We start from the raw sequence: 111,154 nt of genomic DNA on the forward strand, positions 1-111,154 counted from the left end.
CCCCCATGCCGCCGGTGCCGAGACGGCTGATCAGCTCGTAGGAGCCGATCGCCGGCGGGTCTTCCGGCTTCAGCGGAGTGCCTGCGGAGCGCCCCAAAGTCGCCGTCCTCTCGCCGTCGTCATCCCGTGCCAAACCGAACCGTTCCTCCGCCCGGCATGCCGATTTGTCACCCAGACTCTAACGGGAAACGGGGCTCTCCGTCGGCCAGTGGCCCTGAGCTGGTCACCGAACGGGCCCGTCCTCAGGAACGGCCCGATTTGCGGGGCGCCGGACGCATCCGGACACGCAGCCGCGCGAGGTTCACGAAGTGGGGGATCGGGCGGTGCGGGGACGGCAACCGCCCGATCGGCTTGGGTTTCGCCTCGCGCAGCACGGCGGCCAGGAAGGCCGTGCCGACCGCGAGCGTCAGGTGTACGCCATCGCAGCCCGGCCGGGCCCACCACTCCTCGGCGGCGGTCCCGTCGAGCCAGATCCGCGGCGCGAAGGCGTCGGCGTACGGCAGCCGCGCGCTGCGCTGGTGCACCGCCAGCGGGACGAGCACGGGGGTGCCCGCGGGCAGGGCTGTGCCGTACCAGTCGGTGCCGACGGCGGTGACCCGGGACAGCGCGGGCACCGGCGGCCACAGGCGCAGCGCCTCGCGCAGGCAGGCCCGCAGGTGCTCGGGGTCGGCGCGGGCCGCTTTGCGGTGCGCCGGGTGGGTGGACAGCAGCGCGAGCGTCTGCATGAGCGCGCCCGAGATGATGCCGAGGCCCATCATCCAGTACGCGGCCTGCATGAGCCCGCGCGACTCGGTGTCGTCGGAGGTCTCGGCGATCAGCCCGGCCAGGCTGCCGGGCTCGGCGCGGCGCAGGTGGTCGAGGATGCGGGTGTCGTAGCGGCCGGACAGGACCTCCCTGCGCCGCCTGGCCCGCCGCCGGCCCGCCCGGGTCAGGTCCGCCAGCAGCCGGGTCAGCTCCTCGTCGCCGGCCGCGCCGTCGCCGTACACGCAGCGGCGGGCCACGCGCTGCCAGCGGGCGTCGAGCCGGGCGAAGTCCACGACGCCTTCGGTGAGCTGGGCGGCCTCCTCCCTGGCGATCTCGATGAACGCCGGGCGCAGGACGTCGGTCGGCAGGCCGAAGGGGCGTTCCTCGATGCCGGGCACGTAGGCGTCGCTCTCCTCGGACAGCACGCGCAGGGCGTCGCGCCGGGACAGCACCACCAGGGCGGGGCCGCGCCGGCCGCGTACCAGCAGGGGGCGGCCGCCGTAGCGGGACTCCAGGCCGGCCAGCAGGGTCCGGGTCCGCAGCAGGTCGCGGCCGGGACGCGCGTGCGGCGCCCACGACGGCACCAGCGCGGCCCTCAGCCGCAGGCTTTCCAGCACGCTCGCCCTGGGCAGCCCCCTAGGCACACGCACCCCCCGCCCGCCCCCACCCGCTCGGGTTCCGGCCACCCGGCGCCCGCGGGTCCGGGGCCGTGCGGGCCCTTACCCCGAGAACCGCGGGCGCCTCCGGGATGGCCGGAGCGGGGAGGAAGTCCATGCCGACGATGTGATCGTGCCGCCCCGCCCGCCCGCAACGCGGATCTCGGCCACCGGAACGCTTCCGGCCCCGAACCCGCCCCACGTCCCGGTGACCGGAACGCCACCCGCCGACCCGCGCCCGCGTCCCGCCCTCCGGAACGCTCCCGACCGGTCCACCCCGAGCCCCACCGCGCCCGCCGCGCATTGCGACGCCGCCGGCATCCCCCGCCCCGCCCCGCGCCGCCCGCCCGCGCCGGCTCCGCGCCGCCTGCGAGCGCCGCGCGGCGGAACGTCGCCCGCCGGGTATCCGCGTCCCGCCGTGCGGCGCCTACTCGCCGAGCAGGGCCGCTGAGATCGCCTGGGCCGCTCCGCGGACCGTGAGGCCCAGTCGCCCGAGCGGGACGCCGTGGGCCGGCGCGGCCACCCCCAGCGCCATGCGGATCCGCCCGCCCGGACCGAACACCGGCGCCGCCACGCACGCCACCCCCTCGGCGAACTCCTCCTGCGCGTACGCCACCCCGTGCCGTCGCACCTGCGCCAGCTCCCGCTCCAGCCCCGCCGGCGTGGTGACCGTCCGCGGCGTCAGCCGCTCGAACGCCCCGCGCGCCAGCAGCTCCTGCCGCAGCCGCGGGTCGAAGGCCAGCAGCGCCTTGCCGGTGGCCGTGCAGTGCAGCGGCGCGCGGTCGGCGCCGTCGGAGGGCGAGCCGACGCGGTTGTGCCCGTACAGCCGCTCGACGTAGCGGACCTCCAGTCCGGAGGGCACCGCCAGGTTCACCGTCTGGCGGGTGGTCTCGTACAGGTAGAGCAGGTACGGCAGCACCGCCCGCCGCGCGCCCGGGATCCGCGCCTGCGCGCCGCTCGCGAGCGCGTCCAGCCGCTCGCCCGGCAGGTAGCCGTTGCCCGCGCGCCGCGCGAGCCCGCGCGCGCACAGCACGCCCAGGATGCGGTGGGCGGTGGACTTCGGCAGGCGGGTGCGGCGGCACAGCTGCGCGAGGCTGACCGGCTCGCACGCCCCGCCGAGCGCGAGCAGGATGTCGATCCCCCTCTCCAGGCTCCCCGGTGGCGACGCCGGGCGGTCGTCGGCGAGCGGTGGCTCCTGGCCGGCCGTTTGCGTGAGCATCGATGTCCCTTCGCTCTCCGCGAGCAGGAGGGGGCTTCCCCGAGACTGCGGCTTGACATTCCTTGGCCTACCCGGCCGTCGCGGATCCGAATACCCAGGTCAGCGCAGATTGGCGAGCCCGGCGTGCACCGGCATGGCCACCTCGCCGGGCGTTCTGACCCCTATGTCCAGACCCGCCGGGCCGTGAACCCGCTCCTGCTGTCCACCGCCCGCCGGTCCACGTGTCGATCTGGAGCTGACCGGGACGGGTACGAGGAGGAGAACCGGACACGAGGAGGAGGACACAGTGAAGCGCATCGGCGTCGTCGGCGTGGGCGAGATCGGCCGGGCCATCGTGGAGGGCCTGTGCGGCGGGGGCGGCGAGCCGCCGGAGGTGTTCCTGTCCCCGCGGGGCGCCCGGACGGCCGCCGAGCTGGCCTCGCGCTACGGGAGCGTGCGGGTGTGCGCCGGCAACCAGGAGGTGGTGGACCGCTCCGAGGTGGTGATCATCGCGGTGCGCGGGCGCGACCGCCACGAGGCCCTGTCCGGCCTGCGGGTGGCCGACGACAAGGTCGTGGTCAACGTCATGGCCGGCGTCGGCGTCGACGACCTGCGCCGCACGCTCGCCACCGGCGCCCCGCTGGTGCGGGCCATCCCCTGCCCCCGGTACGCGAACGCCGCGCCGTCACGGTGACGTACCCGTCCCATCCGGAGGTGGACGCCCTCTTCGACTTCCAAGGGGTCGGCCGCTCGCTGGGCGACAGGACCCGTACCCTGCACCAGCTCGCGGCCGACCACGAGACCCCGGGCGGCAGCAACGAGCGCATCCGCACCACCTGGTTCGACCCGGCCAACTCCGCGGCCCTCGGCAAGGCCCTGGACGACCTGCTCGCCGACCTGCTCGCCGACCTCGGATAGCGACCCCGGGATGACGGGCGGTGTGCCGGGTCAGGGACGGTGTGCCGGGTCAGGGACGCAGGGCGGCGGCCTCGGCGGCCAGTTTCTCGATGCGGGGCCAGTCGCCCGACTCCAGGGCGTCGGCCGGGGTCAGCCAGGTGCCGCCGACGCAGCCGACGTTCGGCAGCGCCAGGTAGTCGGCGGCGGTGGTGGCGCGGATGCCGCCGGTCGGGCAGAAGCGCACGTCGGGGAGCGGGCCGGACAGGGACTTCAGGTAGGGTACGCCGCCCGCCGCCTCCGCCGGGAAGAACTTCAGCTCCTTGATGCCCCGCTCGGCCAGCGCCATGACCTCCGACACGGTGGCCGCCCCGGGCAGGTACGGCACCCCGCCCGCCTCCAACGCCTCCACCAGCGACGGCGTCGTGCCCGGCGAGACCAGGAACTTCGCGCCGGCCGCGGCCGAGGCGGCGATGTCCTCGGCGGTGCGGACGGTGCCCGCGCCCACCGTGGCCTCCGGCACCTCGGCGGCGATGCGGGCGATGGCCTCGCGCGCGGCCGGGGTGCGCAGGGTCACCTCGATGACCGGCAGGCCGCCGGCGACCAGCGCCCGGGCCAGCGGCACGGCGGTCGCGGCGTCGTCGATCACCACGACCGGGATCACGGGGGCCAGATCGAGCAAGCTCATGGGGGTCTTCTCTCCTCGTCGGCCCGCCGGCGGCGGGCCGGGTCAGTTCGTGGACGGACCGGCCGCCGTCCTCAGCTCACCAGCTCCCGGCGGGCGTGCTGGCTCAGCCAGGCCGCCGCGCCGGTCAGCGCGGGCTGCGGGGCGACGATGAGCGCCGTCCCGATGCCCTCCAGGTACGCGGACATGTCGGGGTTGGCGGTGAAGCGGGCGCGGAAGTCGCTGGCGCACACCCGCTCCACGATCCTGGGCAGCACCCCGCCGCCCAGGTAGACGCCGCCCCGCGCGCCGAGCGTCAGCGCGACGTTCCCGGCGAAGCTGCCCAGCATGCCGCAGAACACCTCCACGGTCTCCGCGCACAGCGAGTCGTCCAGCCGGGCCACGATGTCGGCGGCGGACAGCTCGGGCGCGCTCACACCGTTGACCTCGGCCAGCGCCCGGTGCAGCCGGACCAGGCCGGGCCCGGACAGCACGTGCTCGGCCACCACGTGCGGCAGCCCCCGCGCCCGCAGGACCCGGACGATCTCCAGCTCCCGCGCGTCCACGGCCGGGACGGTGACGTGCCCGCCCTCGCCGGGGATCGGCGTCCAGCCGTGCTCGGCCGGCACCAGCCCGCCCACGCCGAGCCCGGTGCCGGGGCCGAGCACGGCCTTGACGCCGTGCCCGGGCTCGGGGCCGCCGAGCGACACCAGGTCGCCGGCGTCCAGGTGCGGCAGGGAGACGGCCAGCGCCTCGAAGTCGTTGAGCAGCCGCGTGTAGGGGATGTCCAGGTCCCGGACCGACCCGGCCCACGCGGAGTTGGTGAGCCGGTAGCGGTCGCCGTCGATCGGGCCGGCGAGGGCCAGGCAGGCCGCCCCCGGCCGCGCTCCGCCCGCGTGTTGCGCGAGGTAGGCGGTCACGGCCTCGGGGAGGGTGGGGTAGTCGGCCCCGGCCAGGACCGCGACGTTCGACGGCCGCCCGTCCAGCGAGGTCACCAGCCCGAAGCGGGCGTTGGTCCCCCCGATGTCGGCCACGAGCCACGGAAGGTCAAAGGCACTCACCGCACACCTCCGGTAGTCAGGGCGGCGTCAAGATCGCTCGCCATCTCCCGAAGGATGCCACGGACGCTCACGGCGTCACAGAGGGGACCGTGAGCGTGTGGCAGGCGATGAGCGGCCATCGCACGCCATACGGACATAAAGCACCGTACAGGGATAAAACCGCTCACCGGGCCAGTCCGGCGGGACGCGCCCCCAGCGGGGCGCCCGTCTCCAGGTGCGAGGCGCCCGCCTCGGCGGGGAAGCCCAGGCCCGGCCCGTGGTACGGCGACTCGGCGCCGCTCACGCCGAAGATGCCCGCGCCCTGCTCGGCGTGACCCGCCATGCGGCGGAACGTGGCGAACAGCTCGCGCCCGGTGCCCACCCACTGCGCGTCGCTCAGCGGCCGGCCCTCGGGCACCCGCCGGGCCAGCTCCTCGGCCGGCACCAGCAGCTCCAGCGTGCCGGCCGCCGAGTCCAGCCGGATCACGTCGCCGTCGCGCACCAGCGCGATCGGCCCGCCGTCGGCCGCCTCCGGCGACAGATGGATGGCAGCGGGGACCTTGCCCGACGCGCCTGACATGCGGCCGTCGGTGACGATCGCCACCCGCTGGCCGCGGTCCAGCAGCACCGCCAGCGGCGGCGTCAGCTTGTGCAGCTCGGGCATGCCGTTCGCGCTGGGCCCCTGGTAGCGGATGACCGCCACGAAGTCCTGCCCGTCCAGCTCGCCCGCCTCGAACGCCTTGAGCAGGTCGAGCTGGTCGTCGAACACCTTGGCCGGCGCCTCGATCACCAGGTGCTCGGGCTTGACCGCCGAGACCTTGCTGACCGCGCGGCCCAGGTTGCCCTCGACCATGTGGATGCCGCCGTCCGCCGAGAACGGCTCGGACACCGGCCGCAGCACATCGAGGTCCTTGCTGCCGCCGGTGACCGGCGCCCAGACCAGCTCGCCGTCCACCAGCTCGGGGGCCTCGCGGTAGCGGTCGAGGCCGGGGCCGGCCACGGTCAGCACGTCGCCGTGCAGCAGGCCCGCGTCGAGCAGGTCGCCGATGAGCACCTGCATGCCGCCCGCCTCGCGGAAGTGGTTCACGTCCGCCTGGCCGTTGGGGTAGATCCTGGTCAGCGACGGCACGGCGCCCGACAGGCGAGCGAAGTCGTCCCAGGTCAGCAGGATGCCCGCGGCGGCGGCCATGGCCACCAGGTGCAGCGTGTGGTTGGTGGAGCCGCCGGTGGCCAGCAGCGCCACGCAGGCGTTGACGATGCTCTTCTCGTCCACCAGCTCGCCGATCGGCGTGTACTCCGCGCCGTGCGCGGTGATCTCCACCGCGCGCCGGCCGGCCGCCCTGGTCAGCGCGTGGCGCAGCTCGGTGTGCGGGTTGACGAACGTCGAGCCGGGCAGGTGCAGGCCCATGACCTCCATCAGCGCCTGGTTGGAGTTGGCGGTGCCGTAGAAGGTGCAGGTGCCGGGGGAGTGGTACGAGTTCGCCTCGGCGTCCAGCAGCTCGTCCCTGCCGACCTTGCCCTCGGCGAAGAGCTGGCGGGTGCGCGCCTTGACCTTGTTGGGCAGCCCGGAGGCCATCGGCCCGGCCGGCACGAAGATCGCCGGCAGGTGCCCGAAGTGCAGCGCCCCGATGAACAGGCCCGGCACGATCTTGTCGCAGACGCCCAGCAGCAGCGTGGCGTCGAACATGTCGTGCGACAGCGCGATCGCCGTCGCCATCGCGATGACGTCGCGGCTGTAGAGCGACAGCTCCATGCCCGGGCGGCCCTGCGTGATGCCGTCGCACATGGCCGGCACGCCGCCGGCGACCTGCGCGACGCCGCCGGCCCGGCGCACGGCGTCCTTCAGCTCCGGCGGGTACGTCTCGTACGGCTGGTGGGCCGAGAGCATGTCGTTGTAGCTGGTCACGATGGCTACGCCCGGCTTGGCCGTGCCGCGCAGCGCCAGCTTGTCCTCGGCGGGCGCGGCGGCGAAGCCGTGGGCCAGGTTCGCGCAGCCGAGGTGGGCGCGGGCCGGGCCCTTGGCCCTGGCGGCCTCGCCGTCGCGGCGCACGCGCGCCAGGTAGGCGGCCCGGCTGGCGGCGCTGCGCTCGCGGATGCGGTCGGTGACTTCCCTGATGACGGGGTTGACGGGGGCGTTCACAGTTCCTCCTCGTGCCACGCGCGACCGCTGCGGCCGAGCAGCTCGTGGGCTCCGGCGGGGCCGGCGGTTCCGGCGGGGTAGGGCTCGGGCAGCGCGGGGGCGGCCTTCCAGGCGTCCAGGATCGGATCGATCCAGCGCCAGGCGGCCTCGACCTCGTCGCGGCGCATGAACAGGGTGGGGTTGCCGGCCAGCACGTCGGTCAGCAGCCGCTCGTACGCCTCGGGCACCCGGTTGGTGAAGGTCTTGCCGAAGTTCAGCGACAGCGGCACCGGCTTCAGCGTCACCTCGCCCGCGCCCGGCTCCTTGGCCATGATGTGCAGCTCGATGCCCTCCTCCGGCTGCAGGCGCAGCACCAGGCGGTTGGGGCTGCCGCCGGGGAAGATGGAGTGCGGCACGTCCTTGAACTGCACCACGATCTCCGAGCGCCGGTACGGCATCCGCTTGCCGGTGCGCAGGTAGAACGGCACCCCGGCCCAGCGCCAGTTCCTGATCTCGGCCCGGATCGCGGTGAAGGTCTCCACCCGCCGCGAGTCCTCGGTGGGCGGCGTCGAGCCGGGCTCGTCGAGGTAGCCGGGCATGTCGCCGGCGCCGACGTACTGGCCGCGCACGGTGAAACGGTCCACCTCGGTGCCCGCGATGGGCCGCAGCGCCTGCAGCACCTTGACCTTCTCGTCGCGGATGGCCTCACGGTCGTTGCGGGCCGGCGGCTCCATCGCGGTGAGCGTGAGGAGCTGCAGCAGGTGGTTCTGCACCATGTCGCGCAGCGCGCCCGCGTGGTCGTAGTAACCGCGCCGGCCCGGCGTGCCGACGGTCTCGGCGGCGGTGATCTGGACGTGGTCGATCCACAGGGAGTTCCAGATCGGCTCCAGGAAGGCGTTGGCGAAGCGCAGGACCAGCAGGTTCTGGACGGTCTCCTTGCCCAGGTAGTGGTCGATGCGGAAGATCTGGCGCTCGTCGAAGATGGCGCCGACCTCGTCGTTGATGGCCTGGGCGCTCACCAGGTCGTGGCCGAGGGGCTTCTCCAGCACCACGCGCGAGCGCGGCGTCACCAGCCCGGCCTCGGCCGCCTGCCGGCAGAAGGGGCCGAACGTGCGGGGCGGGCTGGCCAGGTAGAACACCCGGTCGCGCTCCTCGTGCCCGGCCAGCAGGCCGGCCAGGGCGCGCCAGCCGTCCGCCGCGCCGTCCGCCGACACGTCCACCGTCACGTGGTGCAGGCGGTCCAGGAAACGCTCCCACACCGACAGGTCGTCGACGGGGACGGAGCCGCGTACCTCGGCGTCCACCTTGCCGCGGAAGTCGGCGTCGGTCAGCCCGCCACGGGACAGGGCGATCACGCGGGTCTCCGGGGAGAGCCGGCCGTCCCGGTCGCTGTGGTAGAGCGCGGGAAGCAGCTTGCGCATGGACAGGTCACCGGTCCCGCCGAAGACGACGAGATCGGCGGTGTGGGCGACGGGGGCGGGGTGGGTGGACACGGTGTGGGACTCCGAAGATCTACCAACGCAGGGACAGAACGGACACTAACGAGAGTTTGGGTTGTGCACAAGCAGAGTTTTGGCATCTGAGATGAAAAAGTTCCGAGTTTTCATTACCTAAGCCCGTGTGGTTCACTTAGCCGATGCCACGTCGTACCGCCGCGACCCTCGCCACGAGCGGCGAAGTGCTTCGCCTCATCCGCGCCGGTGAGGCCGTGACGCGGGCCGACCTCGGCCGGGTCACCGGCCTGTCGCGCCCCGCGGTGCAGCTGCGCGTCGCCGAGCTGCTGGAACGCGGGCTCGTCGTGGAGCGCACCGACGCCCCCTCGACCGGCGGCCGGCCGCCCGTGCGGCTGGAGTTCAACGCCGCGGGCGGCGTGGTGCTGGTGGCCGCGCTCGGCGCGACCCGCACCCGCGTCGCCGTCTGCGACCTGGCCGGGCGCGAGCTGGAGGGCCGCGAGTTCACCATGGACGTCGAGCAGGGCCCCGACGTCGTGCTGCCGCTGCTCATGGACACCTGGGACGACCTGCTCGGCGACCGGCCGCGCGAGCTGATCCGCGGGGTCGGCATGGGCGTGCCCGCCACCGTCGAGTTCGCGCAGGGCCGCACCGAGAGCGCCCGGGTGATGGCCTCGTGGACCGGCGTGGTGATCCCGCCGCTCATCCGGGAGCGTTTCCCCGTCCCCGTGCTGGTCGACAACGACGTCAACGTGCTGGCCATCGGCGAGCACCGCGGCGTCTACCCCGACCTCGACGACCTGATGTTCGTGAAGGTGTCCACGCGCATCGGCGCGGGCGTGATCGCCGGCGGCGGCATCCTGCGCGGCGCGCTCGGCGCGGCCGGCGAGATCGGCCACATCCCCGTGCTCGACGGCGGCGGCGTGTTGTGCCGCTGCGGCAACACCGACTGCGTCGACTCCGTGGCCAGCGGCACCGCGCTGCTGCGCGAGCTGCGCGCGGCCGGCAAGGACGTCAAGACCATCGCCGACGTCACCGCCCTGGTCCGCGCCGGCGACGCCGAGACCATGGCCATGGTCCGCACGGCCGGGCGGCGCATCGGCGAGGTGCTGGCCGGCGCGGTCAACATCCTCAACCCGTCGGTGGTGGTGCTCGGCGGCGACGTGGCCGAGGCGTTCGGGCCGCTGGTGTCGAGCATCCGCGAGGTCGTCTACCGCCGCTCCACGGCCCTGGCCACGCGCCGGCTGCGCATCGAGCCGAGCCGGCTGGGCGCGCAGGCGGGCATCAGCGGCTGCGCGGTGATGGTGCTCGACCACGTGCTCTCGCCCGAGGCCGTGGACGAGGCCATGACGGTCACCGTCCTGCGCCGCCGGCCGGGCTGAGGCTCACCCGCCCCCGGCCCGGCGCCGCGCGTCCCCGGGTCACACGTCCCCCAGCTCGTAGCCGCCCGGCGCGAGCGGGCCGGCCGCTACCCGGCCCTCGCCGAGCACGGCCTCGGCCACCTGCTGAGATCGCTGACGTGGGATTTGGCGACCGGCCGCGGGCGTGGCGAAGGGCGTCCGTGGTCGGTGTGTGAAGACTGACTTGGACGCCCTTCTGAGCGCACTCCAGGTGCGTCCGGACGATCGCGTGATGACGAACGCCGCCGGATGGCGATCTAGCTGGGCTTGCGGGCGATCACCACTCCGTTCGCGCCGGGGGCGTCGAAGCGCTCGACGCGCACCTGGGTGAAGCCGGCGTCCTCCAGCCAGCCGCTGTACTCGGCCGCGGTGTAGTTGCGCCCCCAGGTTTCGACGAGCATCGTCAGGCTCATCAGAGCCGCGTCGGGAGGGCCGTCCTTGGCGTCGTCGACCAGCAGCTCGCTGATGAGGATCCGCCCGCCGGGCGCCAGGGCCCGGTGACACTTGGCCAGCAGTTCCTTGCAGTCGTCCTCGGACCAGTCGTGGAGGATCATCGACAACAGGCAGGCGTCGTACCCGCCGGGCAGTTCGGGTTCGGCGAAGAAGTCTCCCGGGACGAGCTCGATCCGGTCGCCGAGGCCCGCCTTCTCGACGGCGGGCCGCGTCAGTTCGCACACGAACGGCAGGTCGTAGATCGCGGTGGTCAGCTCGGGGTAGCGGCGGCACAGCTCGATGTCGTACGCGGCCCCGCCACCGCCTACGTCCAGGAGGTGTCTCACATCGCTGAGGTCCACCGAGTCCGCGAGCACGCTCGCGGTGAAGATGGACAGCGAGTGCATCGCCTGCCAGAAGAAGTCGACCATGACGGGGTCGCCGGGGTCGAACAGGCTGCCGCGCTCGTCAGGGTCCCAGGCGGTGGGCCGGTCCGTGCGCAGCGCGTCCATCAGGCGCATCCACCCGGGATAGTCGTGGGCGTCGACGCCGAGGACCCAGCCGCCGAAATAGTAGTGCTTGCCCTTGACCAGGAACTCCTCGGCCAGGGCGGAGTTGCCGTACCGGCCGGCGTCGACGTCCAGAAGCCCGAGGGACGCGCAGGCGGTCAGGAGCGTCTCGGTGGGGCGCGGTCGCAGGGCGAGCCGGTCACCGATGGCGTCGGGAGTGAGCGGCCCGGTGGCGGACAGCAGGGTGAACAGTTCGAGCTCGCAGGCGGCAGCCAGGGTCTTGGAAGCCCACAGGCCGGAGACGATCTTCATGAGGGGTTGTGGCGTGAGTGGCCGGGTCGTGTCCATGGGGTCCCAACTCCCTGGGCTGTGGTGCCGGGCGATCCGACGGTCCCGGGCCCGGGGCCGGCGCGGCGGGGGCGGCTGCCGCGCGACCTCACGGACCCAGGACCGTCCCTTTCGAGGTGAGGGCTTCCGCGGGTGAGGGGAGTGCTAGAACGGCTTGTCCTTGGGGTCCGGCCAGATCATCTCGGCCCGCTGGGTCCGCATGCGCGCCTCGTTCCGGTGGAACTCCACCCATTCGTCCACGAGCTCGTCGGGGTGGCCGAGCAGCCGGTTCATGGTGCGGATGCTGGCGAGCTCGCCTTCCTGGAGCTCTCCGTCGGCGGAGCACGCGCGGATGGCGTCATGGACGATCCCGCGAGAGCAGGCCCGGGCCGCGTCGCTGTTGCTGAGAACGGCCTCGAACGTGTCGTTCGCCTCGTACTTCTCCAGCGTCTCCGCCAGGCGGTCGGTGCAGCCGAAGGCGGCGAAGTAACCGACGATCCATTCCCGCTCCGCCGGGGCGATCACACCGTCCCCCTTGGCGCAGATCATCAGCGCCTTGGCGTACGACTCGAAGTCGTCGATCGACGGCTTGGAGTCGAAGGACCAGTCCTTCTTGAAGAGCCATAGGGCTCCCTTGTCGCGAGTGTCCACCTCGTGTTCCCTTCGTGTCGCGGTTCTGTCTCGCCGGGGTCTGGGTCGAGGACTGTTCTTCATCGATCAGCTATGCGCGGGAGCGGCACCATGTTCATGAAGGACGTGATGTGCCATCTGATGCTGTTGTGCTCAAGGACCGCTTGCGCGTGCATCGTGTTCCCGGGATTTCCGCCGAGGCCGGGCGCGGGTGAGCCGTCGAGGTGCAGCAGCGCCGAGTCCAGGTGCGCGATGGCCAGCCGCGGTGCGCGATGCCTGACGCGCCGGACGGTCACCGTGAGCCGGGTGCCGGCGTAAACGGTCGCGAAGAGCCGGGCGTGCGCGGCGGCGATGGCGGCCCGCCCGTCGATTCGATCGCAGCGCACGGAGATGAAATCGGCGTCGGAGGCGAAGACCCGCGCGAAACGTTCCGCGTCCGACTCCGCCCACGCCGCCTCCATCTCGGTGAACAGCTCGTGTATCCCGGCGTTGTTCATGACGCGGACCAGAAGCGGAAATCCATGTCCGGGCAGGTCGTCGCGTCGGGGGCGGACGGTGGGGCCCATGCGGCGACGGCGTACTGGAAGCCGTGGCCCGAGCGCTCCAGATAACAGATCATGTTGACCGGCCAGCGGGTGTTGGCGAACATGTAGACGTCCATGGGCGTCGGTTCCTGACTGAGGCGCAGCCCGCGTTCGCCGAGCGGGCCGATGCGGTGCCAGTCCGGATGCATGTGGATGGAGCCGATGATGTCCCATCCTCGTTCGTCGGCTTCCCGATGGATGCGCAGCAGCTCCCGCGGGTCGGCCCAGAAACCCCGGTGCTCGTTCTCGTAGGCCGTGCCGAAACGAGGAACGACCCCCGAGCGGAACTCCGTGGCGACCGCGGGATCGGTGGCCCGCACGCTCCGCCCCGGCACGATTTCCCGGATCAGCGCCACCTCCTCGGTGATCTCACCGACCAGGACGGCGAAGCATGACAGCGGCCTGCTGGGGGTGCACAGCTCATAAGTCCGCATGGCGACGTGGACGAACGACTGGAGGACGAGGTGGTCCACGACGGCGGTGTGGCAGTCGGGTCGCCTGCCGGTGGCCGTCATCGCGCCTCCCCTTTTGACTTTCAGTAGCCACACTGATGCCCAGAGTGACGAAGCTCAAGGTTAAGTTCTCCTGTCGCGGGCGTACGTGCGGGATGCCTCCCGCGCCACGTTTGCCGCGAGTACGCACGGGAATCGCACGGACACCCGAAGTGATGAAGTCAGGTCCCTGGAGGCATCAGATGTCCCGGCCCACCATCCGGCACCTCGCCCTGTACGCCCGCGACCCGAAGGCCCTGGCGCAGTTCTACTGCGAGCATTTCGGCATGGACCTCATCCTCGCCGATCCCGAGGGCAACCATTTCCTGGGCGACGGATACCTGACGCTGGCCCTGCTGAAGCTGCAGATGGCCGGGGAGGCCCCGGTCGGGATGAACCACTTCGGGTTCCACGTGCCCGATGCCGCGCGGACATGCAGCGGCCTGTCCGCCGCCGGGATCGAGCAGCCCGCGCTCCGGGCCTCGAAACGACCCTTCGCCGAATACCGCGCGATCGACCTGGAGGGCAACTGGTTCGACCTGTCCGAGCACGGATACGGCATCGAGGTGTGAGCCGAGAGCCCGGCCGATCGGGCGGGTGCCGTAAGCCTCAGCGGCGGTCCGGATCGGCGGCGGCATTCGACCGTCACCCGCGAGGCGCCGCAGCGGATCGGGGCGCCGCCCATCGGTCGCCAAGGCTCGTGCCAGGCGGGACGTGGCGGGCCGGCGGCAACGCGCCGACGACACGGCCGGCCCCAGACCCCGCAGCCGGCCACCGGATTTCACCTCAGCGATCTCGGCGGGACGGAGGAGGCCAGGGCCGGGAAGGCGTGATCAGCAGGTGCACAGCAGGCCGCGCAGCGCGGTCTCCAGGCACAGGCCGGAGCGCGCGGGCCGCGGCCAGGGGAAGCGCACCAGCGACTCGTCCACCCGCACGGTGGCCCCGAACCGGTCCAGCTCCCACAGCCACACCTCGCCGGCCGGCTCGCCGAGCTGCCGCGACACCCCGGCGGTGAGCTGCGCCCGGTGGGAGGCGTTGACGTGGGCCAGCACCCGCTCGGCGGTCTCGGCCAGCGGGTCGGGGGCCGCGCCCAGGTACTCGTCGGCGTCCAGCAGTCCCGACTCCTGGCCGGTCAGGTAGACGACCTGGGCCACGTCCAGGCGCAGCAGCCGCGGCGCGTCCGGCCGCCCGTACCGCTCCAGTGCCTCGAACAGGCTCTCGTCCGCGCAGTGCGCCGCCACCGCCACCGCCGCGGCCCGCGCCTCGGCCTCGGGCACCGCCTCGGCCCAGCCCTGCACCTCGATCAGCCCGCGCGGGTGCGTGGCCTCGCCCAGCCTGCGCATCGCGGTGAGGTTCACCGCCACCACGGCGTCGCCGCTCAATCCGTGCAGGCTCTCGCCGGGGCGCACGAGCAGCACGGGACGGCCGCGCTCGTCCACGCCGCCGCGGGCGGCGGAGGGAGCGCCGTCGACGGCGAGCTTGGCGACACCGGCGGTCGCGGCGAGGGTGCGGACCCGCTCGGGGATCGGCAGCATGACGCCTCCTTGGAAGCACATTCAATGGTAAGTTAGGCTTGCCTAAGTAAGGATTACCTAATCACATTGAGGTGAACGTGCGCTACACCGGCCCCAAGGTGCGACTGTCGCGTCGCGCGGGCGTCCCGCTGACCAGGAAAGCCGTCCGCTACTTCGAGCAGCGCCCCTACCCGCCGGGCGAGCACGGCCGCAAGACCAACCGCCGCAACAGCGGCGACTACGGGCTGCGGCTGCTGGAGAAGCAGAAGCTGCGCTGGTACTACGACGTCTCCGAGCGGCAGCTGCGCCGCTACTGGGACCTGGCGGTGCGCAAGCCCGGCGCGTCCGGCGCCGAGCTGGTGACGCTGCTGGAGAGCCGCCTGGCCTCGCTCGTGCTGCGCGCCGGGTTCGCGCCGTCCATCTACGCCGCCCGGCAGTACATCGCCCACGGGCACATCGCCGTGGACGGCCGCAAGGTGGACATCCCCAGCTACCTGGTCAAGCCCGGCCAGGTCGTGTCGGTCAGGGAGCGCTCGCGCCGCATGCAGCCGTTCGTGGCCGCCGCCGAGGGCGTCCACGCCGACGAGCGCACCGCGGCGTACCTGTCGGTGGACCACGCCGACCTGCGCTTCACGCTGACCCACCGGCCCGAGCGCGAGCAGATCGCGGTCCCCGTGGACGAGCAGCTCGTCGTGGAGTTCTATTCTCGTTAGCCGTGGATCACGCGGAGGAGCGTCACGCGAGCTGGCTGGAGCTGTTCTTCGACCTCGTCGTCGTCGTGGCGGTGGCGCAGCTCGCGCACCGGCTGGCGCACCCGACCTGGCCGGACGTGGCACTCTTCGTGCTGCTCTACTACGCGGTGTGGAGCGTGTGGACCGCCCTCACGCTCTACTCCAACGTGCGCGGTGACAGGACCCACGTGCGCGCCATGCTCATCGGCATGTTCGGCATCGCCGTGATGGCCGCGGCCGCGCCCGACGTGGCCCACCGGATGGACGGGGGCGGCACGCACGAGGGCTGGTTCATCGCCGCGTACATCACCTGCCGCTTCAGCGCCTCGCGTACCCTCCAGGAGGCCGGCACCGTCCTGACCGCCTGGCCCGCGACGCAGCTCGGCGCGGGCGTGGCCCCGTGGATCGCCTCCGTCTGGGCCGAGCCGCCGGTGCGCTACTGGCTGTGGGGGCTGGGCCTGGTCCTCGACATGCTCTTCTCGGTGCTGCAGAGCCGCCGCCCCGAGCGGCTGCTCGGCGAGATGCGGCGGCAGGCCAGGCGGCGCGAGGAGCGCGAGCTGCGCCGCGCCGGGGAGGGCCGCCCGGCGCGCCCGAGGGAGGAGCCCGTGGCCGCCGTGCTCAACGTGCCGCACCTCGGGGAACGGCTCGGGCTGTTCGTGATCATCGTGCTCGGCGAGGCGGTCTTACAGGTCGTCACCGCCGCCTCGGGGCACGCGTGGAGCCTCCAGCTCGGGCTGGCCGCGGCGGCCGGGTTCGGGCTGATCGTCGCGCTGTGGTGGCTGACCCTCCAGTACGGCATCAGCACCCTGCCCGGCGCCACCGCCCGCGGGCTGCGGGCGTACGTGGCGCTGCCCGCCCACTTCGCGATGACCGCCGGCATCACCGCCACCGCGGCCGGGCTGGGCGCGGTGACCGCCGAGCCGGGCGCGCACCCGCACGGCGGCGTCGGCTGGGTGCTGGGCGGGGGCCTGGCCGTCTACTTCGCCGCCTCCCTGGCGCTCGGCGTGGCGCTCGGCGCGGACCGGCGCTGGATCTGGCTCTGGGCCGTGCCCACCGTGCTCGCGCCGCTCGCCGTGGCCGCGGTGTCCGAGCTGCTCGACGGCTGGGCCGTGGTGGCGCTGCTGCTGGCCGTCACCCTGTGGCGGCTGGCCTACCGGGCGCGCGGGAGGTCGTCCGGCGGGTCACTCGACGGGGCTGCGGCCGCGTAGCTCGGCCACCTCCTTGCGCAGCTCGGCCAGCTCCCGCAGGATGAGCTCGGCGTTCGCGTTCGACTCCCCGGCGGCGGCGCGTTCCTCGGCGCTCTCCTCGTCCATGGCGCTGACCACGACGGCCATGAACAGGTTGAGGATCACGAACGTGCACACCAGGATGAAGATGGTGAAGAAGATCCAGGCCGACGGGTGCCGCTCCATGACCTCCCTGGCGATGTTGCCCCAGTCGTCGCCGGTCATCGTCTGGTAGAGGGTGAACAGCGAGGTCGGCAGGGTGCCGAAGCGGTCGGGGGAGGCCGTGCCGTAGAGCTTGGTGGCCATGACCGCGCCCACGTACAGCACCAGGGCCAGCAGCACCACGATGGAGCTCATGCCCGGCATCGCGCGCAGCAGCGCCGACACCACCCGGCGCAGGCTCGGCACCACCGACAGCAGCCGCAGCGCGCGCAGGATGCGCAGCGCCCGCAGCACCGACAGGCCGCCGGTCGCGGGCGCGAAGGCGATGGCGACGATCAGGAAGTCGAAGACGTTCCACGGGTCGCGGACGAACCGGGACCGCTCCACGTAGATCTTGGCCGCCAGCTCGGCCGCGAAGACGTAGAGCGCGGCGTGGTCCACCACGGTCAGCAGCACGCCGTAGTGCGCGACGACGGACGGGAACGTCTCCAGGCCCAGGGTCACGGCGTTGACCAGGATGACCCCGACGATGAAGCGCTGGAAGCGCTGGTGGGCGAGGACGGCACGGGTGCGTTCACGCACGGGGAGGACTCCTAGGGGGATCGATCGGGTGCCGTACCATGATGGCGCAAAATGATCAAGAGGAGGACGGTATACAGGGGGTATGGCTTATCCCCCTGATGGCCCGCCCTATTACGGCCCGCCGCCGCGCAGCCATCCCAACGGCACGACGATCCTCGTGCTCGGCATCCTCAGCCTGGTGACGTGCTTCCTGCTCGGCCCGTTCGCCTGGTCGATGGGCAACAAGGCGCTGCGCGAGATCGACGAGAGCGGTTACCCCTACGAGAACCGGAGCCACGTGCAGGCCGGGCGGATCTGCGGGATCGTCGGCACCGTCCTAATGATCATCATGTTCCTGATCGTCGCCTTCGGCGTCACCGTCGCCATCCTCACCGGCGGCGGCTCCTCCTCCCTCTGACGGCCGCCGGCCGTAGTCGCCGAGCCCGGCCTCCAGCAGGTCGAACGCCTTCTCCGCCTGCGCCCTGAGATCGGGCTCGACGCCCGCCCAGTCCTCGCCGGCCGCCAGGCGCTCGGCGGCGTACCCGCTCAGGAGCCGGGTGGCGGTGAGGATCTGGGCGGCCACCAGGCGCGGCGACAGGTCCTCCGGCGCGGTGTCCAGCTCCTCGGCCAGCGCGCCCGCCAGGGCCGCCTCGCGCTGCTCCTGCACCTCGCGGAAGCGGGCGACCAGGGCGGGGCTGGCGGCGACGATCCTGGTGAAGACGTCGGCGCCCGCGTTGAGGCCGTAGCGCCAGTGGCGGGTGGCGATCGCGTCGAGGAAGTCGCGCCGGAAGGCCCGCGCCACGCTCTCGCCGGGCTCGCGCTCGCACAGCACCCGCCGCGGCAGGTCGACGACGACCTCCTGGCGGTCGGCGAACAGGTCCTCCTTCGTCCTGAAGTAGTTGAAGACCGTGTTCACCGACACGTCGGCCGCGCGGGCCACCTCGGCCACGGTCACGCTGTCGAACCCCTTCGCCATGAACAGCCCCATCGCGATGTCCGCGATGCGCTGCCTGGTCTCGCGCTTCTTCCGCTCCCGCAGCCCCTCTTCCATGCCTGCATGATACCAAAATTGCAGTCACTCCAAATTTGTGGTTACCTCAAACTTGGAGGCGATGAAATGATTGAGACATCGGGTCTGACGAAGACCTTCGGCGACGTCCAAGCCGTCGCGGGCGTGGACATCACCGTGGAGCCCGGCGAGATCGTCGGGTTCCTCGGCCCCAACGGCGCCGGCAAGACCACGACCATGCGCATGCTGACCACGCTGCTCGCACCCACCTCGGGCGCGGCCACGGTGGCCGGCCACGACCTGCTCGCCGAGCCGCGCGAGGTGCGCCGGCGCATCGGGTACGTGTCCCAGGGCGGCGCCGTCCCGCCCGCCGCGCCGCTGCGCGGCGAACTGGAGCTGCAGGGCATGCTGTACGGGCTCAGCCGCGAGCGCTCCGCCGCCAGGACCCGCGAGGTGCTGGCCCTGCTGGAGCTGACCGGGCTGGAGGAGCGGGTCGGCGCCGCGCTGTCGGGCGGCCAGCGGCGCCGCTTCGACATCGCCTTCGCGCTGCTGCACGAGCCCGTCCTGCTCTTCCTCGACGAGCCCACGACCGGCCTCGACCCGCAGAGCCGGGCCCACCTGTGGGAGCACGTCCGCGCGCTGCGCGCCGAGCGCGGCATGACCGTCTTCCTCACCACCCACTACCTGGACGAGGCCGACGCCCTCTGCGACCGGCTGCTGATCATCGACCACGGCCGCATCGTGGCCGAGGGCACGCCGGCCGGGCTGAAGAGCGGCGGGCGCACCCTCGACCAGGTCTTCCTCGACATCACCGGCCGCTCGCTGCGCGAGGAGGTGCCGGCCTGATGCTGCGCGACACCTGGGTGCTGTTCCGCCACAACGTACGCGTCACGCTGGCGCAGAAGGTCGGCATCGCCTTCGGCGCGCTCCAGCCGCTGCTGTTCCTCGTGCTGTTCGGGCCGATCTTCACCTCGATCGGCACGTGGGAGACGCTGGTGCCCGGCCTGATCATCCAGCTCGGACTGATGAGCACGGGCCTGGCCGGGTTCGGCGTGGTCTTCGAGCGCGCCTCGGGCGTGCTGGAGCGCATGCGCGTCACCCCGGCCAGCCGGCTGGCGCTGCTGCTCGGCCGGGTGCTCACCAACGCGGTCACGCTGATCATCCAGATGGCGCTGCTGCTGGCCGTGGCCTACGCCCTCGGCCTGCGCGCCCCGCTGGCGGGGGTGCTGGCCGGGGTGGCGCTGGTGCTCGTGCTCGGGGTCAGCCTGGCGGCGCTGTCGTACGCCGTCGCGCTCACCCTCCCCCAGGAGCTCTTCGCGCCCGTCACGTCCACCGCGGTGGTGCCGCTGGTGCTGCTGTCGGGCGCGTTCCTGCCGATGTCGATGGCGCCGGGCTGGCTCGACGCCCTCTCGCACCTCAGCCCGTTCCGCTACCCGCTGGAGGCGCTGCGCGACCTGTTCCACGGCGCGTACGCCACCGGCACCGTGGCGCTCGGCGTGGCGGTGACCGCGGTCTTCGCCGCGGTCAGCCTCGCCGTCGGGACGCGCGTGTTCAACCGGCAGAACGCCTGAGGTCAGGCCGCGCTCCTGGCCCGCCGGTCGAGCGCGGCCAGGACCGCGGCCGGGTCGACGGTGCCGTACCCGTAGTCGTAGTCGAAGCCCACCTCGCTGCGGTCCTCGGCGGTGCGCCGCAGCAGCGCCCGCAGCTGCGCGGGCGAGAGCCGGGCGGCCGGCCACCGGGTGCGCACCGCGGCCACCAGCCCGGCCGCCACCGGGGCCGCCGCCGACGTCCCCGAGTCCGGCTCGTGCTCGCCGAACGCTCGCGAGCCCGCGAAGTGCGTGTAGGCGCACACGTCGGGCTTGCGGGCGGTCAGCCGGCCCGGCCCCTGCGAGGAGTAGCCCACCCGCTCGCCGTTGACGTCCACGCCACCGATCGACAGCGCCTTGGGGTGGGAGTTGGCGCCCACGATGGGCCGGCTCGGGTACGCGCAGCGCCCGTCCGGGCACTCCCGCCCGCAGTTGCCCGCCGCGAACAGCACGTCCGCGCCCGCCCGGTCGAGCGCGGCCACCATCAGGTTGAACGGGTGCGCCGCGTTGTCGGAATAGTTGCCGGGATGCCCCACAGGGAAGTCCCACTCGGGCGAGAACGACCCCCAGGAGTTGGTCGCCACCAGCGCCCGCGTCTCGGCCGGCTGGGCGTCCAGCACGCCGCGCAGGTGCGCGAAGGCCGCCACCGCGTCCGACAGCAGCCCGTCCATCGCCGAGCCGCCCGGCCGGGTGGACAGCAGCACCGGCAGGTCGAGCAGGGTGGCCTGCGGCGCGGCGATCAGCGCGTCGAAGGCGCACATGGTGCCGTGGTCCACCTCGAACTCGCCCGGCCGGCCCGCTACCCCCGGCGGGCTCCAGCAGCGCGGGGCGTCCACGGTGACCGTGCGGCCGAGCACGCGGGCGGCGTGGGCGGCGTTGACGCCGGTGTCCAGCACCGCCAGCGCCACGCCGGCGCCGTCCAGCCCCTCGGCGTGCAGGCCGGCCACGTTGAGCAGCCGCTCGACGTCGTGCCAGTCGCCGACCGGCGCGTCGCCGCCGCAGGTGGGCGAGGACTCGATGACCGGGTCGGAGAAGACCCCGACCACGTCGGGCCGGAGCGTGGGCAGCAGCGTGACCCTGGCGGCCAGCTCGTCGTCGGAGATCGTGCCGCGCACCAGCACCGAGGCGTCCTCGGGGGCCAGCGAGAAGTCGAGCGGCTGGTTGAGCGAGAGGGGGTCGCCTCCGGCCGCGGGGACGGGTCTCGGGACGGCCACGGGCGTGAACGCCGTGTCGAGCTCGACGCCCGGCAGGTTGTCCGCGACGTCGGCCGTGCTCGCCGCCCGGGCGGGGTCGGTCACGGCCGCGACCAGATCGGGGGAGGGGCGAAGCTGGATCATGACCCGCATGTGTCACCACCGAAGGTTCTGCTGGAGGTCTCCCGGAGGGAAGGAACTCCCCAACATTCCTGCATCCGGAGCGGTCCGTCCAGCGGATTCCGCCGGTTTGACCTGCGGGAACATCGCAAAGGCCGCGAAGCGGACGACTTTTGTTCTGGGCCGTCAGGCTTCCGTGTTTTCGGCCCGTTCACTACGGTGAGGCACCATGACGCTCCAGGCCCGCAAGCCGGTCGACGACGGGGAGAAGGCGCACTGGCTGGCGGTGCGCCCGCGGCTCGTGCTCGCCAGCGCGTTCATGCTCTTCCTCGAACTGGCGCTGATCCGCTGGACCGGATCGAACATCGTCCACCTCAGCTACTTCACCAACTTCGTGCTGCTGGGGTCGTTCCTGGGCATCGGGCTCGGGTTCCTGCGGGTGGGGCGCTCGCGGCGGCAGCCGTACTACTCGCCGGTCGTGCTCGCCGCCCTGGTCATCGTCGTGCTGACCTTCCCGGTCACCGTCAACCGCGACACCGAGGGCGTCCTGTACTGGACGAGCCTGCGCACCGAGGGCCCGCCCGCCTGGCTCATCCTGCCGGTCGTCTTCTGCGCCGCCGCGCTCGTCCTCATGGGCCCCGCCGAGCTGGTCGGGCGCTGCTTCCCCGAGCTGCCGAGGCTGGAGGCCTACCGCTACGACCTCATCGGCAGCCTCAGCGGCATCGCGGCCTTCACCGCGCTGTCGTTCCTGAGCGCGCCGCCGGTCTTCTGGGGGCTGGTCGCCGCCGTCTGCTACGGGGTGCTGCTGGCGCCCCGGCCGCGCTCGCTCCACCTCGGGCTGGTGGTCGTCCCCTCGGTGGCCGTCGTCGGGCTGCTGCTGGCCGAGACGCTCACCGCCGGCGCGCTCTGGTCGCCCTACTACAAGGTCACCGCCAAGCCGATGTCGGTGCTCGGCGTGCCGGTCACCGACATCGCGGTCAACGGCATCCCGCACCAGCAGGCCGTGCCCGCCGCGACGCGGCTGCAATGGGAGGCCCAATACGGGCTGCCGTACGAGCGGGCCGCCAAGCCGCCCCAGGACGTGCTCATCGTCGGCGCGGGCAGCGGCACCGACGTCGCCATCGCGCTGTCCAAGGGCGCGCGGCGGGTGGACGCCGTCGAGATCGACCCCAAGCTGCGCGAGCTGGGCGGCTCGGTGCACCCCGACCACCCCTACGACGACCCCCGGGTCACCACCCACATCACCGACGGCCGCGCCTTCCTGGAGCGCGGCGGCGGCGCCTACGACCTCATCCTGTTCGCGCTGCCCGACTCGCTCACCCTCGTCTCCGGGGCCAGCTCGCTGCGGCTGGAGAGCTACCTGTTCACCGAGGAGGCCATGCGGGCCGCCCGCGCCAACCTCAAGCCCGGCGGCGCGTTCTCGATGTACAACTACTACCGCGAGAGCTGGCTCGTGGACCGGCTGGCCGCCACCATGCAGCGCGCCTTCGGCCACAAGCCGTGCGTGGACGTCGTCAGCACCGCCGGGCAGCAGGCCGTGATCACCGCCGGGCTGACCGCCGCCGACCAGCGCTGCGCCGCCGCATGGCCCGGTGCCGCCCCCGGCACCCCGCAGCCGGCCGACGACGACCGGCCCTTCCTCTACCTGCACGACGCCACGGTCCCGCCGCTCTACCTCATCACGCTCGGGCTCATCCTGGCCGTCAGCCTGCTCGCCGTCCGCGCCGTGGCCGGCCCCTACCGGCGCATGCGCCCCTACGCCGACCTGTTCCTGCTGGGCGTGGCGTTCATGCTGCTGGAGACCAAGAGCGTGACCGGCTTCGCGCTGCTGTTCGGCACCACGTGGGTGGTCAACGCCGTCGTCTTCGCCGGGGTCCTGGTCGCCGTGCTCGCCGCCGTCGAGGTCACCCGCCGCTTCCGCACCCCGCCGCTGCCCGTCATGTACGGCGTGCTGCTGGCCGGCCTGCTGCTGGCCTGGCTCGTCCCGAACGCCTGGCTGCTGTCCCTGCCGGTGCCGCTGCGCGCCCTGGCCGCCGTCACGGTCGCCTTCCTGCCGATCTTCGCCGCCAACGTGGTCTTCGCCAAGCGCTTCGCCGACACCGCCGACGCGACGACCTCCTTCGGCGCCAACCTGCTGGGGGCGATGGTGGGCGGCTGCCTGGAGTACGCGGCGCTGGTGATCGGCTACAAGGGCCTGCTCGTCGTGGCGGCCCTGCTGTACGTCGGCGCGTTCGTCCTGCTGCCCCGCGTCAAAAGCGCGGCACCGGCGTGACGATAATGCGTTCGCCTTGACACCGTGCTCTATAACGTCTTGACGGATGGTCAGATGAATTGTCGTCGCCATGCCTTGATTTGTCGCCGCAGGCGAGGTGGGCTGGACATACCAGCACGCGAAGCCGCCGATGATCGGTGGGCCGCGGAAAAAGGAAACGGTTCTTCCCGGAAAAGGAGGCGATGGGATCGGGGGTGACGTCCGGTGAACCCGCGAGAAAAAAGGTGAACACATCATGGCGACACGAGGGGCAGCCAGGATCGACGTGGTGCGCGCCCTGCGGCAGGAGTCGGAGCCGGTGCCGGCCGGGCGGGCGGAGGAGGTCGCCCGGGTGCTTCCCCGGGAGGTGCTCTTCGCCGCGCCGCCGGCCCCGGGACCGGCGCGCCCGGCCGACCGGGAGTGGGCGCTGGGCGCCGCCTGGTCCCACCAGGGCCGTACCGCCACCGGGACCGCCGCCGTCCACTACGGCGCCGGACACGACCGCCTGGTGAAACCGATGATCATCGCCGACGGCTTCAACCACGGGCCCAGCGACCTGGCGGGCCTGTGGAACCAGCTCGACGCTCCCTACCCGCCGCACCAGCAGCGCCTGCTCACCCAGCTGCTCGCCCAGGGCATCGACGTGGTGCTGCTGGGCTTCGGCGCCCGGCACACGCACATCCAGGCCAACGCCGGGGTCGCGGCGAGCTGCGTCCGCCGGGCCATCGGCGAGCGGGCCGGCAACGCGCCGCTGATCGTCGGCGGCCTCGGCGTGGGCGGGTTGATCACCCGGTACGCTCTGGCCGAGATGGAGAGCCGCGGCGAGGACCACCAGACCGAGACGTACCTGTCCTACGACACCCCGCACAACGGGGCCTGGATCCCGCTCATCCTGCAACAGCTCGCCTACTTCGCGCAGAGCCTGGTGCCCGCCGGCCAGGCCGACCTCATCAGCAGCCCCATGGCCCAGCAGGTGTTGTGGGCGTGGGTGGAGAGCGGCCGGTACTCGGGGCCGGTCGCGACCGCGAGCCTGCTGCGCGTGGAGTTCCTGGAGGACCTGCGGCGCGTGGGCTGGTTCCCGGTCCGGCCGCGCAAGCTCGGCGTGGCCAACGGCGCCGCCGACGGCACCGGCAGGAACATCCCGCCCGACGAGCCGGTCTTCGAGTGGAGCGCGCTCGGCGGCCTGGCCGGGGCGAGCGTGCGCACCCAGCCCGAGGGCGGCCAGGACCGGCTCGTCGGCGGCATGCGGGCGCTGCCGATGTGGGCGAGCCGGAGCTACACCAGCCAGGTGCCGTCGTTCGACGGCGCGCCCGGCGGCACCCTGGCCGCGTACGGGACGGTCGCCGACGGGCTCGGCACGCCGATCGAGAGCAAGTACCGCTCGGCCTGCTTCGTGCCGTCCGTCAGCTCCGTCGCCCTCCAGTTCGACCCCCTGGAATGGCCGGTGGACCTCTATACCGACATCACGGCCCTGTCACCCGAGCACAGCCAGCTCGACGACTACCACTGCGACGCGCAGAACAGCGAGCACGGGAAGGTGACCGCGCCACTGGCCGAGTGGATCCTCGACCAGCTCGGCAAATAGCCTCCCGCCTCCCGGGCGGGTGCGAGGGGCGCGCCGCGGCGTCCCTCGCACCTTCACCCGCCTACAGGCCGCACAGCTCGTCGAGGGAGCGGGCGCCGGCCTTCTGGGTGTTGCGGGTCGGCGTCTGCGTGGGCGCGGCGACCCGGGTCCTCGTCGGGGCGGCCGAGGGGCCGGTGACGCTGGGGGAGGCGCTGACGTTCGCGGTCTGGGCCTGGCGGGGCGGGCGCGCCGAGTCGGAGATCGCCTTCCTGGTGGCCTGGCGGATCTTGGCCCAGTCGGGGCGGCCCGAGTAGAACTCCGGCGGCACGAACTGCAGGCTGGTGATCCTGGCGTCCTTGACCTTGAGCGCCACCTCGGCGAGCGGTTGCAGCAGGTGCCGCGGGATGTTCGTCTCCGCCATGCGCTTGGCGGCGCCGGCGATCTTCTCGAAGTTGGTCAGGATGACCTGGGGGGTGGCCTGCTGGGCGAAGGCGCCGATGACGCAGCGCTGGCGGGCCATGCGGGAGAAGTCGTCGCTGTTGACGCGGGAGCGGCCGTACCAGAGGGCCTGCTCGCCGGTGAGGCGGCGGTAGCCGGCCCTGATGGTGCCGGCGGTGCCGTACAGGCCGCCCCACTTGACGTCCTGCTCGACGTGGATCTTCAGGCCGCCGATGGCGTCCACCAGCGAGGCGAAGCCGTACATGTTGATCAGGGCGTAGTAGTCGATCTTGAGGCCGAGGGTGTGGCCGATGGCGTCCATCAGCGCCTGCGGGCCCTTGTTCCGGCCGCCCATGATCTGCGGGTTGTCGTTGGCGTACTGCCAGACCTCGTTGAGCAGGCCGCCGTTGGGCAGCTCGGCCATGAAGCCGTTGGGGAACTGCTTGTGCAGCGGCGAGGAGGCCGGGAAGTGCACGTGCTGGAGGTTGCGCGGCAGGCTGAACAGGACCGTGTTGCCGGTCCTGAGGTCCACGCTGGCCACGTTCATGCTGTCGGTACGCACGCCCGTGCGGTTGCCGGCCGCGTCGCCGCCGATGAGCAGGAAGTTGGCGCGGGTCCTGCCGCCCCACGGGTCCTGCGCGTCGCCGGCCGCGGTCGGCACGTTCGGGTCGGAGGGGAAGATGTCCTCGATCGTGTTGCGGAAGGTCAGCATGGTGTTGGCCACCAGCGCGAACGGCGCCATCACCGCCACGCACAGCACGCCCACCACGATGCCGGTCAGCACCTGGCCCTGCTGGTTGAGCCGGTTGGGGCTGAGCACCGCGTACGAGGTGACCACGATCGCGAACCAGATCAGCGCCAGCGCCGAGGCGGCGACGATGACCGTCACCATCATCCCGTCGCCCACGAAGGACGTCAGGTCGGCCAGGCTGCGGGTCAGGCCGAAGGCGAGCGCCGCGAGCAGCAGCACCGCGTACACGCTGATCATGACCAGCCCGGTGCGGCGGCGCCCGGCGCGCAGGTGGGCGGCGCCGGGCGCGACGGCCGACAGGGCGGTCCAGCCGAGGACGCCGGCGGGCGTGAGCGGCCGGGCGAAGCGGGGGGCGCGCGGTCCGGGGGCCGGGCGCGGCGGGCGCCCGGGGCGTTTCTTCCCGCCTCCTGGGAGGGCGTCCACCCCGTCGCGCTGTCTCACTCCGGCTCCTTCCCATGCCTACCAGGCAGGATGGCCCCCGTTGGGCACAAGATTGCCAGGATTCTAGCTCCCATATCTGGACATCACAGACAGTTGCCCAAGCTGAGATGAACTCCGGGTGGAATTCTCAGGAGCTTCTCAGGAGCGGCGGCCCTCTCAGGACACGGTCGAGGACGGCGCCATCCAGGTGTTGCACTGGTACGGCTTGTTCCGCTCCCAGCCCTGCCGGAACCAGCGGTTGTTGTTGGCGGGCGTGCCGTGGTCGCGCGGGTAGCCGGGATAGTCGCCCACCTGCCCGTAGAACCAGAACAGCCGCCCGCGGTTCGCCGGGTTCACCGGGTAGGAGGCGGCGACCGAGCGCATCCACAGGCCGCCCAGGCAGGTGGCCTGCAGCTCCAGCCGCCGGCTGAGCGCCATCTTGCCGCTCTGGCTGGAGGAGGCCAGCGTGCTGTCCCACCAGGAGTTCATCAGGCCCGTGACGTTCTGGACGTGGTGGCCGTACTCGTGGGCCATCATGCTGATGATGCCGCCGTGCCAGGAGATGATCTGGCCGTAGCCGCGGGCGTTGCCGTTGCCCCGCGCCATGGCCGAGGTCGAGGCGTAGATCGTGGCGTTGCGCGGGCAGTAGTACGGCACCATGCTCCCGGCGTGCGGGTAGTCGCCGCAGGCGCCCCGGCCCCGGCCGGAGGCGATGGCGTAGCCCGGCGGGCTGAAGTCGAAGCCCTGCTTCTCCAGCACCGGGCCCCACGCCCGGTCCATGCACCTGCCGGTCCTCAGGATCAGCGCCTTGAGCTGGCTGTGGCTGAAGATGCTCACGTTGCCCGCCCGGCAACTCAGCCGCGGCAGGGAGCCCGCCCGGTAGAGGGTGTTGTTCTTCAGGCTCGTGTTGACCGTGACCCTGGGCGGCGGCGTGACCGTCTCGTCCGGCGTCCTGGTCCGGGTCGGCGTCGGCTCGCGGGTCTCGCTGCGGTCCGGGGTGGGCTCGCGGGAGGAGTAGGTGGGCGGCTCGTACGTCGGCTCGTACGTCGGGATCGCGACCGGCGTCGTCGTCTCCGACCGCGAGGAGGCCTTGAGCAGCGCGGCCCCGATGACGATCAGCGCGAACAGCGCCGCCATCGAGCCGAACACGGCGCCGAGCACCCCGAGCACCCCCATGCCCGACCTGCGGCGCGGCGGCGGCTGCTGCCACTGCCGGGGCGGCATCGGCGGAGGCGGCGGCGGGGGAGGCGGCGGTGCCGGCTGCCGGTAGTGCTGCGCGTACTGCGGCGGCGGAGGCGGCGGGGGCGGCATCTGCTGCGTGTAGGGGCGCGTCAGGCCGTCGTGGGGGGTGCGCTGCGGCGGGCCCGGGGGCGGGCCCTGCGGTGGACCCTGCGGCGGACTCTGCGGGGGGCCCTGGGGCGGGTACACCGGCCGGCCCTGCGGCGGGTACCCCGGGGGCGGCGGGGGCGGGGGCGCCTGCGGCGGCTGCCCGTACGGGTTGCCGCCCTGCGGCCGCGGCCGCCCGTGGCCCGGCGGCGGCCACGGCAAGGACGGGGGCCGCTGAGGCTGCCCTGGCCCTTGTGGCGGGGGTGGATACTGCCCGTTCCCTGTCACCCTGTCTCCCCGTTAACCCCGTTGAGCGAATTGCCATGTTCTGTCCGGCGACTTGACGGACCCTTGGCAAATTTGGGGCAAAAGCATACTGATTTATCACCCGTCACGGATGTAGCAGTGCACGGTCACAGTCCGAAATCATTCGAGGTGATCTCGGTTATCTCCAGGTCCGCGGAGCGGGCTGTGTCCTAGCTTCGTTGGCATGAATCTCCAGCAGCTCCGCTATGTGGTCGCGACTGCGGAGCACCGCACCATGACCGACGCGGCCAGGTCGCTGTACATCGCGCAGCCCGCGCTCTCCCGCGCGATCCGCGATCTCGAGCGCGAGCTCGGCATGACCCTGTTCGCCCGTTCCGGACGCGGGGTGGTCGTCACCGCGCAGGGCCGGCGGGTGGTCAAACTGGCTCGGGAGGCGCTCGACGCCGTCCACGAGATCGAGGGCCTGGCCAGCCACACCGGCGTCCCCGACGCCGAGCTGCGCATCGCCTCGACGCCCAGCCTGGAGGCCGGCCTCGCCGGGCGGCTGCTGCCCGCCTACGCGGCCGAGCATCCGGGCGTACGCGTCCAGATCGTGCGCTGCGACGGCCGCGAAGCCGTCGTCAGCGCCATCCGGGACCAGCGGGCCGACCTCGGTCTCACCGACCTGCCGGTGCCCGCCGACCTCATCACCCATCCCCTCGAACGGCAGGAGATCGTGCTGATCTCCCCGCCCGGGCTCGAACTGCCGAACCCGGTGCCGATGGGCAGGCTGCACGGCATGCGCCTGGCCCTCCCGGCCCGCGGCAGCACCCGGCGCAGGGAGCTCGACGCGATGTTCGGCAGGTACGCCGTCACCCCGACGGTCGTGCTGGAGACCGACGAGCGCAACGGCTGGCTCAGCGCCGTGCGCGCCGGCCGGGCCTCGCTGCTGTGGTACCGCGGCATGGCCGAGCAGGCCGCCCGCGCGGGCCTGGTGGTGCGCTCGCTCGAACCGGCCGTGCGCCGCGTCATCGCCGTCGTGCACACCCGCCGCCGCCTGCCGCTCATCGCCCAGGACTTCCTGGCCACCGCCGAGAAGGGCACCACGGCGGCCTGACCGTCCAGGCTTGATCGTCCGGCGGAACGCTCCACTCACCCCCAACCCCCCTGACACCACCCCCCGAGTCGCACCAGGGCCCGGCGACACAGCCCGGCCCCGAGGGTGCCCCGTCCAGCGGCCCCTCGACCCGCCCTCCAAGCCCGGCCCCTGAGCCCAGTCCGCTGAGCCGGCCCGGCGGGGGCATCTCTCCCGGGACACGGGAAACACCTCATCGGGACACGGGAAGCCGCACCACCGCACGCAGTCCGGGCGCGGCGTCCTCCAGGGTCACCGTGCCGCCGTGCGCCCGCACGGTCTCGCGCACGATGGCCAGCCCGAGCCCGGTGCCGCCCTCGTCCCTGCTCCGCCCGGAGTCGAGCCTGGTGAAGCGGTTGAAGACGCGCTCGCGGTCCTGCTCCGGGATGCCGGGGCCGTCGTCGGTGACCGTCAGCACGCCGTCGGCGGTCAGCGCCACCTCGATCTTCGAGGAGGTGTGCCGTACGGCGTTGTCCATGAGGTTGGTCAGCACCCGGCTGAGGTCCAGCGCGTCGCCGCGGACCACGACCGGGTCGCAGGCCGTCAGCCGGGCCTCGGCGTAGCGGTCCACGGCCCGGCGCACCACCTCGTCGAGCTCGACCGGCTCGCTCCTGGCCGGGACGCCGCCGCGCTCGTCCAGGCGGGCCAGCGCGAGCAGGTCCTCGGCCAGCCGGGACAGGCGCAGGGTGTCCTCCAGCACGCCCTCGGCGGTCTCCCGCCAGTCCTGCCCCTCGGGGTGGCCGAGCGCCACCTCCAGTTGCAGCCGGATGCTGGCCAGGGGGCTGCGCAGCTCGTGCGCGGCGTCGGAGACCAGCGCCCGCTGGCGCTGCTCGGCCTCCTCCAGCCGGGCCAGCATGCCGTTGAGCGTGGTGGCCAGCGAGTGCACCTCGTCGCGCGAGGCGGGCACCGGCAGCCGCCGGGAGCGCGCGGTGTGCGTGATCTCCGCGGCGCCCCTGCGCAGCGCGGCGATCGGGCGCAGCGTGCGGCCGATCATCAGCCAGCTCGCCACGGCGAGCAGCACCACCAGCGCGGGCGTGCCCACCGTCAGGACCCGGCCCGCCGTGCCCAGGCTGGTCCGGATCTCGCTGATGGAGCGGGCCGCGAGCACGGTCTGGCCGCGGTCCGCGCGCAGCACCACCACGTGCAGGAAACCCGGCACGGCGTACGGGCGCCCGTCCACCTCGACGGCCTCGCCCGAGGCCAGCGCCCTGGCCCGGCCGGCGGCGTCCAGCAGCGGCACCAGCCGGTCGGTGCCGTAGGTGACGTGCGTGATCCGCCCCCGCGCGTCGAGGACCTGCACGATCGTGCCGTCGTGGGTGGTGATCGGGGTGGTGAGGGTGCCGGAGTCGGCCGCCACGCGCACCACGTCCGCCTGCTGCCTGGTGCTGTCGTCCACGGTGGCCATCAGCGTCCGGTCCAGGACCGTGAGCAGCACCGACGCCGACAGCGCCAGCGCCAGCGCCAGCACCGCGGCGGCCGCCGCCGACAGGCGGAAGCGCAGCCCCTGGCGCCGCCACCACGCCAGCGGCGACCCGTGCCCGGCCTCAGCCACCGTCGCCCGCCAGCCGGTAGCCGGCGCCGCGCACCGTCTGCAGCGCGTTCCTGCCGAACGGGACGTCGATCTTGCGGCGCAGGTAGCCGACGTAGACCTCGACCACGTTGGGGTCGGTGTCGAAGGTGTCCCAGACGTGCTCCAGGATCTCCGACTTCGACACCACCTCGTCGCGCCGCCGCAGCAGGTACTCCAGCAGCGCGAACTCGCGCGGCGTCAGCTCGATCGCGGTGCCGTCCCGCTCCACCCGCCGCCGCGCCGGGTCCAGCGACAGGTCGCCGGCCACCAGCACCGCCGGCCGCCGGCCCGCGTCCCGGCGCAGCAGCGCCCGCAGCCGGGCCACCAGCACCACGTACGAGAACGGCTTGGTCAGGTAGTCGTCGGCCCCCAGGTCGAGGCCGTCGGCCATGTCGTACTCGCCGTCCTTGGCCGACAGCATGAGGATCGGCACCCAGTTCTCCTCGGCGCGCAGCCGCTTGCACACGTTGTAGCCGGACAGCCGGGGCAGCATGATGTCGAGCACCACGACGTCGTAGTCGCCGTGCCGGGCCGCGTGCAGCCCCTCCTCGCCGTCGTGGGCGAGGTCCACGGCGAAGCCCTCGGCCTGGAGCCCGCGCTGGAGCGCCGCCGCCATCCGCCGCTCGTCCTCGACGACCAGTACTCTCATGTGCTGATTCTCCCGTCCTGTCCCTGAGACCGGGCTGAGAAGACTGAGAGCCGTCTCAGACTGTCTCAGGTCCGCCTAAGGATGCCCCACGCAGGCTATGAGCATCGACATACCGTTAAGGAGTGAGATGCGAAGAGGCACGTTCGTGAGGTGGGGAGTCCCGATCGCGGCAGCGGCCGTGATCGGTGCCGCGATCGGCGCCGCACCCGTCATCGCCGCGGTCAGCGGCGACCCGGCACTGCCGGAGCGCTCGGCCGAGCAACTGCTCGCCGACGCGGCGGCGGCCACCAGCAAGCAGCAGGGGATCACCCCGATGTCCGGCACCGTGCAGCAGACCGCCTCGCTCGGCCTGCCCGCGCTGCCGTCCACCGCCGGGAGCGCCACCTCCCCGCTCAGCCTGCTGTCCGGCACGCACGAGGTGAAGGTCTGGTACGGCGGCGAGAACAAGATCCGCATCGCCATGCCCACCCAGCTCAACGAGACCAACGTCATCTACAACGGCGAGCAGACCTGGTACTGGGACAGCGCCACCAACACCGCCACGAAGCTGACCGTCAAGCCCGGCTCGGCCGGCAAGCCCGGCTCCGCCGGCGAGCCGCGGCACCCCGAGCTGCCCACGCCGCAGCCGAGCGACCTGACGCCCCAGCAGGCGGCGCAGCGGCTGCTCGCCCACGTCGGCGAGCACAGCACGGTCCGGGTGATCAACACGGCCGAGGTGGCGGGGCGGCCGGTCTACCAGCTCGTGCTGGCGCCCAAGGACGAGGGCTCGCTGGTGCAGGAGGTGCGGATCGCGCTCGACGGCGAGACGTACGTGCCGCTCCAGGTGCAGCTCTACGCCAAGGGCTCGGCCGAGCCGGCCTACCAGGTGGGCTTCACCCAGGTGACCTTCACCCCGCCGGCGCCGGAGAACTTCACCTTCACCCCGCCCGCGGGAGCCAAGGTGAAGGAGGCCACGGTCGGCGAGAAGGGCTTCGGCGAAAAGGCCGAGGAGCGCGCCGAGCACGCCGCCGACATGGCCGGCAAGGCCAAGCTGGTCGGCGACGGCTGGACGGCCGTCGCGGTGCTCCCGTTCTCGCAGGCGGACCTGCAGGCCCAGAGCGGCCAGGACGGCGGCGACGCGAAGGCGCTCCTGGACACCGTGCTCAAGTCCGCCACCCCGGTGAGCGGCACGTGGGGCTCCGGCAGGCTGATCAGGACCAAGCTGGTCACCGTCCTGCTGACCGACGACGGCCGCCTGCTGGCCGGCGCGGTCACCCCCGAGGAGATCGTCCAGGCGGCGGGCGCGCGGTGACCGTCACGACGCAGGAAGCGGGGGCGCCCTTCGGGGCGGCCCCGCCCGCGTGGCCCGGCGCCGACGCCATCGTGACCCGGGGCCTGACCAAGCGCTTCCGCGGCGGCCAGGTCGCGGTGGACGCGCTGGACCTCACCGTGCCGCGCGGCGCGGTCTTCGGCTTCCTCGGGCCCAACGGCTCGGGCAAGACCACCACGATCCGCATGCTGCTCGGCCTGGTCACGCCCACGGCGGGCGAGTACGCCGTGCTCGGCCTGCCGGCCGCGCGGGCGCTGCCCCGCGTCGGGGCGCTGGTGGAGGGGCCGGCGTTCTACCCGTACCTGTCGGGCACGGCCAACCTGCTGCGCTTCGACGCCGCCGACCCGTCCGCCCGCCGCGCCACCGCCAGGCGGCGCGCCGCCGAGGCGCTGGAGCGGGTGGGCCTGTCGGCCGCGGCCGGCAAGCGCTACCGCAACTACTCGCTCGGCATGCGCCAGCGCCTGGCCATCGCCGCCGCCCTGCTGGGGCCGCGCGAGCTGCTCATCCTGGACGAGCCCACCAACGGGCTCGACCCGCAGGGCACCCGCGAGGTACGCGCGCTGGTCAAGGAGATCGCCGACGGCGGCACCACCGTCTTCGTCTCCTCGCACCTGCTGGCCGAGGTCGAGCAGATGTGCACGCACGCCGCCATCATGCGGGCCGGGCGGCTCGTCGCGCAGGGCACGATCGCCTCGCTGGGCGCCGGCCGGGTGCCGCGCGTGCGCGTGGAGACGCCCGACCCGGCGCGGGCCGCCGCGGTGCTCGGCACGCTCGGCCTGGCCGACGTGCGCGCGGACGGGGACGAGGTCACCGCCGAACTCGGCGGCCACCGGCCCGAGATGATCAATGCCGCTCTGGTGGGGCAGGAAGTGGCGGTACGGGGGCTGGCGGTCGTCCGGCCGAGCCTCGAGGACGTGTTCGTCGGACTGACAGGAGAGGGATTCGATGTCGACGGCTGACACCCGCACCCAGGCGGGCCCGGCGTCGCCGGAGGGGGAGCCGCCGGACGGCGCGCAGCCGCGCCGCATGCCCGGCCTGGTGCCGGTGACGGAGACCCTGCGCACCGTCGAACGCCGCCCGCCCGAGCCGCTGCCGGAGCCGCTGCCCGGAGCCCCGGGGGAGGCCGTCCCCGCGCGGCGGCCGGGCGCGTTCTGGCGGCTGCTCGCCTCGGAGCTGGGCCTGACCTTCCGCCGCCCCCGCAACATGGCGCTGCTCGCCGTGCTCGGCGTCGTCCCGATCATCCTGGGCATCGGCCTGCGCGTGGCCGCGGGCACGCCCGCCGACGGCGACGAGGGGATGGGCGGCCTCATCCAGGACGTCGCCGGCAACAACCTCATGCTGACGTTCCTGTCGTTCTCCTTCCTGGTGCTGCTGCTGATGCCGGTGGCGGTCAGCGTCGTGGCGGGCGACGCGATCGCCGGCGAGGCGGGCGGGGGCACCCTGCGCTACCTGCTGGCCGCGCCCGCAGGCCGTACCCGCCTGCTGGTGGTGAAGTACCTCAACGCGGTCGTCTTCGCCTACGCCGCCACCGCCGTGGTGGCCGTCTCGGCGCTGCTGACCGGCCTGGCGCTGTTCCCCGGCGGCACGGTGACGCTGCTGTCCGGCACCACGATCACGACGGGCGAGGGCCTGCTGCGCATCCTCATCGCCGCCGGGTACGTGGGCGCCGGCATGGCCGCCCTGGCCGCGGTCGCGCTGGCGCTGTCGACGTTCACCGAGGTCGCCATCGGCGCCATCGCCGGGACGATGGTGCTGGTCGTCGTCTGCCAGGTGCTGCGCGCGGTGCCGGACCTCGCGCCGATCGCGCCGTACCTGCTGCCCACGCGGTTCACCGACTTCGACGCGGTGCTGCGCAGTCCCATCGACCTCGCGTCCCTGCGCGACGGCCTGCTGTCCTTCGCCGCCTACATCGCGCTGTTCGGCTCGATCGCCTGGGCCCGCTTCACCGGCAAGGACATCACGTCCTGACGGGGCCGGCCGGAGCGGCGTCCGGAGCGGCGTAGGAGCCGGACGTGATCTCCTCCAGGAGGCCGGGGCCGGCGGGCGTCCAGCCGAACAGGCGCCGGGCCCGGGAGGCGTCCAGCGTCAAGGAGCGGGTCAGGGCGGCGGCCACCGGTCCCATGGACCGGGCCGCCTGCTCGGGCGTGAGGGACACGGCGCGGGCACCGGTCAGCTCCGCCACGGCCTCGGCGACGCGCCGGATGGGCGTGTGCTCCCCGCCGGCCGCGTTGACGACGGTCCCGGGCGCCGCCGGCCGCTCCAGGACCGCCGCGTACAGGGCGGCGAGGTCGTCCACGTGCACCGACGACCACGCGTTGGCGCCGTCCCCGACGTACGGCACGCTGCCGCCCTGCCGGCCGGCGGCGATGAGCCCCCGCAGGAGCGCCGAACCGCCGCGCCCGTACACCAGCGCCGCCCGGATCACCGTGCCCGCCACGTGCCCGGCGGACAGGACCTGCCGCTCGCCGAGCACCTTGTACGGCTGCGGCGAGGCCGGATCGGCGGGGTGCTCCTCGTCCGCGCTCGCGCCCCCGGTGTCCGGGTAGACCAGGCCGGTGCTGGTGTAGACGAACGCGCCGCCGCCGGGCAGGCCGTCCAGCATCGCCCGCAGCGCGTCCCCCTCGATCCGGCCCATCTCCGGATGGCCGTAGTCGACGGCGGCGTGGACCACCGCCTCGGCGCCGGCCGCCGCCGCCCGCAGGGCCTCCAGGTCCTCCAGGCCGCCCGGGACCGCCTTCGCGCCCAGTGCCTCGACGCGCTCGCGCGCCGGCCCGGAGCGGGCCAGGGCGGTCACCTCGTGGCCGCGTCCGGTCAGGTGCTCGACGACGGCGCCGCCCAGGTAGCCGCTGCCGCCGGTCAAGAAGATCCGCATCTCGATGCCTTCCTCGTGGTGGGTCGTTCCTCATCGACGGCCTCACCCTCGCGCGCCCCGGCGCCGGGCAACCAGGGACCGGGAGTCCGTGGCTGAGGGTCCGCCCGGCCGCGTACGGTTCAGACATGGACAAACAGGGTCTGGCGGAGTTCCTGCGCGGCAAGCGCGAGCGCATCGGCCCGTCCGACGTGGGCCTGCCGCGCGGACAGCGCAGGCGCACGCCGGGGCTGCGGCGGGAGGAGGTCGCCCAGCTCGCCTACATCTCGGTGGACCACTACACCCGCCTGGAGCAGGCGCGGGGCCGGCACCCGTCCCGCCGCGTGCTCGACGCCGTCGCGCGGGCGCTGCGCCTGTCCGGCCAGGAGCGCGCCCGCCTGTTCCAGCTCGCGGGGGAGCGGGAGGAGGACGAGGGCACGGGGCCGGTGCGCGAGGTGCAGCCCAGCACGCTGAGCCTGGTCAACCGCCTGACGGACGCCCCCGCGATCGTGGTGGACCAGACCTGCCGCGTCCTGGCCTGGAACCCGCTGGCCGAGGCCCTGTTCGGGGACTTCTCGGCGCTGGACGGCCAGGAACGCAACGTCATCCGCCGCCACTTCCTCCACCCCGGCCGCGAGCGGCAGCACGAGGGCACGGACGATCAGGAGCGGTTCGCCGTCACCGCGGTCAGCTACCTGCGGGTCGCCGTCACCCGCTACCCGCGCGACCCGGAGCTGAAGCGCCTGGTGGACGACCTGCTGGCCGGCAGCGAGGACTTCGCCCGCCTGTGGAACTCCCCCCACTTCCGCATCGACCGCCACCTGCGCCAGACCGTGCGCCATCCGCGGGTGGGGCCGATCGAGCTGGACTTCGACGTGCTGACCGTGCCCGACCAGGAGCACCAGGTAGTCATCTTCACCGCCGAACCCGACTCCGCCGCCTACCACTCCCTCCAGCTCCTGAAGGTCATCGGCCCGCGGAGCATGGCGGTGGAGGGCTGATCTCCCTCGGATGATCGCCGAGTTCGGCGGCGGCGGTTTCGGCCCCGTACCCGGCCAGCTCGTCATCGGCACCCCGGAATGCCACGACACCATCACCGCGCGGGCCGAACTGGCCGTCATCACCTGATGAGATTGACATCCTCATTAGGCAGGCGAAACAGCGCTTCATGACAGTCGAGCAGCGGCACTACTGATCAAATACTTCGGGAGGTATTAGAGATGGCATCAATCTTGCCCTGGGAGGCATATGGTGACGGTGGCCGCAGGCTCCTTCAGTTGGCTGCGCTCGTCATCGGAAGCCGGCTGCAATCGATTCATTACGTCATGCCCAGGGGTTCAGGTTGGCCGGACGGTAGGGAACGTGACGGCCTGCATGAAGTGGATATGGGCGTCGAATTGATTACTGTGGACGGTGCGGCACTTAGCTTGTCATGGGCGATGGAAGGTCTTAACGAAGGCCTGGCGATTGATTTTTTTCCGTTCCCTGGAGTCGAGGACGACCGGACGGAAGCGATCGACGTGAGTGGTGTTGAAGAATGGCAGCCGCTCCTTGGTGGCACCATAGCCTCCATGGCCTTCTCTTCGCATTTTCCAAACGAGGGATGCCCTGAGACCCTATGGTCCGTTCGCCTTTCTTTTGCAGGCGCTTCCAGTGTTGTCGTAGCACTGGGCGAAGTAATGGGCGGCGGCATTTCTTATCAGCCGGACGAGCTTGTCGTCATCTTCGATGAGGCTCTGTCCAAGAGTTATCGGATTCCGGCAGGAAGATTTTCGTCCTGGGGTGTAAGTGTCGAACCCGATGAACTGTATTGATCGGCTGGCGGAGTAATGGCGAGGCGGGAGGCGGCTTGGCGGCTTCCTCGACCGCTACGACGACCGTGATCTTTTTCTGACGGCTACGATTCGGAGTCGTTGTCGAGTGCGCCGGACATCCGTCCGATGGCGTCGCATCGGATGCGGAGTCAGGCATGGGTGTAGACGTCGGTGAAGTGTAGCTGGACGCCGGGGTGCGGACGTTTCTTGCGGGCGATGACCCGCATTCCTTTGGGCCGGCTGGGCAGGTTCAGCAGGCTGATCAGCTCGGCGACCCAGGTGCCGGGCCGTACTTGCCGGTTGGCGTCGTACGCGGGCGTCGTCCACGCGCTCATGGGCAGGTGTAGGGCGGCCTGCTGGATCTCCTCGGTGAGGGGAAACCGAGTGAGTACGACAGTCGGCGGCCGGGTTCGGACAGCCAGGCCAGGAATTCGTGGGTGCCACCGCCGGAGTCGGTACGGATCAGCACCTGCCGCCCACGGTGCTGGAACGGTTGGGCCAGCGCGAGGGCGATGGCCAGGTCGGCCGCGATCTTGTCGGGGTCGTGCGCCGCGCGGGCCGGTCGCCAGCGCTCCAGCTGAGCGGACAGCGCCCGGTCCAGGCCGGTGACAGGCAAGGGCTTGAGCAGCAGCAGGCTCCCGGCGTGGGGCGGTAGCCAGTGCCGTCGGCGGAGGCGGTGATGGTGCTGTGGGAGGCGATGGTTCTCCCGTGGAGAGGGCTTCTCGATCTGGCACGGACAGGGCTCTGGGCAAGCCCCATCCCTCCCATCTCCGAAGCGCTTTTCTCATGCAGACGATCAATCCTCGTGAAATCTGTCGTGGGAGTTCGAGGCTGGGAAACGGAGCCTGGCCATGACGCGGTCGAGGGTGGCCAGGTCGTCCGGGGGGAGGGCGGTCAGGGCGCGTGGTGGGCGGGACAGGATGCGGTCGGCCCGTTCGGCGGCCTCGCGTCCGGTCTCGGTGAGGGTGACGATCTTGCTGCGGCGGTCGTCGGGGTGGACCGTGCGCCGCACGTAGCCGCGCTCTTCCAGGTCGTCCACCACCAGCGTCGTGTACGGCTTCTCGGTGCCCAGCCGGGCGGTCAGCTCGCGCATGGTCAGCGGGCCGGGCAGCAGGCGGCGCAGCGCGCGGGTGCGGGAGAAACTCATGCCGAGCGCGTCGGCGACCTCCTTGCGGCGGTTCTCCTCCTCCAGGACCAGCGCCCGCATCCCCGCCCAGACCCGGGCGACCGCCTCGTCGTAGGAGGCGGTGTCGCCGGGGGTGGGGTCGCGCGGGGTGGGGTCGTCGGGGGTGGGGTCGCGTGGGGTGGGGTCGCTCATGAGCCGGCCGCCGTCCTGGCCGGGCCGTGGATGAGCCGGTCGGCGGTGCGGGCGGCGCTCCGCCTGGCCCACGAGCCCGTGGTGAGGACGCCGAGCAGCAGGATCGTCACGCCGCAGCCGGCGCCCACCCACCAGCCGATGTGGCTGGCCTGCGGGAAGCCGGTGGGCAGCGGGCCGCGTACGGCGGAGGTGACCAGCGCGCCGAGCACCGCGACGCCGAGCGACTGGCCGATCTGGCGGCTGGTGGAGGCCACGGCGGCGGCGACCCCCGCCTGGGCGACCGGCATGCCGGAGACGGCGGTGTTGGTGATGGGCGCGTTGAGCATCCCGAACCCGAGCCCGAACAGCACGTAGGCGGTGATGAGCTGCCAGAGCGGGGTGTGCGCGGTGAGGCGGGTCAGCAGCAGCATGCTGACCGTGAGCGCGGTCCCGGCGATGACCAGCGGGACGCGCGGCCCGGTGGCGCCGACGATCCGGCCGGACAGCGGCGAGCAGACCACCGTGAGCGCGGCCATCGGCAGCGTCAGCAGCCCGGCGTGCAGGGCCGAGTAGCCGAGGCTCTCCTGGAGGTAGATGGTGTTGAGGAACAGGAAGCCGCCGAGCGTGGCGAAGCCGCACACCGCGATCAGCGTCGCGCCCGCGAACGGGACGCTGCGGAAGAAGCGCGGGTTGATCAGCGGCTCCGGGCGGCGCAGCTCGTACGGGACCAGCACGGCCAGCGCCAGCGCGGCGAGCGCGAAGCAGCCCAGCGTCTGCGCCGAGGCCCACCCGGCGGCGGGCGCCTCGATCAGCCCGTACGTGAGGCCGGCCAGCAGCACGACGACCAGGGCTTGGCCCACGGCGTCCACCGGCCGCGGGCGCGGCGCGCGCGACTCCGGCACGAACAGCGCGCACAGCACGATCACCGCCAGGCCGACCGGGATGTTGATCCAGAAGATGGCCCGCCAGCCGACCGAGGCCACCAGCGCGCCGCCGAGCGGTGGGCCGAGCGCCATGCTGATGCCGACGACCGCGCCCCAGACGCCGATCGCGCGGGCCCGCTCGCGCGGCTCGGTGAAGGTGTTGGTGATGATCGACATGGCCACCGGGTTGAGCATCGAGCCGCCGACGGCCTGCAGGGCGCGCGCCACGATGAGCCAGGCCAGGCTGGGGGCGAGCGAGCACAGCAGGGAGCCCAGCGTGAACAGGGCCAGACCGGTCTGGAAGGTGCGGCGGCGGCCGACGCGGTCGCCGGTCGAGCCGGACAGCATGAGCAGCGAGGCCAGCACCACCGTGTACGCGTCGATGATCCACTGCAGGCCCGAGACGGAGGCGCCGAGGTCACGCCGGATGGACGGCAGCGCCACGTTCACGATCGTGTTGTCCAGGCCGACGATGAACAGGCTCGTGCAGCAGATGGCCAGGACCAGCATCGGCCTGCGGGGGACGGCTCGCGGGGGACGGCCGCGCAGACCGGTGTTCGTTAGTGCCATATAACTATTATATTGTCTTAACTAAGCATTTCGCCACGAAGGTTCCGGAAACGCCGCCGCCCGCGACCGGCACAACGGTCGCGGGCGGCGAGGCGGAGGTTACGCGGTGGGGCGGCGGCGCAGGGCCAGGGCGCCGAGCGCGAGGCCGATCAGGCCGGCCACCAGGCCGGCGCCGCCCAGCAGGCGGGCGGTGCCGTCGGAGGACGACGACGAGCCGGCGGCCACCGGCGCCACGCTCGGCGACGTGGCGGCCGGCGCCGAGGCCGATGCCGACGCAGACGCCGAGGCGGCGCCGTGGCCGCCGTCACCGGCGGCCGGGACGAGCTTCAGCAGCGGCGCCGGGTGCTCGGCCTCCGAGCCGTCCGCCTTGGGCTCCTCGGACCAGTCGACGACCTCGCCGCTGGAGTACGTCTGCTTCGTCGGGAACATCAGCTGCTGGGTGTCCTTGGGCAACTGCCCCATGGACACCTCGAACTCCTGGAACTGCCCCGGCTCGATCTTGCCCCCGGACCAGACGACCTTGGTGACGGCCTCCTTGAGGTCGCCGTACTCGGTCTTGACCGGCGTGGCCAGCTTGCCCTCGGTCACCTTCACCTCCCATCCCGGCACCGGCTTGACCGACACGAACGCCAGCGGGTGGTCGGCGGGGAAAGTGACCTCGATCTTGGTGGTCGAGGCGTCGTCACGCTCGTTGGGCACCCGGAAGGCGACCTTGGTGAAGCCGCCCTGCTCGGCGGAGCCGGGCTGGATGGTGACGTGGGCGAGGGCGGGCAGCGCGAGCCCGGCGGTGAGTGCGGTGGCGGCGGCGAGCACGGTCGCGGCGCGGCGGACGAAGGACATGCGGAACTCCACTTGGTGAGAAAGGAAGAAAGGGGGTGTCAGACGGTCAGGCGGGAAGTGGAGGACCGCGCCTGGCCAGGCAGTGCCGCAGCGCCGGCCGCAGCGGGACGGCCCGCGCCCGGACGACCGGCGGGCAGCGCCGCACGGCGGGCACCGCGGCCGGCCGCAGCAGCGCGAGCCGCCGGCCGGCGCGGCGCAGCAGCGCCCACAGCGCGGCCTCGCCGCGCGCCAGCCACAACCCGGTGACCAGGGTGGCCGTGAGGTGGGCGGCGAGCATGCCGGCGTTGACCGCGAGCCCCTGCCCGTGCCCGTGCACCGGGACGTAGGCGGTGACGCGGGAGGCGTCGCCGCCGGCGAACAGCTCGTGCAGCCCGAGCTGCGCCCCCGCGAGCACGAGGACGATGACCGGGGCCGGGCGCTCCCTGCCGCACAGCGCCAGGCCGAGCCCGGCCGCCGCGGCGAGCCCCAGGCCGGCGGCCCACGGGGCGGGCCCCGAGCCGCCGCCCAGCACGTGGGCGAGGGCGGCGAGGGTCACGCAGACCGCGGAGAAGGCCGCCGTCCGCGCCAGCCGGAGGGGGAGTCGCGCGCGCATGGGTGTGCCACATCGTCTCACGGGGGAGGCTCCGATGGGGCCCGGACCGGGCGACGCCTGGGCGCTGCGCGATGTTTGTCGCTAGGGCCGTGGTTTGTCGCTAGGGTCGTGCCGATCCACGTCGACATAGAGGTGAGAGCGTTGCGGCACTTAGCGGGTTTGCTCCTCGGGCTTGTGGTGACGGCGGCCGTGCTGGCCGGTGGCGGCTGGGCCGTGACGCAGGCCGCGGCGCGGGCCGCAGGCCAGGCCACAGGGCAGGCCGCGGGCCAGGTCGCGGGACAGGCGGTGGCGGTCCCGCCCGGCGGCGACCAGAAGCTGTGGATCGCGCTCGGCGCCATGGCGGCGGTCGGCCTGGTGGTCGGGCTGGTGGTGGCGGGCCGGGTCTCGCCGCTGGCCACGTTCGTGCCGTCGATGGTGCTGCTGGCCTGGACGGTCGTCTACGCGCTCGACCCGGCCCGCGCGCTGTCCCTCGTCCCCGCGCAGCCGTCGGTGAACCAGATCGTCAGGGAGGCCGGCGCGGGCGCGGCGAGCCTCCTGACGAGCGGCGTGCTGGCCCTGCTGGGCGTGGCGCTGTTCATCCCGGTGCTGATGCCCTCGCGCTGGTCGCGCCCCCACGACGACGACTCCGACGAGGACTACGAGAGCTCCCAGGAGGGCGGCTACTACTGACGGCTGCTACCAGCGGCTACCACCCGCGGCTGCTCCTGGCGGCTCCTGGCGGCTACTGCTGGGCGCGGGCCCCGCCGGTGTAGAGGCGGGTGACCACGTCCTCGATCGTGGCCTGGCCGGGCGCGGTGGCCATCAGCGCCTCCAGCGTCCCGTCGAAGGCCAGCCGCCCGTGGTCGATGAGCATGACCCGGCGGCACAGCCGCTCGATGTCGCCCAGGTCGTGGGTGGTCAGCAGCACGGTGGTGCCCTGCTCGGCGTTGAGCCGCAGCAGGAACTCCCGGATGCCGGCCTTGCTCACCACGTCCAGGCCGATCGTCGGCTCGTCGAGGACCAGCACCTCGGGCGCGTGCAGCAGCGCCGCCGCGAGGTCGCCGCGCATGCGCTGGCCGAGGCTGAGCTGGCGCACCGGGGTGCGCAGGAAGGCGCCCAGGTCGAGCGTGGCGGTCAGCTCGTCCAGGCGGGCGCGGAAGGCGGCCCGGTCGACCTTGTAGAGCAGCCGGATCAGCTCGAAGCTGTCGGCCAGCGGCAGGTCCCACCACAGCGTGGTGCGCTGGCCGAAGACGACGCCGATGCGCCGGGCCAGGGCCGTGCGGCGGCGCGACGGGTCGAGCCCGGCCACCCGCACCCGGCCGGAGGTGGGCGTGAGGATGCCGCAGAGCATCTTGATCGTGGTGGACTTGCCCGCGCCGTTCGGCCCGAGGTAGCCGACGAACTCGCCGGCCGACACGGTGAACGACAGGTCGCGTACGGCGTGGACGACGTTCTTCCTGACCTTGAACGAGCGTCCCGCCCGGTCGAGCTCGATCACCTTCAACTCCCCGTGGATCGGTAGTGCCTGATGCCCTGCCGCCAGGCCAGCGCGGCCAGCAGGGCGAGGGCCGGCGCGGCGACCGGCCCGAGGAAACGCGTGAACTCCGGGGTGCCGAACGGGTCGTCCCTGCCCAGCACGTACAGGCCGGGCTGCCAGTTGACGAAGGCCAGCGGCAGCACGTACGTGACGGCCTTGACCAGGTCGCGCCCGTAGATGGCCAGCGGGTACTGGGTGAGCTGCTGGCCGCCGTAGGTGAAGGCGTTGGTCACCTCGGGCGCGTCGGTCAGCACGAACTGCAGCGCGCCGCCCAGCGTCCACAGCGCGGTGAAGATGACGACGCCGGTGGCCAGCATGACCGGGAGCATCCACAGGCGGCCCGGGTCGAGGCCGAGCGCGGTGACGGCGTAGCCGAGCACCACGGCGGCCTGGACGACCCGGCCGGCCCGGGTGGCGGTGAAGCGGTCGGTGGCCAGTTGCAGCCAGGCGCTCACCGGCCTGATGAGGAAGACGTCCAGCGTGCCGGCCTTGATGTGCTGGCTCACCCGGTCGATGTTGCTGACGAACAGGTCGCACAGCGTGAAGGACAGGCTCGCGGCCCCGTACAGGAACAGGACCTCCTCGCGGGAGAAGCCGGCGAGCGTGGTGGTGTTGGCGAACACGACGAGGATGACGGCCACGTCCATGCCGGCCACGACCACGCCGAGCAGGGTCATGAGCCAGAACGAGACGGGGTAGGCGGCCGCGGCGCGCGTCCACGTCCAGGCCAGCAGGAAGTAGGTCCTAACCACCCTGGATCACCACCTTGTGGCGGATCGCCCGGGTCGCCAGCGCGCCGAGCGCGAGCAGGGCGGCCGCCCAGAACGCCGCGAAGGCCAGGGACTCCAGGACGGGCGCCGTACCGAGGTAGAGATCGGCCGGCACCTGGACCATCGCCGCCCACGGCAGGGCCTCGGCCAGGTCGCGGAGCGGGCCGGGGAAGATGCGCAGGGGCAACATCATCCCGGAGAAGAACGTGGTCAGCACGAGCGACAGCACGGCCACGCCGCGGTCGTCGGCGAGCCAGCAGACCGACAGCGCGACCAGGTAGCGCCAGCCGAAGCTGACCACGAGCGCGAGCGCCGAGCCGGCCAGGAACGCCGCCCACCGGCCGGGGCCGTCGGGCAGGCTGATGCCGAACACCGCCGCGCCGAGCACCATCGGCGGCAGGCCGCGCACCACGAACAGGTAGGCGGCGCGGCCCGCGTCCTCGGCCAGCGACCAGAGCTGGAGCGAGGCGGGGCGGACCAGGTCGAGCGCGATGTCGCCGCTGCGGATGCGCTCGGGGATGGCCAGGCCGCCGCCGAAGAGCTGCATCGGGCCGATGAGGGCCTGGGTGATGAAGCAGTAGGTGACGGCGTCGGTGAGGTCGTAGCCGGCCAGCCCGGGGCGGGCCTGCCAGAGGGCGATGAGGACGAAGGCCCGCAGGACGCCGAAGACGCTGTTGGTGAACGCGCCGGCGAGCGCGGCCCAGACGTAGGTCGCGTGCTTGCGGAAGCCGTACCGGACGAGCCGGGCGTAGAGCGGGAAGGTTTGGCACCTCCAGGGAGTGAGGCCGCGGTGACGGCCTGTGATCAGCCCCGCGCGCGGGTCCGCCGACGGGGGAGCACGGAATTATCCGACGTCCGCCCGGCCGCCCGCAAACGAATTACCGGCGGGTTTCGGGTGGGGCGACGAGATGCTTACCGGCCGGTAGTGAAGCGGGTCCGGGGGGAACGAACAAGAAAGGAGGGCCGATATGCGGATCGACGGGGACGTGATACCCGACTACCCCTTGAGCTGGCAGGCGCGCGCGCTCACCGGCCTGATGCGCGGCACGCTGAAACCGGCCTCGGCGCTCCTCATGCGCCACCCGCTCGCGCTGACCGGCGTCGCGCGGGCCGGCGAGCTCGCCCGGCTGGTGCGGGTGCCCTATCCGGAGCACGTGTCCATCGTGCCCGCCGCCTTCGCCGACTGCGGCGGCGAGTGGGTGCGCGGCGGCGAGGGGCTGGACGAGAGCAGGGTGCTGCTGTACTTCCACGGCGGCGGCTACTTCTCCTGCTCGCCGCGGACGCACCGCTCCATCACCTGGCGGCTGTCGGTGGCGGCCCGCCGGCCGGTGCTGGCCCTCGACTACCGGCAGGGGCCGGTGCACCGGCTGGCCGACTCGCTGGCCGACGCCCTGGACGCCTACGAGTGCCTGCTGCGCCGCGGGCACGCGCCCGGCGACATCATCGTGGCCGGCGACTCGGCGGGCGGGCACCTGGCGCTGGCGACCCTGCTGGCGCTGCGCGACCGGGGCAGGCCGCTGCCGGCCGCGGCCGTCTGCCTGTCGCCGTGGGCCGACCTCACCGACGTCCCGCGCCGGGCCAACCGCTGGCAGGACCCGCTGCTGCCGGCCAGCCGGGTGCGCTGGCTGGCCCGCCGCTGGACCGACGGGCTGGACCCGCGCGACCCGCTCGTCTCGCCGGTGCTCGGGGACTTCACCGGGCTGCCGCCGCTGATGATCGTGACCGGCTCGACCGAGGTGCTGCGCGACGAGGGGCGGCGCGTGGCCGAGGCGGCGCGCCGCGCCGGGGTGCCCGTCCGGTACGAGGAGTGGCGGCGCATGCCGCACGTCTTCCCGATCCTGGCGGACGTGCTGCCCGAGGCCCGGCTGGCCTTCCGGCACATGGCCGGGTTCCTGGCCGCCGTGGGCGCCGGGCCGGCGGTCCGGGATGACGAGGCCGCCGCCTGAGCGTTGTAACGGGTGAGGTTCACTGGCCGCGCCCGTCCGGCAGAGGGTAAGGTTAGGGGAACCTAACTTTGTCGGGGGGCGTTACCTATGGCTGACAAGCCCGCGGACCACCACCGGGGGATCGTCCGGCGCACCGAGCGGCTGTCGCCGCACATGGTCCGCGTCGTGGTCGGGGGCGACGGGCTGGCCGACTTCCGCACCTCCGGGCTGACCGATCACTACGTCAAGATCGTGTTCCCGCACGAGGGCGTCGAGTACCCCCGGCCGTTCAGCGTGAAGGCGTGCCGGGAGACCCTGCCGCGCGAGGTGTGGCCGCGGCTGCGCACCTACACCGTGCGCGCCTGGGACCCGTACGCGCGGGAGCTCACCCTCGACTTCGTGGTCCACGGCGACGAGGGCCTGGCCGGGCCGTGGGCCGAGCGGGCCGCGCCCGGCGACGAGGTGTTCCTGCTGGGCCCCGGCGGCGGCTACGCGCCCGACCCGGAGGCCGGCTGGCACCTCATGGCCGGCGACGAGAGCGCGCTGCCCGCCATCGCGGCCTCGCTGGAGGCGATGCCGCACGGGGCGCTCGCGCACGTGTTCGTCGAGGTGGAGGGCCCCGAGGACGAGCTGAAGCTGGGCACGGTCGCCGAGGCCCACATCACCTGGCTCCACCGCCGCGACCGCCCGGTGGGGGAGAAGCTGGTCGAGGCGGTCCGCGAGCTGGAGTTCCCGGACGGGGACGTCCACGCGTTCGTCCACGGCGAGGCGGGCTTCGTCAAGGAGCTGCGCCACCACCTGCGCCTTGAGCGGGGCGTCCCGCTGAGCCGGCTGTCGATCTCCGGCTACTGGCGGCGCGGCGTGGACGACGAGGCCTGGCGCGCGGTCAAGCGCGACTGGAACCGGCAGGTCGAGGCCGAGGAGGCGGCGGCCGTCGCGAGCTGAGCGGCGTCCGGCTCGTATCCTCCGTCCTGGCGGGCGATCCAGGTCCCTTTTTTCCTTACTTTCGCGGCACGACCGTCTTACCTCTCATACCCCTTGTGCCGGACACGCGGAAAGCCGCCGCGGATCCGGCCACAGTGTGCTGTGCCGTGTCCCCGGCGCGGGTGCCGGCCGGACCAACTGGCGGGCGGCCGGCACCCACCCCGCTCCGGCCGTTCCCGCATCACACGGACGTATCGAAGGCGTCACCGTTGCGGCGGTCGCTCTTGCCCCCGCCCGCCCGCGCCCCGAAGGTCTAGGGAACGGGCGGAAGGGGGCGGGATGCGGGGGCCGCTGGTCGTCAAGCGGGCGCTCGGCGAGCCGCTGCTCCTGCTGGCCGCGTTCGGCTCGATCCTGCTGGCCACCACCACGCTGGTAGCGCTGACCATGTACGCCTCCTCCGCCACCGAGGCCGGCGTCCGGAAGGCGCTGGAGACCGCCTCCCACCGGCGGACCGCCACCACGGTCACCGCCCAGGTCACCGCCGGCACCTTCGCCGCCTACGACCGGCTGGTCCGCGACGAGCTGGCCGGGGTCTACACCGCGCCGCCGGCGCTCACCACGAGCTTCCGCTCCGACTCCTACGTCATGCCCGGCCAGGACGGCGAGGAGCAGCCCGAGCTGCTCAGGTTCGGCAGCCACGACGGGCTGGACCGGCACGCCCGGCTGGTCTCCGGCCGGTGGCCCGGGACCGGCGGGCCGGCCGTCGAGGCGGCGATCCCGCTGCCCGCGGCCTCGGCCACCGGGCTCGGGCAGGGCCGGGAGTTCGTCACCAGGGCACGGATCGGCGGGCGCCCGGTCACCGTCCGCGTCGTCGGCGTCTTCCGGCTCGACGACCCCGCGGACGAGCGCTGGGCGGGCGAGGAGCTGCTCGCCCGGGGCGTGGAGCGCGGGCAGTACACCACGTACGGGCCGCTCATGGTGGCGAGGGAGACGTTCGTGGCGCGTTTCGCCACCGGCGTCCGCGTCGTCTGGACCGCCGAGCCGGACCTGACCGCGCTGACGCCCGACCGGCTGCGCCCGCTGGCGGACGCCGTCGGCCGGGCGGGCCCCCGGCTGGCCGCCGCCGGCTGCGTCAACTGCCTGTACGCCAGCCGCCTGCCCGAGATCCTGCTCCAGCTCGACACCGCGTCGCTGGTGGCGCGCTCCACCATGCTCATCCCGGTGCTGCAACTGCTGCTGCTGGCCGCCTACGCGCTGATGCTCACCGCCCGGCTGCTGGCCGAGCACCGCCGCATGGAGGTGGCGCTGCTGCGCTCGCGCGGCGCGGGCACCGCCCGGCTGGCCGCGCTGGCGGCCGGCGAGGCGCTGCTGGTCGCCGTCCCCTGCGCGCTGGTCGCGCCGTTCCTCGGGCCGCCGCTGCTGGCACTGGTCGGCGAGCTGCCGTGGATCCGCTCCACCGGCGTGCGCCTGGCCCCGGTGGCCGACCTGGGAGCGTTCCTGGTCTCCTCCGGCGTGGCGCTGGCCGCCGCCGTGCTGCTGGCCCTGCCGTCACTGGCCGGAGCGCGGCGCACCTACGTGGAGGAGCAGGCGGCGCGCGGGCGCGGCGTGCGCGGGCTGATCGCGGGCGCGGGCGTGGACGCGGCGCTGCTGGCGGTGGCGGGGCTGGCCGTCTGGCAGCTCCAGCACTACGGGGCGCCGGTCACCGCGACGGCCGGTGGCGGGCTCGGCGTCGATCCGCTCATCGTCTCCGGGCCCGCGCTGGCCCTGCTCGCCGGTGGCCTGCTGGGGTTGCGGCTGGTGCCGCGCGTGTCGCGGCTGGCCGAGCGGCCGACCGCGCGCGGGACCGCGCTCGCGCCCGCGCTGGGCGTGCGGCAGGTGAGCCGGCGGCCGCTCCGGTACGCCGGCCCCGCGCTGCTGCTCACGATGGCGGTCGCGATCGGCGTCCTGTCCGTCGCGACCACCGCCACCTGGCGGGCCTCGCAGCTCGACCAGGCCCGCCACCAGGCCGGGGCGGACCTGCGGCTGTCCGGGCCGCCCGAGGCCGCCGAGCTGGGGCCGCTCGGGCGGGGCACGGCGTTCACCGCGCTGCCCGGCGTCACCGCGTACTCGCCGGCCTTCCGGGGGCAGGTCGATGTCAGCGGCGAGAGCGCGTTGCTGCTCGCCCTGGACGCGGCCCGCCTCGGCGAGCTGTTCCACCTGCGTCCCGACCTGTCGGAGCGGCCCGTGGCGCGGATGGCGCGGTCGCTGGCCGGTGGCCACGCGGGCGCGCTGGCCCTGCCGGGACGGCCGCGGACCCTCACCGTGCGGGTCGAGGCGGGTGCCGCCGTCCCGGCCCGGCTGGTGCTGTCCGACGCGCTCGGCGTCTGGCGGGACCTGCTGCTCGGCGGGCTGCACGAGGGCGCGAACCGCGTCGAGCTGGACCTGGCCGCGCTCGCCGGGCGCTCAGGGACGATCGCCTACCCGCTCGCGCTGCGCGGCCTCGTCGCGGACGAGACGACCGCGCAGCCGCAGAGCGGCCAGTCCCAGAGCGGCCAGTCCCACAGCGGCCAATCCCAACCCGGGGTGGGGCCGGGCGGGGCGGGGCCGGGCGGGCTGAGGCTGGTCGGGTTGAGCGCGGACGGCCAGGACGTGCCGGTGTCCGGTCTGTCCGCCGCGGCGCCGGGCGTGGTCGCCGTCGCGCTGCCGCGCGAGCCGGCGCCGCTGCCCGTGGTGCTCACCCCCGGCCTGGCCGCCGCGCTGGAGCTGCGCGCCGGGCAGACCGGCCCGGCCCGCGTCGCCGGCCGGGCGCTCCAGGTCACGGTGGTGGACGTGGTGGACAGCATGCCGACGACGGCCGCCGGGCAGCAGGCGCTGCTGGCCGACTGGGGGACGCTGCAGGCGTACGAGCTGGCCGCCGCCCGGCCGCCCCGGCCCGCCACCGAGTGGTGGCTCGCCGCCGCCGACACCGCCCCGGCGCAACGGGTCCTGCGCGCGCACCCCGAGTGGGACGTGGCCGCCACCGACCGGTACGAGCTGGCGGCGGCGCTGCGCGACGACCCCCTGGCCGGCGGGCCGCAGGGGGCGCTGATCCTGGGGTTCGCTGCGGCGCTCGGCTTCGCGCTGCTCGGGTTCCTGGTCAACGCCGTGGTCGCGGTGCGGGAGCGCGGCGCCGAGTTCGCCGTGCTGCGGGCGCTCGGCGCCGGCCCCCGGCAGCTGCTCGGGCTGCTGGCGGTGGAGCAGGCGTTCGTCATCGGGCTGTCGCCGGTGGTCGGGACGGGCCTCGCCGTGCTGGTCGCGAAGCTGGTGATCCCGCGTATCGTGCTGACCGGGCAGGCCACGGCCGTCACGCCCGGCGTGCTGCTGCACCTGCCGTGGGCGGCGGTGACCCTGGTGCCGGCGCTGGTCATGGCGGCGCTGCTGGCGATCGTCGCCGGGCAGGCCCGCCGGCTGCGGCGCGGCCGGGTGGTGGACGAGCGGTGAGGATCCGGTCGCTGGCCCGCGCGTACGCGGGCACGTCGGCGCTGCTGGGCGTGCTCACGGCGGTCGCCTGCCTGCTGGTCGCCGGGCTGCCCAGGACGACGCAGGCCGCCTACGACGAGGCGCTGCGCCGCTCGCTGACCTCCGCCGCCGCCACGCAGACCGACCTCACCGTGACGGGGGAACCCGCCGGCTCCGGCGGCGAGCTGCGCGAACGCGCCCGGTTCGACGCCCTGGCCGCCCGCTGGCGCCGGCTCCTCCCGGACGCGCTGCGCCCCCTGGCCGGGTCCGGCGGCCACATGAGCGCCAAGACCTTCCGCACCCCCGTCAACGGCGTCACCGGGGCCGGCCACTTCCTCAACCTCGGCTGGCTGTCCGACGCCCGCCGCCGGGTGGACTGGGCGCGCGGCCGGGAGCCCGGCAGGCCGTCCACCCTGCGCCACCTGGGCGCGACGATCCCGCTGATCGAGGTGGGCGTCGTGGACGAGGCCGTCCGCGGGATGGGCCTGGACGTCGGCCAGGTCAAGGTGCTCGGCGAGAGCAACCCCGTCGCGGTGCGGATCACCGGCGTCTTCACCGCCAGGGACCCGCGCGACCGCGCCTGGAGCCACGACTCCGACGTCCTGCACGTCACCCGGGTGGTGTCGCCCACCGGGGCCGAGGAGTTCCACACCACCTCGCTGATGTCCGACGACGGGCTGGCCGCGCTGGACGGCAAGGGCCGCGAGCTGACCTACCGCTGGGTCCTGCCCGTGGACGGGCGGGCCGCGAGCGCGGGCGACGCGCCGGCCGCCGCCGCGGCGGTCGCCGAGCTCCACCGGCGGCTGGTGGTCCAGGGCACGAACACCGTCAACTACCGCCTGGTCACCGGGCTGCCGCGGCTGCTCGGCGACTTCCTGGCCGCGCTGTCGGCCGCGCGGACCGTCATGTACCTGGTGCTCGGCGGGCTGCTCGCGGTCGCGCTCGGCGTGATCGCGCTGGGCGTGCGGCTGCTGACCGACCGGATGGAGCAGCCGCTGGCGCTGGCCCGGGCGCGCGGCGGGTCGCTGTGGCAGGTGGCGGGGGCCGGGGCCGCCCTGGCCGCGCTCGCGACCGGGCCCGCGGCCCTGGCCGGGTACGCGCTGTCGTTCCTCGTGCCGGGGCCCGCGCCGCCGCTCGCGCACCTCGGGCCGGCGGTCGTGGCGGTCACCGCCGTGGCCTTCGCCGCGGGCCGGCTGGCGCTGGCGCACCGCAGGCCGCTGCGCGAGCGGCGCGACGACGTGGCCGCCGCCCGGCCGTCGGCGCGGCGGCTGACGCTGGAGGCGCTGGTCGTGGTGGTGGCGCTGGGCGGGGCGTACCTGCTGCGGGCCCGCGGCACGGCGGCGGCGGGAGGGACCGCGAGCCTGCCACAGGCCGGGCTGGATGCCGGCCTGTCGCGGGTGGGCGGGGCGGCGGGGCTGGATGCCGGCCTGTCGCGGGTGGGCGGGGCGGCCGGGCTGGATGCCGGCCTGTCGCCGGTGGTGGCCGGCTTGGATCCGTACCTGCTGCTGATCCCGGTCGCGGTGGCGCTCGCGGCCGCGCTGATCGTCCTGCGGTGCTACCCGTACCCGCTGCGGCTGCTCGTGCGGCCGGCCGCGCGCGGGCGGGCGGCCGTGCCGTTCCTGGGGCTGGCCAGGGCGGCCAGGGCGCGCCCCGCCGGGGCGCTGCCGGTGCTGGTCCTGCTGCCCGCCCTCGGCGTGTCGGTGTTCGCCGCGGTGATCTCCGACGACCTCGCCGCCGCGCAGCGGCTGGCGTCCTGGCAGGAGGTGGGCGCGCCGATCAGGGTGACCTCGGACGCCGACATCCCCGCCGCGGCCGTCGAGCGCGTCCGCCGGACCGCCGGGGTGGAGCGGGTGGCGCTCGCGCTGGCCGGCCGGGTGCAGCTCCAGCCCACCGGCGAGCAGCCCTACGCCGTCGCCGTGGACCTGGCCGAGTGGCGGCGGGTCGCCGCCGACGGCCCGCTCCGCCTGCCCGCGCCGCTCGCGGACGGGACCGCGCTGCTGTCGCCCGGGCTGGCCGGCGGGCCGCCCGCGTTCGAGATGAGGTGGCTGTCGCCGGTGCGGCTGACCGCCCGGGGCGTGATCGGCGCGCTGCCGGGGTTCGCCATGAGCGGGCAGTTCCTCCTCGTGCCGCGCACGGTGCTGCCCTGGCCCGCCGCGAACATGCTGCTCGTCAAGGGCGAGGCGTCCCCGGCCGAGCTGGCGCGGCTGGTGCCCTCGGCGACCGTGCGCACGCAGGAGCAGGCGCTGGCCGAGATCCGGGCCGACCCGCTCACCGGCACCGTGCGCTCGACGTTGCTGGTGGTGACGGTGGCGCTGGGGGCGTACGCGCTGGTCGCGGTCGTGCTGGCGCTGGCCGCCGGGGCGGCCGACCGGGCCAGGGCGGTGTCGCTGCTGCGCACGCTCGGGCTGCCGGAGCGGCAGGCCAGGTGGCTGGCGGTGCTGGAGCTGCTTCCCCTGGTCGCCGTCACGGTGCCGGTGGGGCTGACGGTGGGGCTCGCCCTGCCGGCCGCGCTCGGGCCGGGCGTGGACCTGTCGTCCTACGCCCGCGGCCTGCCCGTCGGCGAGCAGGCTCCCGGCCTGCTCACGCCCCTGGCGCTGGCGGGCGGGCTGGCCGCCGGCGCCGTGCTGGGCTCCTTCGCGCACGTCGCCCTCGGCCGCCGCCGCGAGCTGGGCACCGTCCTGCGCGCGGGCGACCGGCCCTGACCCGCCGCCCCCGGGCCGTACGGAGGGAGAGCGGGCAGGGCCGGTCGCGGGCGGGTCAGCGTACGCGTGTCCGGGAGGCGGACGCGCCGCCGCGGGACGGCTCCCAGCCGGCCACCACCGCCGGGTCGGCGGCCAGGGCGCGGGTCAGCGGCACCGACAGCGTCGCCGTGCCCTTGGCGACCTGCACGACCCGGCTGCCCGCCGTGCCCCGCGCGTCGCGGACGAACAGGTGCGCCCGGCCCGGCCCGGCCGCCAGGAAGGTCACCCTGACCGCGTCGCCCGCCCTGACGGCCGCGACCGCCTGGCCCGCGTCCGCCGCGGGAGGCCCGCCGGCCGGCGGCACGTGCACGCGGACGGATTGCTCCAGCGACTGCGGCGAGTCCAGGCTGGACAGCGCGGTGTCCGGGATCACCGGATCGGGCACCGGCCGCTCCGCGCCCTGGTAGCCCTCCAGGGTGGCCACGCCCCACCGGTACGGGTCGCCCTGCACGCCGCCCCACGTCGACCAGCCGATCCGGGTCTGCCCGGTCCTGTCCTGGGTGTCGGAGTCGTACACGAGGATGTTCAGCCCGAGGTGACCGGGGTCCACCGAGCCGGGCAGCAGCTCCAGCGGGATGGCCGCCTCCACCGTGTACCCGCCGGAGGAGACCTTCGACGCGATCCGCACCCCGGTGGCGGGGCCCTGGTGGTTGTCGGCGTCGCGCAGCGCGCACGGCGGGCCCTCGGCGGTCACCGGCAGCACCGCCGCCTTGAAGGTGGTGGAGGTGTTCTCGGACGTGCCGCGCGGGTCCAGCGCGATCTCCACCGCGTCGGTGCGCCAGTGCCGCTTGCAGTCGGCGGCGGCCAGCCGCGTGCCCAGCACGTCGTCGCTCACCCGCACCGCCACGTACAGGGTGCCGTCGTGCCAGGCCAGCCTGGCCGTGGCCGAGCAGTCAGCCGCCGACGAGCACGGAGTGCCCTCCCACAGCCGGGAGACGTCCAGCGCGGGCCCCGGGTAGTCGCCGTCGTCGCCGTCCACCGCCGGGGCGCTCGCGGCGCGCGGGATCGTGGTGGCGGGCACCAGCTCCAGCGCGGGCCGGCCGGTGACCACGCCGTCCACGGTCACGGTGTAGGCGTGGTCGCCGCCCTCGTTGGAGGTCTTCAGCGAGGTGTCGGTGTTGGTGACGGTGAACGGCACCGTCGCCGACGCGCCCGGCGCCAGCTCGGGGTAGGCGGCCTCGGCCCGGTCGGCGGTGAAGCCCGCGGGTAGGTCCACGCGCACGGTGCCCGACCTGGGGGTGTCGCCCACGTTCCGCACCACGACGCCGACCTGCCGGGAGCCGCCCGACGGGAGCGTCAGCACGGGCGTGACCAGGCCGCGCAGCTGCGGCACGCCGACGTCGGAGGTCCACGTCTCGTACTGGGCGACCTGGGGGAGGAGCTGCTGCTGCCCGCGCACGGCCGGGCTCGCCTCGACCTGCCGGTCGGTGTAGCCGCGGCCCCGCTCGGTGGTCAGCGCCGCGCCGATCCGCGCCCGGCCGGACGCGCCCGCCGCCGGCGTGACGGTGAACCTCGCCGACGCCGTACGGCCGGCGGCGATCCGGCCGAGGGCGCCGGAGCCGGTGACCTTCCAGCCCTCGGGGACGCGCAGCGCGGCCGAGGAGCGGCCCAGCGCGTCGCGGGCCGTCACGGTGACCTCGGCGGTGAAGGGCGTGCCCGGCCGCACCTCGAACGAGCCGGTCCGTACGGCGAGCAGGGTGCCGAGCGGCACCGTGCCCTCCGGCCTGGTCAGCGCGCCGTCCAGGACGGCCGTGGGCGCGGCGGCGGCCGGGGTGCCCGGCTCGGGGAAGGGCACCCGGGCGTCCACCTGGGTGAAGAAGTCGCAGCCGAGCTGCGCGGGGTCGGCGGGCACGTCGGGGAAGCCGGCCCAGCCCTGGGAGGCGTACTCGCGCTGGGCGTCGCGTTCGATGGCCGCCCACGTCCGGCCGGTCCCGGAGGCGCGGCCGCTCCACACGCCGTACACGTTCTGCGCGGGGTCGGCGGGGCGGAAGGTGGCCGCGCAGGACGGGCCCGGCTGGGACGTGCCGCGCCCGCCGCCGGTCAGCAGCCGGGCGGGCGCGAACGGCCTGAGCCCCTCGCGGGTGAGCTGCTCGGGGAACGCCTTGGGGTCGGCGGCGGCGTAGAACGCCTCGATCGCCAGCCGGGCGGCCTCCTGGTGGTTGCCGTGGTTGCCGGGCGTCGGGGCGGGGTCCATGGTCAGCAGGATCTCGGGCCTGGTCTGCCGGACGACCCTGACCACCTTCTCCAGGGTGTCGCCGCCCCACACCTGGTCGGTCAGCGGGGCGCTCACCGTGTAGTAGAAGTCGACGTCGTCGAGGTTGAACACCTCGCGCACGCCTGCCCTGGCGACCGCGGCGCGCTCCTCGGCCTCGCGCAGCAGGCCGAGCGCGGGCCCCTCCTCGGGGCCGACGGCGTTGCCGCCGCCCTCGCCCCGGGTGACGGTGACCACGCCGGCGCGCACGCGGTGGTCCTCGTTCCACTGGCCGAGCGTGGACAGGCTGAACGCCTCGTCGTCAGGGTGCGCGCCGACGAACAGCACGTCGAGGTCCACGGGCGCCGCCGCCGCCACGGCGGCCCGCGCGGGTGCGGGCACGGCCGCCGGGACGAGCATCAGCAGGGCGGACAGTAACAGTCGCATGGCGCCTCCGGGGGGTGTCTACTCGCGGACCGCCCCCTGGAGCAGCCCACGGACGAAGTGTCGCTGGAGGAACAAGTAGAAGATCACGACCGGGGTCGCGACGATGACCGACCCGGCCGCCAGCAGCGTGAAGCCCGAGGTGTACTGGCCCTGGAAGAAGGCGAGCCCGAGGGGCGCGGTACGCAGCGACTCGCTGGTCACCATGATCAGCGGGATGAGGAACTCGTTCCACGTCCACATGAAGACCAGTACGGTCAGCGTGACCACGGCAGGCCGCGCCGGCGGCACCAGCACCCGCCACAGGATCCGCCACGTGGAGGCGCCGTCGATGCGCGCCGCCTCCACGATCGCCCGGTTCGAGGCCCGGAAGTAGGCCCGCATCCAGAACGTCCCGAACGCCACCGACAGCGCCACCTGCGGCAGCGCCACCGACCAGAACGTGTCGATGAGCCCCAGCGAGCGCAGGTCGAAGTAGAGCGGCACCGCGATGGCCTCGCTCGGCATCATGATCCCGAGCATGAACAGGTAGAACAGCGCCGACCGGCCGCGGAAGCGCATCGTGCCGAACGCGTACCCGCTCATGATCGACAGCGTCACGCTGACGACCACGACGAACGCCGACACCGCCAGGCTGGTGCGCAGGTACGTGCCGAAGCGGCCCTCGTCCCAGGCCGCCGCGAAGTTGCCCAGGCCGGAGGTGCCGCCGCTGTCGGCGGGCCCGAGCGCCGCGCCCAGGATCGTGACGATCGGGAAGAGCGCGAACGTGGCGAACACCGACAGGATGACGTAGTTGGCCACCCGCTCCCCGCGCGAGATCACGTGACCCTCCTGTCCGCGAACCGGTTGATGCCGAACGAGATCACGAAGATGACCACCGTCAGCGTGACCCCGACCGCCGCCGCCGAGCCGACCTGGCCGAGCCCGAAGGCCCGGTGGTAGACCTCGTACGACGGCACGGTGGTGGAGGTGCCGGGGCCGCCGCGCGTGGTGACGTACACCAGGTCGAAGGTCCGCAGCGCGGCGATGACCGTGAGCGTCAGGGCGACCGCGATCTCCCCGCGCACCGAGGGCAGCGTGACCGCGAGGAACTCGCGCACCGCGCCCGCGCCGTCCAGCCGGGCGGCCTCGTACAGGTCGGCCGGGATCCGGCTCATCCCGGCCAGCAACAGCACGGTCACCAGCCCGGTCTCGAACCAGGTGCCCACCACGCCGACCGCGGGCAGCGCGAAGGTGTAGTCGCCGAGCCAGCCGCGCGCCAGCGACTCCAGCCCGAGCGCGCCGAGCAGCGCGTTGAGCGTGCCGTCCGGCGCGTACACCCGCCGCCACGCCACCGCCACCACGACCATGGCCACCACCTGCGGCAGGAACACCACCGTGCGGAAGAAGCCGAGCCCGCGCACCTTGGCGTGGTTGAGCACCGCCGCCAGTGTCAGGCCGATGGCCAGCGGGATCAGCGCGTAGAACACGACGAGCACCAGCGCGTGGCCGAAGGCGGCCCGCAACCCCTCGTCGGCCACGACGGCGGCGTAGTTGTCCAGCCCCGCCCACCTGCCGACCGACAGCCCGTCCCAGTCGTAGAGGGAGAACTGCACGGCGCGGCCGATCGGGAACAGCAGGAACACCGCGTAGACGGCGAAGGCCGGCAGCAGGTAGAGGTAGGCGACCCGGCGCGGCTCGCCGGGCGGCCGTCCCGCCGTGGCGTGGCGCCTCACTCGTTGCTCTCGGCGAAGGTCTTGTAGTCCTTGTCGAGCGTGGCCAGGAACTGCTGCGGCGTCGCCTTCTTCGCCAGCAGGTCCTGCAGGGCCGCGCCGAGCGTGTCGGCGAAGGTCGGCGTGGCGTAGTCCAGGTACGGGACCAGGCCGTTCTTGCCGGTGACCGTGCCGAAGGCGGTGAAGACGTCCTGCTGCGGCCCCGGCTGCACGCTCTGCTGCCCGGTCTCGGCCACCGGCAGGTTGCCGGTGCGGGTGAGCACCTTCATCGCCTCCGTGCCGGTGATGAAGTCGATGTACGCGGCCGCCGCGTCCGGGTGAGGGCTCTTGGCGGTGATCGCGAACGGCAGGCCGGTGCCGCCCGTCGCGACCGGCGGGGCGCCGGCCGACACACCCGGCGGCAGCATGAAGCCCAGGTCGTCGCCGAGCGCCTTCCGCAGGTCGGCGAGCAGCCAGGTGCCGGCGATGAGGAAGACGCCCTCGCCCTTGCCGAACGCCTGCCAGGCCGGGTCGTAGCCCTGGCCGTTGAAGCCCTTGTTGAAGTAGCCCTTGTCCACCCAGCTCACCAGCTGCTCGGCGGCGGCGGTGTTCTCCGGCGTGCTCCAGGAGGCGCCCTTGCGGCCGAAGGCCAGCGTGGAGATCTGCTCCGCCGGCACGTGGCGGCCCTGCACCGTGCCGAACACGTGGACGGCCGGCCACTTGTCGAGGTTGCCGAGCTGCATCGGCACCTCGCCCCCGGCCTTGGCGGTGCCGAGCGCGGTCTCGAAGTCGGCCCACGTCGCGGGCGGCCGCAGGCCCAGCTTCGCCAGCTTGGCCTTGTTGTAGAAGAGGCCGACGACCTCGCCGACCTGCGGCAGGCCGTACAGGTTGCCCTCGCCGAACAGCTTGCCGTCGGCGCTGTAGCGCGAGTAGCGCAGCACCGACTCCGGGTAGCGGCTCTTCCAACCGTACGCCTCGGCGTAGGCGTCCAGCGGGCGGAGCTGGCCGGCCTTGACGAAGGCGCCCATCGACGGGCGGCCGTTGTTGGCCTCGACCACGTCCGGCGGCTGGTTGCCGCTGAGCGCCAGGCGCAGGGTGGTGTTGAGGTCGTCGAAGGAGCGCGAGACCCGGTTCAGCTTGATGTTGGGGTACTTGGCCTGGAAGGCGGCGTTGAGCTCCTTCATCTGGGCCGCCTGCCCGCCGCGTACCTCCTGGTCCCAGACGGTGAGCGTGACGTCGCCGAGGGCGGCGGCGTCGGTGCGAACGGCGGACGGGGCGGAGGTCTGCGGGGCGGGCGGGGCCGAGGAGCCGGGCGCGCACGCGGCCAGGGCGAGGGCGGCCACGGCGAGCAGCGCGAGCGCGGGGGTGCGGCGGGGGCGTCGCGGCGGGGGGGTCATGGTTACTCCTTCTGCACGGGCACGCGCGGGGTGCCGGGGTCCTCGTTCCCGCTCGCGGGGCTCCCATCCGCAGGGCTCTCGTCCACCGGGCTCCCATCCGCAGGGCCCTCGTCCGCGGCCTGGTGAGAGGCGGCCTGGTGAGAGGCGGCCTGGTGGGAGGCGGCCTGGTGGGAGGGGGCCGGGGGATGGGGGGCGACGCCGACGTCGGCGTAGCGGGCGATCGTGGCGACCGCGCGGCGGACCGCGCCGACCGGGACGGCCGGCACCAGCCGGTCGAGGAAGGCGTAGCGGCGGGCCAGCGAGCTGCCGTAGGCGCCGCTGTGCCGGGCCGCCGCCCGCACCTCGTGCCACCAGTCGGCGATGTCGCCCCAGCCGGGCGCGGCCAGCGACCCGCCGAACTGCTGCACCGCCAGGGCGGCGCACACCTCGGCGAAGGCCAGCCGGTCGGTCAGCGGCCAGCCGCACAGCGTGCCGAGCACGAACCCCGCGCCGAACACGTCGCCCGCGCCCGTCGGGTCCAGCGCCGTCACCCGCGGCGCGGGCACGAACGCCTCCTCGCCGGTCGAGGAGTCGATGGCCATCGCGCCGTTGGCGCCGTCGGTCACCACGGCCAGCGGCACCAGGTCGGCGATCGCGTAGAGCGCGTCACGCGGGGTGTCGGTCCGGGTGTAGGCCATGGCCTCGATGGCGTTCGGCATGAACGCGTGGCAGATGGACAGCTGCTCCAGCACGCCGGACGGCCAGGCGCCCGACGGGTCCCAGCCGACGTCGGCGAACAGCAGCGCGCCGTCGCGGTGCGCCAGCTCCGCCCAGTTGCACGCGCTGCCGGGCGTGCCCAGCGGCTCGTCGGGGGAGAGCGTCACGATCACGGCCTTGGAGCGGGGCGGCTTGCCGATCATCTCGGAGGCCGGCATGGGCGGCGGATGGCCGTGCGTCACCATGCTGCGGTCGCGGTCGACCGCCATGGAGACGGTCACCGGCGAGTGCCAGTGCTCGAACCGGCGCGACCTGGACAGGTCCACCGACTCCTGCTCCTGGAGGGTACGCCAGCAGAAGTCGCCGTAGTCGTCGTCGCCGAAGGCCGCCGCCAGCGACGTGCGCAGGCCGAGGCGGCTGGTGGCGATGGCCAGGTTGGCGATGCCGCCGGGGCACGAGCCCATGCCGTCGGCCCAGATCTCCGTGCCCGCCGCGGGCATCGCGGGCAGGCCGGTGAAGATGATGTCCAGGAAGACGGTGCCGGCCAGGAACACGTCGAACTGCGGGCCGCCGGGAGCGCGCTCGCCGGCGAGAGGGTCGTACGCCTGGGCAGACACGGGTATGGATCCTCCTCGACACACCGAGATGTGCGCAATCTTGCACGTTTGCTCGCACACTTCAAGTGTTTCGCGCGAGTATTTGAAGCAAGGTGCTTACTTTGTGCGCGGTTTCCTGCTTACTTCTGGGCGAAAATGACTGATACAGTGACGCCGTGCTCCAGCGCCTCAGGCATGCCGAGATCATGCGCCGCGTGCGGCTCTCGGGCGCCACCAGCGTGCGCGAGCTGGCCAGCCAGCTCGGTGTGAGCCCGTCCACCATCCGCAGGGACCTCGAGGTGCTCGATCGCGACGGCACCCTGCGGCGGGTCCGCGGCGGCGCCCTGGCCAGCGTCGACGCCGACGCCGAGCGCCCCTTCTCCGAGGTGGCCGGGGCCGACGAGCAGGACAAGGAGGCCGTGGCCGAGCGCGCCGCCGGCCTCGTGCGCGACGGCGACGTCGTGCTGCTCGACATCGGCACCACCACCATGCGCCTGGCCCGCCGGCTGCGCGGCCGGCGCGTCACCGTCGTCACCTCCAGCCTCGCCGTGCTCGACGTGCTGCGCTGCGATCCCGAGGTCGAGCTGCTGCTGCTCGGCGGCATGGTCCGCCGCCCCTACCACTCGCTGATCGGGGTGCTCACCGAGGCCGCGCTGAAGCAGGTGGTCGCCGACCGGGTGTTCCTGGGCGTCAGCGGCGTGCGGCCCGACGGGCAGCTCGTGGACACCACGCTGGCCGAGGTGCCGCTCAAGCGCGCCATGATCGCCGCGGCCGGGCAGGTGGTGCTGCTGGTGGACCGGCACAAGTTCCCCGGCACGGGGGCGCTGCGGGTCTGCGGGCCCGAGGACGTCGACGTGGTCGTCACCAACGACGGCGCCGACCCGGCCACGCTGCGCCGCCTGGCGGCCGCCGGCGCCGAGGTGCTGCTGGGCTGAGCGATCCTGACCTGAACGATCACCGCTGGGGAATCATCGAGGGAATCATCGTCCGGACGAAGGGATGGGTATGAGACTGGCCGTTCTCGGGGGCGGCGGCTTCCGCGTTCCGCTCGTGTACGGCGCGCTCCTGCGCGACCGGGCCGAGCCGCGGGTGGCGGAGGTCGTCCTCCACGACGTCTCCGCCGACCGGCTGGCCGCCATCGGCCACGTGCTGCGCGGGCTCGCCGAGGGCCACGACGACCCGCCCGCCGTGCGCGTCACCACCTCGCTCGACGAGGCCCTGCGCGGGGCGGACTTCGTCTTCTCCGCCATCCGGGTGGGCGGCCTGGCCGGGCGCACCGCCGACGAGCGGGTCGCGCTGGAGCTGGGCCTGCTCGGCCAGGAGACCACCGGCCCCGGCGGCGTCGCCTACGGCCTGCGCACGGTCCCGGTCGCCGTCCGGGTGGCCGAACGGGTCGCCGAGCTGGCCCCCCGCGCCTGGGTCATCAACTTCACCAACCCGGCCGGCATGATCACCGAGGCGATGCGCCGGGTGCTCGGCGACCGCGTGATCGGCATCTGCGACTCCCCGATCGGCCTGGTCCGCCGGGCCGCCGCCGCGCTCGGCCTCGACCCGGCCCGCGTCTGGCCCGACTACGTGGGCCTCAACCACCTGGGCTGGCTGCGCGGCCTCGGCCACGACGGCCGGGACGTGCTGCCGGAGCTGCTCGCCGACGACGCGGCGCTGCGCCGGGTCGAGGAGGCCCGCCTGTTCGGCCCCGACTGGGTGCGCACCCTCGGCGCGCTGCCCAACGAATACCTGTACTACTACTACTTCACCCGCGAGGCCGTCGCCGCGACGCGGGGCCGCAGCCGCGGCGAGACGCTGCTCGGCCAGCAGGACGCCTTCTACGCCGCCGTCCTGGCCCGCCCCGGCGACGCGCTGGCCGAGTGGCGGCGGGCGCGCAGGGAGCGCGACGAGTCCTACATGGCCGAGGCCCGCGACACCGCCGAGGCGGGCGAGCGCGACGCGGCCGACCTGGAGGCGGGCGGCTACGAGGGCATCGCCCTCGTGCTCATGGCGGCGCTGTCCCGGGGCGAGGCGGCCACCATGATCCTCAACGTCGGCAACGGCTCGGCCGTGCCCGGCCTGCCCGCCGAGGCGGTCGTGGAGGTCCCGTGCGCGGTGGGCGCCGGCGGCGTGCGCCCGCTGGCCACCCGCCCGCTGCCCGGCCGCTTCCTGGGCCTGCTGCAGCAGGTGAAGGCCGTCGAGCAGGCCACCATCGAGGCCGCGCTGACCGGCTCGGCCGCCCGGGCCGTCGAGGCGTTCGCCCTGCACCCCCTGGTCGACTCGGTCGCCACGGCCCGCGCCCTGCTGGACGGCTACCGGGCCCGCATCCCGGAGCTGGCCGCCGTCCTGGCCGGCTGAGCGTCGGGGCCCCGGGAGGTTCCTGGCCGTGACATGGGCGGGCCGCGCCGGTGCTGGGGGAAACCGGCGCGGCCCGCGTCGCCGGGGAACCATCCCATGCCCTGGAGGTGGCCGGCGAGATCAGGGGATCTAGTGGGCGAACTGCTCCTCTTCGGTTGAGCCCTTCAGCGCGGTGGTCGAGGAGTCGGGCGCGACCGCGGTGCCGACCAGGTCGAAGTAGCCGGTGCCGACCTCGCGCTGGTGCCGGGTGGCGGTGTAGCCGTGTCGCTCGGCGGCGAACTCGCGCTCCTGGAGCTCGACGTAGGCGGTCATGCCGTCGCTCGCGTACCCCTGGGCGAGGTCGAACATCGAGTAGTTCAGCGAGTGGAACCCGGCCAGGGTGATGAACTGGAACTTGTACCCCATGTGGCCCAGCTCCCGCTGGAACTTGGCGATCGTCGAGTCGTCCAGGTGCTTCTTCCAGTTGAACGACGGCGAGCAGTTGTAGGCGAGCATCTGGTCCGGGTACTCGGCCTTGATCGCCTCGGCGAACTCGCGCGCCACGTCCAGGTCCGGCGTGCCGGTCTCCATCCACAGCAGGTCGGAGTAGGGGGCGTAGGCCAGGCCGCGCGCGATGCACGCCTGGATGCCGTTACGGACCCGGTAGAAGCCCTCGGCGGTGCGCTCGCCGGTGGTGAAGCGCTGGTCGCGGGGGTCCACGTCGCTGGTCAGGAGCGTCGCGGCCTGGGCGTCGGTCCGCGCGATGATCAGTGAGGGGACGCCGCAGACGTCGGCGGCCAGGCGGGCGGCGTTGAGCGTCTTGATGTGCTGGGCGGTCGGGATCAGCACCTTGCCGCCCAGGTGGCCGCACTTCTTCTCGGAGGCGAGCTGGTCCTCCCAGTGCACGCCCGCGGCACCGGCCGCGATCATGCCCTTCATCAGCTCGAACGCGTTGAGCACGCCGCCGAAGCCGGCCTCGGCGTCGGCCACGATGGGCGCCAGCCAGTGCGGCCCCTCCACGCCTTCCGACCAGGTGATCTGGTCGGCGCGCAGCAGCGCGTTGTTGATGCGGCGCACGACGGCCGGCACCGAGTTGGCCGGGTAAAGGCTCTGGTCCGGGTACGTCTGCCCGCCCAGGTTCGCGTCCGCGGCGACCTGCCAGCCGGACAGGTAGATGGCCTTCAGGCCCGCCTTCACCTGCTGCACGGCCTGGTTGCCGGTCAGCGCGCCGAGGGCGTGGACGTAGTCCTCGGTGTGCAGCAGGCCCCACAGCCGCTCGGCGCCCAGCCGGGCGAGCGTGTGCTCCTCCTGGACGCTGCCGCGCAACCGGATCACGTCCTCGGCGCCGTAGGTGCGCTCGATGCCCTCCCAGCGAGGGTTGTTGTCCCATTCGTCCTGCAGCTGCTCAGCAGCTCCCTTGAGGCGATCGATCATCGTTCACTCCTTTGTCGTCCCCTGGGTGCCCTGCCGAGTTTGTGCCCGCGAGCACAAGCTCAACAGCCGAAATCGCGCAGAAGAAACAGGAAATTTCTCGCTTTGGGCATTACTCACGGGTATTCGCCTGAGAAGAAATCGCAACTTTTACCGTTGGCCTAGACCAATCGCCGCAGGAAGCATGATCCGCGCCGGGCGGGCTAGAAGAAGGTCAGATTTTCTGTCTAAGATGCGAGCATGGCGTCGTTGCTGGGCGAAGAACCGCTGTCTTTGACGCAGGAGCTCGATCTGATCGCGTTTGGCCAGCGCCTGCGCCATCTGCGGAAACAGCGCGGCCTGACGCTGTCCGACCTCGGCTCGCGGGTCAACCGGGCGCCGAGCCAGCTCTCCCTGCTGGAGAACGGCAAGCGCGAGCCGAAGCTCTCGCTGCTCAAGTCCCTGGCCACCGCGCTCGGCGTGCCCGTCGAGGAGCTGCTGCGCCGCCAGCCGCCCAACCGCCGCGCCCAGCTGGAGATCGCCCTGGAGGAGGCCCAGCGCGACCCGCTGTACTCCGGGCTCGGCCTGCCCCGGCTGAAGGTCTCCGCGCGGGTGCCCAACGACGTCCTGGAGCACCTGCTCGGCCTGTACGGCGAGCTGCGCGCCCGCCAGGCCCGCGGCACCGCAACCCCCGAGGAGGCCCGGGTCGCCAACGCCGAGCTGCGCCGCCGCCAGCGCGAGGTGGGCAACTACTTCCCGGAGATCGAGCAGGCCGCGGCCAAGGCCCTCGACGCGGTCGGCTACCGCACCGGCGCGCTGTCGCAGAGCACCATCCAGAGCCTGGTCACGCACTTCGGCTACACCGTGCACACCGCCCAGGACCTGCCCCGCTCGGTGCGCTCCATCACCGACATGCGCAACCGCCGCATCTACGTCAAGCACGAGCAGCTCGGCATGCACACCCCGCGCACGATCCTGCTCCAGACGCTCGGCCACCTCGCGCTCGGCCACGACAAGCCCCGCGACTTCGCCGACTTCCTGCGCCAGCGCACCGAGGCCAACTACTTCGCCGCGGCCGTGCTGGTGCCCGAGCGGGCCGCCGCGCCCTACCTCCAGGAGGCCAAGTCCGACCGGGCGCTGTCGGTGGAGGACCTGCGCGACGTCTTCGCGGTGTCGTACGAGATGGCCGCCCACCGCTTCACCAACCTCGCCACCCACCACCTGGGCCTCGTCTGCCACTTCGTGCGCAACGACGCCGGCGGCATCATCTACAAGGCCTACGAGAACGACGGCATCGTCTTCCCCGCCGACGAGCAGGGCGCCATCGAGGGCCAGCGGATGTGCCTGCAGTGGTCGGGGCGGCAGGTATTCCAGTCGCCGGACCGCTTCTCGGTCTACTACCAGTACTCCGACTCGCCGACCGGCACGTACTTCTGCGTCGCGCACGTGGACCCCTCGCGGGAGCGGGACTTCGCGATCACGCTCGGGGTGCCGTACAAGGAGTCGCGGTGGTTCCGTGGCCGCGAGACCACCCATCGCACCAAGTCGAGCTGCCCCAACGGCGACTGCTGCCGTCGGCCGCCCGCCGAGCTGGCCGAGCGCTGGGAGGGTTACGCCTGGCCGTCGGCCCGCGCCAACTCGCACATCCTGGCCGCGCTGCCGCCCGGGTCGTTCCCCGGCGTGGACGAGGCCGACGTCTACACCTTCCTGGAGCGCCACGCAAAAGGTACATAACCCGACATAACGGGTATCGGGGGTGGAGGGGAGGTGGTCGGATCATGTTGCCCGAGGTACGCGGCTGGCTCCGGCGCCGGACCTCGTCCGCCGCGGACTGGCCGGTCCGGGACCTGAAGGCACTCAAGGGCGGGACCAGCGTCAGCGTCGTGCTCCCCGCCCGGGACGAGCGCGAGACCGTCGGGGAGATCGTCGGCACCCTGCGCCGCGAGCTGGACGGCCTGGTGGACGAGGTCGTCGTCATCGACTCGCGCTCGCACGACGACACCGCCCGCGTGGCCGCCCGCGCCGGCGCCCGCGTCCACGCCCAGGACGACATCCTGCCGCACCTGCGGCCGCTCGACGGCAAGGGCGAGGCGCTGTGGAAGTCGCTGGCGGTCACCCACGGCGACGTCGTGGTGTTCGCCGACGCCGACATCAGGCACTTCCGCGCCGCGCTCGTCGGCGGCGTGCTCGGCCCGCTGCTCGCCGACCCGAGCCTCGCCTACGTCAAGGGCTGCTACGACCGCCCGCTGGACGGCGTGCCGGCCGGCGGCGGCCGGGTCACCGAGCTGGTCGCCCGCCCGCTCCTCAACCTGCACTGGCCCGAGCTGGCCGGGTTCGTCCAGCCGCTGGCGGGCGAGTACGCCGGCCGCCGCTCGGCCCTGGAACGCGTGCCGTTCCTGACCGGTTACGGCGTCGAGCTCGGCCTGCTCATCGACCTGCTCGACCTGGCCGGCCTGGACGCCTTCGCCCAGGTGGACCTCGGCTCGCGCGAGCACGCGCCGCAGTCCACGGAGGCGCTGGGCGGCATGGCCTGCCAGATCATGCTGGCCGCCTGGTCCCGCCTGGAGCGCCAGGGCAAGATCCAGGCGTGGCACCAGCCGGCCTGTCTGCTGGCCCAGTTCCGGCGCGGTCTCACCGGCCACGACGTGACGAGCCGCGACATCCGCATCGCCGAGCGCCCGCCCATGATCACCCTGCCGGATCGCCTTCCTGCCCGGGCTTACTGACCGGTAGGGTGTTACCAGTGGTAACCCCGGCGGGCGGGGTCGGAAGGGGAGGAAGCGGCCCATGAGCGGGTTCAGCCCGGAGCTCAGCGACGGCGTCAAGGAGGTACGCGACTGGGTGCACGCGTTCGCCCGCGACGTGATCCGCCCCGCGGGCGCCGAATGGGACGAGCGCGAGGAGACCCCCTGGCCGGTCATCCAGGAGGCCGCCAAGATCGGCCTGTACTCCCTGGACTTCTTCGCCGCCCAGTGGTTCGAGGAGAGCGGGCTGGGCCTGCCGGTCGCGTTCGAGGAGATCTTCTGGGGGGACGCCGGCATCGGCCTGTCGATCGTCGGCACCGGCCTGGCCGCCGCCGCCCTGTCCGCCAACGGCACCCCCGAGCAGATGGGGGAGTGGCTGCCGCAGATGTTCGGCACCGAGAACGACGTCAAGCTCGGCGCGTTCTGCGCCTCCGAGCCCGACGCCGGCTCCGACGTCGGCGCCATCCGCACCCGCGCCGTCCCCGACGGCGGCGACTGGGTGCTCGACGGCGTCAAGACCTGGGCCACGAACGGCGGCATCGCCAACGTGCACGTGGTCGTCGCCTCGGTGGACCCCGCCCTCGGGACCCGCGGCCAGGCGTCCTTCGTCATCCCGCCCGGCACGCCGGGCCTGTCGATGGGCCAGAAGTTCCGCAAGCACGGCATCCGCGCCTCGCACACCGCCGAGGTCGTCCTCGACGGCGTCCGGGTGCCCGGCTCGTGCCTGCTCGGCGGCCGGGAGAGGCTGGAGGCCCGGCTGGCCCGCGTCCGCGCCGGCGAGCGCGCCGGCGAGCAGGCCGCCCTGCGCACCTTCGAGACCACCCGCCCGTCGGTGGCCGCGATGGCGGTCGGCATCGCCCGCGCCGCCTTCGAGTACGCCCGCGACTACGCCCGCGAGCGCGAGCAGTTCGGCCGCCGCATCGCCGAGAACCAGGCCATCGCCTTCCTGCTCGCCGACATGGCCACCCGCGTCGACGTCGCCCGCCTGCTGACCTGGCGCGCCGCCTGGATGGCCCGCAACGGCCGCCCGTTCGAGCAGGCCGAGGGGTCGATGTCGAAGCTGGTGGCGGGGGAGACGGCGGTGTGGGTGACCGAGCAGGCGATCCAGATCCTGGGCGGCGCCGGCTACACGAGGGAGCACCCGGTGGAACGCTTCCACCGCGACGCCAAGATCTACACCATCTTCGAGGGCACGTCGGAGATCCAGCGCCTGATCATCGGCCGCGCGGTGACCGGCCTCCCCGTCCGCTGAGCGCCGGTTCGCAATTCCGTGACTGCCCGTCGAGGGCGCCGGGGCGGTCACGGTTGCGGGTGAGCCGAAGGCGGATCAGGGGCAGTCCGCCGCGCTTTGAGGGCTGGACTGCCGGCGTTGGGCCGGGGCGGCTGCTTTCAGCGCGGAGACGAGGGTGTCCGCGGTGGTGCCGGCGAGTTGTTCCTTCAAGCCACCTGCGGGACCGGCTTGAACGGCGAGGGCGCGCGCGTGGTCGGCCGTTTGGATCGCGCCTTCGGATTCGCCTTGACCGATGGTGTTGTCGTCGTAGGGGAGCTCGGACCCTTCACCGAGGCCTCGCCACTGGGCCGGCTCGGGGGTGTCGCCGTCGGTGCAGTGCGCGGGCTCCCATTCGATGGCCAGGATGTAATGGTGGCCGGTTTGCAGGCGGGGCCGGTTGCGCAGGGCCATGGGAGTAGGGCTGTCGGTGGCACCTTCGGTGAAGACGGCGCCCACAGCGGGATAGTCGAAGATCTGTGGAGCGGGGCGGGGAGCTTCGCCGCGCGACCACAGGACGCTGTCGACTCTGAGGGTGACGGTGCGGCCGAGAAAACCTTCCCCACGCTCGATCTCGCTCTGGGCGGGTGGCGCGATCTTCTCGGCGGTCGCGGTGACGGCGATGACGTGGTCGGCGTAGGTGACCCAATCCGCGGCAGTGGTGCTGGGCAGGTGGTCAACCCCCTCCGCCATGACGCCATGACTGGACCTGGTGCCACCGCCGGCGGTGGTGGTCGCCGATCCGGCGCCGGCCAGTGTGGCCACCACGGCCGCCGCCACCGTGGCCATCGCGACACCCGTGATGTAGGTACGACGTTGCACGACTGCTCCTAATAGGTGGCGTTGATGTTTTCTCTGTTGTTGGCGCCCAAACCGGCATTTGATCCAACGGGGGTCACCATGCAGCCGAGCCGGGTGTCGGTCCTGGACAGCTGCGGGCTGGCCCAGTCACCATGCTGCAGGCCGACGGCGTGACCGGTCTCATGGCAGGTCAGGCCGTGGGTGTAGTGGCCGTTGCCACGGATGCGGATGTACTGCTGGTCGCAGTCCTTGTTGTCGTGGCCTTTGGCGTTGCACCAGGTGATGCCGTCGAGGTTGCTGGGCAGGCCGGTGGAGCCCTCCTGGTAGATGATGTCGGTCTCACCGTCGCCGCTGAAGACCGGCGAGGAGTCGTAGTGGAAGGCCAGATCAGTGGGACGGTACTCGTCGTCGATGGCGCTGTTCACGGCGGCGCGGTCCGGTGATTCCAGCTCGTATTCACCGCTGCTGTCCATGTAGAAGTAGACCTCCCTGTCATCGGTCTGACAGGGTTGGCCCACGCCCATGCCGGTCGCGCAATAGCTGCCGGTGTAGGCGGTCGGGAACATGTTGTCGGTGGTGGCGGCCCACGCCACGCCTGCGGCACCAAGGGGGATGAGGGCGGCCGCGGCGACTGCGGTGATCCGGCGGGACAGCGGTCTGCGATCTGTACTGGACAACGGACTCCTCGTGCGATTGCTGTGGAATCGATGCGTTCGAATATCGGGAGCCCTCTGAGGAACCACGGCAGGAGCTCCACCTGCGTTGTTTTTGTGATCTGTGCCGTTGACGCTGGGCGGAGGCGACGCGCTCCCGACGCGGCCGCCATCGCCAGGGCTGGTGCCGGCGCCGCCAGCCTCATGTTTCATGATCTTGTTTCACGTGAAGAACCCGCCTTCGCTCGGCCAGGCGATCAGTGTCGCCGCCGCGGCTTCCGGAATTCTTCTTCTCCGGTGGCCGACCACGTTGCCGACCAGTTCGGGCCGCAGGCATGCAGGCGGGCGACCAGCGGCCCGCCTCACCGGGCGAAGCGAAGACGGGGCGGGTGCCGGGATTCCTGTGGATCGTCCCGACGGCGCTCTCTCCGCTACAGGACGTAGCCGGCGATCATGTGGCTGAGGCGGATGATGTCGGAGCGGCCCTTGAACTCGAAGCGGACCTTGCCCAGGCCGCTGAACCAGAGCTCCAGCTCGGCGTCGAGGTCGAAGGTGCCGGCCGTCTCCACCGACCACGCCTGGACCTTGTTGTAGGGCAGGGACGTGAAGTCGCGCTTCTTGCCGGTGAGCCCCTGGACGTTGACCGCGATGACGCGTTTGTCGGTGAAGACGACGAGGTCCCGGACCGTCTTGTACGACGAGATGATCTGCTCGCCGTGGAGCATGAGGGGCGCCACGACCGGGCTCGCCTCGTCCGGCCGGCACGGGTTCAGCTTGAAGAGGGAGTCGTTGTTGAAGTCGATCACCCTTGCGAGGCTACCCGCGCGGGCCCCGGCTTTCAGGGCGTCCGGCGGACCCCGTCGCGCCAGACCGCGGCGACGAGCGGGACGCCCGGGCGGTAGGCCAGGTGGACGTGGCTCGGCGCGTCGAGCAGCACCAGGTCGGCGCGGGCGCCCGGGGACAGGCGGCCCACGTCGTCGCGGCGCAGCGCCCTGGCCCCGCCCAGCGTGGCGGCGACCACCGCCTCGTCCGGGGTCATGCCCATCTCCCGTACGGCGATCGCCACGCAGAACGGCATCGAGCTGGTGAAGCTCGACCCCGGGTTGCAGTCGGTGGACAGCGCCACCGTCACCCCGGCGTCCAGCAGGCGGCGCGCGTCCGGGTACGGCGCCCGGGTGGAGAACTCGGCGCCGGGCAGCAGCGTCGCCACCGTCGGCCCGCTCGCCAGCGCGTCCACGTCGGCGTCGTCGAGGTGCGTGCAGTGGTCGGCGGAGGCGGCCCCCAGCTCCACGGCCAGCCGCACCCCGGGCCCGGGGCCGAGCTGGTTGGCGTGCACCCGGGGCACCAGCCCCGCCCGGAGGCCCGCCTCCAGCACCGCGCGGGCCTGGTCGCCGTCGAAGGCGCCCCGCTCGCAGAAGACGTCCACCCAGCGGGCGTGCGGTGCGCAGGCGTCGAGCATGGGGCCGGTCACCAGGTCCACGTACGCGTCCGGGTCGTCGGCGTACTCGGGGGGCACCACGTGCGCGCCCAGGTAGGTGACCTCGTCGGTGTGCTCGGCGGCGATGCGCAGCGAGCGGGCCTCGTCCTCGACGGTGAGCCCGTAGCCGGACTTGCACTCGATCGTCGTGGTGCCCTGGCGCAGCGCCTCGGCCACGTACCGGGCGACGTTCGCCGCCAGCTCGGCGTCGGAGGCGGCGCGGGTGGCGGCCACGGTGGTGCGGATGCCGCCCGCCGAGTACGGGGTCCCGGACATGCGCGCGTCGAACTCCGCGGTACGGTCACCGGCGAACACCAGGTGGGCGTGCGAGTCCACGAAGCCGGGGATCGCGGCCCGGCCGCCCGCGTCCACCCGCTCGTCGGCGTCGGGGACGCGGCCCGCCGGCCCGGCCCAGGCGACCCGGCCGCCGTCCAGCACGACGGCGGCGTCGCGGATCGTGCCCAGCTCGGGGTCGTTGGTGAGCAGGCTGCCGATGCCGGTGATGGCGACGGACACGAGGATCTGCCTTTCTGCGGTGAGGGCGGCTACGGGGAGATGAGGCCGGAGATCGTCCGGGCGAGCGCGGCGGGCGCGTCCGGCACCAGGAGGTGGACGCCGTCGCGGACGACGGGACGCCCGCCCACCACGACGTGCCGCACGTCGGCCGCGGTGGCGGCGAAGACCGCGGTCTCCGCGCCGAGGGCGGCCGGCGGGCCGGCCGTGCGCACCGAGTCGAGCGCGACCGTGGTGAGGTCGGCCAGCGCGCCCGCCTCGATCCGGCCCGCCTCCGGCCAGCCGAGCGAGGCGTGCCCGTCGCGCGTGGCGGCGCGCAGCAGCGCCGCGGCGCTCCAGTGGCCGCGCCGCCGGGTGCGCAGCCGCTCGTCCAGCTCCACGGCCCGTGCCTCCTCCAGCAGGTCCACCACGGCGTGGCTGTCGCTGCCCAGGCTGATCGGCGATCCGGCGCGGGCCAGCTCGGCCGCCGGGCCGATGCCGTCGGCGAGGTCTCGCTCGGTCGTCGGGCACATGCAGATCGTGGTGGCCGAGCCGCCGAGCAGGGAGATGTCCTCGCCGGTGAGGTGGGTGGCGTGCACCGCCGAGGTACGCGGGCCGAGCGCGCCCCGGTCGGCCAGCAGCCGGGTGGGGGTGCAGCCGTGGGCGGCCAGGCACGCCTCGTTCTCGGCGGGCTGCTCGGACAGGTGCGCGTGCAGCGGCGCCGCCCGCTCGGCGGCCCACCGCGCCACCGGCTCGATCTGGCCGGCGGGCACCGCGCGCACCGAGTGGATCGCCGCGCCGATCCTGGCGTGGCCGCGCTCCTTCAGCGCCGCCGCCCGCGCCGCCCAGGCGTCGGCGTCGCCGTCGCTGAAGCGCAGCTGGGGGCGCTCCGGCGGCCGGCCGAAGCCCGCGGCGAGGTAGCAGGTGTCGAGCAGGGTGATCCTGATCCCGGCCTGGGCGGCGGCCTCGATCAGCGCCTCGCCCATGGCGTTGGGGTCCGCGTACGGCCGGCCGCCCGGCGCGTGGTGCAGGTAGTGGAACTCGCCCACGCAGGTGACGCCGGCCAGCGCCATCTCGGCGTAGACCGCCCGCGCCAGCTCCAGGTAGGAGTCGGGGTCGAGTCGGCCGGCCACGTCGTACATGCTGTCACGCCAGGTCCAGAACGTGCCGGAGCCGCGCTGCGCGAAGCCGCGCAGCGCCCGGTGGAAGGCGTGCGAGTGCGCGTTGGCCAGCCCGGGGAGGGTCAGCCCGCGCAGCACCTGCGCGCCGGGCGGCGGCGCGGCGACCCCGGCCCGCACGCCGGCGACGCGCTCCCCGTCCACCTCGATCACCACGCCGGAGGCGACCGCCTCGCCGGTCCAGGCGTGCTCGGCGTAGTAGGCGGTCACCGGCATGCCAGCCCCTCCAGCACGTCGGCCAGCGCCTCGACCCCGGCCACGCAGTCGTCCTCGCGGGCGTGCTCGGCGGGGGAGTGCGACACCCCGGTGGGATTGCGGACGAACAGCATGGCCGTGGGCACCTTCGCGGCCAGGATGCCCGCGTCGTGCCCGGCGCCCGTCGGCAGCACGGGCACCTGGTACGGCCGCCGCGCGGCCAGCAGCCGGACCAGCTCGTCCCGCAGCGCCGGCGCGAAGTCCACGACCGGCGTGAAGGACTCGCGGGCGAGCGTCACCTCCACCCCGTCGCGGGCGGCGTGCTCGCGGGCGGCCCGCTCGATCCCGCCGACCAGCGAGCCGAGCGCGTCCTCGTCGGCGGCCCGCGCGTCCAGCCAGGCCCGCACCAGGCCCGGCACCGCGTTGACGCCGTTGGGCGCCACGCTGAGCTTGCCGAACGTGGCCCGCGCGCCCGCCGCGGCGGCCTGCTCGCGCGCGGCCAGGACGGTCGCGGCGTAGGCGGGCATCGGGTCGCGGCGGTCCTCCATCCGGGTGGTGCCCGCGTGGTTGGCCTCGCCGCGGAAGTCGAGGCGCCAGCGGCCGTGCGGCCAGATCGACGAGGCCACGCCGACCGGGGACGCCGTGTCCGCGAGGTGGCGGCCCTGCTCGACGTGCAGCTCGACGAACACCCCGACGCGCGCCAGCCGCTCGTCGTCCGGGCCGATGGCCGCCGGGTCGTGGCCGGCCAGCTCCATCGCCCGCGGCAGCGTGATCCCGTCCGCGTCGCGCAGCTCGGCGGCCCGCTCCGGGGTGAGCTGCCCGGCGCTCAGCCGGGACCCGGCGCAGGCGAGCCCGAAGCGGGCGCCCTCCTCGTCGCCGAAGTTCACCACCGCGACCGGGCGGAGCGGCCGCGCGCCGCGCGCCCGCAGCTCGTCGAGCGCGGCGAACGCCGACACGACGCCGAGCGGCCCGTCGAACGCCCCGCCGTCGGGCACCGAGTCCAGGTGCGAGCCGGTCACCACCGCGCCGCCCGCCGCCGGGTCGCCGAGCCAGGCCCACTGGTTGCCGTTGCGGTCGCTCTCGTACGCCAGCCCGCGCGCCACCGCCTGCTCCCGGAACCAGTCGCGGCACTCGGCGTCGGCCGCGGTCCAGGCGAAGCGCCGGTAGCCGCCGGAGCCGGAGTGCCGCCCGACCGGCAGCAGCTCCGCCCACATCTCCTGGAACGAGGCCGGCATCAGGACTCCTTCATCGGCACGCGCACGCCGCTGTCGCGGGCGACCTCCTCGGCGTGCTCGTACCCGGCGTCCACGTGCCGGATGACGCCCATGCCGGGGTCGTTGGTGAGCACCCGGCGGATCTTCTCCCCGGCCAGCGCCGTGCCGTCGGCGACGGTCACCTGCCCGGCGTGGATCGAGCGGCCGATGCCGACGCCGCCGCCGTGGTGGATCGACACCCAGGAGGCGCCCGAGGCCACGTTGACCATCGCGTTGAGCAGCGGCCAGTCGGCGATCGCGTCGGAGCCGTCCAGCATGCCCTCGGTCTCCCGGTACGGCGAGGCCACCGAGCCGCAGTCCAGGTGGTCGCGGCCGATCACGATCGGGGCGCGCAGCTCGCCGCCGGCCACCATGTCGTTGAAGCGCTCGCCGGCCCGGTCCCGCTCGCCGTACCCGAGCCAGCAGATGCGCGCGGGCAGGCCCTGGAAGTGCACCTTCTCGCCGGCCATCCGGATCCAGCGGGCCAGCGGCTCGTTGTCGGGGAACAGCTCCAGGATCGCCCGGTCGGTCGCGGCGATGTCGGCAGGGTCGCCCGACAGGGCCGCCCACCGGAACGGGCCCTTGCCCTCGCAGAACAGCGGCCTGATGTAGGCGGGCACGAATCCGGGGAAGTCGAAGGCGCGGCCGTAGCCGGCCAGCTTCGCCTCGCCGCGGATGGAGTTGCCGTAGTCGAAGACCTCCGCCCCGGCGTCCATGAAGCCGACCATGGCCTCGACGTGCCGCGCCATCGACGTGCGGGCCCGCTCGGTGAAGCCGGCCGGGTCCTTGGCGCGCTCGGCGGCCATGTCCTCGAACGCCACCCCGAGGGGCAGGTAGGCGAGCGGGTCGTGCGCGCTGGTCTGGTCGGTCACCACGTCGATCGGGGCGCCTTCGGCGAGCATGCGCGGCAGCACCTCGGCGGCGTTGCCGAGCAGGCCGATCGACAGCGGCCGGCGGGCGTCCCTGGCCTCGGTGGCCAGGCGCAGCGCGTGCGCCAGGTCGTCGGCGCGCACGTCGAGGTAGCCGTGGTCGAGGCGGCGCCGGATGCGCGACGGGTCGCACTCGACGCAGATCGCGACGCCGCCGTTCATGGTGACGGCCAGCGGCTGGGCGCCGCCCATGCCGCCGAGCCCGGCGGTGAGCGTGATCGTGCCGGCCAGCGAGCCGCCGAACTTCTTCGCGGCGACCGCGGCGAACGTCTCGTAGGTGCCCTGGAGGATGCCCTGCGTGCCGATGTAGATCCACGAGCCGGCGGTCATCTGGCCGTACATGGTGAGCCCGGCGGCCTCCAGGCGGCGGAACTCCTCCCAGGTGGCCCAGTCGCCGACCAGGTTGGAGTTGGCGATCAGCACGCGCGGCGCCCACTCGTGGGTGGTCATGACGCCCACCGGCCGGCCCGACTGGACAAGCATCGTCTCGTCGGCCTTGAGGGTGCGCAGCGTGCGCTCGATGGCGTCGAAGGAGCGCCAGTCGCGGGCGGCGCGCCCGGTGCCGCCGTAGACCACCAGCTCGTCGGGGTGCTCGGCCACCTCGGGGTCGAGGTTGTTCTGCAGCATCCGCAGCGCGGCCTCCTGCTGCCAGCCGAGAGCGGTCAGCTCGGTGCCGCGGGCGGCCCGGACCGGTCGTGCGCCTTCCATGGTGGTGTTTCCTTCCGGTTCAGCGGGTGGACGGGAGCTCGGCCGAGGCGGGGTAGATCATCTCGGCGGGCGGGTTCGCGGTGCGCCTGGCCCAGGGGTAGTAAAGCGCGGCGGTCGCCAGCAGGCCGACGATCCAGGAGATGTCCGCGCCGCCCAGCAGCTCGGTGACCGGCCCGGTGTAGAGCTTCTGGGCCAGGAACGGGATCTGGACCACCACGCCGAAGGCGTAGCTGGCCAGCGCCGGGACGTTCCAGCGGCCGTAGCGGCCGGCCGGGTCGTACAGGGCCGGGATGTCCACCCGCTCCTTGGAGATCAGGTAGTAGTCGGTGAGGTTGACGGCGCTCCACGGCGTGAACACCATGAGCAGCACCAGCACGAAGTTCTTGAAGTTGTCCAGGAAGTCGGCGCTGGCGAACAGCGCCACCGCGACCGACACGGCGGTGAAGCCGACGATGTAGAGCGCGCGGGCCACCGGCGAGACGCGCGAGCGGCCGTCGAAGGCCGTCACGGTCGTCAGCAGGCACATGAAGCCGCCGTAGGCGTTGAGCGTGTTGACGGTCAGCTTGCCGACGACGATCACCAGGTAGATGAGCAGGGCGACGGCCGCGGGCCCGGCCAGCTCGCCGACGAAGCCGACCTGGTCGCCGACGAACGCGCTGCCGGAGACGGCCGCGATCAGCGCGCCCAGCGTCATCGCCCACTGCGAGCCGATCACGCTGCCGGCGAACGTGCTCCAGAACGTGGCGCGCTCGCTGGTGTCGCGGGGCAGGTAGCGCGAGTAGTCGGCGACGTACGGGCCGAAGGTGAGCTGCCAGGCCGCGCCGAGCCCCACCGCCAGCAGGAACGTCGGCGCCTCGAACGGCTTGGCGCCGAGGACCGCGCCCACGTCGTACGTGGTGAACACGGCGATCAGCAGGTAGCCGAGGCCGCAGACGCCGACGACGGTCGCGATCCGGCCCACCGTGTGGATGAGCCGGTAGCCGGTCACCGCGACCACCACGGTCAGCAGGCCGAACAGCAGGATGCCGGCGGTGGCGGGCACGTGCAGGACGCGGCCGAGCGCCTGCCCGGCCAGCACGCTGCCGGTCGCGGCGAAGCCCAGGTACATCAGCACGACCAGCACGAGCGGCACGACCGCGCCCAGCACGCCGAACTGCGCCCGGCTGGAGATCATCTGCGGCAGGCCGAGCCGCGGGCCCTGGGCGGAGTGCAGCGCCATCACGACGCCGCCCAGGACGTTGCCGATGAGCAGGGCGACGATGGCCCAGAGGGCGTCGGCGCCGAAGACGACGGCCAGCGCGCCGTCCACGATCGCGGTGATCTGCATGTTGGCGCCGAACCAGAGGGTGAACTGGCTGCGCGGCGTGCCGTGCCGCTCGGCGTCGGGGATCACGTCGATCGTCCGGCGCTCCACGGCAGGACCCGCGCCCGGGGGTTGGTCGTGATTCATGGCGGTCCGCCTCTCGCGCATCGTGCGCCCTGGGGGTGTTCTCAGGGGATGCAGGAAATGTACATTCCTGTATATACAGCTCGCTACCCTGCGAAGGAAGATAAAATTCGGGGCCACCGGCCGGAGACCATCCTCCGCACCGCCGTTCCCCCGACCTGGAGGATCGCCAGGCCATGATGCCCGTCACGGCGGTCGAGTCCGAGCTCGCCGCCCAGTTCCAGCACGTCGGTCCCGCCTCCGCGCCGGCCTACGAGCGGATCAAGAACCTCATCGCGGACGGCGTGCGGTCCGGCCGGTGGGCGCACGGCCAGCAGCTCCCGTCGGAGCACCAGCTCGTCAGCGCGCTCGGCCTGTCCCGCATGACCATCAACCGGGCGCTGCGCGAGCTGACCCACGAGGGGCTGATCGAGCGGCGGGCCGGGGTGGGCACGTTCGTCGCCGCCCCCAAGGCGGCCTCGGCCCTGCTCCAGGTCAGGAACATCGCCGACGACGTGCGGCGGCACGGGCGCCGGCACCGCACCGAGGTCGTCCACGTGCGCGAGGAGCCCTCCGACGCGGCCGACCCCGAGCTGCGCGCGGCGGCCGGGCCGACCCTGTTCCGCTCCCTCATCGTGCACTTCGAGGACGACACCCCGATCCAGCTCGAGGACCGCCTGGTCAACCCCGCCGCCGCGCCCCACTACCTGGAGCGCGACTTCACCCTGCAGACCCCGCACGCCTACCTCAACGAGGTGGCCCCGCTCACCCGGGGCGAGCACATCGTCGAGGCGGTGCTGGCCGACGCCGCCGAGCGCCGGCTGCTGCGCATCGGCCGCCACGAGCCCTGCCTGCTGGTCCGCCGCCGCACCTGGTCCCACGAGGTCCTGGTGAGCGCGGCCCGCCTGCTGCACCCCGGCTCCCGCCACCGCCTGGAGGGCACCTTCGGCGCCGACTGGGCCTTCGGCACGTCCTGACCGTCCTGGCCGGGCGGCACGGCCCGGCGCTCGTTTGGGACGCGGCGCAATGTGTCCGCATACGGCCATACGCCGCGGGCGCGGAGCCCTCCGGGCGTGGACGGCGGCGGGTTGGGCCCGTTTAGTGTCATCCGGTAAGCGAGCTGGCTCCATCGCCCGATTGACCGGCTCCGGGCCGTGACGGATAGTGAGGGGGCCAGCACGCCCCCGGCTCGCCCGGCAGGTGCGTGTGCACGCGAGAACCGGACCATCCGACGACGACGTCGCAGGAGGAATCGCACATGGCAACGTACAAGACGCAGATCCAGTGGGGCGGCCCCAACGCCGAGTGGCACGACGACGCGGACCTGATCATCGTCATCCAGAACCGCGACGGCGTGATGCCGCAGAACGGCGTGCCCAGCACCGGCACGCAGATCTCCTGGGCGTCGGTCCAGGGCAACGGCTCGGTGACCTTCTTCGAGGACGGCAACAGGTTCGCGGGATCGGCCCAGTTCAAGGGCGAGGGGCCGGTCGGCTACCGGGGCACGCTGAAGCGCTGAGCACGAGGGCGCGCGGGCGGTGACCGGGGCGGGCCGCCGCGGCCTTTGCCGTCGCCGGGGTCGTTCATGGGCGACTCGACAACCGCGGCCCACCGTCCCGGAGCAGGCGAAACGTACAGTGTGCCGGTGAGCCGACGACAGTTCGTCAACGATCCGGAACGGGTGGTCCCGGAAGCGCTCGAAGGGCTGGTCCTGGCGCATCCGGGGCTGCTCAGCCTGCACCCCGATCCCGCGTACGTGACCCGCGCGGAGCCCGCCACCGGCAAGGTCGCCCTCGTTTCCGGGGGCGGGTCCGGGCACGAGCCGCTGCACACCGGCTTCGTCGGCGCCGGCATGCTCGACGCGGCCGTCCCCGGCGCGGTGTTCGCCAGCCCCACGGCGTGGCAGGTGGCCGCCGCCACGACCGCCGTGGACGCCGGCCGCGGCGTCCTGCAGATCGTCAAGAACTACACCGGCGACGTGCTGAACTTCCGCATCGCCGCCGAGCTCGCCGGGGACGAGGGCATCGCCGTCGAGCAGGTCCTCGTGGACGACGACCTCGCCTCGGAACGCCCCGGCGACGAGGGGCCGGGCCGGCGCGGCACCGCCGCGGTCGTGGTGGTCGAGAAGTTGTGCGGCGCCCTCGCCGAGCAGGGGGCCGGCCTGCCGGAGCTCGCCCGGTTCGGCCGCGACCTGGTACGGGACGCCCGCAGCATGGGCCTGGCCCTGGCCGCCGGCGCGCACCCCGGCGAGCACGCCCCCGCCTGGGAGCTGGCCGACGACGAGGTGGAGCTGGGGGTGGGCATCCACGGCGAGCGGGGCGTGGGCCGGCGGCCGTTCGCGAGCGCCGACGAACTGACCGCTGACCTGCTCGACCGGCTGGTCGCCGCGCTCGGGCTGCGGCGCGGCGACCGGGTGCTCACCGTCGTCAACTCCCTCGGCGCCACGCACGGCCTCGAACTGGCCTTGGTCAACCGCGCCGTGCACCGGCTGCTCGGCGGGCGCGGCGTCGAGGTGGCGCGCGGCCTGGTGGGCCCGTACGTCACCTCGCTCGACATGGCCGGCCTGTCGATCACGCTGGTGCGCGCCGACGACACCCGCCTCGCCCTCTGGGACGCTCCCGTCCGCACGCCCGCCCTGACCTGGTGAAAGGCCCCGCATGAACGCATCGGACGCGCGCGCGTGGATGGAGCGGTTCTTCGCCGCCTTCGACCGCGAGCAGCAGGCCCTCACCGACCTGGACCGCCGGTCGGGGGACGGCGACTTCGGCGCGAACGTGCGCTTCGCCCTCGGCCGCGCCCGCGCCGCGCTCGACGCCGCCGAGACCGCCACGCCCGGCGACGTGTTCGACGTGGTCTCGGCCGCGTTCCTCAACACGGGCGGCACGTCCGGCCCGCTGTTCGGCATGTGGTTCCGGCACCTGGCCAAGGCCACCCGCGCCGGGACGGTCGGCGTGGCCGAGCTGGCCCGGGGCTTCGCCGACGCGACCGCGACCGTGCAGCGGCTCGGCGGCGCGCGGCCGGGCGACAAGACGATGGTGGACGCCCTGGTCCCCGCCGGCGAGGCGCTCGCGGCGGCCTCCGGCGACCTGCGCGAGGCCCTGGCCGCGGCGGCCGCCGCCGCGCGGTCCGGCGCCGAGTCCACCGCGGAGCTGGTCGCCAGGCGGGGCCGGGCGAGCTACGTGGGCGAGGTCGCCCGCGGCGTGCTGGACCCGGGAGCGGTCACGGTAGCGCTGCTGGTCGAGGCGGCGTGCGGATGACCCGCCCGGCGGATGACCCGCCCGGCGGGCGGACCGGCCGGCGGGCGGACCGGCCGGTCGGCCGGCCCGGGTCGGCCGGCCCGTCGGTCAGCCCGTCGGGCGGCCCGTCGGTCGGCCCGTCAGTTGGCGCTGCCCTGGGTGAGCAGCTTGTCCAGGCGTTCCACGGTGGGTCGGGACTCGACGTGCAGGCGTGCCACGTCCAGCCCCTCGTCGGCCAGGACGGCCAGCAGGCCCATGCGGCCCACCGCGTAGACCACGATGTACCCGCCGCGGCAGCGGATCACCACCTCGCGCAGGTCGCCCATGCCCACCTCCGTGCCGGTGCGCTTGCCGAGGCCCAGGGTGGCGGCGGCCAGCGCCGCGACCACCTCGGGCCGCCCGCCGTCGGTGTCGGCCGTCACCAGCAGCCCGTCCACCGTGGCGACGGCGCTCTCCATCACCCCCGTCACCTGCTCGCGGAGGGCGCGCAGCTCCGTGAGGATGGGGTTGTGTGCCATGTTCACGACTCTCTCTGGTGCTCTTGCGGGTGGGCTTCGGGGTCGTGCGGCCGGTCGGCGGCGGGCGCGCCGTGGCGGGGGAGCAGCGGGAGGCGCGGCACGCCCTCGTCCAGGGTGGGCGCGTCGTCGCGCGGCGGGGCGGTGGCCGGGTCCACCTCGACCAGCCCCCGCCGGGCCAGGTGGTCGAGCTCCTGCATGACGACGAACAGGCCCTGGCCGAGGAGGAAGGCGATGTCGCGGGGCGTGCGGCGGCCGTTGGCCCTGGCGAGCACCGACTGGCGCAGCGCGTCGGCCCTGATCGGCGACTCCACCGCCGGCCGCACCGCCACCGGCCGGCACCGGGCGGTGATCCCGGCCTCCTGCCAGCCCGCGGCGATCCGGAGGCGCCGCTCGGTCTCCCCGCGCAGCCGCTCGGGCGGAACGCCGGGCTCCAGGAGCAGGTGGGGCAGCAGCTCGCCGGGGCCGAGCGGCTCCGGCGGCCCGGCGGAGCCGCCGGACAGGGCCAGGGCGAACACCGCGTCGGAGATGGCCAGCAGGCAGACGGCCTCCAGCCCGGCGCTGCCCACGGCGGCCCGCGCGACCAGCTCGGCGCCCACCCGGCCGGTGGGCGCGCCCGCGCCGTATGCAGCGTTCCAGGCGTCCTCGCTCACCCGGCCCGACCTCAGCAGCAGCGACTCGGGCCCCGGCGAGGCCGGGGTGGTGGCGGCGACGACCAGGCCGTCCCGCAGGTAGACCACGCCGCCGGGGCTGCCCTCGACCCGCAGGCGGGCGGTGCCGCCCGGCGCCGCGCCGCTGCGCGGTAACGAGCCTAGGAGGCTCACGTTCCCGACCTCTCCGCCGTCCGCTTTCGGCCCTTCACTAACCGAGGTCACCACGGTACTTTATGGCTCTGCAACCTCAAAAGGTGGAAAGAGTCACATGAACATCGAAGCCGCGCTTAAAACCGCAATGTCCATCGAAGGCGCGTTGGGAGCGGCTCTCGTCGATTACGGCAGCGGCATGGCCCTGGGTGCCGTGGGGGGCGGGCGCGAGCTCGATCTGGAGGTGGCGGCGGCGGGCAACACCGAGGTCGTACGCGCCAAGCTGCGCACCCTGGCCTCGCTCCAGCTCGACGACGAGATCGAGGACATCCTCATCACCTTGAAGGACCAGTACCACATCATCCGGCTGCTGGCGACCCCGGGCGCGCAGCTCTTCCTGTATCTGGTGCTGAGCCGGGAACGCGCCAATCTGGCGCTCGCCCGGTTTGGGCTCAAGCGTATTGAACGCGAAATTGCCCTTTGACGGGAAATGTCATCGAAATCTGACTGTTCGACTATCTGAGGAGTAATCCCTCGTCAGCGAGGACGAGGATCAGGACGCCGGCGGGAAAGGTGCCGGTGCGGCCTGGGCGAGGAGGCCGTCCACGAGGGCGGCGAGCGCCCGCGGGTAGGTGTCGCGAGCGGCCAGCGCCGGCCACCGGTCGCCGAGGGCGGCCAGGTGCGGCAGGTGTGACACGTCGGGGACGTCGAAGAAGGCGTCGCGCCCGCCGGGACGGCCGTCCACGGCCCGCCGGTGCGCGGAGTGGGCGCGGACCAGGATCTCGCCCACCGTGTAGTACCAGATGTCGCGGAAGACCCCGACCGCCTGCTCCGGCGTGCACCCGTGCTCGATCGCCCCGCCCACCACGGCTTCGACCATGCGCAGGGCCGATCCGCCGAGCCGGCCGAGGAAGCCGTCGGTCGTCAGTACCTCGGCCGCCCACGGCCAGGCCGCCAGCGAGTCGTGGATCGCCGTGGCCGCCGCGATGATGCGCTCGCGCGGCTCGCCGGGCAGCTCGGGGCGCAGCGTCCGGTCGGCGTGCTCGTTGAGGAGCTGGATCAGCAGGTCCTCCCTGTCGCGGACGTGGTGGTAGAGGGTCGTCGTCCCGATGCCCAGCTCGGCGGCCAGCCGGCGGACCGTCAGCTTCTCCCAGCCGTCGCGGTCGATGATCCGGCGCGCCGCCGCCAGGATCCGCGCGCGGGAGGTCGAGGGCGGGCGGCCGGTGCGGCCGCGCGGTGAGTCGGGTGCAGGCACCGTCCCATCATGCTGTCCCGCCGCCCGCTCCGCGAACCGGACCCGTCGCGCGGACTTGTGCGCCGGGCGTCACCGCGTTACTTTCGGAACATGTTCCGAAATTCGTCGCCCGCCACGGAAGAAGGACGAGTCGTACCGATCAACGCGAGATCGGCCGGCTCCCGGCCGGGGGTCACCCTCGCCGCCGTGGCCGTCGTGCAGTTCATGGTGTCGCTGGACCTGTCGGTCGTGAACGTCGGGCTGCCGCGGATCGCCGCCGGCCTCGGCTTCGGCGCGGTCGGCCTGACCTGGGTGATCCACGCCTACGCGCTCGCCTTCGGCGGGCTGCTCCTGCTGGGCGGCAAGGCCGCCGACCGGTACGGCCGCAGGCGGGTCCTGCTGCTCGGGCTCGGCCTGTTCGGCCTGGCCTCGCTGCTCGGCGGCCTCGCCCAGGAGCCCGGCCACCTGGTGGCCGCCCGCGCCGCGCAGGGCGTCGGGGCCGCCGCGCTGGCACCGGCCGCGCTGGCGCTGCTCACCGCGACGTTCCCCGCCGGGCGCGCCCGCGTCCGGGCCTTCGGCGTGTGGAGCGCGATGAACGCCGCCGGCGGCGCCCTCGGCGTCCTGATCGGCGGCGTGCTCACCGAGTACGCCGGCTGGCGCTGGGTGATGTTCGTCAACGTGCCGATGGCCGCCTGCGCCCTGGCGCTGGTCTGGCGGGTCGCGGCCGGCCCGCCCCCGGCCCGCGCCGGCCGTCCCGACGTGCTCGGCGCGGTCCTGGCCACCGCGGGCATGACGCTGCTGGTGTTCGGCGTCGTCCGCACCGACCGGTACGGATGGGCCTCGCCGGTCACCGTGGCGAGCCTGGCCGTCGCCGTCGCGCTGCTGGCCGCGTTCCTGCACGTCGAGCGGACCACCGCCCGCGAGCCGCTGATCCGGCTCGGCCTGTTCGCCAACCGCTCGGTCGCCGGCGCGAACGCCTACAACCTGCTGGTCGGCGCCGCCATGGCCGCGGCCTTCTACTTCGTCTCCCTCTACCTGCAACGCGTGCTCGGGATCGGGCCCGCGCTGGCCGGGCTGGAGTTCCTGCCGTTCGCCCTGGGCGTGGTCGCCGGCTCCGTGCTCGCCGTCAAGCTCGGCTACCGGCTCGCGCCGCGGACGCTCCTGGTCGCGGGCGGGCTGCTGACCGCGGCCGGGTTCGCCTGGTTCGGTCTGATCAGCCCGGACGGCACCTTCCTCGCCGACGTGCTCGGGCCGTCCGTCGTGGCCAGCGTCGGCTTCGGGCTGTGCCTCGGGCCGGTGGTCTCCACCGCCACCGCCGGCGTCGCCCCGCACGAGAGCGGCACCGCGTCGGGCCTGCTCAACAGCTCGCGCCAGCTCGGCGCCTCGCTCGGGCTGGCCGCCCTCGGCACCGCCGCCCAGGAGCGCGCCGGCGGGGCCGCCACCCCCCAGGCGCTCAGCGACGGGTACGCGCTCGGCCTGAACCTCGGCGCCGCGCTGCTGGTCGTCGCCGCCCTCATCGCGCTGGTCGTGCTGCGGCGGCAGCGCCCGGCGACGGCGACGGCGGACGCGGCCGACCCGGCCGGGCTGGCGTAATCAGGAAGGACGTACTAATCTCCGTTCTTACTATGAAGGATGTACATAACTACGAGCGTGACCCCGACGGCTTCCACTACGACCCCCGCACCAGAGCGGCCATGACCCGGCTCGCCGGAGGTGGCGACGACCTGCCCGCCTTCGAGGCCGGCGCCGCCGTCCGCACCGCCTACCACGCCGTCGAGCGCATGCGCGCCCACGGCTCCGAGGGGCGGGGGGTCAGCGCGGGCGCCCTCGACGTGCTGATCAGGCTCAGCACCGCCGGCGAGCGCATCAGCATCGGCGGGCTCGCCCGCGCCGCCGGGGTCAGCTCCCGCAACGTCACCGGCCTGGTGGACACGCTCGAACGCGACGGGCTCGTCCGCCGCGTCCCCGACCCGGACGACAGGCGCTCGGTCCTCGCCGAGATCACCCCCGCCGGGCGGGCGTGGATCGAGGCGTTCCGCGAGCCGTCGCGGCGGGCGATGCGCGCGCTGTTCCACGGCTTCACCGCCGAGGAGCTGAACGTCCTGCGCGACCTGTGCCTGCGCCTGGCCGCCAACCAGCGCCGCCTCGCCGACCACCTGAGCCGGAACGAGGCCCGCCCGTGACCGCGACCACCGCCCAGGACCGCACCCGGCGGGCCGTCCGCGGTTACCACGAGGCCCGCTTCCGGGGCGACGTGCCCGCGGCCGCGGCGTACGTGGGCGAGCCCTTCCACTTCGAGAGCCCGTTCCTCAGCTCCGGCGACCGCGAGGGGCACCTGGCCACGCTGCCGGGCTTCGTGTCGATCGTGACCGGCGTCGAGCTGATCAGCGAGCTGTACGGCGAGGACGAGGCCACGCTCGTGTACGACGTGCACACCGCCACCCCGGCCGGCACGCAGCGCACCGCCGAGCACTTCCGCCTGCGCGACGGCAGGATCACCTCGATCATCCTGGTGTTCGACGCCACGCCCTGGCAGCCGATGAGGGCCCACATCGAGCCGTGAGCGGCGCGGCGACGCCACGAACGCGCCGAGGGGAACAATCGCCGGGCCCCGGCTGTTGGAACCATCGTGGCCGGTGTGCCCAGTGTCCCCGGGCCTCACCTTCTGCCTTCGCGGACTACCGTTCGGCTGGAGCCGCGTTGCGCCTTTCGCCGCGAGGCGACACGCACACCGGTACGCACACGTTGAGCCGAGGCCCCGCCGTCCAGCCGGACGGCGGGGCCTCGGTCGTGTCCGGCTGTCGTGTCCGGCTGTCACGCCTGGCCGGCACGCCCGGCTGTCACGCCCGGCTGTCACGCCTGGCCGGAGGTGTCCCGGCCGGTGGAGCGGCGCCGTCCGGCGACGACGACGGCCACGCCGCCCGCCACGACCAGCGCGCCGACCACGATCAGGGCGACGGGCACGCCGCCCGAGCCCGTGCCGTCCGCCGACGCGGCGGCCGGGGTGGCCGGGCCGTCCGGGGTGGCCGGGCCGTCCGTGGCGGACGCCGGTGCCGCCGGCGACGGGGGCGCGCTCTGCGACGGGGGCGCGCTCTGCGGCGGGGTGGCCCCGGCCGGGGTCTCGGTGGCTGGGGTCTCGGTGGTCGTCGGCTCGGGAGCGGGGGCCTTGAGGGTGAAGGTCAGCTCCTTGGCGACGGGGTGGCCGTCCGCCGAGATGACCCGGAAGGCGATCCGGTAGCGGCCGTCGGGCAGGCCGGGCTTGAGGGCCTGCGTCACGGTGTCGCCCTTGACCCGGGGCTCGCCGTCGGCCGCCTTCGCGCCGCCGGGGCCGGTGACGACGACCGCGGTGTACTTGGGGTTGATGTCCTCGGTGAAGACCAGCTCGATGCCCGCCGGAGGCTCCTTCACGGTGGAGCCGTCCTTGGGATCGCTGGACTTGAGCCCGGCGTGGGCGAGGGCGGCGGGCCCGACGCCGGCGACGGCCGCCAGCACGAGCGCCGCGAGGGCGAGGGAACGGATGATCCAGGACCGTTGAGCAGTCACGGTGAACCTCTGCGGAGGTGAGAAGGGGTGTCAGGTCGTGGCGCCGCGTGCGCGCGGAGAACGGCCGCCGACGGGACGTCAGGCGGCGCGCGCGGGTCCGGCCGGCGGCGGGCCGCGCCTGGACGGCTGGTGCCGCAGCGGCGCCGGGTGCGGGAGCGCCGGCGGCTCGGACGGCACGGCGGCCGGCTCGTACCCGGCCGGAACGGCGAGGGGCAGCAGGACGGGGCGCAGCCGCACGGCCAGGCGGCGCAGCAGCGACCACAGCAGGGTCTCGCCGTGCGAGAGCCAGAGCGCGCCGAGCGCGACCGCCCAGCCGTGCATGGCCAGCATGCCGGCGTCGGGCACCAGCCCGAGATGCGGGTGCTGGGCGTGCCCGGCCGCCTCCGCCACGGCGTCCGCGGCGGAGAACAGCAGGTGCAGCGCCGCCTGCGTGCCCGCCAGCGTGGCGACGATCACGGCCAGGGGACGCTCGCGCCCGGCCAGCAGGTACGCGGGCAGGAAGCAGACGGCGAGGGCCGCCACCGCCGACGCCACGGGCACCGACCCGCCCGCGACGACGTGCGCCGCGTTGCCCAGGAAGAACGCCACCGCCGCGAACACCCCGGCGCGCCACGCCCGCAACGGCGGGCGGGCGGAGGCGGCGGCGGGCATGCCGGCATCATCGCACAACGGACCACGACCGGCCGGCCGGTCGCGATCCCACCGGCGGCTGGTACGCGGCCCCGGGATGCCGGCGGCGGAGGGCCCGGCCGGAGGTCGTCCTCCCGCGGGACACGCGCCAGGCGCTCGGCCGCCGTGGCGCCGGAGCCCGGGAACGCGGCGACGGGCGCGTCCGGGGAGGGTTTGTGCCCGCCGGATGTAAGGAAACGTACGCGCGGGATGACGATCCTCCGCCGCCGCCCCGCGCTCGCGCGGAGCCCGGCTTTGCGCGGGGCATACTGCGACTTGGCGCGTTCCAGAACGTGCTGGGGTGGCGACGGGCGCGGGAGTGCCGGGTGTGACCGGTCGTGTCCTGGGCAAAAGCCCCTGGTTCGAAAGCTCGTCCGTGACGCCGTCGAAAGGTCGAAAGGCTGCCATGACCCCCGACCAGCCCCTTCTCTGCCCGCTCTGCCAGGGTGTGCTCCTCGCCACCCACAGCAGCGCCTACACGCCGGCCCGCAGCCGGCTGATCCTCACGAACGGCTACTGCCGGGGCCATCGCGCCGAGGCCCGGCCGGCTCCCGCCCCCGAGCAGCAGCCCGCGCCGCCCGCGCCCGTCCCCTCGGCGCCCGTCCCTTCGGGGACCGTGCCCGTGCACCGGCCGACGCGGGTGGTGGCCTCCTGATCCCGCCGGACACCACCCGATAGAAACTTCCTGTTGATGGAAGTTTCTATCGGGTGTACATTCGCGGCGTGCAGGAATCGCGACGCGAACGGAAGAAGCGCGAGACCCGGCAGCGCATCGTCATGGCGGCGCTCCGGCTGATCGAGGAGCAGGGCTACGAGGAGACCACGGTGGCGCAGATCGCCGCCGCGGCCGACGTGGACCCCAAAACGTTCTTCAACTACTTCCGCAGCAAGGACGAGGTGCTGTTCGTCGACACCGAACGGGACTTCGACGTCCTGCTGCGCGCCATCGCCGCGCGCCGGCCCGAGGAGAGCCCGGGCCAGGTGCTGGCGCGCATGATCGGCGAGTACGCCGCCCACCGCCGCCCTCGGGTGTCCGCCAGGGAGCCCGAGGAGCTGTCCACGGTGGCCCGGGTGGTCCTCAGCACCCCCGCGCTCCAGGCCAAGGGCCTTTACATGCTGCTCGACCTGCAACAACGCATCGCCGACGAGCTGCTGAAGGCGTTTCCAGGACGGCTGGACCCGATCACCGCCGCGGCGATGACGGGTGCCCTGCTGGGCGCCGTCCAGCAGGCGGGCCTGGCGAGCGTCCGGCTCGGTCGCTCGCAGGACGAGCTGTGGGAAGCCGCCAGGCACGGCCTCGACGTCGCCCTGCACGGGCTGCTCTCGATCGAGAACGGCGACGGCAGATGAGCGATCCCGCCCGGCGGAGGAAGGACCGTACCGTCATGGAGAAGGAGAGCTCGCGCGAGCTCGCCCGCGACGCGCGTGCCGCGGTGAAGGAAGGCCCGGAGGGCATCGCCCGGCGGCAGCGTGCCCGCCTGGCCGGGATCGTGGCGTACGCCCGCGCGCACTCGCCCTTGTACCGCGAGCTGTACCAGGGCCTGCCGGACCGGGTGGAGGACCCGGCGCTGCTCCCGGTCACCGACAAGGAGCGGCTGATGTCCCGCTTCGACGACTGGGCCACCGACCGCGAGGTGACGCTGGAGCGCGTCCAGGAGTTCGTGGCCGACCCCGCCCGGGTGGGCGAGCGCTTCCTCGGGCGCCATCTGGTCGTCACGACCTCCGGCACCAGCGGCCTGCGCGGCCTGTTCGTGGTGGACGAGCGCACGCTGGCCGTGACCGGCGCGCTCGGCGGGCGGGCCAGAAGCGGCCTGGGGGGCCGCGACCTGCTGCGCGTCCTGGTCCGGGGCGGTCGCACCGCGATCGTCACCGCCCCCGGCGGGCACTTCTCCACCGTGGCCACGGTCGAGCGGTTCCGCCGGGACCATCCGCGGCTGGCCTGGATGATGCGGGTCCTCTCCGTCAACCAGCCGTTGCCCGACCTGGTCGCCCAGCTCAACCGCTACGACCCGGCGAGCCTCGCCGGCTTCCTCAGCCTGCTCACGCTGCTGGCCGCCGAGCAGGAGGCGGGCCGCCTGCGGATCCGTCCCGCGATGATCATCCCGGGCGGGGAGACCGCGACCCCGGAAGCGCTGGAACGGCTCGCCACGGCCTTCCGCGCCCAGGTCCGCCCCGCCTACGCCGCCTCCGAGTGCGGCTTCCTCAGCTTCGCCTGCGCGCACGGCTGGTATCACGTCAACAGCGACTGGGCGGTGGTCGAGCCGGTGGACGACCGCCACCGGCCGGTGCCGCCGGGCGAGCCGTCGCACACGGTGCTGGTGAGCAACCTCGCCAACCGGATCCAGCCCATCCTCCGCTACGACCTCGGCGACAGCGTCCTGCTGCGGCCCGACCCCTGCCCGTGCGGCAACCCGCTCCCCGCCCTCAGGGTGCGAGGGCGCGCCGCCGACCTGCTCACCTTCCCCGGCGGGAACGGCGAGCCGGTGAGCCTGTCGCCGATGTTGTTCGGCACCCTGCTCGACCGCACGCCCGGCGTCGAGCAGTACCAGATCGTCCAGACGGCGCCCGCCACCCTGCGCGTCCGCCTGCGCCCCGCCGACGACGGCCTCTGGCGGCGCGTCCAGGAGGAGCTCGGCCGCCTGCTCGCCGAGCACGCCGCCGGCGAGATCACCCTCGAACGCGGCGAGGAGCCGCCGCAGCGGTCGTCCGGCGGCAAGTTCCGCCGGGTCGTCCCGCTGGCCGGGCGGCGGGCGTGACGACCCGCCACGGCGCCGCCCGGACGGGTCAGGCGGCCTCGTGGCGGCCCTGGCCGGTCTCGGTGCACCCGTCGCAGCGGCGGCGTTGCGGACGCCGCCGCAGCTGCTCGAACGGGATCAGCGCACCACAGCGCAGGCAGGTGCCGTAGCACCCGCGGTCCATGCGTTCCAGGGCCTCCTCGACGGCGGCCGTCCGCCGCCGTGCCGCCCGGGCGTCACGCAGGCGCGTGGCGGCGGCGAGCTGCTCGTGCAGCAGGGCGCGCAGGTCCTCCAGCCGCGCCAGGTGCTGGTCGTAGTGCCGCATGAGGTCATGAAGGGATCCGGTGCCGGCCATGACGAAGATCGGCTCCTCGGGAAGACGATGAGGGAAGGCCACGTCCCGCCGTCGCGGGTGGCCAAGGGGAAAGAGGAAGCGGAGACCGGTCAGGCCGACGGCGGGCCGCGCGACCCCGCGGCGCAGTGCCCCAGCTGCTGGGGGTCGCGGAGGGCCACCGGTTCGAGGCGCGTCCCGGGCAGCAGCGCCAGGTGGGGCGCCGCGGCGGCGTGCCGGTCGGCGCGCTGCGGCGGCCACGGGGACGGCAGGTGGTGCTCGCGGGAGGTGAGGTTCTGGGTCGGCGGCAGGCTCGACAGTCGGGCGTCCAGGCCGTCCGGGGTCCAGCCGGAGTGGGAGCCGGCGACCGGAGACCGGCCGGCGGCGGAGCCGGCGTTCGTGCAGAACACCAGCACCAGGGAAAGCAGAACCAGGCCCATCACGCCGAGCCGCGCGAAGGACCCGCGTCGCACGCGCTGCGGTCCCGCCATACCGGTGACCATAGCCCAGACAGCACCAAAAGGCATGTACATCCACAGGCGCGGCGGGAGTGATGGTAAAGACGCGCAGGGTAGGAGCGGAGGAGAATCGGAGGAGGAACGAGGGAGAACCGGCCATGGAGCGCGGCGACGGGGAGGGCCCGCTGGGCGTGGGGGTGACGGGCGGGCCGGACCGGTGCCTGCCCCAGCTCCTCGACGCCGGCGTGTACGTGGTCGACGAGCAGGGGCTCATCGTCGAGGTCAACGCCGGGGCCGAGCTGCTGCTCGGCCGCCCGGCCGCCGAGCTGGTCGGCCACGACGCCCACGACCTGCTGCACCGCGGCAGCCGCGGGGAGCCGCTGCCGCGCATCCGGTGCCTGATGAAGGAGTCCTTCCTCACGGGCCGCACCCTGCAGGGCGAGCACGGGTGGTTCGAGCGCGGCGACGGCTCCCTGCTGGCGGTGGCCTGGACGATCGCGCCCTGCGCGCTCAGCCCGGAGCGGAGGGGCGCGCTGGTGCTCTTCCACGAGATCGATCCGGCCGCCCCAGCCGGCGGGCGGCGGCGCGAGGCCGAGGCGTCGATACCGGAGCTCGACCGGCTGGCCCTGCTGGCGGAGACCACCACCACGCTCACCGCCACCCTCGACGTCGAGGAGATCCTGCGCAGGCTCGTCCGGCTGGTGGTGCCGCTGCTGGCCGACTGGGTGGTGATCGACCTGCTCACCGAGGGGGGCGGGGTGACGCGGCAGGTCGTGGTGCACCACGAGGGCGGCGTCCTGGCCCACCGGGAGGAGCTGGAGGGGCCGATGCCGCCCGTGCCGGAGGAGTCGTCGATGCCGCTGTCGCGGGCGCTGCGCGGCGTCAGCGCGACGCTGGCGGGCCCCGAGACCTACCGGGGGCGTCCCGACTCCGGCATCGCGGTGGTCCAGCGGGAGCTGTTCGACGCGACCGGCATGCACTCGGCGTGCATCGCGCCGGTCCGCGGCGTGCGCGAGGTGGTCGGGGCGCTGACCATCGGGCGCGCCGCCAGGCCCGGCGCGTTCACCCCGGCCGACCTGCTGCTGGTCGAGGACATCGCCCGCCGCGCGGGGCTGGCCCTCGACAACGCCCGCCTGTACGAGCGGCAGCGGCGGGTCGCCGAGACCATGCAGCGCCACCTGCTGCCGCAGCTCCCCGCGGTGCCCGGACTGCGGATGAGCGCCTGCTACCGGCCCGCGCCCCGCGCCTCGCAGGTCGGCGGCGACTGGTACGACGCCTTCGCCCTGCCCGACGGCGCCACCGGCCTGGTGATCGGCGACGTGGTGGGCCACGACCTCGACGCCGCGGCGGGCATGGCCCAGGTCTGCAACATGCTGCGCGCCTACGCCGGCGACCGGGAGGAGCCGCCCCACGTCATCCTGGACCGGCTGGACCAGGCCATGTCGCGCATGGCCCAGCCGGTGATGGCCACCGTGCTCTTCGCCCGGCTGGAGCCCGCGGAGCCCACAGGGTCCGCGGGGCTCACAGGGTCCACGGAGCCCACAGGGTCCGCAGGGTCCGGCCACTGGCTGCTGCGCTGGACCAACGCCGGCCACCTGCCGCCGCTGCTGGTGGAGCGCGACGGGCAGAGCCGCTTCCTGGAAGCCGGGCACGGGCTGCTGCTGGGCACCGGCCTGCCGGCGCGGCGGCCGGACGCCACCGTGCGGCTGCCGCCCCGCTCCACACTGCTGTTCTACACCGACGGGCTGGTGGAGTCGCCCCGCCGCATCCTGGACGAGGGGATGGCCAAGCTGCGCCGCTACGCCGCCGCGCTGGCGCACCGGCCCCTGGACGCCTTCTGCGACCTGCTGCTCAAGAGCGTGCGTCCCGCCGACAACGACGACGACGTCGCGATGCTCGTGCTGCGCCTGCCCGGCTGACCGTCGACCGGCACACCTCGCCAATTCATCAGATGTCTGAGGTTTGCGCTATCGTGGTTCCGGCCTTCGTGGGAGGGAGCGCAGTGAACGAGTCGACCGCACCGCGACCGGGGCCGGACGTGCCCGGCGGGCCGGCCCGATGAGCGGCGTCGTGTCCAGGCCCGCCGACGACGGGCCCGTCCTGCGGGTGGAGGGCGTGGACCTCGTACGGGACGGGCGGCACCTGCTGCGCTCGATCTCCCTGACCGTCCGCGCCGGCGAGCACTGGGCGCTGCTCGGCGCCAACGGCGCGGGCAAGAGCACCCTGCTCGGCCTGCTCGGCGCGGTCAACCATCCCACGCGCGGCGTGGTCCAGGTGCTCGGCCGCACCCTGGGCCGGGTGGACCTGCGCGAGCTGCGCACCTACCTCGGGCACGTCAACCCGCGCCACGCGCCGGACGGGCCGCTGCGCGCCCGCGAGGTCGTCCTGACCGGCCTGACCAACACCGCCGCGCTCGTCCCCCGCTGGGCGCCCTCCCCGGAGGAGGCCGGGCGGGCCGACCGGCTGCTCGCGCTGCTCGGCGTGAGCGGCCGCGCCGAGGCGTCCTGGGACACCCTGTCGCAGGGCGAGCGCGGGCGCGCCCTGATCGCCCGCGCGCTCATGCCGCGCCCCCGCCTCCTGCTGCTCGACGAGCCGGCCACCGGTCTCGACCTCGCCGCCCGCGAGCAGCTCCTGGCGAGCATCGACGCGCTGCGCGCCGGCAACCCCTCGCTGGCCACCGTCCTGGTCACCCACCACCTGGAGGAGCTGCCGGCCACCACCACGCACGCCATGCTGCTGCGCGGCGGCGAATGCCTGGCGGCGGGCGCCGTGGCCGGCGTCCTGACCACCGAGCTGGTCAGCGCCTGCTTCGGCCACCCGGTACGGATCGCCCGCAGCGAGGACGGCCGCTGGAGCGCCCGCGCCGCCCTCGTGGTCGGCCCGCTGGCCGGCCCGCTGGTCGGGGCGGGCACCGGCGGGCCGTCCGGTGAGGAGTCCCCCTGACAGGACGCAGCGCTTGCGGAAGAATACGCATGGTGCAACCCGTGTGAGACGCGGAGACGCGGATGTCGGACAGGTCATGGCGTTCATGCCGGTTACACGTCTCGAACGGTATCGGAGGGGGTAACCGCCATGCATGAGGCGTCGGTCGACAGCGGTGACGACGGTGCGCTGCGCGTGACACTGCGCGGCGAGATCGACTTCACGAACTCGGCCGAGATCCACAAGATCATCACGGACGCGGTCGCCCAGCGGCGCCCCGAGGTGGTGCGGGTCGACCTGGCCGAGGTGACGTTCATCGACTCCACGGGCATCGGCGTGCTCGTGGACGCCATGCGGGTCGCCACGGCGGCACAGGCGGGCTTCCGCGTGGAGAACCCCACCCGCAGGATGCTCGACCAACTGCGCACCACGGGGCTGCTGAACGCGTTCGGCCTCGAATGATGGACCCGCTGGAGGGATACCGCAGCAGGCTGGCCGACCTGGACGCCCGCCTCGCGCGGGCGCGCTCGCACCCGGAGGTGCTGCTGGCGCGGGCCAGCGGGCTGCTGGCCGGGCGGGCCGGCTGCCGGGTGGGGGAGGCCCACGCCTACCTGGTGCGCCTGGCCGCCGAGCGGCGGCGGCCCGTCGAGGAGCTGGCCGCGGAGCTGCTGGCCGCGATGGAGGGCATGCCCCCGGCCGGCGAGCCGGCGCTCGCCGCCACGGTGGAGGCGGCCCTGCCCACCCTGCCCACCCCGCCGGGCCCTCTCGGCCACCTCGCCCCGCCGCCGCCGGAGCCCCCGCCGTCGCGGCAGGCGTGGGTCGAGTCCGTACGCCAGGTCCTCGGCGCCCTGCCCGACCGGCACGTGCTGCTCCTGCCGCTGCACGACGCGGCCGGCCGGGTCACCGACTACGTCCTGGCCGCCGCCAGCCCGTCCGTGGAGGACCTGTCGGGCCGCCGCGGCACCGAGCTGACCGGCCGCAGGATGAGCGAGATCTACCCCACGGTCGTCAACGGCCCGATCTGGGACGCCTGGCTGCGGACCCTGCGCGACGGCCGGCCGCGCGAGGTCGGCCCCGTCCCCTACGCCAGCACGGCCGAGCGGGCGCCGGCCGACATCCTGCTCACCGTCCGGGTGTGGCCGGTCGGCGGCGGGCTGCTCAACAGCTGGGTCCGCCACGACGAGGAGACCCGGCTGGCCGAGCGCGTCGCCCACACCGAGCGCCTGGGCAACCTGGGCTGGGGCGAATGGGACCTGGTCACCGGCAAGGTCATCTGGTCGGAGGGGCTCTACCAGATCTACGAGCGCGACCCCGCGGCCGGGCCGCTGCCCCGGGAGGAGACCGAGGCCATGGTCCTGCCCGACGACGTGCCCCTGCGCAGGCAGGCGGCCGAGGCGTTCGGCCGGGGCGAGACCGTCGACATGACCCACCGCATCCAGGTGGCGGGCCGCGTCAAGCACGTCCGGATGGTCGTGGACGCGGTGCGCGACCTCGCGGGCAGCCCGGTGAAGGTGTACGGCATCGTCCAGGACGTCACCGCCCGCGAGACCGGCCGCCTGCGCCTCGACGAGGTCGAGGCGCAGCTGCGCGAGCACCGGCGCATCCTGGCCGCCGAGCACGAGCTGGCCGGGCGGCTCCAGCAGATCGTGCTGCCGGTGCCGGACGAGCCGATCGACCTGCCCGGCCTGCGCGTCGCGATCCGCTACCTGCCGGCCGAGCAGGCCAGCCGGGTCGGCGGCGACTGGTACCACGCCGCGCCCGCCGGCGACGGCGTCCTGCTCGCCGTCGGCGACGTGGCCGGGCACGGCATCGAGGCGGCCGCGGCCATGGCCCAGCTCCGCCACGCGATGGCGGCGCTGTCCGTCACCACCACCGACGATCCGGGCGAGCTGCTCACGGCGCTCAACCGGCTGCTGTTCGCCGGTCACGTCGCCGGCCACCCCGCCGGCCCGTCCAGGGGCCGGGTGCCCGTGACGGCCACCGCCGTGGTGGCCCGCTACGAGCCGGCCACCGGCCGCCTGGTGTGGGCGCGGGCCGGCCATCCGGCGCCGCTGCTGGCCCGCGCCGGCGTCACCGTCGAGCTGGACCCGCCGCCCGGCCCCCTGCTCGGCGCCTTCCCCGACGCCTCCTACCCGACCACCGTCACCCCGCTGGGTCCCCGCGACGTCCTGCTCCTCTACACCGATGGGCTGGTGGAGCAGCGCCGCAGGACCCTCGACGAAGGGCTCGTCCCCGTGCTGGCCGTCCTCAACCGCATCACCGCCGAGCCGACCCCCCACCCCCTGGCCGACCTGCTGGGCCTGCTCGACCACGCCAACCCGCACGACGACACGTGCATCCTGGCCGCCCGCCGGCTGGGCCCCGACGAGGGCGGCCAGCTGCCGGGCGGTGCGTGGTGACCGGCCGCCGCTCCCCGGAGCCGCGGCCCCGGCCGGGCGCCGGGCCCCTGCTGGCGTGCGAGTTCGACCACGGCACCCTCGTCAGGGTCAGGCACGAGGTGGAGCGCGTCTGCCGCCTGTGGGGCCTGGCCGACCTGACCCTCTACCGCTTCGTCGTCGCCGTCAACGAGATCACCACCAACGCGGTGCGGCACGGCGGCGGGCACGGCCACCTGCGCCTGTGGGAGCAGGGCAGGCGGCTCTACTGCCGCGTCCTCGACCAGGGGCCGGGCGGCGCCGCCGAGCCCCGGCTGCCGCCGCCGGAGCACCCCCGGGGCCGGGGCCTGTGGCTGGCCAGGAACAACGTGGAACGCTTCACCCTGCACTCCGACGCCCACGGCACGACCATCGTGCTGGAGACGTCATGAGCCGGCCGGCCGGCCGCGCTGCCGCACCAGCGGCAGGTAGACCTCCTCGACGATCTCGACCGGCACGTCGTCGGGGACGGTAGGCACGCCGCTGGCGCAGGGCAAGCCGGTCGCGATACGAGCGCGACGAGGCCGGCCAGGCCGCGTACGTGCGCGAGCTGCTGGAGATCTTCGACGCCGAGGGCGTGGACAGCGCGTTCGTGTTCGTCCTGGCGCTCCACGACCACGTGCACCGCCCGGACGGCGACCCCCGAGCTGCCCTGGGAGCCGAAGGAGGCCGTCGCCGCCGGCTACGGCCGGGGGCGAGGTGCGGGCGGGCTCTGGCGGGTAGGGGGCCAGGCATGCGCAACGAACAGGGAACGGCCCTGGTGACGGGGGCCTCGTCGGGCATCGGGGCGGAGTACGCCGCCCGGCTGAGCGCCCGCGGCTGGAACACCCTGCTGGTGGCCAGGCGGGAGCGGCGGCTGGACGACCTGGCCCGGCGGCTGCGGGCGGAGCACGGCACCACGGTGGAGACCCTGGTCGCCGACCTGTCCGTGCCCGGGGACCTGGCACGGGTGGCCGAGCGGGCCGGCGAGGCCGGCTTCCTGGTCAACAACGCGGGCATCAACGGCTACGGGCCCTTCGCCCGGCTCGACCCGCTCCTCATGGCCAAGGTCCTGAACCTCAACGTCGTCGCGCTCACCACCCTGACCAGGGCCGCCGTGCCGGCCATGCTGGAGCGGGGCCGCGGCGTCGTGGTCAACGTGGCCTCGCAGCTCGCCTTCGCCGCCTCGCTGCCGCCGCACCCGCTGCCGGAGCGGGCCGTGTACGCCGGCACCAAGGGCTACGCGGTCACCTTCACCCGTACCCTCGCGGCCGAGCTGGCCGGGAGCCCGCTGCGCGTGCAGGTGCTGTGCCCCGGGCTGACCGCGACCGAGTTCCACTTGACCAGGGGCGAGGAGCCGGTGCCCGGGGACGCGCCGGCGGTGCACGCGGACGGCGGCATGCCGGTGGAGCAGGTGGTGGACGCCTCCCTGGCCGCGCTGGACGCGGACGACGGCCAGGTGGTCTGCGTGCCCGGCCTGCGCGGGCGCGGCCCGGTCGAGGACCTGGTGGCGGCCGAGGCGGCCCTCAGGAAGGCCGCCCGCCGGTGACCGCGAGGGCCGCCCGCCGGTGACCGCCCGCCGGTGACCGCCTGCCGGTGACCGCGAGGGCAGCCCGCCGGTGACCGTGAGGGCCGCCTGCCGGTGGCCGCCTGCTGGTGGCCCTCCGCCGGTCACACGCCGTGGATGCGCCGCCCGGTGATCCGGTGCGGGACGATCCTGATGTAGAGGTGGCGCTCGCCGCCCGCCCACGGGGTGACCCCCGCCCCGGACACCCCGGCGACCTCCTCCTCGGGCACGTGGTGCGCCGCCCCCTGCACCAGCACGCTCCACCCCTCGCGGTTGGTCTCGTCGATGCGGTCCACCTCGAAGGCGATCTCGATCTCGACGCCGCGCACCCCGGTCCGCAGGTCATGGTCGAGCGGCCCGCCGTGGGCGGTGCGGATGACGATCGCGCCCTCGTGCACCTTGAAGTTGACCGGCAGCACCGTCGGCCCGTACGAGCCGCTGAACGCCACCCGCCCGATCCCGCCCGGCCGGATCAGCCGCCGGCACTCCTCCTCGTCCAGCACCTCCAGCGACGGATGCGCCATGGCCGGGCCGCGCCCGGGAGGCCGCTCCCTGCCGCCGCCCAGCAGCTCGTCCATCGTGGTCCCCAGGGCGTCGGCCAGCCGGTGCAGCGTGCCGGTGTCCGGCACGTCGGCGTGCTCCTCCAGGTACGCCACGTAGCCCGGCGACATGTCGGCGCGCCCGGCGACCTGCTCGCGGGTCAGGCCGAGGCGTTCGCGATGGTGGATCAGGCGTCGTCCGAGATCGCCGGTTCCGGTCATGATGGCTCCCCCCGTCAAGAGGCACGTCGCGGACGGCCGTCACCGGCCCACCGGCACGCGCCCCGTCACGCTCGCCTCGGCCAGGTCGCCGACCACGGCGTCCGCCCCGGCCGCCCGCAGCTCCGCCGACCGGGACCCGCCTCGGTCCACGGCCAGCACCAGCCCGAAGCCGCCCCCGCGGCCCGCCCTCACGCCCGGCAGCGCGTCCTCCACGACCGCCACCTCGGCCGGCGGCAGCTCCAGGCGGCGCGCCGCCTCCAGGAACAACGCCGGGTCCGGCGGGCCCGGCAGCCCCAGCTCGGCCGCGTCACCGCCGTCCACCAGTACGTCGAACAGGTGCATCAGGCCCGCCGCGGCCACCACCGCGCGGCCGTGCCTGCTGGCCGACACCACCGCCGTGCGGCAGCCGCGCCGCCGCAGCTCGTGCAGCAGCGCCACGGCCGAGGGGAACGCGGCCACGCCGTGCTCCCGGATCTCCCGGACGAACAACGCGTCCTTGGCCTGGCCGATGCCCCACACCGTCTCCCGGCCAGGTTCGCCGCCGGGCCCGCCCTCCGGCAGGGTGATGCCGCGCGAGGCGAGGAACGTGCGCACGCCGTCCAGCCGGGGCCGCCCGTCCACATGGGTCAGGTAGTCGGCGCGCACGTCGAACGGGGTGCCGCCCCGGGCGCGCAGGAAACGGTCGAGAACGTGCTTCCACGCCGCCGCGTGCACCCGGGCGGTGTCGGTGACCACGCCGTCGGCGTCGAGGACGACCGCGCGCAGCCCGTCGAGATCGAGGATGGCGTCGTTGGCAACCATGACTGGACGCTACCCGCGACAGCCCCGCCCAGCCATGCCGTACGGCTGGGACGACGCCGCCGGCCAGACCGATCCGGTTCGCCGGCCCCTCTCCGACCTGCTCAAAGGTGCGAGGCTGATGGAGGATGACAGCGGGTAGGTCCTGTGAACGGCAGGCCGTGAGCTCCCACCTCCAGGAGGCATCGACATGACTGTACGTACCGGGCGCGCCGTGGTCCTGATGATCGCGCTGGGGGTGGCCGCGGCGGGTTGCGGCGGCGGGCCGCGCGGGGCCTCGCCCTCCGGCGGCTCGCCCACGGCAGGCCCGCCCACCAGCAGCTCGCCCGACGGCGGCGCTCCGACCAGCGGCCCGCCCGCCGACGACTCGCCCGCGCCGCCCGCGTCCTCGGAAGCCGCCTCGCCCCCGCAGACCGCCCCGGCCCCGGAGACCGCCGCGCCCCCCGCGTCGTCCCGCGGCCTCGTCGCGGGGCGCTACCAGCCGCTGTGGCCGTTCGCCACCGAGGCGGAGGCGGACGCGTGGCGCCGCGGCCACCGCGCGGGCGGCCGCGACGCCTGGCACCTCGACCCGGCCAGGACCGCGGTGCGCTTCGCCCGCGACCACCTCGGCTTCACCGAGATCGACCGCGCGGTGAAGACCGTCCGCGACGGCTCCCACGCCCGCGTGCACGTCGGCCTGACCGGCGAGGGGAGCGCCCGCCCGATGATCGCCGCCGTCGTCCACCTGGTCCGCTTCGGCGCGGGCGGCGACGCCCCCTGGGAGGTGGTCGGCACCGACGACACCACCTTCTCCCTCACCACGCCCGGGTACGGCGCCTCCGTCGACTCCCCGCTGACCGTCGGCGGCCGCATCACCGGCGTGGACGAGAGCATCCGCGTCCAGGTACGCCGCCCGGGCGGCGGCAAGGCGCTCGGCGAGCGCTGCTGCGTGAGCGCGGGCGGCGAGAAGGCCCGCTGGTCGGCCAAGGTCTCCTTCACCCCGGTGCCGCGCACGACGCTGACCGTCGTGGCCTCCACCGGCGGCCACGTCGCCGAGGTGGAGCGCTTCGCCGTGACGGGCGTGACCGTCGCGCCCTAGACGGCACCCGCGCGGGCCCCGGCCCGTCCGATAATTGACCAGCCACTGATTCCGCGACCGGGGGAGCCGTCATGGGCAGGCCGCGCACGACCAGCGACGAGGCGATACTCCAGGCCGCCGCCCGCGCCATCGGGCGGCACGGCCCGCAGGGCCTCACGCTGGCCGTGGTCGCGCAGGAGGCGGGGCTGGCCCCGGCGACGCTGGTGCAGCGCTTCGGCGGCAAGCGCGGGCTGCTGCTCGCGCTTGCCGGGCACTCGGCCGGCACCGTACGCCTGCCGTTCCTGAGGGCCCGCGAGGCGCACCGCTCGCCGCTGGCGGCCCTGCGGGCCGCGCTGGCCGGCCTGGCCGAAGGCGTCTCCACGCCGGAGGAGCTGGCCAACAGCCTGGCCTTCCTCCAGCTCGACCTGACCGACGCCGAGTTCCGCGCGCACGCCGCCGAGCACGCCCGCCGCACCCGCGACGAGATCGCCGCCCTGCTGGCGGACGCCGTGGCGGCGGGGGAGCTGGCCCCGGCGACGGACACCGGCCGGCTGGCCGGGGCGGTCCAGGTGACCTACAACGGCGTGCTCATCCTGTGGGCGCTGACCGGCGACGGCCCCCTCCCGGCCGCGCTGGCCGAGGCCCTGGACGACACGCTGCGCCCCCATCTGGCGGCCTGAACAACGACCGGAACATCGCGACCGAGGTGCCCATGAGCGAACTGGAGAACGCCGTCCCCGAGAGCGGGTCGCTCGCCGACCTCGCGAAGCGGCACGGGCTGCGCCCCGCCATCGCGCGGCCGCGTCTCAAGGTGTATCTGCGCCAGCTCTGGGAGCGGCGGCACTTCATCCTGGTCTACGCGACCTCGCGCAACGTCTCGAAGTACTCCGGCTCGGCGCTGGGACAGCTGTGGCAGGTCATCACGCCGCTGCTGAACGCGGCGATCTACTACGTGATGTTCGGCCTCATCCTGGGCGGCAGCAAGAACATCCCCAACTACCCGGCGTTCCTGCTGACCGGCATGTTCGTGTTCACCTACACGCAGCGCACCGTCACCGCGGGCGCCAAGTCGATCTCGGGCAACCTGTCGCTCATCCGGGCGCTGCACTTCCCGCGGGCCTCGCTGCCGCTGGCGTACGCCATCCAGGAGCTGCAGCAGCTCGTCGTCTCCATGAGCGTGCTGCTGGTCATCGTGCTGATCACGGGGGAGCCGGTCACCTGGTTCTGGCTGATGGTCCCGGTGGTGCTGGTGCTGCAGACGATGTTCAACGTCGGGGCGGGGCTGGTCATGGCCCGGCTCGGGGCGTCCATGCGCGACCTCAACCAGTTGCTGCCGTTCATCATGCGCACCTGGCTGTACGCCTCGGGCGTGTTCTTCGCCATCCACGACAAAGTGGTCAACAGCGCGGGCCTGCCCGAGTGGGTGGCCACGGCGATGTACCTGAACCCGGCGGCCTCCTTCATCGAGTTCATGCGCGACCTGCTCATCAGCGGGCACACGCCGCCGCACCTGGTGTGGCTGTCGTGCGCGTTCTGGGCGGTGGTCGCGCTGGGCGCCGGGTTCTGGTACTTCTGGCGCGCCGAGGACCGCTACGGGCGCGGCTGACCGGCCCATCCGGCTCGGCCCGGACGGCCCGCCGCGGGCCTGCCCCGGACGGCCCGCGGCGGGCCGGGGCGTCAGCCGCCGCCGCCTCCGCAACCCCCGCCGCCGCAGCCGCCGCCCCCTCCGCAGCTGGACGAGCCGCCGCCGCCACCGCCGTCGCCGAAGCTGCCCCCGCCGTAGTCGGCGCCGCCGCCGTGGTGGCCGGAGCCGAACAGGTCGCCGAAGCCGAAGAACCCGCCGCCGTCGCTGCCGTTCCCTCCCGGGGTGCCGGTGACGTGGTACGTCCCGCAGTGCCCGGGGGCGCAGCACGCGGCGGTCCGGCCGGTCCTGGCCCGGGTGTCGCGGCGCAGCGTGTCGGCCAGCCGCCGGTCCCGCAGCCGGTCCGTGCCGTACAGGGCGGCCTGCCGGACGTCGTCCGAGCCCGACCACTCCCCGTCCACCGAGCCGTCCCTTGAGCCGCCCGCCGAGCCGCCCGCCGAGCCGCCCGCCGAGCCGCCCGCCGTGTTGCCCGCCGCCGTACGCTCCAGCGCCGCCCGCCCCGCCCGGGTGACCGGGTCCGCCAGGGCGCGGCGCAGCCACAGGAAGCAGACCAGCCCCGTCACCGCCGCCGCCAGCGCGATCAGCACCACGCCCACCGGCCCGCGGGCCGTCGCGGCGGCGACGGCCGGCACGAGCGCCAGCAGGGCGAGGACGGCGATCCGCCGCAGCCGCCGCCGCGTCCGCGCCAGGACGGCGGGCGCCACCAGCAGCCCGTGCTGCCACAGCGGCGTGGCGAGCCCCAGCATCGCGTGGTCGCCGGCCGTGGCATGCCGGACCTGCGCCGCGGTCAGCCCGCCCCGGGCCGCCTTGACGTGCTTGACCACGGCCCGCTCGATCGGCCTGCGCTTGTCCGGCCGGAACCCGTGGACCGGCGTGACGATCCCCTCGCTCGACACCCGCACGCCGTCCTGCTCGACGAGCGAGGCCAGCGCCGTGTTGACGGCCCGGCGGGGGCCGCCCGCCAGGTACGCCGCCTCGTACACGCCGAGCGGCCGCTCCGCCCCGCCCACTCCCCGGACGCGGGCCCGGAACAACGCCGCCCAGGCCGTGATCGCGGTGAGCACGACGAGCGCGAACAGCGCGACGGCGACCCCATAGAAAACCTCGTTCATGGGCGTCCCCCTGACAGAACCGCCGGAATACCCTGTTGGCCGAATGACGTCTCCCGCAGGGCCCGCGGTTCCCGCGGCCGTTTTCTAAATGCGCAAAAGGGGCGCCGATCGCGCCGGGATGATCGGGCGGCGCGGGCGGGTTGCTGCAGGGGACGGCATCCGTCCTTCAGCCGAGGAGTACGCATTGAGCACGCACGCCGACGACCGCCGCCAGGTCCGCCAGCTCCGCCTGGTGGTCGAGGCCGAGGACTACGAGGCCGCGCTGGCCTTCTACCGGGACGTCCTGGGGCTGCCGGAGGAGGCGGCGTTCTCCACGGGCGACGGCGCCCGGGTCGCGATCCTGGACGCCGGGCGGGCCACCCTGGAGATCGCCAACCCGGCGCAGAAGAAGATGATCGACGACGTGGAGGTGGGGCGGCAGGTCGCGCCCAAGCTGCGGGTGGCGTTCGAGGTGGACGACTCGCGCGCCACCACCGAGCGGCTGGTGGCGGCCGGCGCGAGCGAGGTGGCGCCGCCCACCGTCACCCCGTGGCAGTCGCTGAACGCCCGCCTCGACGCCCCCGGCGGCCTGCACATCACCGTCTTCCAGGAGCTGAGCAGCCCCGAGGAGCGCCAGGAGATGGACGGCTTCGGCACGGACGCCACGCGCGGCTGACCCCGGGCCCCCTCCCGTCCCCGGACCGGGCGGCTCACCTGGCGGCGGGGCGGGCACGGACGTGCATGCGCTCGCCCTGCGGGCCGAACAGCGCCAGGAGCTCGGCCGGCTCGGCGCCCGGGTTGGCGAAGGCGTGCGGGGTGCGGGTGTCGAACTCCGCCGCCTCGCCCGGCTTCAGCGTCACCTCGTGCGCGCCCAGCAGCAGCCGCAGCCGCCCCGACAGCACGTACAGCCACTCGTAGCCCTCGTGGACCTGCTGCTCGGGCTCGAAGCCCGGCCAGCCCGGCGGGTAGATCTGCTTGAACGCCTGCAACCCGCCCGGGCGGCGGGTCAGCGGGATGACGGTCATGCCGTGGCGCTTGACCGGCCGCAGGTGGACCCGGGGGTCGCCGGTCACCGGCGCGTCCACCAGCTCGTCGAGCTGCACCTGGTGGGCGCGGGCGAGCGGGAGCAGCAGCTCCAGGGTCGGCTTGCGCTGCCCGGACTCCAGCCGCGACAGCGTGCTGGCCGAGATCCCGGTGCTCCTGGACAGCTCCGCCAGGGTCACGCCGCGCTCCTGGCGCAGCGCGCGCAGCCGCGGGCCCACCGCCAGCAGCACTTCGTCCACTTCCATGGTCAAAGCCTGCCATCAGCGGCGGCGGCCGCGGGACGTCACATCGTTTCGCAGGGCAGGCCGTAGCTCTCGTAGCCGCCGCCCGGCTTGTGGCGCCAGAGCTCCGCGCAGATGTTGGTGCCCGCGGGGACGGGCCAGGTGTAGGAGAAGTCCCTGGTGTTGCCGTTGTAGGTGTAGGTGGGGTAGTTCATGTCGCGGCCACCGCCCCAGACGTGGATGTGGTAGGTGCCGTTCGGGCTGCAGTCCGGCCCCCAGTGCCGGAGCAGGATCGCGTTGTACGAGGCCCACAGGCCCAGGCAGACGCTGGTGCCGGCCGGGCGCGCGAGCTGGGCGTTCGCGCGCGTGGCCGCCGAGGCGGGCGCCACGGCGACCGCCGCCGTGGCGGCCAGCGCCGCCGCCGTCACCAGGGCCCGGGACATGGGCCGCGTCCTGCGGGGCTTTCTTGTCGTCGCCTGCATCGGGTCTCCCTGTGAAGTGCCGGAGCGATTGCGGCCAGCCTCGCCGAGCGCGCCCGCCGTAACCAGGACACGCACCGGCCACTTCCCGGCTGCTTTGCCGTTTCGGCAACGAAGTTTGTCAATCCCGCCGCCGATGGCGGACAGTGGCGCAGCGAAGCGATACGGAAGGAGACGTCCGATGGACGCGAGATATGACGTGGTGGTCGTGGGCGGCGGGGCCGCCGGGCTGAGCGGCGCGCTGACGCTGGGCCGGGCCCGCCGCAAGGTGCTCGTCGTGGACGCGGGCCGCCCCCGCAACGCCCCCGCCGACGGCGTGCACGCCTTCCTGACCAGGGAGGGAACGCCGCCGCACGAGCTGCTGGCCACCGGCCGCGAGGAGGTCGCGGGGTACGGCGGCGAGATCGTCACCGGCACGGTCGTGGCCGCCGAACGCCTCGGCGGCGACGCCGAGCCTGGACCGTTCCGGGTGACGATGGACGACGGCACGGCGGTCGAGGCGGAGCGCCTGCTGCTGGCCACCGGGCTGGTGGACGAGCTGCCCGACGTGCCCGGCCTGGCCGAGCGGTGGGGCCGGGACGTGCTGCACTGCCCCTACTGCCACGGCTGGGAAGTGCGCGACCGGGCCATCGGCGTGCTGTCCACCGGCCCGCTGGGGGTGCACCAGGCGCTGCTGTGGCGGCAGTGGAGCGACCGGGTCACCTTCTTCCTGCACGACGGGCCCGAGCCGGACGCCGAGCAGCGCGAGAAGCTGGCCGCGCGCGGCGTCACGGTGGTCGAGGGGCGGGTGACCGGGCTGGAGGTCACCGGCGACCGGCTGGCCGGGGTGCGGCTGGACGACGGGCGAGTGGACGGCGGGCGAGTGGACGGCGGGCGGGTGGTGGCGTGCGAGGCGCTCGCCGTCGGCACCCGGCTCAGCGCGCGCTCCGACCTGCTGCCCGGGCTGGGGCTGGAGACCGAGGAGCTGGTCATGGCCGGGCACGTCATCGGCACCCACGTGCCCGCCGACCCCACCGGCGCCACCCGGGTGCCGGGGGTGTGGGTCGCGGGGAACGCCGCCAGCGTGACCGACCAGGTCATCGCCGCGGCGGCGGGCGCCGTGCGGGCGGCGGCGGCCATCAACGCCGACCTGATCGAGCAGGAGAGCCGCCGCGCCGTCGCCGCCCTCCGCGACGCCGGCGCCGGCGCCGGCGCCGGCGCGCGAGGCCGTCACCACAACCACCACAACGGACAAGGGAGGTTCGAGATGCCGGAAGGGACCACGGCGGCCGCGTTCTGGGACGACCGCTACGGCGAGCAGGAGCGGATCTGGAGCGGGCAGCCCAACCTCGCCCTCGTCCGCGAGGCCGGTGACCTGCCCGCGGGCCGCGCCCTGGACCTGGGCTGCGGCGAGGGGGCCGACGCGATCTGGCTGGCCACGCGCGGCTGGCGGGTCACCGCCGCCGACGTCTCCCGCGTGGCGCTCGCCCGCGCCGCCGAGGAGGCCGCGCGGGCGGGCGTGGCCGACCGGGTCGAGTGGCAGCGCCACGACCTGGCCGAGTCCTTCCCCGAGGGCTCCTACGACCTGGTCTCCGCCAGCTACCTGCACTCCCCGGTGGAGCTGCCCCGCGAGGAGATCCTGCGCGCCGCGGCCGACGCCGTCGCCCCCGGCGGGGTGCTGCTGATCACCGGGCACCGGGGCTGGCCGTCCTGGATGGAGGAGCCGCCGGGCGAGGTGACCTTCCCGACGCCGCGCGAGGTCCTCGACGCCGTGAAGCTGGACGAGCCCGCGTGGGAGGTGCTGACCTGCGAGGAGTTCGTCCGCGAGCGCAACGCCCCCGACGGCACCCCCGGCACCCACGCGGACTACGTCATCAAGGCCCGCCGGCGGGCGTGACCCGCGGCCGGAGCGGCAGGGCGGTCAGGGCCGCCCGGCGGGCGGGTCCGCGAGGGAGGCGGTGAGGCGGGCGGTGAGCCTCGCGACCGCGGCGCGCAGCTCGGGCCCGCCCTCCACGCGGAAGGGGAACGGCACAGCCGGCAGCCATTCCTCGGCGTACATGGCGGGGTTGCTCGTGCTGCCGACGAGCAGGCAGCCGCCGTCGCCCACCGGTTCGAGCCGCCCCATCGGCGGCCGGATCCAGGGCGCCACCTCCGCCGAAGGGGCGTCGAACACGACGCGGGTGGCGAACTCCCAGCCGGTGCCCAGGTGCTCCTCCAGCGCCGCCACCGGGTCGAGCCCGCCGGGCGGCTCGAAGCCGCGCGTGCCCCGCCGCACCTCGCGGATCCGGTCCACGCGATAGGTGCGTACGGCGCCCGCGCGGTGGGAGTGGCACAGCAGGTACCAGCGCCCGTGGCGCACGACGACCGCCCACGGGTCCACCTCGGCCTCCCACGCGTTGCCGGACTCGCTGCGGTAGGCGACGACCACGCGCCGCCGATCGGCGACGGCGGCCACCAGCGCGCCGGTGATGGCCGGGTCCGGGCGGGCCGCGTTCCGGTCCGGCGCGGCCGCCGCGTGGCCGCGCAGCGTGGCCGCCTGCCGGGCGAGGTGGTCGGGCAGGGCGCGGATGACCTTGTCCAGGGCGGCGCCGACGGGCTCGTCGCCCGGCTGCCCGCTGTCGAGCACCGCCATGACCAGGCCGATCGCCTCGGGCTCGGTGAAGGCGACCGGCGGCAGCCGGGTGCCGCGCCCGAGCCGGTAGCCGCCGTAGGGGCCGCGGGCCGACTCGACCGGGATGCCGGCCTCGCGCAGGATCCCGACGTACCGGCGGGCGGCCCGCTCGGTGACGCCCAGGCCGGCGGCGAGCTCGCCGGCCGTCACGCCGGGACGCGCCCGCAGGATCTCCATCGCGCGCAGGGCCCGCGCGGTCGGGCTGAGGTCGCTCGGCACGGAAGAAGATTACGAGGCGGGCGGACGAACCGGAAGCAGAACGTCCGGAACCGGCTCTAACCTGGCGTGCCGCACCGATCTGAGGAGAAAGCATCGACATGGACATCCTGCTCATCGCCGGCCTGTGGCTCGACGGCTCCGCGTGGGACGGGGTCGCGCCCGCGATCGAGGAGCTCGGCCACCGCCCCGTCCCGCTCACCCTGCCCGGCCAGGGCGACGGGGCCGGCTCCGCCACGCTGGACGACCAGGTGGCGGCGGTGCTGGCCGCCGTGGACGCCGCCCCCGGCGAGCTGATGGTGGCGGGACACTCCGCCGCCTGCACCCTGGCCTGGATGGCGGCCGACGCACGCCCCGAGCGGGTCGCCGGGGTGGCGCTCATCGGCGGGTTCCCGGCCGCCGACGGGCGGCCCTACGCCGACTTCTTCGAGGTGACCGGCGGTGTCATGCCCTTCCCCGGCTGGGAGCCGTTCGACGGGCCGGACTCCGCCGACCTCGACGAGCAGGCCAGGAAGGACTTCGCGGCCGCCGCGATCCCCGTTCCCGAGGGCGTGGCGAGGGGGCGGGTGCGGCTGGCGGACGAGCGCCGGTTCGACGTGCCCGTCCTCGTCGTGTGCCCCGAGTTCGGCCCGGACGAGGCGCGGGAGTGGATCGCCGCGGGCGAGGTGCCCGAGCTGGCCCGGGCCGGGCACCTGGAGTTCGCCGACCTCGACTCGGGGCACTGGCCCATGATCACCCGGCCGGCCCGGCTCGCCCGGATCCTGGCCGGGGCGGCCTCCACGTGGGAGAGGCGCCGGGCCTGAGAGGCGCCGGGCCTGAGAGGCGCCAAGGCTGAGGAACGCGCCGAGGAAGGTCGAGGAGCGCCGGAGGCCGGGGCCGGTCCGTCAGCCGGAGGCCGGGTCCGGTCCGTCAGCCGGAGGCCGGGTCCGGTCCGTCAGCCGGAGGCCGGCCGTCAGCGGGTGGTGGCGGCCAGGTGCCGCTCGTCCTCGGGCGAGCGGCGCAGCTGCTCGTTGAGCCCCTCCATCGCGCGGACGAGCGCCAGGTTGGCCGCGTTGAGCGTGCGCACCTGCTCCTCCAGCTCGGAGACGCGCTTCTTGATCGCCAGCAGCTCGGCGTCGAGCGCCGGCGACTCCATGAGCATGCGACCGCCGACCATGATCGGTTCACCTCCGCTAGCGGGTACATCACGATGGTCGCCGGGCGGCGGGGCCGGAGGGTAGCGGCGAAAGGCTTGATTTACCAGGACTTGCGGCACTGTTTGCCACTTGTTGCGCTACACCGTAGGGATGTCCGGCTTTTCAAGTCTTGATCAACCTCCGGGGGTCGCCCGGTAGGCAGTCCCCTTTCCCTCAAGGCGGGGGTGCGAAACCTCGGCGGGCACGAAAGCCGACTCGCCCGGGTGCAGTGTCAGCGTGCCGTCCAGCCGGGCCTCGCCCTCGACGCACAACACGATCTGCGGCACGCCGCCGGGCAGGTCGTGCCCGCGCTCGCCGTCCAGCTCGTGCCGGGCCAGCGCGAACTCCGGCGCCGGCGGCAGGTAGCGGTGCTCGCCGGGGCCGCCGGGCTCGGCGGGCACCCGGTGCGGCTCGGCGGGCGCGAAGCCCACCACCCGCATCAGCTCGGGCACGTCGATGTGCTTGCCGGTCAGGCCGCAGCGCAGCACGTTGTCGGAGTTGGCCATGATCTCGACGCCGACGCCGCCGAGGTAGGCGTGCGGGACGCCGGCACCCAGGTAGAGGGCCTCGCCCGGGGCCAGCTCGACGTGGTGCAGCAGCAGGGCGGCGCTCACGCCGCGGTCGCCGGGGCAGGCGCGGGCGATCCCGGCGTACGGGGCGAGCTCCGGGTCGCCGGTGGCGAGCAGCGCGCGCTCGACCTGCGCCCGCAGCGGCCCGGCGGCGTCGCCGAGCATCTCGGCGAAGACCGTGCGCAGGGCCTCGGCGGGCTCGGCGGTGCGCAGCACGTCGATCCAGGGCCGCAGGCCGGGCACGCCGAGCCGGTCGAGCAGGCCGGCGGTGCCGGCGGGGGAGCGGAAGCCGCACAACCCGTGGAACGGCGTGACCGCGCAGACCATCTCGGGTTTGTGCGAGTCGTCCTTGTACGTGCGCTCGCGCGCGTCGAGCGCGATGCCGCGCGCGTTCTCCGCGGCGTACCCCGCCCGCGCCTGCTCGGCGCTCGGGTGCACCTGGAGCGACAGCGGCCGGGCGACGGCCAGCACCTTCAGCAGGTAGGGCAGCCGCCCGCCGAAGCGCGCGGCGGTGCCGGGGCCGAGCGCGGCGGCCGGGTCGGCGGCGATGACGGTGCCCAGCGGGACGCCCGCGACGGTGGAGGGCGCGCCGGGATGGGCGCCCATCCAGAGCTCGGCCTGCGGCTCCCCGGTGGGCTCCGTGCCGAACAGCTCGGGCAGGGCGGTCACCGAGCCCCAGTCGTAAGGGCGGATCGTGGTGGCCAGGCGCAGGGGGGCACGCAGATCGGGCTGGGGCGCGGGAGGCTGGGACACGGGGCGCTGAGACACGGGGCAAGGCTATCGCGCGGCCGCCGGGGCCGGACTGGGCCTCGGCTGGACCCTGGCTGAACCCGAGGCCGGCTCCCGGCTGGACCCTGGCTGAACCCGAGGCCGGCTCCCGGCTGAACCCCGGCTGAACCCGAGGCCGGCTCCCGCTGGCGCCCGGCTGGACCCCGGCGGGCGTTCCTAGCGGGCGCGCGGCCCGAGGAGCACCGGCATGGTGCGGGTGCTGTTGCCCAGCAGCGTGTCGATCTGGCACAGCTCCTCGCGCGGCCCGGCGGCCCTGATCCGCGGGAACGCCGCGAACAGCGCCCCCAGCGCGATCTCCGCCTCCAGCCGGGCCAGCGGCGCGCCCAGGCAGAAGTGCGGCCCGTGGCCGAAGGCCAGGTGCGAGGCCGGCGGGTCGGTGATGTCGAAGCGGTCGGCGTCCGCGCCGAACTGCTCCGGGTCCCGCCCGGAGGCGGCGAAGCAGGCCAGCACCGCCTCCCCGGCCCGCAGGTGCACGCCGTCGATCTCCACGTCGCGCTTGGCGTAGCGGAACGGGAAGTAGGAGATCGGCGAGTCCCAGCGCAGCGTCTCCTCCACGGCCGCGGTGACCGGGCAGCGGCCCGAGCGCAGCAGGTCGAGCTGGCCGGGCGTGTGCAGCAGCGCGCCGATGGCGTTGGTGATGAGGTTGACGGTCGTGACGTGGCCGGCGATGAACAGCAGGTCGATGGTGGCGAACAGCTCCTCCTCCGACAGCTTGCCGCCGTCCTGCTCGCGCAGCGTGATGAGGTCGGTGATGATGTCCTCTCCGGGCGAGCGGCGCCGCGCCTCGATGATCTCGTGCAGCAGCGCGTGCAGCTCCTCGCGTACCCGCGGGCCGTCCTCCAGCTCGTCGCTGACGTGCGCGACGGCGTCGGTCAGCTCGTGCAGGCGGTCCTGGTGCGCCGCCGGGATGCCGATCATCTCGGAGATGACGTCGCGCGGCAGCGGGTAGGCGAAGTGCGCCCGCAGGTCCACCGGCTCGTCCGGTGGCATCGCGGCCAGGCCGTCGAGCAGCGCGCCGGTGAGCGCCTCGATCTTGGGCCGCAGGCCCTGCACCCGGCGCGGGGTGAAGCCGACGGCGAGCGGGCCGCGCAGCCGCCGGTGGTCCTCGCCGTCGGCGTTGAGCATGGAGATGTCGGTGACGATGCGGTCGATGGCCGTGCCGGGCGGCAGCGTGGAGCGCTCCAGCGGGTCCCAGTACTGGATCTCCCTGGTCAGGTCCGGATGGGTCAGGACGGTCATCAGCGTC

107 protein-coding genes and 1 pseudogene (2 of these 108 cut by a window edge) are annotated in these 111,154 nt (G+C 74.1%); 50 read left to right on the plus strand and 58 right to left on the minus strand.

Going from position 1 to position 111,154, the window contains the following annotated elements; translation table 11 throughout:
- From AB0H75_RS18105 to AB0H75_RS18115, 3 genes are all read right to left on the minus strand, one after another.
- Window positions 1-97 carry the 5' end (the start) of a protein kinase gene (locus AB0H75_RS18105; RefSeq protein WP_367797407.1) on the minus strand. 1,883 nt of this gene lie to the left of the window's left edge, so the window shows 97 of its 1,980 coding nt (coding positions 1-97); the start codon lies at window positions 95-97; its stop codon lies off the left edge, out of view.
- Between the two features lie 145 nt (window positions 98-242).
- Window positions 243-1,388 (minus strand): cytochrome P450, encoded by a 1,146-nt coding sequence (locus tag AB0H75_RS18110; protein ID WP_367797409.1) that lies wholly within the window; start codon window positions 1,386-1,388, stop codon window positions 243-245.
- Window positions 1,389-1,827: 439 nt separating this feature from the next.
- Window positions 1,828-2,619 (minus strand): IclR family transcriptional regulator, encoded by a 792-nt coding sequence (locus AB0H75_RS18115; RefSeq protein WP_367797411.1) that lies wholly within the window; start codon window positions 2,617-2,619, stop codon window positions 1,828-1,830.
- Window positions 2,620-2,905: 286 nt separating this feature from the next.
- Between AB0H75_RS18115 and AB0H75_RS18120 the strand changes: the two genes are divergently transcribed.
- Window positions 2,906-3,292, plus strand: coding sequence for an NAD(P)-binding domain-containing protein (locus AB0H75_RS18120; protein WP_367797413.1), 387 nt, complete (start codon window positions 2,906-2,908; stop codon window positions 3,290-3,292).
- A gap of 20 nt (window positions 3,293-3,312) precedes the next feature.
- Complete coding sequence (locus AB0H75_RS18125; protein WP_367797415.1) at window positions 3,313-3,516, plus strand: hypothetical protein; 204 nt, start codon at window positions 3,313-3,315, stop codon at window positions 3,514-3,516.
- A gap of 49 nt (window positions 3,517-3,565) precedes the next feature.
- On the opposite strand, the gene eda is transcribed toward AB0H75_RS18125, so the two are convergent.
- From eda to zwf, 4 genes are all read right to left on the minus strand, one after another.
- Window positions 3,566-4,180 (minus strand): bifunctional 4-hydroxy-2-oxoglutarate aldolase/2-dehydro-3-deoxy-phosphogluconate aldolase, encoded by a 615-nt coding sequence (gene eda / locus AB0H75_RS18130; RefSeq protein ID WP_367797416.1) that lies wholly within the window; start codon window positions 4,178-4,180, stop codon window positions 3,566-3,568.
- Between the two features lie 71 nt (window positions 4,181-4,251).
- Complete coding sequence (gene glk, locus AB0H75_RS18135; RefSeq protein WP_367797418.1) at window positions 4,252-5,217, minus strand: glucokinase; 966 nt, start codon at window positions 5,215-5,217, stop codon at window positions 4,252-4,254.
- A 163-nt stretch (window positions 5,218-5,380) separates the two neighbouring features.
- Window positions 5,381-7,336, minus strand: coding sequence for a phosphogluconate dehydratase (gene edd, locus AB0H75_RS18140; RefSeq protein WP_367797420.1), 1,956 nt, complete (start codon window positions 7,334-7,336; stop codon window positions 5,381-5,383).
- Window positions 7,333-8,808: a glucose-6-phosphate dehydrogenase gene (zwf, locus tag AB0H75_RS18145; RefSeq protein WP_367797421.1), complete on the minus strand. Its 1,476-nt coding sequence runs from the start codon at window positions 8,806-8,808 to the stop codon at window positions 7,333-7,335. Before zwf ends, edd begins: the two co-directional genes overlap by 4 nt.
- A 143-nt stretch (window positions 8,809-8,951) precedes the next feature.
- Here zwf and AB0H75_RS18150 point away from each other — a divergent pair, with 143 nt between their 5' ends.
- The gene (locus AB0H75_RS18150; protein ID WP_367797423.1) at window positions 8,952-10,148 is read left to right on the plus strand and encodes an ROK family protein; all 1,197 of its coding nucleotides are present in this window, start codon (window positions 8,952-8,954) and stop codon (window positions 10,146-10,148) included.
- Window positions 10,149-10,423: 275 nt separating this feature from the next.
- Here the strand turns inward: AB0H75_RS18150 and AB0H75_RS18155 are convergent, their stop codons facing one another.
- From AB0H75_RS18155 to AB0H75_RS18170, 4 genes are all read right to left on the minus strand, one after another.
- Window positions 10,424-11,455 carry a methyltransferase gene (locus AB0H75_RS18155; RefSeq protein WP_367797425.1) on the minus strand — a complete coding sequence of 344 codons (1,032 nt, stop codon included), beginning with the start codon at window positions 11,453-11,455 and terminating at the stop codon, window positions 10,424-10,426.
- A gap of 144 nt (window positions 11,456-11,599) precedes the next feature.
- Window positions 11,600-12,085, minus strand: a complete 486-nt coding sequence (locus AB0H75_RS18160; RefSeq protein WP_367797427.1) for a hypothetical protein — start codon at window positions 12,083-12,085, stop codon at window positions 11,600-11,602.
- Window positions 12,086-12,144: 59 nt separating this feature from the next.
- Window positions 12,145-12,561: an SgcJ/EcaC family oxidoreductase gene (locus AB0H75_RS18165; RefSeq protein ID WP_367797429.1), complete on the minus strand. Its 417-nt coding sequence runs from the start codon at window positions 12,559-12,561 to the stop codon at window positions 12,145-12,147.
- Window positions 12,558-13,163 carry a hypothetical protein gene (locus AB0H75_RS18170; RefSeq protein WP_367797431.1) on the minus strand — a complete coding sequence of 202 codons (606 nt, stop codon included), beginning with the start codon at window positions 13,161-13,163 and terminating at the stop codon, window positions 12,558-12,560. Before AB0H75_RS18170 ends, AB0H75_RS18165 begins: the two co-directional genes overlap by 4 nt.
- A gap of 179 nt (window positions 13,164-13,342) precedes the next feature.
- Between AB0H75_RS18170 and AB0H75_RS18175 the strand changes: the two genes are divergently transcribed.
- On the plus strand, window positions 13,343-13,711 hold the full coding sequence (locus AB0H75_RS18175; RefSeq protein WP_367797433.1) for a VOC family protein: 369 nt from the start codon (window positions 13,343-13,345) through the stop codon (window positions 13,709-13,711).
- A 261-nt stretch (window positions 13,712-13,972) separates the two neighbouring features.
- Here the strand turns inward: AB0H75_RS18175 and AB0H75_RS18180 are convergent, their stop codons facing one another.
- Window positions 13,973-14,674: a DUF2470 domain-containing protein gene (locus tag AB0H75_RS18180; RefSeq protein ID WP_367797435.1), complete on the minus strand. Its 702-nt coding sequence runs from the start codon at window positions 14,672-14,674 to the stop codon at window positions 13,973-13,975.
- Window positions 14,675-14,751: 77 nt separating this feature from the next.
- Here AB0H75_RS18180 and rpsD point away from each other — a divergent pair, with 77 nt between their 5' ends.
- Both rpsD and AB0H75_RS18190 read left to right on the plus strand, forming a co-directional pair.
- Entirely contained in the window at window positions 14,752-15,366 is a 615-nt protein-coding gene (gene rpsD / locus AB0H75_RS18185; protein ID WP_367798182.1) for a 30S ribosomal protein S4, read from the plus strand.
- A 2-nt stretch (window positions 15,367-15,368) separates the two neighbouring features.
- Window positions 15,369-16,592, plus strand: a complete 1,224-nt coding sequence (locus AB0H75_RS18190; RefSeq protein ID WP_367797437.1) for a low temperature requirement protein A — start codon at window positions 15,369-15,371, stop codon at window positions 16,590-16,592.
- On the opposite strand, the gene AB0H75_RS18195 is transcribed toward AB0H75_RS18190, so the two are convergent.
- Window positions 16,566-17,354: an ion transporter gene (locus tag AB0H75_RS18195; RefSeq protein ID WP_367797439.1), complete on the minus strand. Its 789-nt coding sequence runs from the start codon at window positions 17,352-17,354 to the stop codon at window positions 16,566-16,568. The genes AB0H75_RS18190 and AB0H75_RS18195 overlap by 27 nt on opposite strands.
- A gap of 82 nt (window positions 17,355-17,436) precedes the next feature.
- On the opposite strand from AB0H75_RS18195, the gene AB0H75_RS18200 reads away from it, so the two are divergent.
- Window positions 17,437-17,751: a DUF4190 domain-containing protein gene (locus tag AB0H75_RS18200; RefSeq protein WP_367797441.1), complete on the plus strand. Its 315-nt coding sequence runs from the start codon at window positions 17,437-17,439 to the stop codon at window positions 17,749-17,751.
- On the opposite strand, the gene AB0H75_RS18205 is transcribed toward AB0H75_RS18200, so the two are convergent.
- Window positions 17,671-18,384, minus strand: a complete 714-nt coding sequence (locus AB0H75_RS18205; RefSeq protein WP_367797442.1) for a TetR/AcrR family transcriptional regulator — start codon at window positions 18,382-18,384, stop codon at window positions 17,671-17,673. The genes AB0H75_RS18200 and AB0H75_RS18205 overlap by 81 nt on opposite strands.
- A gap of 66 nt (window positions 18,385-18,450) precedes the next feature.
- Here AB0H75_RS18205 and AB0H75_RS18210 point away from each other — a divergent pair, with 66 nt between their 5' ends.
- The gene (locus AB0H75_RS18210; protein WP_367797444.1) at window positions 18,451-19,188 is read left to right on the plus strand and encodes an ABC transporter ATP-binding protein; all 738 of its coding nucleotides are present in this window, start codon (window positions 18,451-18,453) and stop codon (window positions 19,186-19,188) included.
- Complete coding sequence (locus AB0H75_RS18215) at window positions 19,188-19,913, plus strand: ABC transporter permease (RefSeq protein ID WP_367797446.1); 726 nt, start codon at window positions 19,188-19,190, stop codon at window positions 19,911-19,913. Before AB0H75_RS18210 ends, AB0H75_RS18215 begins: the two co-directional genes overlap by 1 nt.
- A gap of 2 nt (window positions 19,914-19,915) precedes the next feature.
- Here the strand turns inward: AB0H75_RS18215 and AB0H75_RS18220 are convergent, their stop codons facing one another.
- Window positions 19,916-21,274 (minus strand): S8 family serine peptidase, encoded by a 1,359-nt coding sequence (locus tag AB0H75_RS18220; RefSeq protein ID WP_367797448.1) that lies wholly within the window; start codon window positions 21,272-21,274, stop codon window positions 19,916-19,918.
- Between the two features lie 196 nt (window positions 21,275-21,470).
- On the opposite strand from AB0H75_RS18220, the gene AB0H75_RS18225 reads away from it, so the two are divergent.
- A complete protein-coding gene (locus AB0H75_RS18225; protein WP_367797450.1) occupies window positions 21,471-23,513 on the plus strand; it encodes a spermidine synthase in 2,043 nt (680 codons plus the stop codon).
- A gap of 235 nt (window positions 23,514-23,748) precedes the next feature.
- Entirely contained in the window at window positions 23,749-25,077 is a 1,329-nt protein-coding gene (locus AB0H75_RS18230; RefSeq protein WP_367797452.1) for a hypothetical protein, read from the plus strand.
- 61 nt (window positions 25,078-25,138) lie between these two features.
- Here the strand turns inward: AB0H75_RS18230 and AB0H75_RS18235 are convergent, their stop codons facing one another.
- A complete protein-coding gene (locus AB0H75_RS18235) occupies window positions 25,139-26,686 on the minus strand; it encodes an LCP family protein (protein WP_367797454.1) in 1,548 nt (515 codons plus the stop codon).
- A 156-nt stretch (window positions 26,687-26,842) separates the two neighbouring features.
- Window positions 26,843-27,889, minus strand: a complete 1,047-nt coding sequence (locus AB0H75_RS18240; protein WP_367797456.1) for a neutral zinc metallopeptidase — start codon at window positions 27,887-27,889, stop codon at window positions 26,843-26,845.
- A gap of 592 nt (window positions 27,890-28,481) precedes the next feature.
- Here AB0H75_RS18240 and AB0H75_RS18245 point away from each other — a divergent pair.
- The gene (locus tag AB0H75_RS18245; RefSeq protein WP_367797457.1) at window positions 28,482-29,354 is read left to right on the plus strand and encodes a LysR family transcriptional regulator; all 873 of its coding nucleotides are present in this window, start codon (window positions 28,482-28,484) and stop codon (window positions 29,352-29,354) included.
- A 211-nt stretch (window positions 29,355-29,565) separates the two neighbouring features.
- On the opposite strand, the gene AB0H75_RS18250 is transcribed toward AB0H75_RS18245, so the two are convergent.
- Window positions 29,566-30,924 carry a sensor histidine kinase gene (locus AB0H75_RS18250; protein WP_367797459.1) on the minus strand — a complete coding sequence of 453 codons (1,359 nt, stop codon included), beginning with the start codon at window positions 30,922-30,924 and terminating at the stop codon, window positions 29,566-29,568.
- Complete coding sequence (locus AB0H75_RS18255; RefSeq protein ID WP_367797461.1) at window positions 30,917-31,591, minus strand: response regulator transcription factor; 675 nt, start codon at window positions 31,589-31,591, stop codon at window positions 30,917-30,919. Before AB0H75_RS18255 ends, AB0H75_RS18250 begins: the two co-directional genes overlap by 8 nt.
- A 127-nt stretch (window positions 31,592-31,718) precedes the next feature.
- On the opposite strand from AB0H75_RS18255, the gene AB0H75_RS18260 reads away from it, so the two are divergent.
- Genes AB0H75_RS18260 through AB0H75_RS18270 form a run of 3 tightly spaced genes read left to right on the plus strand, consistent with a single transcriptional unit; the run spans window position 31,719 to window position 34,868 of the window.
- A complete protein-coding gene (locus AB0H75_RS18260; protein ID WP_367797463.1) occupies window positions 31,719-32,882 on the plus strand; it encodes an outer membrane lipoprotein carrier protein LolA in 1,164 nt (387 codons plus the stop codon).
- Window positions 32,879-33,859 carry an ATP-binding cassette domain-containing protein gene (locus AB0H75_RS18265; protein WP_367797465.1) on the plus strand — a complete coding sequence of 327 codons (981 nt, stop codon included), beginning with the start codon at window positions 32,879-32,881 and terminating at the stop codon, window positions 33,857-33,859. The genes AB0H75_RS18260 and AB0H75_RS18265 overlap by 4 nt, the downstream gene beginning before the upstream one ends.
- Complete coding sequence (locus AB0H75_RS18270; protein ID WP_367797467.1) at window positions 33,846-34,868, plus strand: ABC transporter permease; 1,023 nt, start codon at window positions 33,846-33,848, stop codon at window positions 34,866-34,868. The genes AB0H75_RS18265 and AB0H75_RS18270 overlap by 14 nt, the downstream gene beginning before the upstream one ends.
- Here the strand turns inward: AB0H75_RS18270 and AB0H75_RS18275 are convergent.
- Window positions 34,858-35,772, minus strand: a complete 915-nt coding sequence (locus tag AB0H75_RS18275) for an NAD-dependent epimerase/dehydratase family protein (protein ID WP_367797469.1) — start codon at window positions 35,770-35,772, stop codon at window positions 34,858-34,860. The two genes, AB0H75_RS18270 and AB0H75_RS18275, sit on opposite strands and share 11 nt — an antisense overlap.
- A 125-nt stretch (window positions 35,773-35,897) precedes the next feature.
- On the opposite strand from AB0H75_RS18275, the gene AB0H75_RS18280 reads away from it, so the two are divergent.
- Both AB0H75_RS18280 and AB0H75_RS18285 read left to right on the plus strand, forming a co-directional pair.
- Entirely contained in the window at window positions 35,898-36,749 is an 852-nt protein-coding gene (locus AB0H75_RS18280) for a helix-turn-helix transcriptional regulator (RefSeq protein ID WP_367797471.1), read from the plus strand.
- A gap of 276 nt (window positions 36,750-37,025) precedes the next feature.
- Window positions 37,026-37,562, plus strand: a complete 537-nt coding sequence (locus AB0H75_RS18285; protein WP_367797473.1) for a hypothetical protein — start codon at window positions 37,026-37,028, stop codon at window positions 37,560-37,562.
- 167 nt (window positions 37,563-37,729) lie between these two features.
- On the opposite strand, the pseudogene AB0H75_RS18290 reads toward AB0H75_RS18285, so the two are convergent.
- The 5 genes and pseudogenes from AB0H75_RS18290 to AB0H75_RS18310 form a co-directional block, all read right to left on the minus strand.
- Window positions 37,730-38,040: pseudogene (locus AB0H75_RS18290) on the minus strand (transposase); the annotation flags it as partial.
- Between the two features lie 318 nt (window positions 38,041-38,358).
- Window positions 38,359-38,880, minus strand: coding sequence for a MarR family winged helix-turn-helix transcriptional regulator (locus AB0H75_RS18295; protein WP_367797475.1), 522 nt, complete (start codon window positions 38,878-38,880; stop codon window positions 38,359-38,361).
- Window positions 38,877-40,352, minus strand: coding sequence for an MFS transporter (locus AB0H75_RS18300; protein ID WP_367797477.1), 1,476 nt, complete (start codon window positions 40,350-40,352; stop codon window positions 38,877-38,879). Before AB0H75_RS18300 ends, AB0H75_RS18295 begins: the two co-directional genes overlap by 4 nt.
- 99 nt (window positions 40,353-40,451) lie before the next feature.
- Window positions 40,452-41,192 (minus strand): YcnI family protein, encoded by a 741-nt coding sequence (locus AB0H75_RS18305; RefSeq protein ID WP_367797478.1) that lies wholly within the window; start codon window positions 41,190-41,192, stop codon window positions 40,452-40,454.
- 46 nt (window positions 41,193-41,238) lie between these two features.
- On the minus strand, window positions 41,239-41,784 hold the full coding sequence (locus tag AB0H75_RS18310; protein WP_367797480.1) for an MFS transporter: 546 nt from the start codon (window positions 41,782-41,784) through the stop codon (window positions 41,239-41,241).
- Between the two features lie 159 nt (window positions 41,785-41,943).
- On the opposite strand from AB0H75_RS18310, the gene AB0H75_RS18315 reads away from it, so the two are divergent.
- Entirely contained in the window at window positions 41,944-42,453 is a 510-nt protein-coding gene (locus AB0H75_RS18315; RefSeq protein WP_367797482.1) for a hypothetical protein, read from the plus strand.
- Window positions 42,454-42,505: 52 nt separating this feature from the next.
- Here the strand turns inward: AB0H75_RS18315 and AB0H75_RS18320 are convergent, their stop codons facing one another.
- Genes AB0H75_RS18320 through AB0H75_RS18330 form a run of 3 tightly spaced genes read right to left on the minus strand, consistent with a single transcriptional unit; the run spans window position 42,506 to window position 44,878 of the window.
- Window positions 42,506-43,261 carry an ATP-binding cassette domain-containing protein gene (locus AB0H75_RS18320; RefSeq protein WP_367797484.1) on the minus strand — a complete coding sequence of 252 codons (756 nt, stop codon included), beginning with the start codon at window positions 43,259-43,261 and terminating at the stop codon, window positions 42,506-42,508.
- A 2-nt stretch (window positions 43,262-43,263) separates the two neighbouring features.
- A complete protein-coding gene (locus tag AB0H75_RS18325) occupies window positions 43,264-44,052 on the minus strand; it encodes an ABC transporter permease (protein ID WP_367797486.1) in 789 nt (262 codons plus the stop codon).
- On the minus strand, window positions 44,045-44,878 hold the full coding sequence (locus tag AB0H75_RS18330) for an ABC transporter permease (RefSeq protein ID WP_367798184.1): 834 nt from the start codon (window positions 44,876-44,878) through the stop codon (window positions 44,045-44,047). The genes AB0H75_RS18325 and AB0H75_RS18330 overlap by 8 nt, the downstream gene beginning before the upstream one ends.
- Before the next feature lie 160 nt (window positions 44,879-45,038).
- Here AB0H75_RS18330 and AB0H75_RS18335 point away from each other — a divergent pair, with 160 nt between their 5' ends.
- The 4 genes from AB0H75_RS18335 to AB0H75_RS18350 all read left to right on the plus strand — a co-directional run bounded on the left by AB0H75_RS18335 (window position 45,039) and on the right by AB0H75_RS18350 (window position 53,098).
- The gene (locus AB0H75_RS18335; RefSeq protein ID WP_367797488.1) at window positions 45,039-46,016 is read left to right on the plus strand and encodes an alpha/beta hydrolase; all 978 of its coding nucleotides are present in this window, start codon (window positions 45,039-45,041) and stop codon (window positions 46,014-46,016) included.
- 87 nt (window positions 46,017-46,103) lie between these two features.
- Complete coding sequence (locus tag AB0H75_RS18340) at window positions 46,104-46,940, plus strand: siderophore-interacting protein (protein WP_367797490.1); 837 nt, start codon at window positions 46,104-46,106, stop codon at window positions 46,938-46,940.
- A gap of 318 nt (window positions 46,941-47,258) precedes the next feature.
- Entirely contained in the window at window positions 47,259-50,378 is a 3,120-nt protein-coding gene (locus AB0H75_RS18345) for an ABC transporter permease (protein ID WP_367797492.1), read from the plus strand.
- Window positions 50,375-53,098 (plus strand): FtsX-like permease family protein, encoded by a 2,724-nt coding sequence (locus AB0H75_RS18350; protein ID WP_367797494.1) that lies wholly within the window; start codon window positions 50,375-50,377, stop codon window positions 53,096-53,098. Before AB0H75_RS18345 ends, AB0H75_RS18350 begins: the two co-directional genes overlap by 4 nt.
- 55 nt (window positions 53,099-53,153) lie before the next feature.
- Here the strand turns inward: AB0H75_RS18350 and AB0H75_RS18355 are convergent, their stop codons facing one another.
- Genes AB0H75_RS18355 through AB0H75_RS18375 form a run of 5 tightly spaced genes read right to left on the minus strand, consistent with a single transcriptional unit; the run spans window position 53,154 to window position 60,173 of the window.
- Entirely contained in the window at window positions 53,154-55,775 is a 2,622-nt protein-coding gene (locus AB0H75_RS18355) for a sugar-binding protein (protein ID WP_367797496.1), read from the minus strand.
- 18 nt (window positions 55,776-55,793) lie between these two features.
- Entirely contained in the window at window positions 55,794-56,594 is an 801-nt protein-coding gene (locus AB0H75_RS18360; RefSeq protein WP_367797498.1) for a carbohydrate ABC transporter permease, read from the minus strand.
- On the minus strand, window positions 56,591-57,487 hold the full coding sequence (locus AB0H75_RS18365; RefSeq protein WP_367797499.1) for a carbohydrate ABC transporter permease: 897 nt from the start codon (window positions 57,485-57,487) through the stop codon (window positions 56,591-56,593). Before AB0H75_RS18365 ends, AB0H75_RS18360 begins: the two co-directional genes overlap by 4 nt.
- Window positions 57,484-58,860, minus strand: coding sequence for an extracellular solute-binding protein (locus tag AB0H75_RS18370; RefSeq protein ID WP_367797500.1), 1,377 nt, complete (start codon window positions 58,858-58,860; stop codon window positions 57,484-57,486). The genes AB0H75_RS18365 and AB0H75_RS18370 overlap by 4 nt, the downstream gene beginning before the upstream one ends.
- Window positions 58,861-58,862: 2 nt before the next feature.
- Entirely contained in the window at window positions 58,863-60,173 is a 1,311-nt protein-coding gene (locus tag AB0H75_RS18375; protein ID WP_367797502.1) for a carbohydrate kinase family protein, read from the minus strand.
- Window positions 60,174-60,328: 155 nt separating this feature from the next.
- Between AB0H75_RS18375 and AB0H75_RS18380 the strand changes: the two genes are divergently transcribed.
- Both AB0H75_RS18380 and AB0H75_RS18385 read left to right on the plus strand, forming a co-directional pair.
- Entirely contained in the window at window positions 60,329-61,087 is a 759-nt protein-coding gene (locus AB0H75_RS18380; protein ID WP_367797503.1) for a DeoR/GlpR family DNA-binding transcription regulator, read from the plus strand.
- Between the two features lie 70 nt (window positions 61,088-61,157).
- Window positions 61,158-62,498, plus strand: coding sequence for a 6-phospho-beta-glucosidase (locus tag AB0H75_RS18385; RefSeq protein ID WP_367797505.1), 1,341 nt, complete (start codon window positions 61,158-61,160; stop codon window positions 62,496-62,498).
- A 129-nt stretch (window positions 62,499-62,627) separates the two neighbouring features.
- Here AB0H75_RS18385 and aceA read toward each other — a convergent pair whose 3' ends face one another.
- Complete coding sequence (gene aceA, locus AB0H75_RS18390; protein WP_367797507.1) at window positions 62,628-63,911, minus strand: isocitrate lyase; 1,284 nt, start codon at window positions 63,909-63,911, stop codon at window positions 62,628-62,630.
- 270 nt (window positions 63,912-64,181) lie between these two features.
- Between aceA and AB0H75_RS18395 the strand changes: the two genes are divergently transcribed.
- From AB0H75_RS18395 to AB0H75_RS18405, 3 genes are all read left to right on the plus strand, one after another.
- A complete protein-coding gene (locus AB0H75_RS18395) occupies window positions 64,182-65,621 on the plus strand; it encodes a helix-turn-helix domain-containing protein (RefSeq protein WP_367798186.1) in 1,440 nt (479 codons plus the stop codon).
- Between the two features lie 44 nt (window positions 65,622-65,665).
- Window positions 65,666-66,613 (plus strand): glucosyl-3-phosphoglycerate synthase, encoded by a 948-nt coding sequence (locus AB0H75_RS18400; RefSeq protein ID WP_367797509.1) that lies wholly within the window; start codon window positions 65,666-65,668, stop codon window positions 66,611-66,613.
- A gap of 61 nt (window positions 66,614-66,674) precedes the next feature.
- A complete protein-coding gene (locus AB0H75_RS18405; RefSeq protein WP_367797511.1) occupies window positions 66,675-67,883 on the plus strand; it encodes an acyl-CoA dehydrogenase family protein in 1,209 nt (402 codons plus the stop codon).
- Between the two features lie 75 nt (window positions 67,884-67,958).
- On the opposite strand, the gene AB0H75_RS18410 is transcribed toward AB0H75_RS18405, so the two are convergent.
- The 8 genes from AB0H75_RS18410 to AB0H75_RS18445 all read right to left on the minus strand — a co-directional run bounded on the left by AB0H75_RS18410 (window position 67,959) and on the right by AB0H75_RS18445 (window position 77,034).
- A complete protein-coding gene (locus AB0H75_RS18410; RefSeq protein ID WP_367797513.1) occupies window positions 67,959-68,720 on the minus strand; it encodes a hypothetical protein in 762 nt (253 codons plus the stop codon).
- 8 nt (window positions 68,721-68,728) lie between these two features.
- On the minus strand, window positions 68,729-69,376 hold the full coding sequence (locus AB0H75_RS18415) for a hypothetical protein (protein WP_367797515.1): 648 nt from the start codon (window positions 69,374-69,376) through the stop codon (window positions 68,729-68,731).
- A 407-nt stretch (window positions 69,377-69,783) separates the two neighbouring features.
- Complete coding sequence (locus AB0H75_RS18420; protein ID WP_367797516.1) at window positions 69,784-70,158, minus strand: PH domain-containing protein; 375 nt, start codon at window positions 70,156-70,158, stop codon at window positions 69,784-69,786.
- Window positions 70,159-70,190: 32 nt separating this feature from the next.
- Window positions 70,191-71,345 carry an imidazolonepropionase gene (hutI, locus tag AB0H75_RS18425; protein ID WP_367797518.1) on the minus strand — a complete coding sequence of 385 codons (1,155 nt, stop codon included), beginning with the start codon at window positions 71,343-71,345 and terminating at the stop codon, window positions 70,191-70,193.
- A 29-nt stretch (window positions 71,346-71,374) separates the two neighbouring features.
- On the minus strand, window positions 71,375-72,715 hold the full coding sequence (locus AB0H75_RS18430; protein ID WP_367797520.1) for a formimidoylglutamate deiminase: 1,341 nt from the start codon (window positions 72,713-72,715) through the stop codon (window positions 71,375-71,377).
- A complete protein-coding gene (locus tag AB0H75_RS18435) occupies window positions 72,706-73,929 on the minus strand; it encodes an allantoate amidohydrolase (RefSeq protein ID WP_367797522.1) in 1,224 nt (407 codons plus the stop codon). The genes AB0H75_RS18430 and AB0H75_RS18435 overlap by 10 nt, the downstream gene beginning before the upstream one ends.
- Entirely contained in the window at window positions 73,929-75,584 is a 1,656-nt protein-coding gene (gene hutU, locus AB0H75_RS18440) for a urocanate hydratase (RefSeq protein ID WP_367797524.1), read from the minus strand. Before hutU ends, AB0H75_RS18435 begins: the two co-directional genes overlap by 1 nt.
- A 19-nt stretch (window positions 75,585-75,603) precedes the next feature.
- On the minus strand, window positions 75,604-77,034 hold the full coding sequence (locus tag AB0H75_RS18445; protein WP_367797526.1) for a cytosine permease: 1,431 nt from the start codon (window positions 77,032-77,034) through the stop codon (window positions 75,604-75,606).
- A gap of 173 nt (window positions 77,035-77,207) precedes the next feature.
- Between AB0H75_RS18445 and hutC the strand changes: the two genes are divergently transcribed.
- The 4 genes from hutC (at window position 77,208) to dhaL (ending at window position 80,267) form a co-directional block, all read left to right on the plus strand.
- Window positions 77,208-77,987 (plus strand): histidine utilization repressor, encoded by a 780-nt coding sequence (gene hutC / locus AB0H75_RS18450; RefSeq protein WP_367797528.1) that lies wholly within the window; start codon window positions 77,208-77,210, stop codon window positions 77,985-77,987.
- Between the two features lie 281 nt (window positions 77,988-78,268).
- The gene (locus AB0H75_RS18455) at window positions 78,269-78,529 is read left to right on the plus strand and encodes a hypothetical protein (protein ID WP_367797530.1); all 261 of its coding nucleotides are present in this window, start codon (window positions 78,269-78,271) and stop codon (window positions 78,527-78,529) included.
- A 126-nt stretch (window positions 78,530-78,655) separates the two neighbouring features.
- Window positions 78,656-79,657: a dihydroxyacetone kinase subunit DhaK gene (locus AB0H75_RS18460; RefSeq protein ID WP_367797532.1), complete on the plus strand. Its 1,002-nt coding sequence runs from the start codon at window positions 78,656-78,658 to the stop codon at window positions 79,655-79,657.
- Window positions 79,658-79,667: 10 nt separating this feature from the next.
- Complete coding sequence (gene dhaL / locus AB0H75_RS18465; RefSeq protein WP_367797534.1) at window positions 79,668-80,267, plus strand: dihydroxyacetone kinase subunit DhaL; 600 nt, start codon at window positions 79,668-79,670, stop codon at window positions 80,265-80,267.
- 119 nt (window positions 80,268-80,386) lie between these two features.
- On the opposite strand, the gene AB0H75_RS18470 is transcribed toward dhaL, so the two are convergent.
- Both AB0H75_RS18470 and AB0H75_RS18475 read right to left on the minus strand, forming a co-directional pair.
- Window positions 80,387-80,764 (minus strand): roadblock/LC7 domain-containing protein, encoded by a 378-nt coding sequence (locus AB0H75_RS18470; protein WP_367797536.1) that lies wholly within the window; start codon window positions 80,762-80,764, stop codon window positions 80,387-80,389.
- Window positions 80,765-80,766: 2 nt separating this feature from the next.
- On the minus strand, window positions 80,767-81,585 hold the full coding sequence (locus AB0H75_RS18475; protein WP_367797538.1) for a hypothetical protein: 819 nt from the start codon (window positions 81,583-81,585) through the stop codon (window positions 80,767-80,769).
- Window positions 81,586-81,682: 97 nt separating this feature from the next.
- On the opposite strand from AB0H75_RS18475, the gene AB0H75_RS18480 reads away from it, so the two are divergent.
- A complete protein-coding gene (locus AB0H75_RS18480) occupies window positions 81,683-82,048 on the plus strand; it encodes a hypothetical protein (protein WP_367797540.1) in 366 nt (121 codons plus the stop codon).
- 69 nt (window positions 82,049-82,117) lie between these two features.
- On the opposite strand, the gene AB0H75_RS18485 is transcribed toward AB0H75_RS18480, so the two are convergent.
- A complete protein-coding gene (locus tag AB0H75_RS18485) occupies window positions 82,118-82,819 on the minus strand; it encodes a TetR/AcrR family transcriptional regulator (protein ID WP_367797542.1) in 702 nt (233 codons plus the stop codon).
- Window positions 82,820-82,909: 90 nt separating this feature from the next.
- On the opposite strand from AB0H75_RS18485, the gene AB0H75_RS18490 reads away from it, so the two are divergent.
- The 3 genes from AB0H75_RS18490 to AB0H75_RS18500 are packed head-to-tail and all read left to right on the plus strand — an operon-like array spanning window position 82,910 to window position 85,361.
- Window positions 82,910-84,391 (plus strand): MFS transporter, encoded by a 1,482-nt coding sequence (locus AB0H75_RS18490; protein ID WP_367797544.1) that lies wholly within the window; start codon window positions 82,910-82,912, stop codon window positions 84,389-84,391.
- A 32-nt stretch (window positions 84,392-84,423) separates the two neighbouring features.
- A complete protein-coding gene (locus AB0H75_RS18495; protein WP_367797546.1) occupies window positions 84,424-84,981 on the plus strand; it encodes a MarR family winged helix-turn-helix transcriptional regulator in 558 nt (185 codons plus the stop codon).
- Complete coding sequence (locus tag AB0H75_RS18500; protein WP_367797548.1) at window positions 84,978-85,361, plus strand: hypothetical protein; 384 nt, start codon at window positions 84,978-84,980, stop codon at window positions 85,359-85,361. Before AB0H75_RS18495 ends, AB0H75_RS18500 begins: the two co-directional genes overlap by 4 nt.
- Window positions 85,362-85,651: 290 nt before the next feature.
- Here the strand turns inward: AB0H75_RS18500 and AB0H75_RS18505 are convergent, their stop codons facing one another.
- Window positions 85,652-86,341: a copper resistance protein CopC gene (locus AB0H75_RS18505; protein WP_367797550.1), complete on the minus strand. Its 690-nt coding sequence runs from the start codon at window positions 86,339-86,341 to the stop codon at window positions 85,652-85,654.
- Window positions 86,342-86,419: 78 nt separating this feature from the next.
- Window positions 86,420-86,992 carry a hypothetical protein gene (locus AB0H75_RS18510; protein WP_367797552.1) on the minus strand — a complete coding sequence of 191 codons (573 nt, stop codon included), beginning with the start codon at window positions 86,990-86,992 and terminating at the stop codon, window positions 86,420-86,422.
- A 424-nt stretch (window positions 86,993-87,416) separates the two neighbouring features.
- On the opposite strand from AB0H75_RS18510, the gene AB0H75_RS18515 reads away from it, so the two are divergent.
- The 3 genes from AB0H75_RS18515 (at window position 87,417) to AB0H75_RS18525 (ending at window position 89,766) form a co-directional block, all read left to right on the plus strand.
- The gene (locus AB0H75_RS18515; protein ID WP_367797554.1) at window positions 87,417-87,665 is read left to right on the plus strand and encodes a hypothetical protein; all 249 of its coding nucleotides are present in this window, start codon (window positions 87,417-87,419) and stop codon (window positions 87,663-87,665) included.
- 68 nt (window positions 87,666-87,733) lie between these two features.
- Window positions 87,734-88,360: a TetR/AcrR family transcriptional regulator gene (locus AB0H75_RS18520; RefSeq protein ID WP_367797556.1), complete on the plus strand. Its 627-nt coding sequence runs from the start codon at window positions 87,734-87,736 to the stop codon at window positions 88,358-88,360.
- Window positions 88,361-88,395: 35 nt separating this feature from the next.
- Complete coding sequence (locus AB0H75_RS18525; RefSeq protein ID WP_367797558.1) at window positions 88,396-89,766, plus strand: hypothetical protein; 1,371 nt, start codon at window positions 88,396-88,398, stop codon at window positions 89,764-89,766.
- 28 nt (window positions 89,767-89,794) lie between these two features.
- Here the strand turns inward: AB0H75_RS18525 and AB0H75_RS18530 are convergent, their stop codons facing one another.
- Together AB0H75_RS18530 and AB0H75_RS18535 are read right to left on the minus strand one after the other, a co-directional pair.
- Window positions 89,795-90,100 carry a hypothetical protein gene (locus tag AB0H75_RS18530; RefSeq protein WP_367797560.1) on the minus strand — a complete coding sequence of 102 codons (306 nt, stop codon included), beginning with the start codon at window positions 90,098-90,100 and terminating at the stop codon, window positions 89,795-89,797.
- Between the two features lie 89 nt (window positions 90,101-90,189).
- Complete coding sequence (locus tag AB0H75_RS18535) at window positions 90,190-90,567, minus strand: hypothetical protein (RefSeq protein WP_367797562.1); 378 nt, start codon at window positions 90,565-90,567, stop codon at window positions 90,190-90,192.
- Window positions 90,568-90,692: 125 nt separating this feature from the next.
- Here AB0H75_RS18535 and AB0H75_RS18540 point away from each other — a divergent pair, with 125 nt between their 5' ends.
- From AB0H75_RS18540 to AB0H75_RS18565, 6 genes are all read left to right on the plus strand, one after another.
- Window positions 90,693-92,453, plus strand: a complete 1,761-nt coding sequence (locus AB0H75_RS18540) for a SpoIIE family protein phosphatase (protein WP_367797564.1) — start codon at window positions 90,693-90,695, stop codon at window positions 92,451-92,453.
- Window positions 92,454-92,604: 151 nt separating this feature from the next.
- A complete protein-coding gene (locus AB0H75_RS18545) occupies window positions 92,605-93,477 on the plus strand; it encodes an ABC transporter ATP-binding protein (RefSeq protein WP_367797566.1) in 873 nt (290 codons plus the stop codon).
- A 129-nt stretch (window positions 93,478-93,606) separates the two neighbouring features.
- Window positions 93,607-93,918, plus strand: coding sequence for an STAS domain-containing protein (locus AB0H75_RS18550; protein WP_367797568.1), 312 nt, complete (start codon window positions 93,607-93,609; stop codon window positions 93,916-93,918).
- Window positions 93,918-95,855 (plus strand): PP2C family protein-serine/threonine phosphatase, encoded by a 1,938-nt coding sequence (locus AB0H75_RS18555; RefSeq protein ID WP_367797570.1) that lies wholly within the window; start codon window positions 93,918-93,920, stop codon window positions 95,853-95,855. Before AB0H75_RS18550 ends, AB0H75_RS18555 begins: the two co-directional genes overlap by 1 nt.
- Entirely contained in the window at window positions 95,852-96,262 is a 411-nt protein-coding gene (locus tag AB0H75_RS18560; protein ID WP_367797572.1) for an ATP-binding protein, read from the plus strand. Before AB0H75_RS18555 ends, AB0H75_RS18560 begins: the two co-directional genes overlap by 4 nt.
- Window positions 96,263-96,411: 149 nt before the next feature.
- Window positions 96,412-97,398: an SDR family NAD(P)-dependent oxidoreductase gene (locus AB0H75_RS18565; RefSeq protein WP_367797574.1), complete on the plus strand. Its 987-nt coding sequence runs from the start codon at window positions 96,412-96,414 to the stop codon at window positions 97,396-97,398.
- 122 nt (window positions 97,399-97,520) lie between these two features.
- Here AB0H75_RS18565 and AB0H75_RS18570 read toward each other — a convergent pair whose 3' ends face one another.
- Both AB0H75_RS18570 and AB0H75_RS18575 read right to left on the minus strand, forming a co-directional pair.
- Window positions 97,521-98,177 carry a helix-turn-helix domain-containing protein gene (locus tag AB0H75_RS18570; protein WP_367797576.1) on the minus strand — a complete coding sequence of 219 codons (657 nt, stop codon included), beginning with the start codon at window positions 98,175-98,177 and terminating at the stop codon, window positions 97,521-97,523.
- A gap of 39 nt (window positions 98,178-98,216) precedes the next feature.
- Window positions 98,217-98,978: an HAD family hydrolase gene (locus tag AB0H75_RS18575; protein ID WP_367797578.1), complete on the minus strand. Its 762-nt coding sequence runs from the start codon at window positions 98,976-98,978 to the stop codon at window positions 98,217-98,219.
- A 187-nt stretch (window positions 98,979-99,165) separates the two neighbouring features.
- Between AB0H75_RS18575 and AB0H75_RS18580 the strand changes: the two genes are divergently transcribed.
- The 3 genes from AB0H75_RS18580 (at window position 99,166) to AB0H75_RS18590 (ending at window position 101,638) form a co-directional block, all read left to right on the plus strand.
- Window positions 99,166-100,053 carry a hypothetical protein gene (locus AB0H75_RS18580; RefSeq protein WP_367797580.1) on the plus strand — a complete coding sequence of 296 codons (888 nt, stop codon included), beginning with the start codon at window positions 99,166-99,168 and terminating at the stop codon, window positions 100,051-100,053.
- 71 nt (window positions 100,054-100,124) lie between these two features.
- Window positions 100,125-100,712: a TetR family transcriptional regulator gene (locus tag AB0H75_RS18585; RefSeq protein ID WP_367797582.1), complete on the plus strand. Its 588-nt coding sequence runs from the start codon at window positions 100,125-100,127 to the stop codon at window positions 100,710-100,712.
- 32 nt (window positions 100,713-100,744) lie between these two features.
- Window positions 100,745-101,638: an ABC transporter permease gene (locus AB0H75_RS18590; protein WP_367797584.1), complete on the plus strand. Its 894-nt coding sequence runs from the start codon at window positions 100,745-100,747 to the stop codon at window positions 101,636-101,638.
- A 71-nt stretch (window positions 101,639-101,709) separates the two neighbouring features.
- Here the strand turns inward: AB0H75_RS18590 and AB0H75_RS18595 are convergent, their stop codons facing one another.
- The gene (locus tag AB0H75_RS18595; protein WP_367797586.1) at window positions 101,710-102,786 is read right to left on the minus strand and encodes a TIGR04222 domain-containing membrane protein; all 1,077 of its coding nucleotides are present in this window, start codon (window positions 102,784-102,786) and stop codon (window positions 101,710-101,712) included.
- A gap of 184 nt (window positions 102,787-102,970) precedes the next feature.
- Here AB0H75_RS18595 and AB0H75_RS18600 point away from each other — a divergent pair, with 184 nt between their 5' ends.
- Window positions 102,971-103,441: a VOC family protein gene (locus AB0H75_RS18600; protein ID WP_367797588.1), complete on the plus strand. Its 471-nt coding sequence runs from the start codon at window positions 102,971-102,973 to the stop codon at window positions 103,439-103,441.
- 34 nt (window positions 103,442-103,475) lie between these two features.
- On the opposite strand, the gene AB0H75_RS18605 is transcribed toward AB0H75_RS18600, so the two are convergent.
- Both AB0H75_RS18605 and AB0H75_RS18610 read right to left on the minus strand, forming a co-directional pair.
- Window positions 103,476-104,060, minus strand: a complete 585-nt coding sequence (locus tag AB0H75_RS18605; protein WP_367797590.1) for a helix-turn-helix domain-containing protein — start codon at window positions 104,058-104,060, stop codon at window positions 103,476-103,478.
- A gap of 32 nt (window positions 104,061-104,092) precedes the next feature.
- Window positions 104,093-104,473, minus strand: coding sequence for a hypothetical protein (locus AB0H75_RS18610; protein ID WP_367797592.1), 381 nt, complete (start codon window positions 104,471-104,473; stop codon window positions 104,093-104,095).
- Between the two features lie 217 nt (window positions 104,474-104,690).
- On the opposite strand from AB0H75_RS18610, the gene AB0H75_RS18615 reads away from it, so the two are divergent.
- The gene (locus tag AB0H75_RS18615; RefSeq protein ID WP_367797594.1) at window positions 104,691-106,385 is read left to right on the plus strand and encodes an FAD-dependent oxidoreductase; all 1,695 of its coding nucleotides are present in this window, start codon (window positions 104,691-104,693) and stop codon (window positions 106,383-106,385) included.
- A 24-nt stretch (window positions 106,386-106,409) separates the two neighbouring features.
- On the opposite strand, the gene AB0H75_RS18620 is transcribed toward AB0H75_RS18615, so the two are convergent.
- On the minus strand, window positions 106,410-107,378 hold the full coding sequence (locus tag AB0H75_RS18620) for a helix-turn-helix transcriptional regulator (protein WP_367797595.1): 969 nt from the start codon (window positions 107,376-107,378) through the stop codon (window positions 106,410-106,412).
- 98 nt (window positions 107,379-107,476) lie between these two features.
- Here AB0H75_RS18620 and AB0H75_RS18625 point away from each other — a divergent pair, with 98 nt between their 5' ends.
- Window positions 107,477-108,178, plus strand: coding sequence for an alpha/beta fold hydrolase (locus AB0H75_RS18625; RefSeq protein WP_367797597.1), 702 nt, complete (start codon window positions 107,477-107,479; stop codon window positions 108,176-108,178).
- A gap of 149 nt (window positions 108,179-108,327) precedes the next feature.
- On the opposite strand, the gene AB0H75_RS18630 is transcribed toward AB0H75_RS18625, so the two are convergent.
- From AB0H75_RS18630 to AB0H75_RS18640, 3 genes are all read right to left on the minus strand, one after another.
- Complete coding sequence (locus AB0H75_RS18630; protein ID WP_367797599.1) at window positions 108,328-108,531, minus strand: hypothetical protein; 204 nt, start codon at window positions 108,529-108,531, stop codon at window positions 108,328-108,330.
- A gap of 153 nt (window positions 108,532-108,684) precedes the next feature.
- The gene (gene manA / locus AB0H75_RS18635; RefSeq protein WP_367797601.1) at window positions 108,685-109,887 is read right to left on the minus strand and encodes a mannose-6-phosphate isomerase, class I; all 1,203 of its coding nucleotides are present in this window, start codon (window positions 109,885-109,887) and stop codon (window positions 108,685-108,687) included.
- A 177-nt stretch (window positions 109,888-110,064) separates the two neighbouring features.
- Window positions 110,065-111,154 carry the 3' portion of a cytochrome P450 gene (locus tag AB0H75_RS18640; protein WP_367797603.1) on the minus strand. The gene runs 137 nt beyond the window's last position, so the window shows 1,090 of its 1,227 coding nt (coding positions 138-1,227); its start codon lies beyond the right edge, outside the window — the gene reads right to left on this strand; it ends in the stop codon at window positions 110,065-110,067.

The organism is Nonomuraea sp. NPDC050783 (assembly GCF_040802095.1).
Taxonomy (GTDB): Bacteria; Actinomycetota; Actinomycetes; order Streptosporangiales; family Streptosporangiaceae; genus Nonomuraea.

Excerpts from the sequence above, each read along its gene's own strand:
- AB0H75_RS18115 (WP_367797411.1), bottom strand. The coding sequence starts at position 2,619 with ATGCTCACGCAAACGGCCGGCCAGGAGCCACCGCTCGCCGACGACCGC.
- eda (WP_367797416.1), bottom strand. The coding sequence starts at position 4,180 with ATGAGCTTGCTCGATCTGGCCCCCGTGATCCCGGTCGTGGTGATCGAC.
- AB0H75_RS18150 (WP_367797423.1), top strand. The coding sequence starts at position 8,952 with ATGCCACGTCGTACCGCCGCGACCCTCGCCACGAGCGGCGAAGTGCTT.
- AB0H75_RS18155 (WP_367797425.1), bottom strand. The coding sequence starts at position 11,455 with ATGGACACGACCCGGCCACTCACGCCACAACCCCTCATGAAGATCGTC.
- AB0H75_RS18165 (WP_367797429.1), bottom strand. The coding sequence starts at position 12,561 with ATGAACAACGCCGGGATACACGAGCTGTTCACCGAGATGGAGGCGGCG.
- AB0H75_RS18170 (WP_367797431.1), bottom strand. The coding sequence starts at position 13,163 with ATGACGGCCACCGGCAGGCGACCCGACTGCCACACCGCCGTCGTGGAC.
- AB0H75_RS18175 (WP_367797433.1), top strand. The coding sequence starts at position 13,343 with ATGTCCCGGCCCACCATCCGGCACCTCGCCCTGTACGCCCGCGACCCG.
- AB0H75_RS18180 (WP_367797435.1), bottom strand. The coding sequence starts at position 14,674 with ATGCTGCCGATCCCCGAGCGGGTCCGCACCCTCGCCGCGACCGCCGGT.
- AB0H75_RS18200 (WP_367797441.1), top strand. The coding sequence starts at position 17,437 with ATGGCTTATCCCCCTGATGGCCCGCCCTATTACGGCCCGCCGCCGCGC.
- AB0H75_RS18205 (WP_367797442.1), bottom strand. The coding sequence starts at position 18,384 with ATGGAAGAGGGGCTGCGGGAGCGGAAGAAGCGCGAGACCAGGCAGCGC.
- AB0H75_RS18210 (WP_367797444.1), top strand. The coding sequence starts at position 18,451 with ATGATTGAGACATCGGGTCTGACGAAGACCTTCGGCGACGTCCAAGCC.
- AB0H75_RS18215 (WP_367797446.1), top strand. The coding sequence starts at position 19,188 with ATGCTGCGCGACACCTGGGTGCTGTTCCGCCACAACGTACGCGTCACG.
- AB0H75_RS18220 (WP_367797448.1), bottom strand. The coding sequence starts at position 21,274 with ATGCGGGTCATGATCCAGCTTCGCCCCTCCCCCGATCTGGTCGCGGCC.
- AB0H75_RS18225 (WP_367797450.1), top strand. The coding sequence starts at position 21,471 with ATGACGCTCCAGGCCCGCAAGCCGGTCGACGACGGGGAGAAGGCGCAC.
- AB0H75_RS18230 (WP_367797452.1), top strand. The coding sequence starts at position 23,749 with ATGGCGACACGAGGGGCAGCCAGGATCGACGTGGTGCGCGCCCTGCGG.
- AB0H75_RS18240 (WP_367797456.1), bottom strand. The coding sequence starts at position 27,889 with ATGCCGCCCCGGCAGTGGCAGCAGCCGCCGCCGCGCCGCAGGTCGGGC.
- AB0H75_RS18245 (WP_367797457.1), top strand. The coding sequence starts at position 28,482 with ATGAATCTCCAGCAGCTCCGCTATGTGGTCGCGACTGCGGAGCACCGC.
- AB0H75_RS18255 (WP_367797461.1), bottom strand. The coding sequence starts at position 31,591 with ATGAGAGTACTGGTCGTCGAGGACGAGCGGCGGATGGCGGCGGCGCTC.
- AB0H75_RS18260 (WP_367797463.1), top strand. The coding sequence starts at position 31,719 with ATGCGAAGAGGCACGTTCGTGAGGTGGGGAGTCCCGATCGCGGCAGCG.
- AB0H75_RS18270 (WP_367797467.1), top strand. The coding sequence starts at position 33,846 with ATGTCGACGGCTGACACCCGCACCCAGGCGGGCCCGGCGTCGCCGGAG.
- AB0H75_RS18275 (WP_367797469.1), bottom strand. The coding sequence starts at position 35,772 with ATGCGGATCTTCTTGACCGGCGGCAGCGGCTACCTGGGCGGCGCCGTC.
- AB0H75_RS18280 (WP_367797471.1), top strand. The coding sequence starts at position 35,898 with ATGGACAAACAGGGTCTGGCGGAGTTCCTGCGCGGCAAGCGCGAGCGC.
- AB0H75_RS18295 (WP_367797475.1), bottom strand. The coding sequence starts at position 38,880 with ATGAGCGACCCCACCCCACGCGACCCCACCCCCGACGACCCCACCCCG.
- AB0H75_RS18300 (WP_367797477.1), bottom strand. The coding sequence starts at position 40,352 with ATGGCACTAACGAACACCGGTCTGCGCGGCCGTCCCCCGCGAGCCGTC.
- AB0H75_RS18305 (WP_367797478.1), bottom strand. The coding sequence starts at position 41,192 with ATGTCCTTCGTCCGCCGCGCCGCGACCGTGCTCGCCGCCGCCACCGCA.
- AB0H75_RS18310 (WP_367797480.1), bottom strand. The coding sequence starts at position 41,784 with ATGCGCGCGCGACTCCCCCTCCGGCTGGCGCGGACGGCGGCCTTCTCC.
- AB0H75_RS18335 (WP_367797488.1), top strand. The coding sequence starts at position 45,039 with ATGCGGATCGACGGGGACGTGATACCCGACTACCCCTTGAGCTGGCAG.
- AB0H75_RS18340 (WP_367797490.1), top strand. The coding sequence starts at position 46,104 with ATGGCTGACAAGCCCGCGGACCACCACCGGGGGATCGTCCGGCGCACC.
- AB0H75_RS18345 (WP_367797492.1), top strand. The coding sequence starts at position 47,259 with ATGCGGGGGCCGCTGGTCGTCAAGCGGGCGCTCGGCGAGCCGCTGCTC.
- AB0H75_RS18355 (WP_367797496.1), bottom strand. The coding sequence starts at position 55,775 with ATGCGACTGTTACTGTCCGCCCTGCTGATGCTCGTCCCGGCGGCCGTG.
- AB0H75_RS18370 (WP_367797500.1), bottom strand. The coding sequence starts at position 58,860 with ATGACCCCCCCGCCGCGACGCCCCCGCCGCACCCCCGCGCTCGCGCTG.
- AB0H75_RS18385 (WP_367797505.1), top strand. The coding sequence starts at position 61,158 with ATGAGACTGGCCGTTCTCGGGGGCGGCGGCTTCCGCGTTCCGCTCGTG.
- aceA (WP_367797507.1), bottom strand. The coding sequence starts at position 63,911 with ATGATCGATCGCCTCAAGGGAGCTGCTGAGCAGCTGCAGGACGAATGG.
- AB0H75_RS18400 (WP_367797509.1), top strand. The coding sequence starts at position 65,666 with ATGTTGCCCGAGGTACGCGGCTGGCTCCGGCGCCGGACCTCGTCCGCC.
- AB0H75_RS18405 (WP_367797511.1), top strand. The coding sequence starts at position 66,675 with ATGAGCGGGTTCAGCCCGGAGCTCAGCGACGGCGTCAAGGAGGTACGC.
- AB0H75_RS18430 (WP_367797520.1), bottom strand. The coding sequence starts at position 72,715 with ATGCCGGTGACCGCCTACTACGCCGAGCACGCCTGGACCGGCGAGGCG.
- AB0H75_RS18435 (WP_367797522.1), bottom strand. The coding sequence starts at position 73,929 with ATGCCGGCCTCGTTCCAGGAGATGTGGGCGGAGCTGCTGCCGGTCGGG.
- hutU (WP_367797524.1), bottom strand. The coding sequence starts at position 75,584 with ATGGAAGGCGCACGACCGGTCCGGGCCGCCCGCGGCACCGAGCTGACC.
- AB0H75_RS18445 (WP_367797526.1), bottom strand. The coding sequence starts at position 77,034 with ATGAATCACGACCAACCCCCGGGCGCGGGTCCTGCCGTGGAGCGCCGG.
- hutC (WP_367797528.1), top strand. The coding sequence starts at position 77,208 with ATGATGCCCGTCACGGCGGTCGAGTCCGAGCTCGCCGCCCAGTTCCAG.
- AB0H75_RS18455 (WP_367797530.1), top strand. The coding sequence starts at position 78,269 with ATGGCAACGTACAAGACGCAGATCCAGTGGGGCGGCCCCAACGCCGAG.
- dhaL (WP_367797534.1), top strand. The coding sequence starts at position 79,668 with ATGAACGCATCGGACGCGCGCGCGTGGATGGAGCGGTTCTTCGCCGCC.
- AB0H75_RS18470 (WP_367797536.1), bottom strand. The coding sequence starts at position 80,764 with ATGGCACACAACCCCATCCTCACGGAGCTGCGCGCCCTCCGCGAGCAG.
- AB0H75_RS18480 (WP_367797540.1), top strand. The coding sequence starts at position 81,683 with ATGAACATCGAAGCCGCGCTTAAAACCGCAATGTCCATCGAAGGCGCG.
- AB0H75_RS18490 (WP_367797544.1), top strand. The coding sequence starts at position 82,910 with ATGTTCCGAAATTCGTCGCCCGCCACGGAAGAAGGACGAGTCGTACCG.
- AB0H75_RS18495 (WP_367797546.1), top strand. The coding sequence starts at position 84,424 with ATGAAGGATGTACATAACTACGAGCGTGACCCCGACGGCTTCCACTAC.
- AB0H75_RS18510 (WP_367797552.1), bottom strand. The coding sequence starts at position 86,992 with ATGCCCGCCGCCGCCTCCGCCCGCCCGCCGTTGCGGGCGTGGCGCGCC.
- AB0H75_RS18515 (WP_367797554.1), top strand. The coding sequence starts at position 87,417 with ATGACCCCCGACCAGCCCCTTCTCTGCCCGCTCTGCCAGGGTGTGCTC.
- AB0H75_RS18525 (WP_367797558.1), top strand. The coding sequence starts at position 88,396 with ATGGAGAAGGAGAGCTCGCGCGAGCTCGCCCGCGACGCGCGTGCCGCG.
- AB0H75_RS18530 (WP_367797560.1), bottom strand. The coding sequence starts at position 90,100 with ATGGCCGGCACCGGATCCCTTCATGACCTCATGCGGCACTACGACCAG.
- AB0H75_RS18535 (WP_367797562.1), bottom strand. The coding sequence starts at position 90,567 with ATGGCGGGACCGCAGCGCGTGCGACGCGGGTCCTTCGCGCGGCTCGGC.
- AB0H75_RS18540 (WP_367797564.1), top strand. The coding sequence starts at position 90,693 with ATGGAGCGCGGCGACGGGGAGGGCCCGCTGGGCGTGGGGGTGACGGGC.
- AB0H75_RS18550 (WP_367797568.1), top strand. The coding sequence starts at position 93,607 with ATGCATGAGGCGTCGGTCGACAGCGGTGACGACGGTGCGCTGCGCGTG.
- AB0H75_RS18555 (WP_367797570.1), top strand. The coding sequence starts at position 93,918 with ATGGACCCGCTGGAGGGATACCGCAGCAGGCTGGCCGACCTGGACGCC.
- AB0H75_RS18570 (WP_367797576.1), bottom strand. The coding sequence starts at position 98,177 with ATGACCGGAACCGGCGATCTCGGACGACGCCTGATCCACCATCGCGAA.
- AB0H75_RS18575 (WP_367797578.1), bottom strand. The coding sequence starts at position 98,978 with ATGGTTGCCAACGACGCCATCCTCGATCTCGACGGGCTGCGCGCGGTC.
- AB0H75_RS18580 (WP_367797580.1), top strand. The coding sequence starts at position 99,166 with ATGACTGTACGTACCGGGCGCGCCGTGGTCCTGATGATCGCGCTGGGG.
- AB0H75_RS18585 (WP_367797582.1), top strand. The coding sequence starts at position 100,125 with ATGGGCAGGCCGCGCACGACCAGCGACGAGGCGATACTCCAGGCCGCC.
- AB0H75_RS18590 (WP_367797584.1), top strand. The coding sequence starts at position 100,745 with ATGAGCGAACTGGAGAACGCCGTCCCCGAGAGCGGGTCGCTCGCCGAC.
- AB0H75_RS18595 (WP_367797586.1), bottom strand. The coding sequence starts at position 102,786 with ATGAACGAGGTTTTCTATGGGGTCGCCGTCGCGCTGTTCGCGCTCGTC.
- AB0H75_RS18610 (WP_367797592.1), bottom strand. The coding sequence starts at position 104,473 with ATGTCCCGGGCCCTGGTGACGGCGGCGGCGCTGGCCGCCACGGCGGCG.
- AB0H75_RS18615 (WP_367797594.1), top strand. The coding sequence starts at position 104,691 with ATGGACGCGAGATATGACGTGGTGGTCGTGGGCGGCGGGGCCGCCGGG.
- AB0H75_RS18625 (WP_367797597.1), top strand. The coding sequence starts at position 107,477 with ATGGACATCCTGCTCATCGCCGGCCTGTGGCTCGACGGCTCCGCGTGG.
- AB0H75_RS18630 (WP_367797599.1), bottom strand. The coding sequence starts at position 108,531 with ATGGTCGGCGGTCGCATGCTCATGGAGTCGCCGGCGCTCGACGCCGAG.